This is a genomic window from Saccharopolyspora sp. ID03-671 (genome assembly GCF_045278815.1).
GTDB lineage: Bacteria > Actinomycetota > Actinomycetes > Mycobacteriales > Pseudonocardiaceae > Saccharopolyspora > Saccharopolyspora ipomoeae.
This window is the reverse complement of record NZ_CP134054.1, coordinates 1,139,995-1,253,132: the sequence shown is the minus strand read 5'-3', so window position 1 is coordinate 1,253,132 and position 113,138 is coordinate 1,139,995. Positions and strand designations below refer to the sequence as shown.

At 71.9% G+C, this 113,138-nt stretch carries 110 protein-coding genes and 1 pseudogene (2 of these 111 only partly in view); 68 read left to right on the top strand and 43 right to left on the bottom strand.

Annotated features, from left to right (window positions below):
- The 4 genes in view from REH65_RS05925 to kdgD are tightly spaced (at most 17 nt apart) and all read right to left on the bottom strand, a layout consistent with a single transcriptional unit that may run on beyond the window.
- Window positions 1–220: the beginning of an enolase C-terminal domain-like protein gene (locus tag REH65_RS05925; protein WP_406691616.1), read on the bottom strand. The gene continues 1,103 nt to the left of window position 1, outside the view; only the first 220 of its 1,323 coding nucleotides appear in the window; it begins with the start codon at window positions 218–220; its stop codon lies off the left edge, out of view.
- A gap of 17 nt (window positions 221–237) precedes the next feature.
- A complete protein-coding gene (locus REH65_RS05920) occupies window positions 238–1,119 on the bottom strand; it encodes an aldehyde dehydrogenase family protein (protein ID WP_406691615.1) in 882 nt (293 codons plus the stop codon).
- Window positions 1,020–1,820, bottom strand: coding sequence for an aldehyde dehydrogenase family protein (locus REH65_RS05915; RefSeq protein ID WP_406691614.1), 801 nt, complete (start codon window positions 1,818–1,820; stop codon window positions 1,020–1,022). The genes REH65_RS05920 and REH65_RS05915 overlap by 100 nt, the downstream gene beginning before the upstream one ends.
- Window positions 1,821–1,822: 2 nt before the next feature.
- On the bottom strand, window positions 1,823–2,743 hold the full coding sequence (gene kdgD / locus REH65_RS05910) for a 5-dehydro-4-deoxyglucarate dehydratase (protein WP_406693096.1): 921 nt from the start codon (window positions 2,741–2,743) through the stop codon (window positions 1,823–1,825).
- Window positions 2,744–2,845: 102 nt separating this feature from the next.
- Between kdgD and REH65_RS05905 the strand changes: the two genes are divergently transcribed.
- From REH65_RS05905 to REH65_RS05895, 3 genes are all read left to right on the top strand, one after another.
- Entirely contained in the window at window positions 2,846–3,715 is an 870-nt protein-coding gene (locus REH65_RS05905; RefSeq protein ID WP_281455619.1) for a LysR family transcriptional regulator, read from the top strand.
- A gap of 100 nt (window positions 3,716–3,815) precedes the next feature.
- Window positions 3,816–4,775, top strand: a complete 960-nt coding sequence (locus REH65_RS05900) for a hypothetical protein (protein ID WP_406691613.1) — start codon at window positions 3,816–3,818, stop codon at window positions 4,773–4,775.
- Between the two features lie 26 nt (window positions 4,776–4,801).
- Entirely contained in the window at window positions 4,802–5,890 is a 1,089-nt protein-coding gene (locus REH65_RS05895) for a diacylglycerol kinase (RefSeq protein ID WP_406691612.1), read from the top strand.
- On the opposite strand, the gene REH65_RS05890 is transcribed toward REH65_RS05895, so the two are convergent.
- A complete protein-coding gene (locus REH65_RS05890) occupies window positions 5,865–6,599 on the bottom strand; it encodes a glucose 1-dehydrogenase (protein WP_406691611.1) in 735 nt (244 codons plus the stop codon). The genes REH65_RS05895 and REH65_RS05890 overlap by 26 nt on opposite strands.
- A gap of 96 nt (window positions 6,600–6,695) precedes the next feature.
- Between REH65_RS05890 and lexA the strand changes: the two genes are divergently transcribed.
- Window positions 6,696–7,349 (top strand): transcriptional repressor LexA, encoded by a 654-nt coding sequence (lexA, locus tag REH65_RS05885; protein WP_281455615.1) that lies wholly within the window; start codon window positions 6,696–6,698, stop codon window positions 7,347–7,349.
- A 6-nt stretch (window positions 7,350–7,355) separates the two neighbouring features.
- On the opposite strand, the gene REH65_RS05880 is transcribed toward lexA, so the two are convergent.
- Window positions 7,356–8,264 (bottom strand): MerR family transcriptional regulator, encoded by a 909-nt coding sequence (locus tag REH65_RS05880; protein ID WP_406691610.1) that lies wholly within the window; start codon window positions 8,262–8,264, stop codon window positions 7,356–7,358.
- Between the two features lie 411 nt (window positions 8,265–8,675).
- On the opposite strand from REH65_RS05880, the gene REH65_RS05875 reads away from it, so the two are divergent.
- Window positions 8,676–8,912, top strand: a complete 237-nt coding sequence (locus REH65_RS05875; protein ID WP_406691609.1) for a hypothetical protein — start codon at window positions 8,676–8,678, stop codon at window positions 8,910–8,912.
- A complete protein-coding gene (locus REH65_RS05870; RefSeq protein WP_281455612.1) occupies window positions 8,909–9,319 on the top strand; it encodes a thioesterase, FlK family in 411 nt (136 codons plus the stop codon). The genes REH65_RS05875 and REH65_RS05870 overlap by 4 nt, the downstream gene beginning before the upstream one ends.
- A 76-nt stretch (window positions 9,320–9,395) precedes the next feature.
- On the opposite strand, the gene REH65_RS05865 is transcribed toward REH65_RS05870, so the two are convergent.
- The 7 genes from REH65_RS05865 to REH65_RS05835 all read right to left on the bottom strand — a co-directional run bounded on the left by REH65_RS05865 (window position 9,396) and on the right by REH65_RS05835 (window position 15,492).
- Window positions 9,396–10,085: an HAD family hydrolase gene (locus REH65_RS05865; protein WP_406691608.1), complete on the bottom strand. Its 690-nt coding sequence runs from the start codon at window positions 10,083–10,085 to the stop codon at window positions 9,396–9,398.
- A gap of 55 nt (window positions 10,086–10,140) precedes the next feature.
- Window positions 10,141–10,938: an ion transporter gene (locus tag REH65_RS05860; protein ID WP_406691607.1), complete on the bottom strand. Its 798-nt coding sequence runs from the start codon at window positions 10,936–10,938 to the stop codon at window positions 10,141–10,143.
- Window positions 10,939–11,044: 106 nt separating this feature from the next.
- The gene (locus REH65_RS05855; protein WP_406691606.1) at window positions 11,045–11,518 is read right to left on the bottom strand and encodes a nucleoside deaminase; all 474 of its coding nucleotides are present in this window, start codon (window positions 11,516–11,518) and stop codon (window positions 11,045–11,047) included.
- 29 nt (window positions 11,519–11,547) lie between these two features.
- Window positions 11,548–12,132: a TetR/AcrR family transcriptional regulator gene (locus REH65_RS05850; RefSeq protein ID WP_406691605.1), complete on the bottom strand. Its 585-nt coding sequence runs from the start codon at window positions 12,130–12,132 to the stop codon at window positions 11,548–11,550.
- 44 nt (window positions 12,133–12,176) lie between these two features.
- On the bottom strand, window positions 12,177–13,370 hold the full coding sequence (locus REH65_RS05845) for a cytochrome P450 (RefSeq protein WP_406691604.1): 1,194 nt from the start codon (window positions 13,368–13,370) through the stop codon (window positions 12,177–12,179).
- A gap of 72 nt (window positions 13,371–13,442) precedes the next feature.
- On the bottom strand, window positions 13,443–14,741 hold the full coding sequence (locus tag REH65_RS05840) for an MFS transporter (RefSeq protein WP_406691603.1): 1,299 nt from the start codon (window positions 14,739–14,741) through the stop codon (window positions 13,443–13,445).
- 91 nt (window positions 14,742–14,832) lie between these two features.
- Window positions 14,833–15,492, bottom strand: coding sequence for a TetR/AcrR family transcriptional regulator (locus REH65_RS05835; protein WP_406691602.1), 660 nt, complete (start codon window positions 15,490–15,492; stop codon window positions 14,833–14,835).
- Between the two features lie 62 nt (window positions 15,493–15,554).
- Between REH65_RS05835 and REH65_RS05830 the strand changes: the two genes are divergently transcribed.
- The 10 genes from REH65_RS05830 (at window position 15,555) to REH65_RS05785 (ending at window position 30,202) form a co-directional block, all read left to right on the top strand.
- Window positions 15,555–17,105 carry a class I adenylate-forming enzyme family protein gene (locus tag REH65_RS05830; protein ID WP_406691601.1) on the top strand — a complete coding sequence of 517 codons (1,551 nt, stop codon included), beginning with the start codon at window positions 15,555–15,557 and terminating at the stop codon, window positions 17,103–17,105.
- 15 nt (window positions 17,106–17,120) lie between these two features.
- Window positions 17,121–18,371, top strand: coding sequence for an alkyl sulfatase dimerization domain-containing protein (locus tag REH65_RS05825; protein WP_406691600.1), 1,251 nt, complete (start codon window positions 17,121–17,123; stop codon window positions 18,369–18,371).
- Window positions 18,368–19,540: an acyl-CoA dehydrogenase family protein gene (locus REH65_RS05820; protein ID WP_406691599.1), complete on the top strand. Its 1,173-nt coding sequence runs from the start codon at window positions 18,368–18,370 to the stop codon at window positions 19,538–19,540. The genes REH65_RS05825 and REH65_RS05820 overlap by 4 nt, the downstream gene beginning before the upstream one ends.
- A 250-nt stretch (window positions 19,541–19,790) precedes the next feature.
- A complete protein-coding gene (locus REH65_RS05815; protein WP_406691598.1) occupies window positions 19,791–20,975 on the top strand; it encodes an FAD-dependent oxidoreductase in 1,185 nt (394 codons plus the stop codon).
- Between the two features lie 88 nt (window positions 20,976–21,063).
- Window positions 21,064–22,335 (top strand): GAF domain-containing protein, encoded by a 1,272-nt coding sequence (locus tag REH65_RS05810; protein WP_406693095.1) that lies wholly within the window; start codon window positions 21,064–21,066, stop codon window positions 22,333–22,335.
- A 112-nt stretch (window positions 22,336–22,447) separates the two neighbouring features.
- On the top strand, window positions 22,448–24,253 hold the full coding sequence (locus REH65_RS05805; protein WP_406691597.1) for an NAD(P)-binding domain-containing protein: 1,806 nt from the start codon (window positions 22,448–22,450) through the stop codon (window positions 24,251–24,253).
- 134 nt (window positions 24,254–24,387) lie between these two features.
- A complete protein-coding gene (locus REH65_RS05800; protein ID WP_406693094.1) occupies window positions 24,388–27,156 on the top strand; it encodes an ATP-binding protein in 2,769 nt (922 codons plus the stop codon).
- Between the two features lie 133 nt (window positions 27,157–27,289).
- On the top strand, window positions 27,290–28,126 hold the full coding sequence (locus tag REH65_RS05795) for a p-hydroxycinnamoyl CoA hydratase/lyase (protein WP_406691596.1): 837 nt from the start codon (window positions 27,290–27,292) through the stop codon (window positions 28,124–28,126).
- Window positions 28,127–28,290: 164 nt separating this feature from the next.
- Window positions 28,291–28,695 carry a MarR family transcriptional regulator gene (locus REH65_RS05790; RefSeq protein WP_281455751.1) on the top strand — a complete coding sequence of 135 codons (405 nt, stop codon included), beginning with the start codon at window positions 28,291–28,293 and terminating at the stop codon, window positions 28,693–28,695.
- A gap of 19 nt (window positions 28,696–28,714) precedes the next feature.
- The gene (locus tag REH65_RS05785) at window positions 28,715–30,202 is read left to right on the top strand and encodes an amidase (protein ID WP_406691595.1); all 1,488 of its coding nucleotides are present in this window, start codon (window positions 28,715–28,717) and stop codon (window positions 30,200–30,202) included.
- Here REH65_RS05785 and REH65_RS05780 read toward each other — a convergent pair.
- Window positions 30,199–30,360, bottom strand: a complete 162-nt coding sequence (locus REH65_RS05780) for a hypothetical protein (RefSeq protein ID WP_406691594.1) — start codon at window positions 30,358–30,360, stop codon at window positions 30,199–30,201. The genes REH65_RS05785 and REH65_RS05780 overlap by 4 nt on opposite strands.
- Here REH65_RS05780 and REH65_RS05775 point away from each other — a divergent pair.
- A complete protein-coding gene (locus REH65_RS05775; RefSeq protein WP_406691593.1) occupies window positions 30,308–30,643 on the top strand; it encodes an enolase C-terminal domain-like protein in 336 nt (111 codons plus the stop codon). The genes REH65_RS05780 and REH65_RS05775 overlap by 53 nt on opposite strands.
- Before the next feature lie 369 nt (window positions 30,644–31,012).
- Here REH65_RS05775 and REH65_RS05770 read toward each other — a convergent pair whose 3' ends face one another.
- On the bottom strand, window positions 31,013–32,131 hold the full coding sequence (locus tag REH65_RS05770) for an NADH:flavin oxidoreductase (RefSeq protein WP_281455596.1): 1,119 nt from the start codon (window positions 32,129–32,131) through the stop codon (window positions 31,013–31,015).
- A gap of 158 nt (window positions 32,132–32,289) precedes the next feature.
- On the opposite strand from REH65_RS05770, the gene REH65_RS05765 reads away from it, so the two are divergent.
- The gene (locus tag REH65_RS05765) at window positions 32,290–32,736 is read left to right on the top strand and encodes an Rrf2 family transcriptional regulator (protein WP_406691592.1); all 447 of its coding nucleotides are present in this window, start codon (window positions 32,290–32,292) and stop codon (window positions 32,734–32,736) included.
- A 103-nt stretch (window positions 32,737–32,839) separates the two neighbouring features.
- Here REH65_RS05765 and REH65_RS05760 read toward each other — a convergent pair whose 3' ends face one another.
- Entirely contained in the window at window positions 32,840–33,433 is a 594-nt protein-coding gene (locus REH65_RS05760; protein WP_406691591.1) for a TetR/AcrR family transcriptional regulator, read from the bottom strand.
- A gap of 108 nt (window positions 33,434–33,541) precedes the next feature.
- Here REH65_RS05760 and REH65_RS05755 point away from each other — a divergent pair, with 108 nt between their 5' ends.
- Complete coding sequence (locus REH65_RS05755) at window positions 33,542–34,591, top strand: NAD(P)-dependent alcohol dehydrogenase (RefSeq protein WP_406691590.1); 1,050 nt, start codon at window positions 33,542–33,544, stop codon at window positions 34,589–34,591.
- Between the two features lie 68 nt (window positions 34,592–34,659).
- On the opposite strand, the gene REH65_RS05750 is transcribed toward REH65_RS05755, so the two are convergent.
- Together REH65_RS05750 and REH65_RS05745 are read right to left on the bottom strand one after the other, a co-directional pair.
- Window positions 34,660–36,117, bottom strand: coding sequence for a bifunctional phosphatase PAP2/diacylglycerol kinase family protein (locus REH65_RS05750; protein WP_406691589.1), 1,458 nt, complete (start codon window positions 36,115–36,117; stop codon window positions 34,660–34,662).
- Between the two features lie 17 nt (window positions 36,118–36,134).
- Entirely contained in the window at window positions 36,135–36,644 is a 510-nt protein-coding gene (locus REH65_RS05745) for a GtrA family protein (protein ID WP_406691588.1), read from the bottom strand.
- Between the two features lie 302 nt (window positions 36,645–36,946).
- On the opposite strand from REH65_RS05745, the gene REH65_RS05740 reads away from it, so the two are divergent.
- Together REH65_RS05740 and REH65_RS05735 are read left to right on the top strand one after the other, a co-directional pair.
- Window positions 36,947–37,126 carry a hypothetical protein gene (locus REH65_RS05740; RefSeq protein ID WP_406691587.1) on the top strand — a complete coding sequence of 60 codons (180 nt, stop codon included), beginning with the start codon at window positions 36,947–36,949 and terminating at the stop codon, window positions 37,124–37,126.
- 328 nt (window positions 37,127–37,454) lie between these two features.
- Window positions 37,455–38,345 (top strand): YegS/Rv2252/BmrU family lipid kinase, encoded by an 891-nt coding sequence (locus REH65_RS05735; protein ID WP_281455590.1) that lies wholly within the window; start codon window positions 37,455–37,457, stop codon window positions 38,343–38,345.
- Window position 38,346: 1 nt separating this feature from the next.
- Here the strand turns inward: REH65_RS05735 and REH65_RS05730 are convergent, their stop codons facing one another.
- On the bottom strand, window positions 38,347–39,573 hold the full coding sequence (locus REH65_RS05730; protein ID WP_406691586.1) for an acyl-CoA dehydrogenase family protein: 1,227 nt from the start codon (window positions 39,571–39,573) through the stop codon (window positions 38,347–38,349).
- A 408-nt stretch (window positions 39,574–39,981) separates the two neighbouring features.
- Between REH65_RS05730 and REH65_RS05725 the strand changes: the two genes are divergently transcribed.
- From REH65_RS05725 to pabB, 3 genes are read left to right on the top strand one after another with little or no spacing between them, the layout of a single operon-like run.
- Complete coding sequence (locus REH65_RS05725; protein ID WP_406691585.1) at window positions 39,982–41,475, top strand: serine/threonine-protein kinase; 1,494 nt, start codon at window positions 39,982–39,984, stop codon at window positions 41,473–41,475.
- A 17-nt stretch (window positions 41,476–41,492) separates the two neighbouring features.
- Window positions 41,493–42,290 (top strand): anthranilate synthase component II, encoded by a 798-nt coding sequence (locus REH65_RS05720; RefSeq protein ID WP_406691584.1) that lies wholly within the window; start codon window positions 41,493–41,495, stop codon window positions 42,288–42,290.
- Complete coding sequence (gene pabB / locus REH65_RS05715; RefSeq protein ID WP_406693093.1) at window positions 42,236–43,540, top strand: aminodeoxychorismate synthase component I; 1,305 nt, start codon at window positions 42,236–42,238, stop codon at window positions 43,538–43,540. Before REH65_RS05720 ends, pabB begins: the two co-directional genes overlap by 55 nt.
- Here the strand turns inward: pabB and REH65_RS05710 are convergent.
- Complete coding sequence (locus tag REH65_RS05710) at window positions 43,475–44,374, bottom strand: LysR family transcriptional regulator (protein ID WP_406691583.1); 900 nt, start codon at window positions 44,372–44,374, stop codon at window positions 43,475–43,477. The two genes, pabB and REH65_RS05710, sit on opposite strands and share 66 nt — an antisense overlap.
- 115 nt (window positions 44,375–44,489) lie before the next feature.
- On the opposite strand from REH65_RS05710, the gene REH65_RS05705 reads away from it, so the two are divergent.
- Window positions 44,490–45,476, top strand: a complete 987-nt coding sequence (locus tag REH65_RS05705) for a YeiH family protein (RefSeq protein WP_406691582.1) — start codon at window positions 44,490–44,492, stop codon at window positions 45,474–45,476.
- Here the strand turns inward: REH65_RS05705 and REH65_RS05700 are convergent.
- On the bottom strand, window positions 45,466–46,053 hold the full coding sequence (locus REH65_RS05700; protein ID WP_406691581.1) for a TetR/AcrR family transcriptional regulator: 588 nt from the start codon (window positions 46,051–46,053) through the stop codon (window positions 45,466–45,468). The two genes, REH65_RS05705 and REH65_RS05700, sit on opposite strands and share 11 nt — an antisense overlap.
- An 88-nt stretch (window positions 46,054–46,141) precedes the next feature.
- On the opposite strand from REH65_RS05700, the gene REH65_RS05695 reads away from it, so the two are divergent.
- The 7 genes from REH65_RS05695 (at window position 46,142) to REH65_RS05665 (ending at window position 54,102) form a co-directional block, all read left to right on the top strand.
- Window positions 46,142–46,876, top strand: a complete 735-nt coding sequence (locus REH65_RS05695) for an SDR family NAD(P)-dependent oxidoreductase (protein WP_406691579.1) — start codon at window positions 46,142–46,144, stop codon at window positions 46,874–46,876.
- 324 nt (window positions 46,877–47,200) lie between these two features.
- Window positions 47,201–48,406: an SfnB family sulfur acquisition oxidoreductase gene (locus REH65_RS05690; protein WP_406691578.1), complete on the top strand. Its 1,206-nt coding sequence runs from the start codon at window positions 47,201–47,203 to the stop codon at window positions 48,404–48,406.
- A gap of 19 nt (window positions 48,407–48,425) precedes the next feature.
- Window positions 48,426–49,022, top strand: coding sequence for a 3,4-dihydroxy-2-butanone-4-phosphate synthase (locus REH65_RS05685; RefSeq protein ID WP_406691577.1), 597 nt, complete (start codon window positions 48,426–48,428; stop codon window positions 49,020–49,022).
- A gap of 80 nt (window positions 49,023–49,102) precedes the next feature.
- Window positions 49,103–50,227 carry a dimethylsulfone monooxygenase SfnG gene (sfnG, locus tag REH65_RS05680; protein ID WP_406691576.1) on the top strand — a complete coding sequence of 375 codons (1,125 nt, stop codon included), beginning with the start codon at window positions 49,103–49,105 and terminating at the stop codon, window positions 50,225–50,227.
- Between the two features lie 29 nt (window positions 50,228–50,256).
- The gene (locus REH65_RS05675; RefSeq protein WP_406691575.1) at window positions 50,257–51,477 is read left to right on the top strand and encodes an acyl-CoA dehydrogenase family protein; all 1,221 of its coding nucleotides are present in this window, start codon (window positions 50,257–50,259) and stop codon (window positions 51,475–51,477) included.
- A gap of 303 nt (window positions 51,478–51,780) precedes the next feature.
- Window positions 51,781–52,800: an LLM class flavin-dependent oxidoreductase gene (locus REH65_RS05670; RefSeq protein WP_406691574.1), complete on the top strand. Its 1,020-nt coding sequence runs from the start codon at window positions 51,781–51,783 to the stop codon at window positions 52,798–52,800.
- 174 nt (window positions 52,801–52,974) lie between these two features.
- On the top strand, window positions 52,975–54,102 hold the full coding sequence (locus tag REH65_RS05665; protein WP_406691573.1) for an NAD/NADP octopine/nopaline dehydrogenase family protein: 1,128 nt from the start codon (window positions 52,975–52,977) through the stop codon (window positions 54,100–54,102).
- On the opposite strand, the gene REH65_RS05660 is transcribed toward REH65_RS05665, so the two are convergent.
- From REH65_RS05660 to REH65_RS05650, 3 genes are read right to left on the bottom strand one after another with little or no spacing between them, the layout of a single operon-like run.
- Complete coding sequence (locus REH65_RS05660; RefSeq protein ID WP_406691572.1) at window positions 54,032–54,877, bottom strand: SDR family NAD(P)-dependent oxidoreductase; 846 nt, start codon at window positions 54,875–54,877, stop codon at window positions 54,032–54,034. The genes REH65_RS05665 and REH65_RS05660 overlap by 71 nt on opposite strands.
- Window positions 54,874–55,779 (bottom strand): alpha/beta fold hydrolase, encoded by a 906-nt coding sequence (locus REH65_RS05655; protein WP_406691571.1) that lies wholly within the window; start codon window positions 55,777–55,779, stop codon window positions 54,874–54,876. Before REH65_RS05655 ends, REH65_RS05660 begins: the two co-directional genes overlap by 4 nt.
- Window positions 55,776–57,269, bottom strand: a complete 1,494-nt coding sequence (locus REH65_RS05650; RefSeq protein ID WP_406691570.1) for a flavin-containing monooxygenase — start codon at window positions 57,267–57,269, stop codon at window positions 55,776–55,778. Before REH65_RS05650 ends, REH65_RS05655 begins: the two co-directional genes overlap by 4 nt.
- Window positions 57,270–57,371: 102 nt before the next feature.
- Here REH65_RS05650 and REH65_RS05645 point away from each other — a divergent pair, with 102 nt between their 5' ends.
- Window positions 57,372–58,607: a PucR family transcriptional regulator gene (locus REH65_RS05645; protein ID WP_406691569.1), complete on the top strand. Its 1,236-nt coding sequence runs from the start codon at window positions 57,372–57,374 to the stop codon at window positions 58,605–58,607.
- Window positions 58,608–58,622: 15 nt separating this feature from the next.
- Here the strand turns inward: REH65_RS05645 and REH65_RS05640 are convergent, their stop codons facing one another.
- Complete coding sequence (locus REH65_RS05640; RefSeq protein WP_406691568.1) at window positions 58,623–59,711, bottom strand: glycoside hydrolase family 27 protein; 1,089 nt, start codon at window positions 59,709–59,711, stop codon at window positions 58,623–58,625.
- 256 nt (window positions 59,712–59,967) lie between these two features.
- Window positions 59,968–60,123, bottom strand: a complete 156-nt coding sequence (locus tag REH65_RS05635; protein WP_406691567.1) for a hypothetical protein — start codon at window positions 60,121–60,123, stop codon at window positions 59,968–59,970.
- Between the two features lie 144 nt (window positions 60,124–60,267).
- Here REH65_RS05635 and REH65_RS05630 point away from each other — a divergent pair, with 144 nt between their 5' ends.
- The 6 genes from REH65_RS05630 to REH65_RS05605 all read left to right on the top strand — a co-directional run bounded on the left by REH65_RS05630 (window position 60,268) and on the right by REH65_RS05605 (window position 67,244).
- Complete coding sequence (locus REH65_RS05630; RefSeq protein WP_406693092.1) at window positions 60,268–61,230, top strand: NAD-dependent epimerase/dehydratase family protein; 963 nt, start codon at window positions 60,268–60,270, stop codon at window positions 61,228–61,230.
- Between the two features lie 108 nt (window positions 61,231–61,338).
- Window positions 61,339–62,976: a carbamoyltransferase gene (locus REH65_RS05625; protein ID WP_406691566.1), complete on the top strand. Its 1,638-nt coding sequence runs from the start codon at window positions 61,339–61,341 to the stop codon at window positions 62,974–62,976.
- A complete protein-coding gene (locus REH65_RS05620; RefSeq protein ID WP_406691565.1) occupies window positions 62,973–64,517 on the top strand; it encodes an HAD-IIIA family hydrolase in 1,545 nt (514 codons plus the stop codon). Before REH65_RS05625 ends, REH65_RS05620 begins: the two co-directional genes overlap by 4 nt.
- Window positions 64,514–65,746, top strand: coding sequence for a glycosyltransferase (locus tag REH65_RS05615; protein ID WP_406691564.1), 1,233 nt, complete (start codon window positions 64,514–64,516; stop codon window positions 65,744–65,746). Before REH65_RS05620 ends, REH65_RS05615 begins: the two co-directional genes overlap by 4 nt.
- A complete protein-coding gene (locus REH65_RS05610) occupies window positions 65,743–66,318 on the top strand; it encodes an SIS domain-containing protein (protein WP_406691563.1) in 576 nt (191 codons plus the stop codon). The genes REH65_RS05615 and REH65_RS05610 overlap by 4 nt, the downstream gene beginning before the upstream one ends.
- Window positions 66,315–67,244: a glycosyltransferase family 9 protein gene (locus tag REH65_RS05605; protein WP_406691562.1), complete on the top strand. Its 930-nt coding sequence runs from the start codon at window positions 66,315–66,317 to the stop codon at window positions 67,242–67,244. The genes REH65_RS05610 and REH65_RS05605 overlap by 4 nt, the downstream gene beginning before the upstream one ends.
- A gap of 1 nt (window position 67,245) precedes the next feature.
- Here the strand turns inward: REH65_RS05605 and REH65_RS05600 are convergent, their stop codons facing one another.
- On the bottom strand, window positions 67,246–68,307 hold the full coding sequence (locus REH65_RS05600) for an NAD-dependent epimerase/dehydratase family protein (protein WP_406691561.1): 1,062 nt from the start codon (window positions 68,305–68,307) through the stop codon (window positions 67,246–67,248).
- A 105-nt stretch (window positions 68,308–68,412) separates the two neighbouring features.
- Between REH65_RS05600 and REH65_RS05595 the strand changes: the two genes are divergently transcribed.
- Together REH65_RS05595 and REH65_RS05590 are read left to right on the top strand one after the other, a co-directional pair.
- Window positions 68,413–69,549 (top strand): hypothetical protein, encoded by a 1,137-nt coding sequence (locus tag REH65_RS05595; protein ID WP_406691560.1) that lies wholly within the window; start codon window positions 68,413–68,415, stop codon window positions 69,547–69,549.
- Between the two features lie 57 nt (window positions 69,550–69,606).
- On the top strand, window positions 69,607–70,794 hold the full coding sequence (locus REH65_RS05590; protein WP_406691559.1) for a zinc-dependent alcohol dehydrogenase: 1,188 nt from the start codon (window positions 69,607–69,609) through the stop codon (window positions 70,792–70,794).
- 14 nt (window positions 70,795–70,808) lie between these two features.
- On the opposite strand, the gene REH65_RS05585 is transcribed toward REH65_RS05590, so the two are convergent.
- Window positions 70,809–72,086 (bottom strand): acetyl-CoA carboxylase biotin carboxylase subunit family protein, encoded by a 1,278-nt coding sequence (locus REH65_RS05585; RefSeq protein WP_406691558.1) that lies wholly within the window; start codon window positions 72,084–72,086, stop codon window positions 70,809–70,811.
- Window positions 72,087–72,191: 105 nt separating this feature from the next.
- Here REH65_RS05585 and REH65_RS05580 point away from each other — a divergent pair, with 105 nt between their 5' ends.
- The 3 genes from REH65_RS05580 to REH65_RS05570 all read left to right on the top strand — a co-directional run bounded on the left by REH65_RS05580 (window position 72,192) and on the right by REH65_RS05570 (window position 75,386).
- Window positions 72,192–72,581 (top strand): DUF2267 domain-containing protein, encoded by a 390-nt coding sequence (locus tag REH65_RS05580; protein ID WP_406691557.1) that lies wholly within the window; start codon window positions 72,192–72,194, stop codon window positions 72,579–72,581.
- 80 nt (window positions 72,582–72,661) lie between these two features.
- Window positions 72,662–73,528 (top strand): SDR family oxidoreductase, encoded by an 867-nt coding sequence (locus REH65_RS05575; protein WP_406691556.1) that lies wholly within the window; start codon window positions 72,662–72,664, stop codon window positions 73,526–73,528.
- A 73-nt stretch (window positions 73,529–73,601) separates the two neighbouring features.
- Entirely contained in the window at window positions 73,602–75,386 is a 1,785-nt protein-coding gene (locus REH65_RS05570) for a thiamine pyrophosphate-requiring protein (RefSeq protein ID WP_406691555.1), read from the top strand.
- On the opposite strand, the gene REH65_RS05565 is transcribed toward REH65_RS05570, so the two are convergent.
- Genes REH65_RS05565 through REH65_RS05555 form a run of 3 tightly spaced genes read right to left on the bottom strand, consistent with a single transcriptional unit; the run spans window position 75,380 to window position 76,765 of the window.
- The gene (locus tag REH65_RS05565) at window positions 75,380–76,276 is read right to left on the bottom strand and encodes a polysaccharide pyruvyl transferase family protein (RefSeq protein ID WP_406691554.1); all 897 of its coding nucleotides are present in this window, start codon (window positions 76,274–76,276) and stop codon (window positions 75,380–75,382) included. The two genes, REH65_RS05570 and REH65_RS05565, sit on opposite strands and share 7 nt — an antisense overlap.
- 49 nt (window positions 76,277–76,325) lie before the next feature.
- Entirely contained in the window at window positions 76,326–76,520 is a 195-nt protein-coding gene (locus REH65_RS05560; protein WP_406691553.1) for a hypothetical protein, read from the bottom strand.
- A 14-nt stretch (window positions 76,521–76,534) separates the two neighbouring features.
- On the bottom strand, window positions 76,535–76,765 hold the full coding sequence (locus REH65_RS05555) for a hypothetical protein (RefSeq protein WP_406691552.1): 231 nt from the start codon (window positions 76,763–76,765) through the stop codon (window positions 76,535–76,537).
- 301 nt (window positions 76,766–77,066) lie between these two features.
- Between REH65_RS05555 and REH65_RS05550 the strand changes: the two genes are divergently transcribed.
- Window positions 77,067–78,467 carry an MFS transporter gene (locus REH65_RS05550; protein WP_406691551.1) on the top strand — a complete coding sequence of 467 codons (1,401 nt, stop codon included), beginning with the start codon at window positions 77,067–77,069 and terminating at the stop codon, window positions 78,465–78,467.
- On the opposite strand, the gene REH65_RS05545 is transcribed toward REH65_RS05550, so the two are convergent.
- From REH65_RS05545 to REH65_RS05535, 3 genes are read right to left on the bottom strand one after another with little or no spacing between them, the layout of a single operon-like run.
- Window positions 78,455–79,345: a glycosyltransferase family 2 protein gene (locus tag REH65_RS05545; protein WP_406691550.1), complete on the bottom strand. Its 891-nt coding sequence runs from the start codon at window positions 79,343–79,345 to the stop codon at window positions 78,455–78,457. The genes REH65_RS05550 and REH65_RS05545 overlap by 13 nt on opposite strands.
- 2 nt (window positions 79,346–79,347) lie before the next feature.
- Complete coding sequence (locus REH65_RS05540; RefSeq protein ID WP_406691549.1) at window positions 79,348–79,764, bottom strand: GAF domain-containing protein; 417 nt, start codon at window positions 79,762–79,764, stop codon at window positions 79,348–79,350.
- A complete protein-coding gene (locus REH65_RS05535; protein ID WP_406691548.1) occupies window positions 79,761–80,618 on the bottom strand; it encodes a glycosyltransferase family 2 protein in 858 nt (285 codons plus the stop codon). The genes REH65_RS05540 and REH65_RS05535 overlap by 4 nt, the downstream gene beginning before the upstream one ends.
- A gap of 314 nt (window positions 80,619–80,932) precedes the next feature.
- Between REH65_RS05535 and REH65_RS05530 the strand changes: the two genes are divergently transcribed.
- The 6 genes from REH65_RS05530 to REH65_RS05505 are packed head-to-tail and all read left to right on the top strand — an operon-like array spanning window position 80,933 to window position 87,034.
- Window positions 80,933–81,940 carry a glycosyltransferase family 9 protein gene (locus REH65_RS05530; RefSeq protein WP_406691547.1) on the top strand — a complete coding sequence of 336 codons (1,008 nt, stop codon included), beginning with the start codon at window positions 80,933–80,935 and terminating at the stop codon, window positions 81,938–81,940.
- A complete protein-coding gene (locus REH65_RS05525) occupies window positions 81,937–82,944 on the top strand; it encodes a glycosyltransferase (protein WP_406691546.1) in 1,008 nt (335 codons plus the stop codon). The genes REH65_RS05530 and REH65_RS05525 overlap by 4 nt, the downstream gene beginning before the upstream one ends.
- A gap of 15 nt (window positions 82,945–82,959) precedes the next feature.
- Window positions 82,960–84,321 carry a PfkB family carbohydrate kinase gene (locus REH65_RS05520; protein WP_406691545.1) on the top strand — a complete coding sequence of 454 codons (1,362 nt, stop codon included), beginning with the start codon at window positions 82,960–82,962 and terminating at the stop codon, window positions 84,319–84,321.
- Window positions 84,305–84,991, top strand: a complete 687-nt coding sequence (locus tag REH65_RS05515) for an SDR family oxidoreductase (protein ID WP_406691544.1) — start codon at window positions 84,305–84,307, stop codon at window positions 84,989–84,991. Before REH65_RS05520 ends, REH65_RS05515 begins: the two co-directional genes overlap by 17 nt.
- On the top strand, window positions 84,982–85,719 hold the full coding sequence (locus REH65_RS05510; RefSeq protein ID WP_406691543.1) for a hypothetical protein: 738 nt from the start codon (window positions 84,982–84,984) through the stop codon (window positions 85,717–85,719). Before REH65_RS05515 ends, REH65_RS05510 begins: the two co-directional genes overlap by 10 nt.
- A gap of 25 nt (window positions 85,720–85,744) precedes the next feature.
- Window positions 85,745–87,034 carry a UDP-glucose dehydrogenase family protein gene (locus REH65_RS05505; RefSeq protein WP_406691541.1) on the top strand — a complete coding sequence of 430 codons (1,290 nt, stop codon included), beginning with the start codon at window positions 85,745–85,747 and terminating at the stop codon, window positions 87,032–87,034.
- 6 nt (window positions 87,035–87,040) lie between these two features.
- Here the strand turns inward: REH65_RS05505 and REH65_RS05500 are convergent, their stop codons facing one another.
- The gene (locus tag REH65_RS05500) at window positions 87,041–88,015 is read right to left on the bottom strand and encodes a TIGR03557 family F420-dependent LLM class oxidoreductase (protein WP_406691540.1); all 975 of its coding nucleotides are present in this window, start codon (window positions 88,013–88,015) and stop codon (window positions 87,041–87,043) included.
- A 151-nt stretch (window positions 88,016–88,166) separates the two neighbouring features.
- Here REH65_RS05500 and REH65_RS05495 point away from each other — a divergent pair, with 151 nt between their 5' ends.
- Complete coding sequence (locus REH65_RS05495; RefSeq protein ID WP_406691539.1) at window positions 88,167–90,188, top strand: CocE/NonD family hydrolase; 2,022 nt, start codon at window positions 88,167–88,169, stop codon at window positions 90,186–90,188.
- A gap of 49 nt (window positions 90,189–90,237) precedes the next feature.
- Here REH65_RS05495 and REH65_RS05490 read toward each other — a convergent pair whose 3' ends face one another.
- Together REH65_RS05490 and REH65_RS05485 are read right to left on the bottom strand one after the other, a co-directional pair.
- Window positions 90,238–90,429: a ubiquitin-like protein Pup gene (locus tag REH65_RS05490; protein ID WP_406691538.1), complete on the bottom strand. Its 192-nt coding sequence runs from the start codon at window positions 90,427–90,429 to the stop codon at window positions 90,238–90,240.
- A gap of 178 nt (window positions 90,430–90,607) precedes the next feature.
- Window positions 90,608–90,898: a WhiB family transcriptional regulator gene (locus REH65_RS05485; protein WP_406691537.1), complete on the bottom strand. Its 291-nt coding sequence runs from the start codon at window positions 90,896–90,898 to the stop codon at window positions 90,608–90,610.
- Between the two features lie 147 nt (window positions 90,899–91,045).
- On the opposite strand from REH65_RS05485, the gene REH65_RS05480 reads away from it, so the two are divergent.
- Window positions 91,046–91,792 (top strand): alpha/beta fold hydrolase, encoded by a 747-nt coding sequence (locus REH65_RS05480; protein WP_406691536.1) that lies wholly within the window; start codon window positions 91,046–91,048, stop codon window positions 91,790–91,792.
- Window positions 91,793–91,796: 4 nt separating this feature from the next.
- On the opposite strand, the gene REH65_RS05475 is transcribed toward REH65_RS05480, so the two are convergent.
- A complete protein-coding gene (locus REH65_RS05475; RefSeq protein WP_406691535.1) occupies window positions 91,797–92,261 on the bottom strand; it encodes an ATP-binding protein in 465 nt (154 codons plus the stop codon).
- Window positions 92,262–92,319: 58 nt separating this feature from the next.
- Window positions 92,320–92,730 carry an STAS domain-containing protein gene (locus REH65_RS05470; RefSeq protein ID WP_406691534.1) on the bottom strand — a complete coding sequence of 137 codons (411 nt, stop codon included), beginning with the start codon at window positions 92,728–92,730 and terminating at the stop codon, window positions 92,320–92,322.
- A 55-nt stretch (window positions 92,731–92,785) separates the two neighbouring features.
- Here REH65_RS05470 and REH65_RS05465 point away from each other — a divergent pair, with 55 nt between their 5' ends.
- Entirely contained in the window at window positions 92,786–94,012 is a 1,227-nt protein-coding gene (locus REH65_RS05465) for a PP2C family protein-serine/threonine phosphatase (protein ID WP_406691533.1), read from the top strand.
- Between the two features lies 1 nt (window position 94,013).
- On the opposite strand, the gene REH65_RS05460 is transcribed toward REH65_RS05465, so the two are convergent.
- The gene (locus tag REH65_RS05460; RefSeq protein WP_281455559.1) at window positions 94,014–94,211 is read right to left on the bottom strand and encodes a DUF2795 domain-containing protein; all 198 of its coding nucleotides are present in this window, start codon (window positions 94,209–94,211) and stop codon (window positions 94,014–94,016) included.
- A gap of 64 nt (window positions 94,212–94,275) precedes the next feature.
- Window positions 94,276–95,166, bottom strand: coding sequence for an alpha/beta hydrolase (locus REH65_RS05455; RefSeq protein ID WP_406691532.1), 891 nt, complete (start codon window positions 95,164–95,166; stop codon window positions 94,276–94,278).
- Window positions 95,167–95,451: 285 nt separating this feature from the next.
- Between REH65_RS05455 and REH65_RS05450 the strand changes: the two genes are divergently transcribed.
- From REH65_RS05450 to REH65_RS05410, 9 genes and pseudogenes are all read left to right on the top strand, one after another.
- Window positions 95,452–96,240, top strand: coding sequence for an ABC transporter permease (locus REH65_RS05450; RefSeq protein WP_281455558.1), 789 nt, complete (start codon window positions 95,452–95,454; stop codon window positions 96,238–96,240).
- Window positions 96,241–96,243: 3 nt separating this feature from the next.
- The gene (locus tag REH65_RS05445; protein WP_281455557.1) at window positions 96,244–97,083 is read left to right on the top strand and encodes an ABC transporter permease; all 840 of its coding nucleotides are present in this window, start codon (window positions 96,244–96,246) and stop codon (window positions 97,081–97,083) included.
- Window positions 97,080–98,402: an MCE family protein gene (locus tag REH65_RS05440; protein WP_281455556.1), complete on the top strand. Its 1,323-nt coding sequence runs from the start codon at window positions 97,080–97,082 to the stop codon at window positions 98,400–98,402. Before REH65_RS05445 ends, REH65_RS05440 begins: the two co-directional genes overlap by 4 nt.
- Window positions 98,399–99,426: pseudogene (locus REH65_RS05435) on the top strand (MCE family protein). The gene REH65_RS05440 and the pseudogene REH65_RS05435 overlap by 4 nt, the downstream one beginning before the upstream one ends.
- Window positions 99,423–100,439: an MCE family protein gene (locus REH65_RS05430; RefSeq protein ID WP_406691531.1), complete on the top strand. Its 1,017-nt coding sequence runs from the start codon at window positions 99,423–99,425 to the stop codon at window positions 100,437–100,439. The pseudogene REH65_RS05435 and the gene REH65_RS05430 overlap by 4 nt, the downstream one beginning before the upstream one ends.
- Window positions 100,436–101,620: an MCE family protein gene (locus tag REH65_RS05425; RefSeq protein WP_406691530.1), complete on the top strand. Its 1,185-nt coding sequence runs from the start codon at window positions 100,436–100,438 to the stop codon at window positions 101,618–101,620. The genes REH65_RS05430 and REH65_RS05425 overlap by 4 nt, the downstream gene beginning before the upstream one ends.
- Entirely contained in the window at window positions 101,620–102,768 is a 1,149-nt protein-coding gene (locus tag REH65_RS05420) for an MCE family protein (RefSeq protein ID WP_406691529.1), read from the top strand. The genes REH65_RS05425 and REH65_RS05420 overlap by 1 nt, the downstream gene beginning before the upstream one ends.
- The gene (locus REH65_RS05415) at window positions 102,765–103,871 is read left to right on the top strand and encodes an MCE family protein (protein WP_406691528.1); all 1,107 of its coding nucleotides are present in this window, start codon (window positions 102,765–102,767) and stop codon (window positions 103,869–103,871) included. Before REH65_RS05420 ends, REH65_RS05415 begins: the two co-directional genes overlap by 4 nt.
- A 76-nt stretch (window positions 103,872–103,947) precedes the next feature.
- The gene (locus REH65_RS05410) at window positions 103,948–105,162 is read left to right on the top strand and encodes a PucR family transcriptional regulator (protein WP_406691527.1); all 1,215 of its coding nucleotides are present in this window, start codon (window positions 103,948–103,950) and stop codon (window positions 105,160–105,162) included.
- Here REH65_RS05410 and REH65_RS05405 read toward each other — a convergent pair.
- On the bottom strand, window positions 105,147–107,366 hold the full coding sequence (locus REH65_RS05405) for a GH92 family glycosyl hydrolase (protein WP_406691526.1): 2,220 nt from the start codon (window positions 107,364–107,366) through the stop codon (window positions 105,147–105,149). The two genes, REH65_RS05410 and REH65_RS05405, sit on opposite strands and share 16 nt — an antisense overlap.
- Window positions 107,367–107,797: 431 nt before the next feature.
- On the opposite strand from REH65_RS05405, the gene REH65_RS05400 reads away from it, so the two are divergent.
- The 4 genes from REH65_RS05400 to REH65_RS05385 are packed head-to-tail and all read left to right on the top strand — an operon-like array spanning window position 107,798 to window position 111,442.
- The gene (locus tag REH65_RS05400) at window positions 107,798–110,065 is read left to right on the top strand and encodes a nitrate- and nitrite sensing domain-containing protein (protein ID WP_406691525.1); all 2,268 of its coding nucleotides are present in this window, start codon (window positions 107,798–107,800) and stop codon (window positions 110,063–110,065) included.
- A gap of 5 nt (window positions 110,066–110,070) precedes the next feature.
- Window positions 110,071–110,490 (top strand): roadblock/LC7 domain-containing protein, encoded by a 420-nt coding sequence (locus REH65_RS05395; RefSeq protein ID WP_281455547.1) that lies wholly within the window; start codon window positions 110,071–110,073, stop codon window positions 110,488–110,490.
- Window positions 110,491–110,493: 3 nt separating this feature from the next.
- Window positions 110,494–110,865, top strand: a complete 372-nt coding sequence (locus REH65_RS05390) for a DUF742 domain-containing protein (RefSeq protein WP_281455546.1) — start codon at window positions 110,494–110,496, stop codon at window positions 110,863–110,865.
- Complete coding sequence (locus REH65_RS05385) at window positions 110,849–111,442, top strand: GTP-binding protein (RefSeq protein ID WP_406691524.1); 594 nt, start codon at window positions 110,849–110,851, stop codon at window positions 111,440–111,442. The genes REH65_RS05390 and REH65_RS05385 overlap by 17 nt, the downstream gene beginning before the upstream one ends.
- On the opposite strand, the gene REH65_RS05380 is transcribed toward REH65_RS05385, so the two are convergent.
- Window positions 111,396–112,778 carry a flavin-containing monooxygenase gene (locus REH65_RS05380; RefSeq protein WP_406691523.1) on the bottom strand — a complete coding sequence of 461 codons (1,383 nt, stop codon included), beginning with the start codon at window positions 112,776–112,778 and terminating at the stop codon, window positions 111,396–111,398. The two genes, REH65_RS05385 and REH65_RS05380, sit on opposite strands and share 47 nt — an antisense overlap.
- Before the next feature lie 226 nt (window positions 112,779–113,004).
- On the opposite strand from REH65_RS05380, the gene REH65_RS05375 reads away from it, so the two are divergent.
- On the top strand, window positions 113,005–113,138 hold the 5' end (the start) of the coding sequence (locus REH65_RS05375; RefSeq protein WP_406691522.1) for a tryptophan dimethylallyltransferase family protein. The gene runs 961 nt beyond the window's last position; the window shows 134 of its 1,095 coding nt (coding positions 1–134); it begins with the start codon at window positions 113,005–113,007; the stop codon falls past the right edge of the window.

Sequence of the window (113,138 nt, the reverse complement as noted above, 5' to 3'; positions counted from 1 at the left end):
GCGCCACGGGCTGCCCGACGACCAGCTCCGCCGACTCCTCCAACGTCGCGCGGATCGGCTCGCCGCCGGGCACCTCGCCGACCCCGGTGCGCCCCTCGGAATCGGTGAGCACCAGCAGGTTCCGGGTGAAGAACGGCGCGTGCGCACCGCTGAGGTTGAGCAGCATGCTGTCGTGCCCGGCGACCGGGATGACGCGCAGCTGCGAGATCACGGGTGTCATGGTGCCTCTCCGAGTGGTCAGTGCCTGCCGGGTTCGCCGTCGACGCGCCGCAGCAACCCGGCCGGGTTGCCGTCGGCCAGCGAGTCGGGCAGCAGCGCGGCGGGAACGTCCTGGTAGGCCACCGGACGCTGGAACCGCTCGATCGCCAGCGTGCCCACCGAGGTCGTCCGCGAGTCCGAAGTGGACGGGAACGGTCCACCGTGGACCATGGCGTGCCCGACCTCGACGCCGGTCGGCCAGCCGTCGAACAGGATCCGGCCCGCCTTGAGCTCCAGCACGTCCAGCAGCTCGGCTGCCTGGGCGTGGTCGGAGTCGGCGGCGTGCACGGTGACGGTCAGCTGGCCCTCCAGCGACTCGGCGACCTCGCGGACCTGCGCGGCGTCGCGGCAGCGCACCACGACCGAGCAGGACCCGAACACCTCCTGCTGCAGCGCCTCGTCGCCCAGGAACTCCGCGGCGTCGGTGACCACCAGCGCCGGTCGTCCCGCCACCGGCAGGTCCGTCTCCGGGCCTTGGGCGAGCACCTCGACCTTCGCGTGCTCGGCCAGCCGCGTCACGCCTTCGGCGTAGGCGCGGGCGATGCCCGGGGTCAGCATGACCCCGGCCTCGCGCTTGGCGACGGCGTCGGCGGCGGTGTCGAGGAAGGAGCGCAGCTCCGGCCCGTCTACCGCGATCACCACGCCCGGGTTGGTGCAGAACTGCCCCGATCCCAGCGTCAGCGAGCCCACGAAACCGGTGGCGATCTCACCTCCGCGCTCGGCCAGCGCGCCGGGCAGCAGGAACACCGGGTTGCTGCTGCTCATCTCCGCGTACACCGGGATCGGCTGCGGCCGCGACTGCGCGGCGGCCACCAGCGCCAGGCCCCCGGCGCGCGAGCCGGTGAACCCGACCGCCTGCACGCGCGCGCGTCGGTCACCAGCCGGGTGCCCAGGTCGCGGCCGCGGCCGAACAGCAGCGAGAACGTCCCGGCGGGAAGTCCCAGGTCGGCGACCGCGTCGGCGATCGCGCGACCCACCAGCTCGGAGGTGCCGGGGTGCGCGTCGTGGCCCTTGACCACCACCGGGCACCCGGCCGCCAGCGCGGAGGCGGTGTCGCCGCCGGCCACCGAGAAGGCCAGCGGGAAGTTGCTCGCCCCGAACACCGCCACCGGCCCCAGCGGCACGTGGCGCTGCCGGATGTCGACGCGCGGGGGAGTGCGGTCCGGTAGGGCCGGGTCGATGCGCGGGATGTCGTGGTTGCCGTTGCGCAGCAACGTCGCGAACATCCGCAGCTGCCCGGTCGTGCGGCCGCGCTCACCTGTCAGGCGCGCCACCGGCAGCCCCGACTCGGCGTGCGCCCGCTCGACCAGCTCGTCGCCGACCTTCTCGATGTTGTCGGCGATGCGCTCCAGGAACGCGGCGCGCTCGACGATCGGCAGCCGCCGGTACGGGCCGAAGGCCTCGGCCGCCGCGGCGCAGGCGCGCTCGACGTGGGAGGCGTCGCCGTGGGCGAACGGCGGCTCCAGCTCGGCGCCCGTGCTCGGGTCGATCGCGCGGATCTGGTTCCCGGCACCGTGCACCGGTGTGCCCGCGATGATCATCTGTCCGGTCACTTGGGTCATGCTCACGCCTCCGGGACGCGTTCGATCAGTTCGGTCAGCAGCTTCAGCTCGGTGTCGTCGAGGTCGGTCAGCGGCGCCCGGACGGGACCCGCCGGGCGGCCGATGGCGCGCATGCCCGCCTTGACGATGCTCACCGCGTATCCGGCGCTGCGGTTGCGGATGTCGCAGTAGGGCAGGACGAACTCGTTGAGGTACCGGTACACGGTGGCCCGGTCGCGCTCGCGGACGGCGTCGTAGAAGCGCACCGCGAACTCGGGCACGAAGTTGTACATCGCCGAGGAGTAGGTCGTCACGCCCATCTCCAGGTAGGGCAGGGCGAACGTCTCGGCGGTGGGCAGGCCGCCGACGTAGGTCAGGCGGTCGCCGACGCGGGAGTAGATCCGGGTCATCTTCTCGATGTCGCCGACGCCGTCCTTGAAGCCGATGAGGTTCGGGCACTCGTCGGCCAGCCGCACGACGGTCTCGTCGGAGTAGACGGCGTTGGCGCGGCTGTAGATGATCACGCCCAGGTCGGTGGCCGCGCACACCGCGCGGACGTGCTCGATCAGGCCCTCCTGCGGCGCCTCGGTGAGGTACGGCGGGAGCAGCAGGAGCCCGTCGGCGCCGGCGCGCTCGCCCGCGCGGGCCAGCTCCACGGCCGAGGCCGTGCCGTAGCCGGCGGGGGCGATCACCGGGACGTCGGCGGGAACCTCCTGCGCGGCGGCGGCGACCACGCGCTCCACCTCGGCGGTGGTCAGCGAGAAGAACTCGCCGGTCCCGCCCGCCGCGAACAGCCCGGTCGCGCCGAAGCCCGACAGCCAGCCGATGTTGTCCCGGTAGGCGGCCTCGTCGAAGCTCAGGTCCTCGTTGAAGTGCGTCACCGGGAACGAGAGAAGCCCGCTGGCGAGCCGTTCGGCGACTTCGGCGGGCGAGAAGCGGGACATCGTTTCCTCCAGGTCCGGTGCTTGGTCGAGGCTGACGTTAGAGTCGTCCATCAATGCGCGTCCAACTCCGATTAAGCATCCACTGATACCGGGATTGCATCGATGTTCACCATCACCCAACTCGCCGGATTCGTCGCGGTAGCCGAAGAGGGCCACTTCGGCCGCGCCGCCGCCCGGCTGAACATGACCCAACCGCCGCTGAGCCGCCAGATCCAGCAGCTGGAGCGCGAACTGGCGGTCCGGCTCATCGACCGCAGCAGCCGCACCGTGCGGCTGACCCCGGCCGGGCGTTCGTTCCTGAGCGACGCCCGCCGACTGCTGCACGACGCCGAGAACGCGGCCCGCTCCGTGCGCCGGGTGACCGACGGCCGCACCGGCGTGCTGCGGCTGGGCTTCACCGCCACGTCGGCCTACGGCGTGCTCGGCGGGCTGCTCAACACCGCGCGCAGCCACCTGCCGCACGTCGAGGTGGTGCTGCACGAGCTGGTCAGCGGCGACCAGCTGGAGCGGATCTCCGCCGACGCGCTCGACGTGGGTCTGGTCCGGCCGCCGACCCCTCCCGGGCTGGAGTCCCGGCTGCTGCGCTCCGAACCGCTGGTCGCGGCCCTGCCGGTGGAGCACCCGCTGACCGAGCAGGACGAGGTCGACCTGGCGGACTTCCACGGCGCGACGGTGGTGGGGTACTCGCCGTTCGCGGCCCGCTACTTCTACGACCTGATGGTGGGCTTGTTCGGCGAGGCGGGCGTGCACCCGTCCTACGTGCAGCACGCCGACCAGGTGCACACCGTCCTCGCGCTGGTCGAGGTCGGTCTCGGCATCGCCCTGGTGCCCTCGACGGCCGCGCGGCTGCGCTTCGAGGGCGTCGCCCTGCGGCCGGTCCGCCTGCCGGTCCCGGACCCCGTCGAGCTCCACCTCGCCTGGCGCGGCAGCAACGACAACCCGGTTCTGCACACCTTCCTGGAGCTGGTCTAGACGCCGCTACGTCGCGGTGCGCAGGCCGCGTGCCGCGCTCCGACGGATGTTCGCGGGCCCGGCAGCGCGCAGCATCGTCGGTGACGAGCGGAGGTGCGCGATGACCACGACGACGCCGCGCGGGCGACGGGTGCTCCGGGCGATGGCCACCGACCTGGCGGAGGCCTACCGGAGCGGGTCGCGGGTGGAGCGCGCCTGCTACCGGGTGGCGGCGCTGCTGCTGGTCAGCGGGCTGGTCCACCTCGGAGTGCTGCTGGCGACGGGCGGGCAGTGGAGCGGGCCGCTGTCCTGGCGCAAACCGGCGACCTTCGGCCTGTCGTTCGGGCTGACGCTGGCCACGCTGACCTGGGTGCTGTCGTTCGTGCCGATGCGCGCCCGGAGCCGCTCGCGGCTGCTGGCGATCTTCGCCGCGGCGTGCGCGGTGGAGGTCGCCGGGATCACGATGCAGGCGTGGCGGCGAGTCCCGTCGCACTTCATCCCGCCCGAGACGGCCACCGCCGCCGACGTCGTCGCCGCGGCCTCGGCGGCGCTGGGAGCGGTCGCGATCGTCGGGGTGATCACCGCGGTGACGGCGACCGTGCTGCGCAGGCACGAGGACGTCCCGCCGAGCATGCGGCCGGCGCTGCGCGTCGGGTTCCTGTCGCTGATGGTCGCCCTGGCGATCGGGGTGCTGATGATGGCCCGGGGAACGGTGCTCACCCGCGTGCAGGGCGACGTGGCGCAGGCGTTCGCGTTCACCGCCGGGCTCAAGCCCGCGCACGCGGCCACGATGCACGGGGTTCTCGTGCTGCCGGCCCTGGCCTGGTTCCTGCGCTACGCCGAGCGCCCGGAACGCTTCCGCCTGACCGTCGTTCGGCTCGCCGCATCCGGGTACGGAGCCTTCGCCGCGGTCGTCGTGGTGGTGACGCTGTTCGGGCTCGACCCGGCCGGTGCCGTCCCGGCGGTGCTGGAAGGCGCCGGGGTACTGGCGCTCGTCGCGGCGGGGGTGGTGGCGGTGCGCGCGGTCGCGGCGCCCCGACCGACGTGGAACATGTTCCAAAAATGGAGCGGTCGCGGGTAGTCTCGGCGCGGACGCGAGGAGGCGCTGTGGCGATTCGGGTGGCTCACCTGGGGACCGGGAACGTGGGGCGGCTCGCCCTGGCGGGGCTGATCGAGGCGGACGAGTGCGAGCTGGTCGGCGTGTGGGTGTCGAACCCGGACAAGGTCGGGCGCGACGCCGGTGCCCTCGCCGGGCTCGACGTCGTCACCGGCGTCACCGCGACCGGTGAGCTCGACGACGTACTGGCCGCGCGCCCGGACTGCGCCGTGTACTGCGCGATGGGCGACACCCGCCCGGTGGAGGCGATCGCCGACGTCCGGCGGCTGCTGGAAGCCGGGATCGACGTCGTCGGCTCGGCCCCGGTGACCTTCCAGTACCCGTGGCAGGTGTTCCCGCCGGAGATGATCGACCCCGTGGAGCGGGCCGCCCGCGAGGGCGGAGCGAGCCTGTTCATCACCGGCGTGGACCCCGGTTTCGCCAACGACCTCATCCCGTTCGCGCTGGCGAGCACCTGCCGTCGCGTCGAACGGGTGCGCTGCCTGGAGATCGCCGACTACGCCACCTACGACGGCGCCGAGGTCATGTTCGACGTCATGGGCTTCGGCAAGCCCGGGGACGAGACGCCGATGCTCTACCGACCGGGCGTGCTCGGCATGGCGTGGGGGACGACGATCCGGCAGCTCGCGGCGGGTTTCGGCATCGAGGTCGACGAGATCACGGAGCACGTCGAGCGCGAACCCGCGCCGGAGGCGTTCGACGTCGCGGCCGGCCACATCCCCGCGGGCGGCACCGCCGCGGTCCGCTTCGAGATCACCGGCGTGGTGGACGGTGAGCCCGCGATCGTCGTCGAGCACGTGACCCGGCTGCGCGACGACCTGCGGCCGGACTGGGCGCGACCGGCCCAGCCCGGCGGTTCCTACCGGGTGGAGATCACCGGTGAGCCGTCCTACGCCGTCGACATCTGCCCGAGCAGCCGGGAGGGCGACCACAACCACGCCGCGATCGTCGCCGCCGCGGGCCGCATCGTGAACGCCATCCCGGCGGTGGTGGCCGCAGAACCCGGCATCCGCACGACCCTCGACCTGCCGCTGGGGACCGGCAGGGGTCGGTTCAGTCGTGCGGCACGTCGGCGGTGAGCCCGCCGTCGACGACGAACTCCGAGCCGGTCGCGAACGACGACTCCTCGCCGGCAAGGAACACCACGAACGTCGCGACCTCCTCCGGGTCGGCGGCGCGGCCCAGCGGGGTCTTGATCATGTCCTCGGGGATGTTCTCGGTCATCGGCGTGCGGATCAGCCCGGGGTGCAGGGAGTTCACCCGGATCTTGTGCGGTGCGAGCTCCAGCGCCGCCGACTTCGCCAGCCCCCGCACGGCCCACTTGGTGGCGACGTAGCCGTGCGCCCAAGGGCTTCCGCGCAGGCCCTCGATCGACGAGACGTTGATGATCGAGCCGCCACCCGCCGCCTTCATCGGCTCCACGGCGGCCTGCATGCCGAGGAACGTGCCGGTGAGGTTGACGTCGAGGATCTTCTGCCAGCGCGCCAGGTCGAAGTGCTCGATCGCGCTGCCGTTGACGATGCCCGCGTTGTTCACGAGGACGTTGAACAGCCCGAACTCGGCCACCGCGAGCTCGGTGGCCCGCGCCCAGTCCTCGGGCTCGGTCACGTCCAGGTGCACGTAGCGAGCGGCCTCGCCGAGCTCGTCGGCCAGCGCCTGGCCCTGCTCGTCGAGGATGTCGCCGATGACGACCCGCCCGCCCTCGGCGACGAGCGCCCGAGCGTGCGCGGCGCCCATGCCCCGAGCCCCACCGGTGATGACGGCTGCTTTGCCCTCCACGCGTCCCATGCCGGACGACGCTACCCGAGATGTAGAACATGTTTCAATCTCGAGCGCGCTGACCAGGTCGATCATGCGTCCGACGGGAGGATTAGGATGGTCCGGATGACCGCATTCGACGACCTCGACCACCTGGACGCCTCGGCCCTGCCGGAGCGGCAGCAGCGCATCCTGGCCACCATCCGGGACTGGGTGGTCGAGCACGGCTACGCGCCGAGCACCCGGCAGATCGGTGAGGCGGTCGGGTTGCGCTCCACCTCCTCGGTGTCCCGGCACCTGGCGGCCCTGGAGGACAAGGGCTTCCTGAAGCGCAGCGAAACCCTGTCCCGGCCGATCGACGTGCGACTCTTCCTGCGGGACGGGCGTTCCGGGTCCGGCGACGAGCGCAACGTGCCGGTGCCGGTCGTCGGCGACATCGCCGCCGGAACCCCCATCGCCGCCGAGGAGCACGTCGACGACGTGCTGACGCTGCCGCGCGAGCTCACCGGCCGCGGCAACGTGTTCGGGCTGCGCGTGCGCGGTGACTCGATGGTCGACGCCGCCATCTGCGACGGCGACATCGTCGTGGTGCGCCAGCAGTCCGAGGCGCACTCCGGGCAGATCGTCGCCGCGATGCTCGACGACGAGGCCACGGTCAAGGTCTTCCGCCGCCGCAACGGCCACGTCCACCTCGAACCCCGCAACCCCGACTACGAGGTCATCGACGGCGACGACGCCGTCATCCTCGGCACGGTCGTCTCCGTGCTCCGCAACGTCTGAGCGGACTCACGCGTGGGCGCGCAGCGCCGCGATGAGCCACTCGAAGTTCGGCACGTGCGGCTCGAACGCGGGCCAGCCGTTGAGCACGCCCAGCAGCTGCCAGTAGCGCTCGACGCGCCGATCGGTGAAGGTCTCGACCGTGTCGGCCAGCGCCAGCCGCTCCTCCGCGCCCAAGCCCGGGTCGACGATGCGGTCCAGGAACTCCGCGCCGCGGGCGGATTCCGGTGCGACGCCCTCGCGCAGCGCCTCGGCGCCGTGCTCCATCACCTTCTCCGGCGTGTAACCGCCCGGCTGCTCGATGCCCCGGGCCCCGGTCACCGCCATCTCGCGGCAGCGGCGCCGGAAGTCCTCGTCGGCGACGAGCTCGGCGAGCTCGACCCACGCGTCCACCTGCTCGGTGGTGGGATCGTCCGGTAGTGCCGGTGGCATCGAGCGCATGCCCTGGGCGATGTGCGCGCCCGGGGCGTCGTCGTCGATGCCCTCGAAGGTCGTGCCGACGAAGTCGTCGATGATGCGCTGGCGCTCGTCGGCCGACATCTTGGCCACCTCGTGCATGGTCCTCATCTCCTCGGTCGTGGTTCCTCGGCGAGCGATCCACCGCAGCACGGCGCGCCGGGTCTGGAGGGTGCGCAGCTCCCCGTCGAGCGCCCGCAGGTGCTCCTCGGCCACGTCCTGGACCGTGACCTGGCGCGACAGCACCTGCCGCACCGAGGCCAGGTCCAGCCCCAGTTCCCGCAGCGTGCGCACCAGGTCCAGGCGCGCGACGGCTTCGGCGTCGTAGAGCCGGTAGCCGCCGGCCGAACGCCCGCTGGGCGTCACGACCTCGCTGTCGGACCAGAAGCGGATGGTCCGCACCGCCAGTCCGGTCCGCTGCGCCAGCTCACCGATGGTGAACAGCTCGGGTTCCTCGCTCACGGGATCCACCTTCAACCTTCCACCGACTGGAGACTCAAGCCCATTTTCCACCGGAAGTTCCGAGAGCCCCATTCGTCACCCCGACGGCACCTCGGACGGGCCGCGCGCGGAGCGCTCGGCCGGGTTCCGGCACCGGTACGGGTGTTCGGTTTTCGGGGGAGCGCACGGCCGCTCGGTGATCCATGTGATGAAGTCCACAGTGGATTATCGGAACAGGTTCGTACCGTGCCGTTTTGGTTGTTCCACTTTCGGTTGATCCTTTGTGGACTCCCGCCTCACGGGGAGGTTCGACATGCCGCCCGATCGGTGAACGCGGACGATCGCGCCTCTTCAGTTTCGATCTTGATCCGGTCGATACTTCCCGACGAAGCGGACAACGGAGGAACCGCTCGAACGAATCGGAGGAATGGGATGACCGCTGTCGGACTGAATCGATACGGGCCGGCGCCGGAAGTGCGGGCCCTGAACTGTCCACTGTGCACCGACGAGGTGCGGTGGCTGGAACCCCCGCTGCAGCGCTGGTTCTGCCCCGACTGCGCCGTGTTCTGGCGCGACCCCTGCGGACCCGGGCTGCTGGAAGACCCGATCCGCACCGGCGGCGCCGTGATCACCACCGCCCCGGCGCTGCTGGGAGGGGACCGGTCGTGACCAACACCCAACCGGTCCAGGTGCACAGCTGCACGCGGACCATCACGCCCGCGCACACCGTGCCGAGCATCCTGCCCGGAACCCTGCTGGCGCGGCGCGGCGAGCCGGTGCTCGCCACCGGCACCATGATCGCGATGCTGGAGGACGCGACCTGGGAGCTGCTGGCCCCCGACGTGCCCGACGAGTTCGCGATGCTCGGCTGCGGCGGGGTGTACGAGCACACCGCGCCGACGCTGCCCGGTCAGGTGGTGCGCATCGAGGTCGAGCGAGGCCCGGCGCCCGACGTCGGCCGCCAGACCTGGACCGCCCGCGCGATCAACGTCGACACCGGCCGGCAGGCCGGGGTGCTGCACCACCAGGTGGCCACCGTCGACCGCGCTCGCTTCCACCGGAAGCTCTACCGATGAGCGCTCCGTTAGCCGAACACCTGGACGCGGCCTGCTCACCCGCGCAGACGCGAGCAGGCCGTCCAGGACGCGCGTCTCAGCCCAGCGCCGCCCGGAGCTCCTCCGGCGCGGGCAGGGCGTCGAAGACGACCTCGGCGCCGGCGGACCGCAGTTCGTCGGCGCTGTGGGAACCGGTGGCGACCGCGATCAGCCGCGCACCCGACTCGTGGGCCGCGCGCACGTCGTTGAGCGTGTCGCCGATGAGCACGATCCGCTCGGGGGAGAAGTCGATGCCGAGCTCCCGCGCCGCCCGCTCCCGGGCGACCGGCACCAGACCGCCCCGGCGCAGGTGGTCGTCGCCGAAAGCGCCGATCGCCAGGTCGAAGTGGCCGAGCAGGTCGAACGCGTCGAGCTTGATCCTCGCGACCTGCGCGGTGTTGCCGGTCAGCACGCTCTGGTGCACCGCCGGGTCGGCGTCGAACGCCGACAACGCCTCCCGCACCCCGGGCAGCACCCGGCCGCGGGCGACCAGCTCCCCGCGCACCTCGTCGAAGACCTCGGCCAGCGCCGCGGTCATCGCCGCCACCCTCTCGCGGGTCGGTTCGAGGGCGTGGGCGCGCAGCATCAGGTCGATGGTGCCGAGGTCGGTGCGCCCGTCCATCATCGCCCGCTCCCGCACGGGTTGTCCGGTGACCTGCGGGAAGATCCGCTCGTAGGCCGCGCCGCCCAACCCCACCGAATCGATCAGCGTGTGGTCGACGTCCCACAACACCAGCCGGTCGTCCACAACGCTCCTCAGGGCTGTTCCGCGGTCGGATGCGGCTCCGCCGCACGCATGAACCCTAGTCGGTCGAGGGCTTCTGCCCCGCGGTGTGCAGGCCGCGAACTTCCTCGCGCAGCTGCTGGAGCTCGGCGAGCAGGATCGCGGTCTGGTTCTCCTCGGCGCGCTCGTGCTCGCGGGCCACCTGCGACTCCATCGCCGAGACCGTCACCGCGATGAACAGGTTGAGCACCGTGAAGGTGGTGACCGCGATGTAGCCGATGAAGAAGATCCAGGCCAGCGGCTCGGCCTCCATCACCGACCGCGCCACCTCCGACCAGGCCTCCCCGGTCATGACCTGGAACAGGGTGAACAGCGAGGCGCCCAGGTCGCCGAAGTACTCCGGGGCGACGGCGCTGAACAGCTTGGTGGCGATCACCGAGCCCACGTAGAGGATCAGCGCCAGCAGCGCCGCGATCGAGGCCATGCCCGGCAGCGCGCCCAGCAGGGCTCCGACGACCCGCCGCATGCTGGGGATCGCCGAGATCAGCCGCAGCGCCCGCAGGATCCGCAGCGCCCGCAGCACCCCGAGCGAACCCGTCGTCGGCAGCAGCGCGACGCCCACGATGATCGCGTCGAAGCAGTTCCACGGGTCGCGGAAGAACCGGGGCCCGTGCGCGTAGAGGCGTGCGGCGAGCTCGACGGTGAAGATCAGCAGTGCGATCCGGTCGGCCGCGTGCAGCACCTCGCCGTAGTCCTCGACCAGCGACGGCGAGGTCTCGCAGCCCAAGGTCACCGCGTTGAGCAGGATGACCCCGATGATGAACTGCTGGAACCGCGGTGCCTCGACCAGCTCGCGCAACCGTTCGCGTGTGCTCACGTGTCGTCCCCCGACGTCGTACTCGGTGTGATCGCCGATCAACTTAACCGGCGACGTCCGGGATCCCGCGCAGGCACGACCGACTGTCGTCCACGGCACAGCGGGGTCAGGCCCGGCGGGCGTGCAGCGCGCGCACCTCCAGCGCCAGCTCCGGGTCCGGTCCGTCGACGTCGACACCCGGTGCGACCGCCTCGATCGGCAGCGACGCCACGGGCGAGGCGGGAAGCCCCAGCTCACCGGCCCACTGGCCGAGCTGCGCCGACGACGAGGCGTAGACGATGCGGCCCAGCCCCACCCAGGCGTGCGCCGCCGAGCACATCGGGCAGTGCTCGCCGGAGGTGTAGACGGTGCAGCGCGGGCGGACCCCGGCGACGACGTTGTCCGCCGCCCAGCGCGCGATCGCGAACTCGGGGTGCTGGGTGCGGTCGCCGCCCGACACGTGGTTGTGGTCCTCGAAGAGCACGTCGCCCTCGGGGGAGACGAGCACGGAACCGAACGGTTCGTCCCCGGACTCCAGCGCGCGGGCGGCGAGCCCCACGGCGCGGCGCAGGAAATCGCGGTCGGTGTCGCTGATGGTCATGCGTTCACGCTAGCGCGAGGCCCCAGCGCTCACCGGCCGCGCGCGGACGGGGGAGGCAGCACGTCCTGCGACGGGCGCAGACCGTCGATGAGCAGCGCGAGGTAGCGGCGGCGGTCCCGGCCCTCGGGGTCGTCGGGGTGGACGGTGCTCAGCACCATGAAGATGACCGCGGCCAGGTCGCGGACCTCCAGCTCCGGCCGGACCACGCCCTCGGCGATCGCGCGGTCCAGCATCCGCCGCAGCGAATTCGCGCACCGCTGCACGCTTTCCACGTCGACGACGCGGGCCTCCCGGGCCACCGCGAGCAGTCCCCGGCGCCGGGCGAGGGAGTCGACGGCCGTGCGCAGCAGGTCGGTCAGGTGGTGCCAGGCGTCGTCGGTGCGCGCGTCGGCCACCGGCTCGACCTCGGTGGTGAGCACGTGGTCGAAGGCCGCGCGCACCACCTCGTCCCGGTTGCCGAAGCGCCGGTAGAGCGTCGCGACGCTCACGGCCGCGCGGTCGGCGATCTCGTCGAGCGTGACGTCCGGCCCCGCGTCCTCGAACGCCGCCAGCGCGGCGTCGACGATCCGCTGGTGGTTGCGCGCGGCGTCCGCCCGCAATGTCCGCTCTGCCATGGCACGGGACCGTAACAGCACCGCACGGCCGCGAGCTCAGGCGCTCACCAGGTCAGCTCCAGCCGTTCCAGCCCGTAGACGGCGTTGAAGACCCGGAAGTCCGGCTGCGCGTCCGGATCCGCCAGCGCCAGTCCGGGGAAGCGGCGCAGCAGCGCCGGGAAGGCGATGCGCATCTCCATCCGCGCCAGCGGGGCGCCGAGGCAGTGGTGCACGCCGTGGCCGAACGCGAGGTGCCCGCCGACTCCCCGGGTGATGTCGAGGGTCTCCGGGTCGTCGATGAACGAGGCGTCGCGGTTGGCGGTGGGGATCGACAGCATCACCAGCTCGCCCTCCGGGATGGTGTTCCCGGCGATCTCCACCTCCTCGGTGGTCATCCGCATCGCCACCGAGTGCACGATGGACAGCCAGCGCAGCAGCTCCTCCACGGCGGGCTCGATCATCGCCGGGTCGTCGCGGACCAGGGCGAGCTGGTCCGGGTTCTGCAGCAGCGCGAGGGTTCCCAGCCCGAGCATGTTCGAGGTGGTCTCGTGCCCGGCGAGCAGCAGCAGCGAGCAGATGCCGACCAGCTCGTCGGTGGTGATGTCGGAACCGTGCTCGCGCACCAGCATCCCGAGCATGTCCTCGCCCGGGTCGGCCTGGGCGCGCTCGACGAGCCCGGCCATGTAGTCGCGGTTGGCGTGCTGGGCGGCCATCCGCTCATCCGCCGGCAGCGAGGTGTCGAGCAGGCGGGCCGAGATGCTCTGGAACTCGTCGCGATCCGAGTAGGGCACGCCCAGCAGCTCGCAGATCACCAGCGAGGGCACCGGCAGCGCGAAGTGGGACACCAGGTCGGCGGGCTTGCCCGCCCGCTCGACGTCGTCGAGGGCGGCCTCGACGATCTCCACGATCCGCGGTTCGAGCCGGCGCATCCGGCGCACGGTGAACTCCGGGGTGAGCATCCGGCGCAGCCGCGAGTGCTCCGGCGGGTCGTAACCGAGCAGGCCACCGGCCCGCAAGCGGGCGGCTTCCTCGGCGCTGAGCCGGGCTTCCAGCGGTGAGGTGGCGCGGGCCCGGGCGTTGCTGAACCGCGCCGGGTCGCCGAGCACGCGTCGCACGTCGGCGAAGCGGGTCACCAGGTACCCGGTCTGGCCGAAGGGCGAGTCGACCCGCACCACGCCGTCGCCGTCGCGCACCTCGCCGAGCTCGGCGGCGGGCCCGAACCCGTCGCGTCGCATCGGCAGCGCCAGTTCCGCCGTCATCGTCCGCCCGCCCTTCCTCGCGTTCCACGTCTAAGTGAGAGGTTACTAGCACTTAGGTGGGGCCCGCCACGCTCATCCGGTGGGAGCGCGCTCCGCGACGGTCTCGGGTGCCCGCTCCGGGTTCCTGCGGTGCAGGAACAGGATCAGGGCGAGGAAGACGACCACCGCCGCGAGCGTGACCAGCAGCCACGCCGACCAGCCCGCGGCGTCGGCCAGCCGGGGGGCCAGCAGCACCGCCGCGAGCACGACGAGCCTGCTGACCAGGTGCTGCAGGCCGAAGGCCGTGCCCTCGGCGTCGACGTGGGTCTCCTCGACGTAGGCGGCGAAGGCCGCCATCCACGGCCCGAAGATCGCACCGAGCGCGACGCCCAGGCCGATGAACACCACGACGACGGCCGGTGCGGGAGCGTCGGTGCCCAGTCCCAGCAGGGCGATGAGCGCCAGCAGCGCCGCCGCCGAGGTCGCTCCGCCGGTGAGCAGGAACGGGGTGCGCCGCTGGAGCCGGTCCGACCAGCGCGAGAGTCCCAGGCTCGCAACGAGGTTCGCGCCCCAGAAGAACATCATGATCAGCGACGCGATCCGCACCGGAACCCCGAGCGCTTCGCCGAGCAGGACCTGGCCGTAGGCGTTGAGCGTGCCCAGCAGCAGGAACAGCGCCGACATCGCCGCCACGTAGGTCCACGCCGTCGCGTTCCGCAGCGGGGAGCCGGTCCTGGTCGGCGTGATCGGCCGGACGGCCTCCTCGGACAGCCGGATCTCACGCCGCACCGGCGGGGCGAGCTCGCGCAGCGTCGCGGCGACCACGACCGCGCCGGCCAGCGAGATCCCGGCCATCAGGTAGAGCTGCGCCTGCCAGGTCCCGCCGAGCAGGTCCAGCGTCAGCGCGGTGATGGCTGCGGCGAAGAAGTTGGCGCCGACTGTGCCCCAGGAGAAGAACGCGAACGCCTGCGCCCGGCCCATCCGCGGCGCGAAATCGCGCACCAGCGGCGCACTTCCGGCTGCCGCGATGCCCTCGACGAGCGCGAGCAGGACGCGTGCGGCGGTGAACTGCGCCTCGGAGTTGGAGGTGGCCATGAACAGGCACGCCAGGCCGGACAGGAACAGGAACGGCACCATCAGCCGCACCCGGCCCAGCCGGTCCACCAGCTTGCCGCCGACGAACCCGGCCACCGCGCCGACCAGCAGCGACACCGCGGTGATCGCGCCGTAGCGGCCCAGCGGCATGCCCAGGTCGGCGAGCAGCAGGCTCAGCACCGGCGCGAGCTGCCCCTCGTAGGCGGTGAGGAACATGGCCAGGATCGCGGCGGCGAGCAAACCGCGCCGCCGCGCGCCGGTCGGATAGGTCTGCAGCTCACGACGATGTGGCAGCACGGCACCGCTCCTCACTGTTCGAGACAGCAGGTCCAGTCATGGACAAGCTGTCCAGAAACTAACCCGAGGTGCGGGTCGGCTCAAGCGGCTCTCAGGATTCGAGGTCCGGTGGCGGGCCGTCGAAGCCGAGGCCCCACCACCGGCCGTGCCGGGACAGCGAGGCCAGCATCCGCGCCGCCTCCGGCAGCGGCATCGGCGGTTCCGGGCTGGCGAAGTACCAGGCCAGCACGGCGGTCACCTCGCCGACCCAGGTGCGCGCCAGCAGGTCGATGTCCAGTCGCGGTGTCACGCCGTTGGTCTCGGCGCGGCCGGAGAACTCGGCGCGCACCGACCGGGACAGCGCCTCGGTGAGCGCGTGCAGCGCCCGGCCGTCGCCGTCGCCGCGCAGGATCAGCCGGTAGACCTCGCTGCGCTCCTCGGCGTGCTCGAACAGGGCGCGCACCGGGCGTCCGTTGAAGCCCTCCGCCGTGTCCAGCGCGGGTTGAGTGCGCTCGGCGAGCTCGCCGAGCAGGGTGCGCACGACCGCGTCGAAGAGCTCGTCCTTGTCGCTGTAGTGCGTGTAGAACGTCGCGCGCCCGACGTCGGCCCGCTCGGCGATCTCCTCGACGGTCAGCGGGGCGTAGCCGCGCTCCAGGGCGAGGTCGACGAGGGCGGTCTGCAGCGCGGTGCGGGTGCGCCGCGTCCTGCGGTCCTCGCGGCGCGGGGTGTCCCGGCGGGAGCCGCCGGTCGTGGTCGGGGCGTTGGTGGGCATGCGCTGATTCTGCCAGCGGACGCCCTGGACATTCCTGGACAGTCTGTCTATAAATGGTCATCATGTTGCGAACAAGTGGCGTGAACCTCGGTCACTACCTGACGCGCACCGCCCGGAACCGCCCGGACGTGACCGCGCTGACCTGCGCGGATCAGCGCTGGACCTACCGGGAGCTGGATGCCGAGAGCAACCGGATCGCCTCCGCGCTGCGGGCCCGCGGATGCACCGAGGGCACCCGCGTGGCGACCCTCGCGGGCAACCGGGGCGAGCTCGTCGTCGTCGAGATGGCCCTGTGCAAGGCCGGTCTCGTGCGCGTTCCGCTCTCGCCGCGGCTGTCGCCGGCCGAGATCGGCCAGGTCGTCGCCGACGCCGAGCCGCGAGCGGTGTTCGTCGACCGGGCCCACCGCGACACCCTCCGCCCGATCCTCGGCGACGACGTGCTCGTGGTGGAACTCGATGCGGGAGAAGGTCTCTCGTACTCCGAGCTGGTCGCCGAGGGCGACGAGGCGGAGATCGCCGTCGACGTCTCGCCCGACGACCCGGCCGTCCTGAACTTCACCTCCGGCTCCAGCGGCACCCTCAAGGCCGCCGTGCAGACCGTCGGCAACCGGCTGGCCTGCCTGCGCAAGCTCGCGATGCGCGGCACCGGCGAGACCGAGGTCTACCTCGCGCCCGGTCCGATCACCCACGCCAGCGGCATGGGCATCCTGTCCTGCTTCTTCCGCGGGTCGACCGTGGTCGTGCTGCCCGCCTTCGACGTCGAGGGCTACCTCGACGTGCTCGAACGCGAACGCGTCACCACCACGTTCCTGGTGCCCGCGATGCTCAACCGGGTGCTGGCCTCGCCGACGCTGGCCGAGCGCGACCTGTCGAGCCTGCGCTCGCTGACCCTCGGCGGCGCCCCGGTCAGCCCCACCCGGCTGCGCGAGGCGGTCGCGGCCTTCGGGCCCGTCGTCGCGCAGGGCTACGGGCAGGCCGAGACCACCAGCGCGATCACCCACCTCTCGGCCGAGGAGATCGCGCACGCCGTCGAGGCCGACCCCGAACTGCTGCTGTCGTGCGGACGTCCGGTCTTCGACACCGAGGTGCGCGTCGTCGACGACAACGGGAAGCCCGTGCCGCCCGGCGAGATCGGCGAGGTCGTCGCGCGCGGCCCGGACTGCGTGCGGCAGTACCACCGGGCGCCCGAGGCCAGCGCCGAGACGTTCCGCGACGGCTGGGTGCGCACCGGAGACCTCGGCCGGTTCCGCGAAGACGGCTACCTGTTCCTCGTCGACCGCAAGAAGGACATGATCGTCTCCGGCGGCTACAACGTCTACTGCACCGAGGTCGAAGCCGCCCTCTACACCCACGCCGACGTCGACGAGGCCTGCGTCTACGGCGTTCCCGACGACGAGTGGGGCGAGACGGTCAAGGCGTGCGTCGTGCGCCGCCCCGGATCCGACGTCGACGCCGACGCGCTGGTCGAGGCCTGCGCGGCCCGCATCGCCCGGCACAAGCTCCCGCGCGTCGTCGAGTTCCTCGACGCCCTGCCCCGCACCCGCACCGGCAAGGTCGACCGCCGCGCGCTGCGCGAACGCGACTGGACCGGCGTCGACCGCCGCATCGGCTGAGCCCCAGGAGACCGCATGAGCGACATCAGAACCTACGCCGACCAGGTCTGGAACGGCGAGCTCGACGACCACATCGCCGGGAGCGCTCGCGGTGAGGCCGTCGTCGACATCGCCGACGGGCTGGGCCTGCTGCCCGGCTTCGGCAACGCCATCGCCTTCCGCTCCGCCGACGAGCTGATGCTCTTCGACACCGGCAACCCGCTGTCGGCGAAGCGCACCCACGCGATCCTGCGCGAGTGGAGCGCCGACCCGCTGACGCTGGCGTTCTACTCCCACGGCCACATCGACCACGTCGGCGGGCTCGACCCGTTCGACGCCGAACCCCGTCCGCCGCAGGTCATCGCCCAGGAACGGGTCCGCGACCGGTTCGACCGCTACGCGCTGACCGCCGGCTACAACGCCCTGATCAACCGGCGCCAGTTCGGCATCGCCGACCTGCGCTGGCCGCGCAGCTACCGGCTTCCCGACGTCACCTTCCGCGACGCGCTCACCCTCACCCGCGCCGGGCTGACCTTCGAGCTGTTCCACGCCGAAGGCGAGACCGACGACGCCGCGGTCGCCTACGTCCCCGAGCACCGGCTGCTGCTGCCCGGCGACCTGTTCGTCTGGGTGAGCCCGAACTGCGGCAACCCGCAGAAGGCGCAGCGCTACCCCAGGGAGTGGGCGCAGGCGCTGCGGCGGATGGCCGGGCTCGGCGCCGAGATCATGCTGCCCTCGCACGGCGCCCCGGTCTTCGGCGCCGACCGCATCGAGCAGGCGCTGACCGAGACCGCGGAATGGCTCGAATCCCTGGTGGAGCAGACGCTCGGGATGATGAACGGCGGCCACCCGCTCGACGAGATCGTGCAGCGCGTGAGCCCGCCGCCGCACCTGGCGGACCGGGTCTACCTGCGCGCCCGCTACGACGAACCGGAGTTCGTGGTGCGCAACCTCTGGCGCCGCTACGGCGGCTGGTACGACGGCAACCCGGCTCACCTCAAACCCGCCCCCGACGCGGTGCTGGCCGCAGCCGTGGCCGAACTCGCCGGTGGCGCGCGGGTCCTCGCCGACGCCGCGCTGCGCGCCCGCGACACCGGAGACCTGCGGCTGGCCGGGCACCTGGCCGAGATGGCCACCCGGGCCGAGCCGGGAACGCCCACGCTGCACCGGGTTCGCGCCGAGATCTACCAGGCGCGGGCCGAAGCGGAGGAATCGCTGATGGCGCGCGGGATCTTCGGCGAGACCGCCCGGTCCTCCCGCGAGTTGGCAGGGGAGGAGACGGCGTGAGCTTCGAGCTCGAACCCACCCACGACCACGATCCCGAACTCGCCGGGTTGGTCGCCGAGCTGCGCGAGTACCTGCACGGCGAACTCGCCGACTACGAGCGGCGCCACGAGCTCGACCACGAGTCGAACTACGGGCGCGAGATCCTGCAGCCGGTGTGGAAACGCGCCCGGCAGCTCGGTTTCTACGGCATCCACCTGCCGCCCGAGCACGGCGGGCGCGGGCTCAGCGCCACCCGGCTCGCCGTGCTCAAGGAGGAGGTCGCCGCGTCCGGCAGGGTGCTCGGCCACAGCGTGCTCGGTGACATGGGCGGACCGCTGCGCGCCGGTGCCATCTTCGGTCACGCCACGCCGCGGCAGGTCGAGCGCTACCTGCGACCGGTCGTCGAGGGCGACCGCGCGTGCTGCTTCTCGCTGACCGAACCGGACGCGGGCTCGCACGTCCGCGCCATGCGCACCACCGCCACGCCGGACGGCGAGGGCTGGCGGATCAGCGGGCACAAGGTGTTCAGCTCCGCCGGGCCGTTCGCCGACTTCTCGGTGCTGGTGGCGCGGATGGCCGGGGCGCAGGAGAGCTACTCGGCGTTCCTGGTCGACCTCGACTCGCCCGGGTGCTCGGTGCTGCCCGGCGAGGTGCCGCTGTCCGGCCAGCACATCGAGGCGGACATCGTCCTCGACGACTGCTACGTCGGGCCGGAGCAGCTGCTCGGCGACGTGGGGGAGGGGCTGCGCATCGGACTCGGCCGGGTCACCACCAACCGGTTGCTGCACTGCCCGACGGTGCTGGGCAGCACCCGCAGGCTGATCGCGCTGACGCGGGAGCACGTCCGGGGTCGTGAGGTCGCGGGCGGGCCGATGGCCGGGTTGCAGAGCGTGCAGCACAAGCTCGCCGACATGGCCACCGCCCACTACGCGGCGCGCGCCATGACCTACGACGCGCTCGCCGACCTCGACGCAGGCGGGCGCCCGGCGACGGAGGCGTTCATGTGCAAGCTGTTCGTCGCCGAGAACGCCTTCCGCATCGCCGACGACGCGATGCAGCTCCACGGCAAGGCCGGGATGGTCCGCGGCTCGGAGGTCGAGTCGCTGTTCCGCCGACTGCGCATGTTCCGCGTCCTCACGGGTTCCTCCGAGATCCAGAAGAACGCCATCGCGAAATCCCTGCTGGGCTGACGCGCCGACCCCGAACGGTCCCCACGACGCCCCCCGCAGCGAGTTGACCCGATTTCAACGGAAGTCGGACCCCCGATTTCCACTGAAATCGGGGCGACCGCGGGAGAGCCGGGGCCGTTCGGGTCGGAATCCGGCATCGGGTGGTCGTCGGTGCGTTTCGGGCGGTCGCGGGTTTTCTAGGGAGATCGGCCGGTCCGCCGGGCTAGGGTGCCGGGAGGTCGTGGATCGGTCGAGTGTCCTGGGGGATGCTGTGGAGCACGTCGTTGTCAGCGGGGGAGGGATCGCGGGGACTGCGCTGGCGCTGGCCCTGCGCAGCGCCGGAATCGCGGTGACCGTGGTGGAATCGCGCCCGGCCGACCACGGCGAGGGCGCGGTGGTCCGGTTGAACCCGAACGGGATGGACGCGCTGCGCGCCGTGGACGCCCACCAGCCGGTGATCGCCCGCTCGTTCCCGCTGGTGCGCACCGAGCGCATCCGCCCCGACGGCACCCGCATCGGGTACTCGCTGGGCGCCGATCCGAGCTCGGAGCGCGGACTGCCGCGCGTCATGCACTGGCCGGTGCTCTCGGCGGTGCTGCGCGAGCAGGCCCTCGAACGCGGCGCCGAGTTCCGGCACGGTTCCCGCGTCGTCGACGCCGACCCGGCCGCCGCCGCGGTGACGCTGGCCGACGGCAGCCGCGTCGAGGGCGACGTCCTCGTCGGCTCGGACGGCGCGAACTCGCTGGTGCGCGGCCGGATCAACCCCGACGGGCCGGAACCGGAGCGCCTGGGCACCCGCACGATCTACGGTTACGCGGCCGAACCGGGCTGCGAACCGCCGCCCCCGGAGGTGCTGCGCTCCTACGTGGGCGCGAAGGGCTTCTTCGCCGCCACCCGCGACTCGCACTCCGGCGGCTGCTTCTGGTTCACCAGCCTGCGCTCCCCGGTCCCGCGCAGCCGCGACGCACCGCAGGACGTCGACGCGCTGCGCGCCGAGATGACCGAGCTGTTCGCCGCCGACGACACCCTCGCCGCGACCGTCGTCGGCAACTCCGAGCGCATCCTGTCCTTCGACGACCACGCCCTGCCGCACGTCCCGCGCTGGCACCGCGACCGCGCGATCATCATCGGGGACGCCCTGCACGTGGCCCCACCCGCCTCCGAGCAGGGCGCGGCGATGGCGGTCGAGGACGGGGTCCAGCTCGCCCGCTGCCTCCGCGATCACACCACCCCCGCAGCGGCCTTCGCGGCCTTCGAACACCTCCGCCGAGAACGGGTCGAAGCGGTTGTCGCGATGGGCCGAACGGGGACCAGCCGAGCCCACCACCCCCTGTCCCGCCGCCTCCGGGACCTCCGCACCAAGACCAAGCGGGCCTTCGCCTGGCAGCGCAAACCCCCGATGGGCCGGGGCTGGGCCTACGACCACCACATCGACTGGACCTCCAAGACCAGCTGAAACCAGGACGGACACCGCAGTTCTCGTCGGGTCGAAAACCGCGGTTCTCGCGGTTGGCGGGGGTTGCGGCGTGGGTCACACTTGGGTCGTGCGCGAGGAGAGCTTGGAGGCGGCGTTGCCGGTGGGGGAGGACCCCCACCGGTACGCGCGGTTGCTGGCTCGGGTTCACGACGCGGCGCTCGCCGGGGAGACCCCGCCCGCTCGCCCTCGGGCGGTGATCGGGGCTTCGTGGGGCCGGATGCGGTCGCGGGGGATCGACCCCGAGCGGGGGCGCGCGCCTCGGCAGTTGCGGGCCGACGAGCTGGCCGAGCGGCGGCGGGAGTCGCCGTTGTCCGAGGTCCTGCCGCTGCTGCGCAGCCGCCTCGGCGGGGTCGCCGAGCAGACCGCGAACATCATGGTGATCACCGACGCCGATGGGCACGTGCTGTGGCGGGACGGCAGCGCGGCGGTGCGCCGCAACGCCGACTCGCTCGGCTTCGTCGAGGGCATGAGCTGGGGCGAGGACGTCGTGGGCACCAACGCGATCGGCACCGCCCTGGTCACGGGCCTGCCGATCCAGGTGTACTCCGCCGAGCACTACGTGCGCACCCACCACGCCTGGACCTGCGCCAGCGCACCCCTGCACGACCCGCGCACCGGCCGGCTGCTCGGCGCGGTCGACCTGTCCGGTCCCGCCTCCACCGTCAGCCCCACCACCCTCGCCCTGGTGCAGACGGTCGCGCAGCTGGCCGAGGCACAGCTGCGCACCACCCACCTCACCGCGCTCGAAGGGTTGCGCGGCAGCGCCGTCCCGCTGCTGTCGCGGGTCTCCGGCCGGGCCGCGGTCACCGACCCGCACGGGTGGGTCGCCGCCTCCACCGGCCTCGGCCCGGTCGACCACGTCGCGCTGCCCGCCGGATGCGGCGCGGGACGCGCGTGGCTGCCCGCGCTCGGCGACTGCGCGGTCGAACCGGTGCCGGGCGGATGGCTGGTGCGGCTGCTCGACGACGACTCCACCGCCGCGCTCGACGAGCGCACCCGCGCACGGCTCGACCTGCGCGGTTCCCAGGCCCACGTCGAGGTCGACTCGGCCGCGGGCGGTTGGAACCACCCGCTGAGCCCCCGCCACGCGGAACTGCTGTTCCTGCTGGCCGCCCACCCCGGCGGGTGCACGGCCGCGCAGCTGGCCGCCGAGGTCTTCGGCGACGAGCGGCGCACGGTCACGGTGCGTGCCGAGATGTCACGGCTGCGCCGGACCCTCGGCGGCCTGCTCGGCAGGCGCCCGTACCGGTTCAGCGAGAACGTCGACGTCGAGGTGCTGCGGCCCGACGACCCGGCCGCGCTGCTGCCGCACTCCACCGCCCCGGCGGTGCGCGGCTGACGCTGCAACCCCCTGCAACCCGTGCGCGCCCGTCTCCGGTGTGGCTCCATGACTGGTGTCATGTGATCGCGACCACTCAAGGGCAACGACGCCCGCGCGGGAGGTAGTCGGCGTGAGCCAGACCGTCGAGCACAACGCGACCCGAGCCCGGGTCGAGCAGTGGATCACCGAGTTCTCCGAGGCCATCGCGGCCCGCGACACCGATCGCGTGGTGTCGCTGTTCGGCGAGGACTGCTACTGGCGCGACCTGATCGCGCTCACCTGGAACATCAAGACCTCCGAGGGGCGCGCGGACATCGCCGCGATGCTCTCGGCGACGCTGGAGCACGCGGCACCGACCGGGTTCACCGTCCTCGGCGAACCGACCGAGTCCGGCGGGGTCACCGAGGCCTGGTTCTCCTTCGAGACGGCCGTCGGGCGCGGCACCGGTCACCTTCGTCTCGTCAACGGCAAGGCCTGGACGTTCCTGACCACCCTCGACGAGCTCAAGGGCCACGAGGAACCCAAGAACCACCGCAGGCCCCGGGGCGCCGAGCACGGCGCGAACCCGGACCGGGTGACCTGGCGCGAGGAGCGGGAGACCGAGCTCGCCGAGCTCGGCCGCACCCGGCAGCCGGAGGTCGTCATCGTCGGCGGCGGGCAGGGCGGCATCGCGCTCGGCGCGCGGCTGCGCCAGCTCGGCGTGCCGACGATCATCGTCGAGCGCAACGAGAAGCCCGGCGACTCCTGGCGCAGGCGCTACAAGTCGCTGGCCCTGCACGACCCGGTCTGGTACGACCACCTGCCCTACATCGATTTCCCGGAGAACTGGCCGGTTTTCGCGCCGAAGGACAAGATCGGCGACTGGCTGGAGATGTACACCAAGGTCATGGAGCTCAACTACTGGGGCTCCACGACGGCGCTGAGCGCGAAGTACGACGAGGACAACGGCCAGTGGGAGCTGGTCGTGGACCGCGACGGCGAGCAGATCACCCTCCGGCCGCGCCAGCTGGTGATGGCCCTGGGCGTGTCCGGCAAGCCGAACGTGCCCGTCTTCCCCGGTCAGGACCGCTTCCGAGGCGACCAGCACCATTCCTCCGAGCACCCCGGGCCGGACGCCTACCGCGGCAAGAAGGCCGTGGTGATCGGCTCGAACAACTCCTCGCACGACATCTGCGGCGCGCTGTGGGAGGCCGGGGCCGACGTGACGATGGTGCAGCGCTCGTCGACGCACGTGGTGCGGTCGGACTCGCTGATGGAGCACAGCCTCGGCCCGCTGTACTCGGAGGAGGCGGTGGCCGCGGGCATCGACACCCGCACCGCGGACCTGACGTTCGCCTCGATCCCGTACCGGATCCTCAACGAGTTCCAGAAACCCGCCTTCGACGTGATCCGCGAGCAGGACGCCGAGTTCTACGCGCGGCTGGAGGAGGCCGGTTTCCAGCTGGACTTCGGCGACGACGACTCGGGCCTGTTCATGAAGTACCTGCGCCGCGGCTCGGGCTACTACATCGACGTGGGCGCCTGCGAGCTCATCGCCGACGGCAGCGTGAAGCTCGCCCGCGGCGACGTCGCCGAGCTCACCGAGACCGAGGTGGTGCTGACCGACGGGACCCGGCTGGAGGCCGATCTCGTCGTCTACGCCACGGGTTTCCGGTCGATGAACGGCCTGGCGGCCGACATCGTCGGTCAGGAGGTCGCCGACAAGGTCGGCAAGGTGTGGGGCCTGGGCTCGGACACCACCAAGGACCCCGGTCCGTGGGAGGGGGAGGAGCGCAACATGTGGAAGCCCACCCAGCAGCAGGCGCTGTGGTTCCACGGCGGCAACCTCCACCAGTCCCGCCACTACTCCCTCTACCTGGCCCTGCAGCTCAAGGCCCGAGCCGAGGGCATCCCCACCCCCGTCTACGGCCTCCAGGAGGTCCACCACACCTCCTGACCCACCCCCCGGCCGGGCCCACCCGGGCCCGGCCGGGCGGTGAGCGGGGTGGGGTAGGGCTAGCCCCCAATCTGGGTCGTAGTTGATCACTCAAGGGGTCTGGGGCGCCTCGCAGCGGCTAGGCTCGCGGCGTGATGACGGCGGAACCGGTGCTCTTCGGCCGCAAGACCGAGCTCGACGAGCTGCGGCGGCTGGTCGCGTCGGTGGTCGACGGCACCGGTGGTGCGCTGTGGATCGAGGGTGAGCCCGGGATCGGCAAGACCGCGCTGCTCGACCAGCTCGTCGCCGACGCGGCGGTGCAGGGCTGCGCGGTGCGCCACGCCACCGCCGACCGGCTCAGCAGGCAGTTCCCGCTGCGGTTCATGCTCGACTGCCTCGGAGTCGGGCCCAAGTCCGACGAACCGGAGCTGCGGGAGCTCCACGAGCGGATCTCCGGCGCGGACGGGACCGCCATCGGCGAGCTCGCCGACCTCGTCGCCAAGTGGTGCGCGAACGCGCCCCTGGTGCTCGTCGTCGACGACGTCCAGTGGGCCGACGACGCGAGCATGCACGTGTGGCAGCGGTTCGTCGCGCTCACCGAAGAGCTTCCGCTGCTGCTGATCTCGGCCGCCCGCCCCGCCCGCGGGCACCACGAAGTGCGCGCGCAGGTGCCCCGGATCTCCCTGCAGCCGCTGGCGGACACCGCCGTGGCCGGCCTGGCCGGGACGCTCGCCCGCGCAGCCCGGATCGGTCCCCGGTTGCGCCGGATGCTCGCCGGTGCCGCCGGAAACCCGCGCTACGCCGGCGAAATCGTCGCGGCCCTGACCCGCGAGGGTGCGATCGCCGTCGACGACGGCCGCGCCGAGCTGGCCGGCGCGGACACCGGGATGCCGCGCTCGCTGGCCGAGGCCGTCATCGGGCGGCTCGGCTTCTTCGACCACCAGACCCTCGGCCTGCTCCGGATGGCCGCGCTGCTCGGCCCCGCCTTCGCCATGAGCGAGCTGTCCACCCTCTCCGAACGGCCCGTTTCCGCCCTCGTCGGCCACGTCGAGGAGGCGATGGACTCCGGGGTGCTCGTGGAATCCGGCCTGCACCTCGCCTTCCAGCACCCCGTCGTGCGCCAGGCCCTCTACGAGACCAACCCGACCTCGCTGCGGCTGGCCCTGCACGAGCAGGCCGCGCACGTCCTGCACGGCTCCGGGGCCTCCGTGGAACGGGTCGGGGAGCAGCTGCTCGCCTCGATCGCCATCGGCGACAGCGAGATCGACGGCTGGAGCCTGGACTGGCTGGTTCAGCACGGCCACGCCCTCGCCCACCGCGCACCGGCCTGCGCGGCGGAACTGCTCGAAGCCGCGCTCGTCCCGATGCCCGCCGAGGAGGAGCGCCGCGACGTGCTGCTCGCCGCCCGAGCCCTGTCGCTGGTGCAGCTCGACCGGCCCGAGCAGGCCCACGAGCTCAGCGAACGAGCCCTGGCCGAGGTCGCCGACAGCTCCCGCGCCGCCGAGCTGACCTGGTACCTGGTGTGGTCGCTGGCCGTGCGCCGCAGAGCCGACGAGGCCGCCGCCGTCATCGCCGAAGCCGAAGCCACCACCGGGTCCGAGCTGCGCTGGCTGGCTCGGATGCGCGGCACCCTCGCCCAGGCGCAGCTGCTGTCCGGGCGCTTCGCCGACTCCGAGCGAACCGTGGACCGGGCGCTGGCCGAGGCCCGCGAGTCCGGCGACGCCCACGCGCTCGGCCTCGCCCTGCACGTCCGGGGCACGGCGCGGGCCCGCAACAGCGACCTCGCCGAAGCCCTGGTCTGCTACCAGGAAGCCGGTGCCGCGCTCGGCGATGCGCTGGAGAACGTCGACCTGCGGCTGCAGGTGCTCAGCAACCGGATGATGCTGCTGTTCGCCTTCGGCCACGCCGCCGAGGCCGAGTCCGTCCTCTACGAGATGCTGGCCATCGCCGAGACCAGCGCGACCCCGTCCCGGCTGGCCGTCGTGCGGCTGTCGGCGGGCAACCACTACTTCACCGTCGGGCGCTGGGACGACGCCGCCGCCGAGCTGCAGGCCGCGAGCGAGCTCACCGACGAGATGACCCCGCACCAGCTGCGCTGGCTGCACGGGCTGCGGGCGATGCTCGCCGGGTACCGCGGCGAGCGCGAGGTCTTCGACCAGCAGCTGGCGGTCGCGGGCGAGGCGACGCCGGATTCCCAGGAGAACTCCGGCTTCCTGATGGTGGCCGGGGTGCTGGGCGCCGAGATCGACGGCGACCTGGAGCGCGCCAAGGCCATCCTCGTCGAGGCCCTCGACGCCAGCGAGCGCTTCGGCAGCAACTACGTGTGGTTGCCGATGCTGGTCCGCTACGCGTTGCAGACCGGCGACTCCGAGACCGCCACCCGCGCCACCAACTCCTGCGGGCAGGGTGCGACCGTGGGCGCGGCCCCGAACCTGCTCGCCGCCGCGCAGCACTGCCGGGGTCTGGTCGATGGCGACCCGATCACGCTGCGCGCGGCCATCGCGCACTACGACAAGACCAAGCAGCCGCCCAAGCGCGCCCGCGCGCTGGAGGACCTGGCCGCGGTGCTGGCCGAGCGCGGCGAGATCCCGGCGGCCCGCAAGGCCTACGTGCAGGCGGCCGAGATCTTCACCCAGCTCGGCGCCCACTGGGACCTGAAGCGGGCCGCAGCCCGGATGCTGCCGTACGGCATCCGGACGCCGCGGGCGAAGCGGCTGCGCGCCACCACCGGCTGGGAGGCGCTGACCCGCACCGAGCGGCAGGTGGCGCTGCTGGTCGGCGACGGCAAGTCCAACCCGGAGATCGCCGCCGAGCTGTTCGCCTCGCGCCGCACCATCGAGGTCCACGTGTCGCACGTGCTGGCCAAGCTGGGTGTGCGGTCCCGCGTCGAGGTCGCGGTCGAGGCGACCGGTCGCCGCGCCTGAACCATCAGGGAGCACGACACCCCCGCAGTGGTCCGAGTCACAAGAACTTGCTCCGCGTGGGGAGTGGCGCTCACGATCGGTCTCGAAACAATCAGGATTCCTGATGATTGAGTTCCCGGCGGAGAGGTTCACCATGTCCACTTCCGAGAATGCCTGGGGCAACACCGTTCTCGTCGACTTCGAGGACGGGATCGCGTGGGTGACGCTCAACCGGCCCGACAAGCGCAACGCGATGAACCCGACGCTCAACGACGAGATGGTGCGCACCCTCGACGCGCTGGAGGCCGACCCGCGCTGCCGCGTGCTCGTGCTCACCGGCGCGGGCGAGGCCTGGTCGGCGGGCATGGACCTCAAGGAGTACTTCCGCGAGGTCGACCAGTCCGACGACCCGTCGGTGCAGATCCGGGTCCGCCGGGCGAGCGCGGAGTGGCAGTGGAAGCGGCTGGCCAACTGGTCCAAGCCGACCATCGCGATGGTCAACGGCTGGTGCTTCGGCGGCGCCTTCACCCCGCTCGTGGCCTGCGACCTGGCGATCACCGACGAGAACGCGCAGTTCGGGCTCTCTGAGATCAACTGGGGGATCCCGCCCGGCGGCGTGGTCACCCGCGCGCTGGCCGCGACCGTGCCGCAGCGCGACGCGCTGTACCACATCATGACCGGGGAGCTGTTCGACGGACGCCGCGCCGCCGAGATGCGGCTGGTCAACGAGGCGGTCCCGGCCGAGCGGCTGCGCGAGCGCACCCGCGAGCTCGCGGCCAAGCTCGCCGCCACCAACCCGGTCGTGCTGCGCGCGGCCAAGGTCGGCTACAAGGTCGCCCGCGACATGCCGTGGGAGCAGGCCGAGGACTACCTCTACGCCAAGTTCGAGCAGTCCCAGTTCCTCGACGACACCAACGGCCGCCAGAAGGGCATGTCCCAGTTCCTGGACGACAAGTCGTACAAGCCGGGGCTTTCCGCGTACGAGGATTGAAACCGGGGCCGTTCTGGACGGTCCGGGGAGCGGAACGGCGTCGCGGCGCCCGGTCCCGGAGCCCCGCCGAGAACCCGCGGCGGGTGCGGGTTGCCGCCGCGGGTTGGGAGGATTGCGGAAGCGTGAGCGATGATGGGGCGGTGACAGCTGATGACGCTCAGCCCATGACGCTGTACCTGGTCAAACGCCTCGAACTGGCCATCCGGGCCAAGATGGACGAAGCGTTGCGCCCGCTGGGGCTGACCACGCCGCAGTTCACCGCGCTCACCGTGCTGCGGCTGCGCGGCGGGCTGTCGTCGGCGCAGCTGGCGCGCCGCTCCTTCGTCACGCCGCAGACGATGAACGAGATGGTCCGGGCCCTGGAGCGCAACGGGCACCTCGAACGCCGCCGGGACCCGAACAACCGCCGGGTGCTGCAGATGGCCCTCACGCCCGCCGGGCGCGAGCTGCTGGAACGCTGCGACCCGTTGATCTCGGCGATCGAGGAGGAGATGCTGGGCGCGATTCCCGAGGTGCAGCACGCGCTGTTCCGGCAGAGCCTGGAGCTCGGCTGCGACGCGCTCGGCTGACGGTGGCAGAGGAGGACGGGTGGACGTCGAGGAGTACCTGCGGCACGACGGTCTGGGGCTGGCGGAGCTGGTCGCGACCGGGCAGGTGACGCCCAGCGAACTGCTGGAGACCGCCAGGACCAGGGCGAAGGCGGTCAACCCCGCGATCAACGCGATCGTCGCCTGGCTCGACGACCACGCCGACCAGCGCGTCGCCGGTGAGCTGTCCGGTCCGTTCGCCGGGGTCCCGTTCCTGCTCAAGGACCTGCACCAGGACCTCGCCGGAACCGTCAGCAACGACGGGTGCCGCGCGCTGGCCGGTCGCACGGCCCGCAAGACCGACACCGTCGTGCAGCGCTGGCTCGACGCCGGGCTCGTCATCTTCGGCAAGACCAACACGCCCGAGTTCGGTTCCAAGGGCGTCACCGAACCCGACCTGTTCGGCCCGTCCCGCAACCCGTGGGACACCCGGCGCACCCCGGGCGGCTCCTCCGGCGGCTCGGCCGCGGCCGTCGCGGCCGGGATCCTGCCGGTCGCCGCCGCCAGCGACGGCGGCGGATCGATCCGAATCCCGGCCGCCTGCAACGGGCTCGTCGGACTCAAGGCCGGGCGCGGCATGATGCCCACCGGTCCGGTGGAGACCGAGCAGTTCCTGGGCATGGCCACCAACGGCGTCATCTCCCGCACCGTGCGCGACTCCGCCGCCATGTTCGACGCCCTCGTCGGACCGGAACCGATGAGCCCCTACGTCACCGCGTCGCCGGAACGCCCGCTGCTGGAGCAGCTCGACGAGGCGCCGGGCAAGCTGCGCATCGGCTACACGACCCGCTGCGCGCTGCGCGAGCAACCGCACCCCGAGGCCGTGCGCGCGGTGGAGCGCTCGGCGGAACTGCTCACCGAGCTCGGCCACGAGGTCGAGGAGGTCGAGCCGCCGCACGACGACCGCCGGCTCGGTCGCGACTTCCTGCTGATGTGGTTCGTCCGGCAGGCCGCCGACGTCGAGCGGATCAAGCGCGAAACCGGCTGCGGCGACGACGGTTTCGAGCTCGACACGCTCGTCATGGCCGCGCTGGGCCGGGCGACCGGCGGCATCGCGCTGCACGACGCGCAGGAGCGGCGCCGCGAGCACGTCGCGGCCCTGGCCGACTTCCACGCCCGCTACGACCTGTTGCTGACCCCCACCCTGGGCGAGCCGCCGATCGAGGTCGGCTCGCTGGACACCCCGCCCGCGCTGCGGTCGGTGGTCAAGGCTCTGCTGAAGACCCGGACCACCCGCGTGCTCAAGCTGCTGGGGACGGTGGAGCAGATCGTCGACAACAGCCTGCGCTGGGTGCCCTACACCCAGCTGGCCAACCTCACCGGACGCCCGGCGATCAGCCTCCCGCTGCACCGCACCGACGCGAACCTGCCGATGGGCGTGCAGTTCGTCGGAGCACCGCGCAGCGAAGGCCTCCTGCTGCGCCTGGCCCGCCAGCTCGAGGTCGCCGCGCCGTGGACGATGCCGACCCCGCTGCTGGAAGCGGCCTAGTTCGGGGGTTCCGGGTAGCCGAGTTGGATGGAGATCGCGGTGGCCGCGGCGGCGGTGGCCCGGCCCGCTCGGTCGAGGTCGGGCAGGCGGGATGTGGGCGCCGAGATGTTGAGGGCGGCGGTGACGCGGCCCCGGAAGTCGCGGATTGGCGCCGACACGCCGGACAGGGCCGGTTCGAACTCCAAGCACCGCGCCTTCACCCCGCACAGCTGGACCAACGGCATCGGGCTGCTGGCCAACCTGCACGTCTCGGCCGGAGTCGGTGGCGGGCCGTTCTTCGAGTACCCCTACGACCCGCCGGGGTGGACGCCGGAGCGGCGCGAATTCATGCTCTCCGAACCGGTCCGGATCAACGCCGACGGTGAGATCGAGGTCCCGCAGCGCCCGGGCCTCGGCGTCGAGCTCGACGAGGACGCCGTGCGCCGCTGGCGGATCGGGTGATCCCCAACAGAGTCCAGACGACTGCGGCCTCGTGAGGCACACAGTTTTCATGAAAACTGTCCCTCTCATCAAAACCCAGATGAACGAAGTTCTCATCAAAACTGTCCCCCCGATCGGGTCCAGGGTGACGGAAGTTTTCATGAAAACTTCCGTCACCCAAGGAAGAACGGGTGGGGAAGAGACGTCAGTCGATGTTTCGTTGTTGCACTTCAGAGGACTTGGGTGGGTGGGGGTGGTGACAGTTTTCATGAAAACTGTCCGGATGGGGATGGAGCGACCTTTTCATGAAAACTGTCTCCATCGGTTGGAGGCTGGGTGGGGAGGTTTTCATGAAGACTTCCCCACCCCCCCACGACGGATGCCCCGAGGTCAGTGGAGCGTGTTCAGGGCGTCCTTGGCGAACGGGACGAGCTCGTGCTGGCGGTCGCCGAGGACCTTGTCCGACCACTCGGGGTCGGCCAGCAGCGCGCGACCGACCGCGACCAGGTCGAACTCGTCGCGCTCGAAGCGCTCCAGCAGCCGCTCGATGCTCTCCACCGAGGCGCCCTTGGTGCCCAGCGTCTCCGGCTCGAACTGGGCGTCCAGGCCGACCGAGCCGACGGTGATGACCGGCTTGCCGGTGAGCTTCTTGGTCCAGCCGGCGATGTTGAGCTCCGAACCGGACTCGGGGAACTCCGGCTCCCAGTAGCGGCGGCCGGAGGCGTGGAACGCGTCGACACCGGCGTCCGACAGCGGCGCGAGGATCTCGGCGAGCTCGTCGGGGTCGGTGGCCAGCTTGGCGTCGTAGTTGTGCGCCTTCCACTGCGAGAACCGCAGCACCACCGGGAAGTCCGGCGACACGCGCTCGCGGACCGCCTTGACGATGTCGGTGGCGAACTTGGTGCGCTCGACGTGGTTGCCGCCGTAGGCGTCGGTGCGCTTGTTGGTGCGCTCCCACAGGAACTGGTCGATGAGGTACCCGTGCGCGCCGTGCAGCTCGATGCCGTCGAAGCCGATCCGCTCGGCGGCCCAGGCGGCCTCGGCGAAGGCGTTGATCAGGTCGTCGATGTCGGACAGCGTCAGCGGCGAACCGGCTCCCGGGGTGCCGTCCATGCCGATCCCCGACGGGCCGACGACCGGCGCGTCCTTGAACGGACCCGCACCGGCCGGGCGTTGGATGCCCACGTGCCACAGCTGCGGCATGATCTTGCCGCCCGCGGCGTGCACGTCCTTGACGACGCGCGCCCACCCGGCCAGCTGCTCCTCGCCGTGGAAGCGGGGGACCCGCGAGCTCATGCCCGCCGAGGCGTGGTCGACGAAGGTGCCCTCGGTGATGATCAGGCCGGTGCCTGCGGCGGCGCGCCGGGCGTAGTAGGCGGCCACGTCCTCACCCGGGATGCCGCCCGGGGACATGGTGCGCGTCATCGGCGCCATCACGATGCGGTTGGGCAGCTCGACCGAGCCGAGCGTGAACGGGCGGGCCAGTGCCTGCGAAGCGCGACTGCTCACAGTGAAGGTCTCCTGTCCTGCTTTCCAGGCGTGACGTCCCGGAGATGAAGTGTGCAAGACAAAGGTACATATTCGATTCAGCTAACTGCAACTATGACAGTCGCTATTCTGGGTTCGTTGCTAGACTGCGGCCTGACCTGCGGACGGAGGTGGAAGACGTGCTCGACATCCGGTTCTGCCGCGCGCTTCAGGTGATGATGCGGCTGGCCATCGCGGCCGAGGAGGGCTCCGAGGTGCGCAGTTCCACCCAGTTCGCCGAGGAGCTGAGCACCAACCCGAGCCTCGTGCGCAAGCTCCTCGTCCCGCTGCACAACGCAGGACTCGTGATCTGCACGAAGGGCCGCGGCGGCGGCGCCCGGCTCGGCCGCCCCGCCGAGGAGATCACCCTCGCCGACATCTACCGCTGCGCGGTCGGCGACAAGCCCCTCTGGGCCCGCTCGCCCGACGGCGAGCACGTCTGCATGGTCGCCGCCCGCACCGGCGAGTTCTTCGCCAACCTCACCGCCGAAGCCGAACGCGCCGTCCTCGCCTCCCTGGGCGACCGCACCCTCGCCGACAGCGTCCGCGAGATCCGAGCCCTCGGCTCCGAACCCGCCCACCGCTGACCGCGGATGTCCCCGATTTCGATGGAAGTCGGGGACCTGATTTCAATGGAGATCGGGGATCCGACTTCCGTTGAAATTCGGTCACCCCGGTGGCGGCCCGGGGTCAAGGGGTGGTGTGGCGGTAGCCCTGGACCGCTACTCGGGCTGCTCGGGCTGATTTTCTGACGACCAGGGCCGGGGTGTAGCCGTGCTTGGTGAAGACCCCGTTGAGCCAGAAGGTGCCGTAGCCGTGGGCTTGGGTGAACAGCTGCTCCATGAGCTCCAGGGCGTCCGCGGGGGCGGCCACCTGCATGGTGCGGAGGAGGAGCTGATCGGTGAGGCGGCGGGTCTGGTCGTGCAGGTCCGCGTAGCGGGGGCCTTGGAGGACCTCGGCGTTGATGAGGTCCATGCCGACTCGCTGGCGGATGAGGTAGCCGGTGTAGGCGCCCGCGGCGGCCGCGAGGCCCTCGACGGGGTCGTCGTGCTCGCCGGCGGCCCGCTCGACCTCGTCGGCGAGCTGGTGGGCGACCTCGGTGGCCACGGCGGCGACCAGGCTGTCGCGGTCCGGGAAGTGCCGGTAGGGGGCGCCGGGGCTGACCTTGGCGCGGCGGGCGATCTCGGCGACGGAGAAGCCGTCGACGCCGCGCTCGGCGATCAGGTCCAGCGCGACCCGCACGAGCTCGGCGCGCAGATCACCGTGGTGGTACTTCCCGGTCATGTCCTGGATCACATCTCTCGTTCGGAATATGTAAGACCCCTCTTACGTCTCGATGTAAGAAGGCTCTTACATCGAGGGCCCGTGCACAAGCTGTTCCATGGAGGGTTCATGAGCACGATCACGAACGCTATCGCCGTTCCGTCCCCGGGGGCACCCCTGGAGCAGACGACGATCACGCGACGTGACCTGCGGCCGAACGACGTTCTGATCGACATCGCCTACGCCGGCATCTGCCACAGCGACATCCACCAGGCCCGCGAGGACTGGGGCACCGCGATCTTCCCGATGGTCCCGGGGCACGAGATCGCCGGAACCGTGGCCGCCGTCGGCTCCGAGGTGACCAAGTACCGGGTCGGCGACCGCGTCGGCGTGGGCTGCATGGTCGACTCCTGCGGCGAGTGCGAGTACTGCCGGGCCGGCACCGAGCAGTTCTGCGTCAAGGGCAACGTCCAGACCTACAACGGCGTCGGCTTCGACGGCGAGAACACCTACGGCGGCTACAGCCGGCAGGTCGTGGTCAAGGACTCGTTCGTCTGCGGCATCCCGGAGGGCATCGGCCTCGACGTCGCCGCCCCGCTGCTGTGCGCCGGCATCACCACCTACTCGCCGCTGCGCCAGTGGGGCGCGGGCCCCGGCAAGAAGGTCGCCGTCGTCGGCCTGGGCGGCCTCGGCCACATGGCCGTCAAGCTCGCCGCCGCGATGGGCGCCGAGGTGACGGTGCTGAGCCAGAGCCTGAAGAAGCAGGAGGACGGCCTCAAGCTCGGCGCGAAGGACTACTACGCGACCAGCGACGAGTCGACCTTCGAGACCCTCGCCGGCCGCTTCGACCTGATCCTCAACACCGTCTCGGCCGAGCTGCCGGTCGACTCCTACCTGGGCCTGCTGAGGGTCGGCGGCGCGATGGTCAACGTCGGTGCCCCGGGCACCCCGCTGTCCTACAGCGCCTTCTCGCTGATCGGCGGCAACAAGTCGCTGGCCGGCTCGATGATCGGCGGCATCGCCGAGACCCAGGAGATGCTGGACTTCTGCGCCGAGCACGGCATCGGCGCGGAGATCGAGACCATCTCCGCCGACCAGGTCAACGAGGCCTACGAGCGCGTCACCGGCAGCGACGTGCGCTACCGCTTCGTCATCGACACCGCCACCATCGGCGCCTGACGACGCACGGCTGGGCAGGACCCCGGGCGACGCCGAACACGGGACGCGGCGTCACCCGGGGTCTCGTGCTACTCGGGCCGGTAGACGTGCAGCGCCCCGTCCCGGGCGGCGAAGACGAAAACGCGCCCGGTGACCGAGACCTCGCCGTCGCGGGCCAGCGCCACCGGCGGTCCGAGCACCTCCACCCGCACCCGGTCGCACTCCTGCTGGACGTAGGCGCGGTTCTGGAACAGCGCCCCGGTCAGCGCTCCCGCGACGAACCGGGCGCGCGAGAACGGCAGGTCCGCGCGGATGTAGCGGAGGTCCAGCACGCCGGTGTCCAGCCTGGGCCGCCACGTCGGAGCCGGCCCCTTGGGCTGATAACCGTTGCTGCCGACGAACATCAGCCAGATCCGGTGCCGAGAACCGTTGATCCTCACCGGGATCGGCTTCGCGCTGGCCAGCACCCGCACCAGCGCGGCCGCTCCGGCCGGCCACTTGCCCCAGCGCGGCGCCCACTTCGCGCGCAGCCGCACCACGTCCGGGTAGCCGCCGAGGCTCGCGGTGTTGACGAACCACCGCCGCGGCAGGTCGTCGACCAGCACCGTTCCCAGGTCGACGTGGACCGCCGAACCTGTGCGCAGCGCGCGGAGCGAGTCGGCGACGTCGATGATCCCGAGGTCGCGGGCGAAGTGGTTCAGCGTTCCGCTCGGCACCACCAGCAGCGGCAGCCCGCGCGTGGCCGCCACGGCCGCGGCCGCCGCGACGCTGCCGTCACCTCCGGCGACGCCCAGGGCCTTGGCCCCGCCGGTGGCGTCGAGGTGCGCGTGCAGCTGCTCGGTCAGGTCCCGGCCGGGGATCGGGTGCACGAGTTCTGCGCGCGGCAGCAGCCGGGCGAGCTCGCACGAGGGATCGCGGCTCCCGGAAGCCGGGTTGACCAGCAGGACCAGGCCCTCGCCGCGCTCGATCGCGGCGGTGCGCGCGCTGGGGCGGGCGAGGCTGGGCGTGGCGGGGCGGACCGGCCACCAGCGGTGGGTGGCCACGGCGACGCCGGTGCCGATCGCGGCGCCGACGAGCACGTCGGTGGGCCAGTGCACGCCGGTGTGCACGCGCGAGTACGCCACGGCCCCGGCCAGCGGGAGCAGCGCGAGGCCCAGCCGGGGCGATTCCATCGACACGGCTGCGGTGAAGGCGGCGGCCGAGGCCGCGTGGCCGGACGGGAACGATGATGACGACGGCGGCGCGGAGAGCCGCCGGTGCTCGGGCAGCAGGTCCGCGGCCGGTCGCCTGCGCGGCAGCAGCGGTTTGCCGATCCCGTTGGTGATGGCGCTGCTGAACGCGATCGCACCGGCTCCGCGCAGCGCGGCGCGCCGGGTCCGCCCTCGCCGGGTCGCCAGCAGCGCGGCCAGACCGAGCCAGAGCTTGCTGTGGTCGGCGAGGTGGGTGAGCCGCCGCAGCGCGGGATCGGCGCTGCTGCGCGGCCAACCGGCGGTGCTCAGCACGAAGTCGTGGTCGGCGGACTTCAACCGCCGGACCGCGCCGCGCACGCCGAGCACGTCGTGCCCTAGTCGGCGCGGGCGCCGGTGTCGCGGAAGATGACCCAGCGCATCGCGCTGTACATGTAGACCGCCTCGCACATCCCCGCGATGAGCCGCGAGAGGTGGTACTGCGTGCCGAGCGCGGCCAGCCCGGAGCCGAGGCCGAGGATGAACAGCAGGTAGTTGAGCGCCACCGCCACGGCGTAGAGCCCGGCCTGCGGCCCGACGGGCGCGTGCGAGCGGAAGTTCAGCGCCCGGTTGAGCAGGAAGCTGGCGGTGAAGGCGATCAGGTAGGCGACGGTGAAGGCCACCGGCACCGGCCAGTGCAGCGCGCTGCGGAACAGGGTGAGCAGCAGCAGGTCGAGGGCGAAGGTGGAGCCGTTGATCAGCGCGAAGCCCAGGAAGCTCGGCGCGACGACGCGGGAGAGCCCGAAGGGGAGTCTGCGAGTCACCGCCTCCATGACGGTGTGGAAGCGCTGCCCGGGGGAGCGCGGGGACTGCGGTGCGATCGGCTCGGCCTCTTGCCCGGCGGTCATGGCGCAACGATGACATGTCCGGATGAACGCGACTCGGCGAGGGTGCGCCGGTTTCGCGATGGCGTGGTCCGTGGCTTCAGTGAAAAGTGAAATCAACTCGCGTTGACCGCGGTGGGCGAAGTTCTCATGAAAACCGCATCAACGGTCCACTGAGGAATGCGAATTCGATTCGATGATCGTTCTGAGTTCAACGACCCCGATGTGAAGATCGACATCGGATGGCGCATACTGTAATCGCGGCAGCGCGTGCTCTCCTGCCCGAAACCTTTCTGCCCTTTGCCTACTCGTCACTGGTGAGAACTGTGTCCAAGCACGCCCAGCCCCGCCCCGAAGCCGGCATGACCCGGATCGCCGAAGGCGGGCGCACCTGTCCGGTCCCGTCCGACATGATCGCCCTGCACGGCCCGTGGGGCACCCGCCGCGCCAAGCGCCCGATGGTCAACACCGGCGTGGTGACCGCGGACGTCGCGGTCCGCGCCTGATTGCTGGATGTCCGCGGTCCCTCTGCTTGGCGGTGCCAGTAGCGGAACCTGACCCGTCTTCTGGTCTCCGTGCGCCACTCCTGATGTATGCCAATACACGGCGTCGCGGCGTACTCGCCGGAAGGCGTGTCAGAACCCGCGGCGGTGCGGGTTGCCAGGGCGGTCCTCGCTGCTCGCGGCTTCGCCGCTTGCACATGGCCCGGTGAGGCCTTCACCCCACAGGTGCGGTTCGTGACCCGGCGGAGGTAGAAAGGACGCCATCGGTGTCCTCGAACTTCGCAGGAGGCGGACCATTCGCATCGAGCGGCCTGTCACCAAAGCGGCCCTGGTGGTCAACGTGCACTCGCGCACCGGGGGCAAGGCCTACGCCTACGCCCTGGAGCGGTTGCGCGAGCTCGGCGTCCCGCTGGGCGCCACCTACCCGCTGAACGATCCGTCGCGGCTCGTGGAGACCGTCGACTCGGCGGCCCGGAGCGGCCACGACCTCATCATCGTCGGCGGTGGCGACGGCAGCGTCAGCTCGGTGGTCGACTGCCTCGCCCACCGCGACGTGCCGCTCGGCCTCCTGCCGCTTGGCACCGCGAACGACTTCGCGCGCACCATGCACATCCCCGACGACCTCGACGGGGCCTGCCGGACGATCCTCGGCGCCCACATCGTCGACGTCGACCTGGGGCTGTGCGGGGACAACTACTACGTCAACCGCGCCTCGGTGGGCATCGGGGCGGAGGTCGCGCAGGCCATGTCGCCGCGGCTGAAGCGCTTCGTCGGTCCGCTGGCCTACCCGGTGGCCACCGCCAAGGCGTTCCTCAAGCACCGGCCGTTCGCCGCGACGCTGCGCTTCCCCGACGGTGACCACGCCGACGTCGGCTACGACCGGCTGCTGCAGATCTCGGTGGCCAACGGGCGCTACTTCGGCGGCGGGCAGGTGGCCGCCAGCGACTCGGGCATCGACGACGACGCCCTGGACATCACCGTGCTCCGGCAGGGCAACATCCGTCAGCTCGCCGGGGTCGTGCGCGGGCTCAAGACCGGCGCGCCCAACGACCAGATCGAGCAGTTCCGCACCCGGAAGGTCGAGGTCGTCACCGACGAGCCGCAGCCGATCAACATCGACGGCGAGGTCGTCTCCAGCACGCCGCAGACGTTCAGCGTCGCCCGCAACGCCCTGCACGTCGTCACGCCGAAGACCTGGACCGACGGCGAGGCGCCGGAGTAGATCAGGTGTAGGGCGACGGGGTCGGCAGGTCGCCGAGCAGCGCGTACCTGCCGACCTCGACCCGCTTGTAGGCGACCGGGTCGTGCAGGCTGTGGGTGCGCAGGTTGCGCCAGTGCAGGTCCAGGCCGACCGCGTTCGCGGTGGCGCGAGCGCCGGTGAGCTCGTAGATCCGGTTGGCGATCTCCAGCCCGACGTCGATCGTGCGCTGCTTGGCCGCCGACACGAGAACCGCTGCGCGGCCCCGCATCTCGCGCGTCACCGAGTCGCGGTCGGAGTGCAGAAGCTGCGCCAGGCTCGCCCCGGCGGTGTCGGTGAGCGTCTCCGCGGCCCACAGCTTCGACTGCAGGTCGCCGTAGCCCTCCAGGACGTAGAACTCCTCGGTGCCGGAGTTCTTGCCCTCGCCGCCGTAGGGCCAGGCGCGGGTGTGCCCGCGCGTGTAGGCGACCCCGGCGCGCAGCGCGGCCTGGGCGATGCCGAGGTAGAGGTTGGCGAAGACCAGGTGCAGCGCGGGCACGTGCAGGGTGCTGAAAGCCGAGGCCTGGAAGCGCTTGTCGACGTATCCGGCGGCGGCCGACCACGGCACCCGCACGTCGGTGATCTCCACGCTGCCGGACACGGTCAGCCGCTGCCCGAGGTTGTCCCAGTCGTCGCCGAAGGTGATCCCGTCCTGCCGGGCGGGCACGACCGTGAACACGCTCTGGCCACCGGGTTCCAGCGTGCCCTCCACGACCAGCAGGTCGGAGACCTTGGCGCCGGTGGAGAAGGACTTCTTCCCCCGGTAGAGCAGCGTTTCGCCCTCGTCGGTGACGATGAGGTCGTGGTCGCGCGGGTTGACCACTCCGCCGAAGAAGTGCGCGTGGGTCGTGTAGAGCGCGTCGACCTCGGCGATCTGCGCGGGCGTGCCGACCAGCCGCATCGCCCACGCCCACACGTAGTGGTGGCCGAGCAGCTGGCCGATCGAGCCGTCCCCGGCGGAGACCTCGCGGACCACGCGGCAGGCGGTGGTCCAGTGCTGCGCGCCGCCGCCGTGCTCGGCCGGTCCGAGCAGGGTGACCAGTCCGGATTCCTTGAGCAGGCGGACTTCCGCGGTCGGCGGTGTCCCCTCGCGGTCGCGCTGCACCGCGTCGGCGGCCAGAACTCGGGCCACCGCACGGGCTCTCGCGATCCACTCTTCGGGCGTCGACGGCTTGGGCTGATCGGCCCAGCGCGGAATCTCGTTGCTGCTCAAGGCCATCCTCTCCGAGGAGTCCAGGGGCCCGGCGTCCGACATGACCGCCGGCGACGCGAAAACGCCACGACGCCAAGCACGATAGCGTCCGCGCGGAACGCGTCCGGACGGGGTGAGTCCGGTTCGCTCCGCGGAGAACTCCGAGTCTGGTGTCTTGCCGAGTGGCACGATCACCGGCGACGGGCTTCTGGGGCCGGCGCGAGGGCGTCGCCGCCGGTGAGATCGGCAACGGCCCCGACCAGCGGTGCCGCTGCGGACCCGGCCGCGACCTGTTGCGAAAAATCGGAGGAATGAACTCCAGTAGTGATCGTTTGCGCTGGTCAGCAGGGATGCGGATGGCCAGGGGGCGAAGCCGGATCATCCGTACGGGTTAGCCTGGTCGGGGTTCGCCGAGTGGAAGGGTTCTGCGTGACGGAGGTGGGAGCGCTGCTGGCCGGCCGGTACCGGCTGGAACGGCGGCTGGGCAGCGGCGGCATGGGCGTGGTGTGGCTGGCCACCGACGAGCTGCTGCAACGCCCGGTCGCGGTCAAGCAGCTCAGCGCCGCCGAGGGCGCCGGCCCGGAGGTGGCCGAGGAGGCGCGGCAGCGCGCCATGCGCGAGGGCCGCCTCGCCGCGCGCCTGCACCACCCGAACGCCGTGGCCGTGCACGACGTCACGGAGCACGACGGCTTCCCCGTGCTGATCATGGAGTACCTGCCCTCCCGCAGCCTCTCCGAGGTGCTGGCGGAGAAGGGGCGGATGACCCCGGGCAAGGTTGCGAGCATGGGGGCGCAGGCGGCCGCAGCGCTGGAGGCCGCGCACGCCGCCGGCATCACCCACCGCGACATCAAGCCCGGCAACGTCCTGCTCGGCGACGACGGCACCGCCAAGATCACCGACTTCGGCATCTCGCACGCCGCCGACGACGTGTCGGTCACCCGCACCGGCGTCATCGCCGGAACGCCCGCCTACCTGTCGCCGGAGGTCGCGCGCGGGCAGTCGCCGACCCCCGCTTCCGACGTCTACTCGCTGGGCGCGACGCTGTACGCGGCGGTGGAGGGCGTGCCCCCGTTCGGCGAGGAGGCGACGAACTCGATCGCCCTGCTGCACGAGGTCGCCGCCGGCCGGTTCCGGCCGCCGCAGCTGGCCGGGGTGCTGGCGCCGGTGCTGAACCGGATGCTGCACGTCGATCCCGCGCAGCGGCCGACGCCCGCCCAGGCCGCCGAGGCGCTGCGGGCCGTGGGTTCCGGCGCGCCGAACCCGCTGCCGGAGCCCGAGCTCACCCAGCCGATGAGCCGGGTCGAGGACACGGCCCTGGTCGGCGCGGTCGACAACGGCACCCGGCTGGACAACGCGCCCGTGGCCCCGCCGAGGCGTTCGCGCCGCTGGATCTACCTGACCGCCGGTGCCGTCACCGCCGCGGTGCTGGTCGCGCTGGCGTTCCTGCTGCCCTCCGGTGACCAGCAGCAGCAACAGGAGCAGACGGCCTCGCCCGCCGAGCTCGAACGCGTCGTGTCCGACTACTACGCGTTGCTGCCCGAGCACCCGGCCAACGCCTGGACCCGGTTGGGAACCGGCCTGCAGGCGCAGGGACGCTCCGGCTACGAGGCCTTCTGGTCCAGCGTGTCGGAGGTCCAGGTGGTGGAGCCGCCGACGGTCACCGGCCGCAACGCCGTGCGCATCGGGATCGTGCTGGTCATGCCCGACGGCACGCGCATCACCGAGCACCACCAGCTCGGTCTGCGCGGTGCGCGGCAGCCGCTGATCGAGTCCGACTCGGTGGTCGATTCGTCGACGAGCTCGCCGCCGCCCCCGCCGCCCGCGCCGGTGGAGAAGCCGCAGCCGCCGAAGCCGGGCGAGCACAAGCCGGGCAAGGGCAACGAGCACAAGGACGAGCCGGGCAAGAAGGGCTCGGACAACTGAGCGCTGCGCGGGGAGTCGTGCGCACGTTGCTGGTCGACAACCACGACTCCTACACCTACAACCTGTTCCACCTGCTGGCCCGGGTCAACGGGTGCGAGCCGCACGTCGTCACCAACGACGCCGCCGGGGACCTGGATCTCGACGAGTACGACAACATCGTCCTCTCGCCCGGTCCCGGGAGCCCGGAGCGCGCGCGGGATTTCGGCATCTGCGCGGAACTCCTCCAGCGGGCGACCGCGCCGGTGCTGGGCGTGTGCCTGGGGCACCAGGGCCTGGCCGTCAGCGAGGGCGCGCGCGTGGTCCCCGCGCCGGCGGCGCGGCACGGGCACCTCACCCGCGTCCGGCACGACGGGGACGCGATGTTCGCCGGTATCCCGGCCGACTTCGGGGCCGTGCGCTACCACTCGCTGTGCGTCGCCGAACCGGTGCCCGAGGAGCTGCTGGTGACCGCGCGGGCCGAGGACGGCGTGGTGATGGCGTTGCGGCACCGGGACCTGCCGCGCTGGGGAGTGCAGTTCCACCCGGAGTCGGTCGAGTCCGAGCACGGCGAGCGGCTGCTGGCCAACTTCCGCGATCTGGCTCCCGGCCGAACTGCCCGGCGGGGCGTCTCCGCCCAGCGGAAGTCCGCTGCTGGGCGGACTTCCGTTGGGCGCCTTTTCGCGCCAACGTGGTGGAGCTGGAGGGAGCGGTCGACACCGAGGCCGCGTTCGCGCGGCTGTTCGCCGACTCCGAGCGCGCGTTCTGGCTGGACAGCTCCCGGGTGGAGGAGGGGTTGTCGCGGTTCTCGTTCCTGGGTGACGATTCCGGTCCGCTGAGCGAAACCCTCGTCCACCGGGTCGGTTCCGGTGAACCCGTGCTCGACCGGTTGCAGCGCGAACTGCGCGACCGGGAGATCGAGGCACCGCCGCTGCCGTTCGACTTCACCGGCGGCTACGTGGGCTACTTCGGCTACGAGCTCAAGGCCGACTGCGGCTCGCCGAACCGGCACCGATCCCCGGCCCCGGACGCGGTGTGGATCTTCGCCGACCGGTTCGTGGCGGTGGACCACCTGCGCGGGCGCACCTACCTGGTGGCGTTGAGCGAGGGGGATCGCGCGGAAGCGGTCGACTGGCTCGCCGGTACCAGCGCCGTCCTGTCGGCTCTGCTGCCCGCGGGCGAACCGGGTGACGCCGAGGGCGCGGAGATCGAGCGAGCGCTGGCCCGCGATCGCGCGGCCTACGTGCGCGAGGTGCTGACCTGCCAGGACCACCTGCTGGCGGGGGAGAGCTACGAGATCTGCCTGACCAACGCCGCCGAGCTGCCCGCCGTCGAACCCGCCTGGGAGACCTACCGGCGGTTGCGGCGCCGCAACCCCGCGCCGTACTCGGCGTTCCTGCGCGCCGACGGGGTGGAGGTGGCCTGCTCGTCGCCGGAGCGGTTCCTCAAGATCACCCCGGACCGGGTGGTGGAGGCCAAGCCGATCAAGGGCACCGCGCCGCGCGGGGAGAGCGCCGAGCACGACGCGGAGATCCGCCGCGAGCTCGCCGCCGATCCGAAGACGCGGGCCGAGAACCTGATGATCGTCGACCTGATGCGCAACGACCTCGGCCGGGTCTGCGAGGTCGGCTCGGTGCACGTGCCCGAGCTGATGGCGGTGGAGACCTACGAGACGGTGCACCAGCTGGTCTCCACCGTGCGCGGCACGCTGCGCGCCGAGCGCGACGTGATCGACTGCGTGCGCGCCTGCTTCCCCGGCGGCTCGATGACCGGGGCGCCGAAGCGGCGGACGCTGGAGCTCATCGACGAGATCGAGGACCGGGCGCGCGGCGTGTACTCCGGCGCGATCGGCTACCTGGGGTGCTCGGGCGCGGCCGATCTCAACATCGTCATCCGCACGATGGTCCTCGTCGACGGCCGCTGGCGGATCGGCGCCGGGGGCGCGATCGTGCTGGGTTCGGATCCGGAGGCCGAGTTCGACGAGATGCTGCTCAAGGCCGCCGCACCGGCACGGGCGCTGCCGTCAGTCGGGGACGCGCGTGGCGGTGGCGAGCAGCGCCGCGGCCGGGCCGGTGAGCTGCAGCCCTGAGCGCCACACGGCGTGCAGCGGTCGCCGCAGGTCCAGCTCCGCGACCGGGACCTCCACCAGCCGGTGCTCGGCGAGGTCGGTGGCCGCGGCCAGGACGCTGAGCACCGCGGGTCCGGCCCCGGCGACGACGGCGTTGCGCACGGCGGTGGTCGAGCTCAGCTCCAGCAGCGGCGCCACCGGTGTCGTGCCGACCTCGGCGAGCGCGCGGTAGAGCTTCTCGCGGGTGCCGGAGCCGTGCTCGCGCACGATCAGCGGGGTCGCGGCGAGCTCGCTGGGCGTCAGCGGCCGCCGCAGCCGCGACCAGGGGTGTCCGGGCGGGACGATGACGATCATGCGGTCGCCGGTCAGGTAGCGCACCGACACGCCGTCGGGCGGGTCGGGGGCCTCGATGAAGCCGAGATCCGCCTGCCCGTGCCGGACGGATTCGGCCACGGCGGCGGAGTTGGTGACGTCGAGTTCGAGGTGCACCTCCGGCAGCGCCTCGCGCAGCCGGCTGATCCAGCGCGGCACCAGGTACTCGGCGACGGTCATGCTCGCGGCCACCCGAAGCTTGGACTCCTGCTGAGCGCGCAGCGCCCGCACGCCGTTCATCAACCCGTCGACGTGGGCGAGGACTTCGCGGGCCCAGCCGCACACCATCTCCCCGGCCGGAGTGGTGGTGCAGCCCTGCCGGGTGCGTTGCAGCAGGTCCAGGCCGAGTTGGCGTTCGAGCCGGTTGAGCCGCTTGCTGGCCGAGGGCTGGCTGATGCGCAGCTCGGCCGCGGCGGCCCCGATGCTGCCCAGCTCGCCGACGAGCACGAGCAGGCGCAGCGATTCCGGATCGGGGGCGGTCATGCCCGAAGGATAGGTCGTGGGCCGGCTGCCAGGGCAGCGGGCATTCCGCAGGGCTATGACGACCTGCGCGGGTGACGGCTACCGGATCAGCGGCCGCTGAGCGAGGCTGATCACCGTGAAGACGCTGACCGGCACCGATTCCGCCCTGCTCCCGGGGATCGCGCTCACCGGCGCGGCCGTCGCGGTGGCCCTGGCGGTGTCGTGGCTGGTCCCGGCGTTGAGCGCGCTGACCGTCGCGGTCGTGCTGGGCGCGGTGGTCGGCAACCTCCCGCGACTGCCCGGGGGAGCGCGCTCCGGCCTGACGTGGGTGGCGCGGGTGCCGCTGCGGGCGGGCGTGGTGCTGCTGGGCCTGCAGCTGAGCATCGGCCAGCTGCTCGGCCTGGGGGCGGGCACGGTGCTGGCGGTGCTGATCACCGTGGTCGCGACCTTCGCCGGGACGCTGTGGCTGGGCAGGCTGCTGGGCGTCTCGCGAGGGCTGTCGCTGCTGGTCGCGACCGGGTTCTCGATCTGCGGGGCCTCGGCGGTGGCGGCGGTGGAGGGCGTGGTCGACCGCGAGGACGAGGACGTCGCGACCAGCGTGGCGATGGTGACGGTGTTCGGCACCGTGGCGATGGTCGCGCTGCCGATCACCTTCGCGGGCACGGGCGTCGGCGCCGATCTCGGCGGCCGGATCGCCGGGGCGGGAGTGCAGGAGGTCGCGCAGGTCGTGGCCGCCGCCTCGCCGCTGGGCGCCTCGGCGGTCGCGCTGGCGGTGGTGGTCAAGCTCAGCCGCGTGGTGCTGCTCGCGCCGCTGGTGACCGGGGTGAGCCTGCTCGGCCGGCGTCGGACGACGGGGGCGCGGCCGCCGATCATGCCGCTGTTCGTCGCCGGGTTCCTGGTGACCGTGGCGCTGCGCAGCAGCGGGGTGCTGCCGGAGTTCGTCGTCGACGCCTCGCGGCCGGTGACCACGCTGCTGCTCACGGCCGCGCTGTTCGCGCTGGGCACGGCGGTGCGGGTGGGGGCGCTGCTGCGCACGGGCCCGCGCGCGTTTGCGCTGGGGACCTGCTCGACGATCCTGGTGGTCGCGCTGGCGACCACGACGATGGGCCTGCTCAGCCGGTAGCGGGCAGCAGTGCGCGCAGGGCGCAGTCGGCCGCGGTGGCGAGCTCGTCGAGGCCCATGCCGGTGCGCCCGAGCGCGACGATGCCGAGCTGGGCGGCCAGCACGGCCCGGGCCAGTTCCTCGGCGTCCGCGTCGGCGTCCACGTCGCCTTCGCGCTGGGCGCGTTCGAGCGCCTCGGTCAGCACCCGGGTGGTCGCCTCGTAGCTGCGGCGGGCCTCGGCGGCGACGTCGGGCATGCTCACGGCCAGCTCGGCGGTGGTGTTGGCCAGCAGGCAGCCGCGCCGGGCGGCCGCCGCGTCGCAGCTCGGGCCGCGCACGAAGTCGCGGACGAAGTCCACTCCTCGTTCCGCCGAGGCCAGGCGTTCGCGGAGCATCCGGTCGTTGGCCTCGTCGTAGTCGCGCAGCACGCGCAGGAACAGGGCCCGCTTGTCGCCGAACGCGCCGTAGAGGCTGCCCTTGCCGAGCCCGCTCGCGCGCATGAGGTCGTCCAGCGACGTCGCCGCGTAGCCCTTGTCCCAGAACTCCCGGCGGACCGCCGCGACGACACCGGCTTCGTCGAACTCCCGGGGTCGTGGCACGGCACGAGAATACGGCTTCTTGACCGATCGGTCCAGAACGGGCAGAGTTGTGGACGGAATGGTCCATAACTTTGGGGAGGTGGACGGCATGGCCGTCCTGCAGGGCGAGGTCGCCGTGGTCACCGGCGGCAGCAGCGGAATCGGGCTGGCGATCGCGCGGGCGTTCCGCGACGAGGGCGCGACGGTGTTCATCACCGGACGCCGGAAGGAGGTGCTCGACGAGGCGATCGCCGAGCTGGGCGAGGAGGTGACGGCCGTGGTCTGCGACTCCTCGAAGCTCGCCGATCTCGACGCCCTCTACGAGACCGTCCGCGAGCGGGCCGGGCACGTCGACGTCGTGGTCGCCAACGCCGGCATCGGCATCGACGCGCCGTTCGGCGAGGTCACCGAGGACCAGTTCGACGCCCTGTTCGACGTCAACGTCAAGGGCACCGTCTTCACCGTCCAGAAGGCGCTGCCGCTGCTGCGGCCCGGCGCGTCGATCATCCTCACCGGATCGACCGCCGCAACGCACCCGCAGTCCGGCCTGGAGATCTACGCGGCGACCAAGGCCGCGGTGCACCACCTGGCGCGCGGCTGGGCGCACAGCTCGGGGCAGCGCGAGTTCCGGGTCAACGTGGTCTCGCCCGGCATGGTCCCCACGCCGGGCCTGCTGGAGCTCGTCGACGCCGAAACCCGGGAGCAGGCCCAGCAGGTGATCCCGCTGGGCCGCCACGGCAAGCCCGAGGAGATCGCGGCCGCCGCGGTCTTCCTCGCCTCCGACGCCGCGAGCTACGTCAACGGCTCGGTTCTCGCCGTCGACGGGGGAGTCGCGCAGGTCTGATTCGGATCGGGGCCTCCGGGGCCGGGTCGCGCGACCCGGCCCCGGAGGCCCCGTCCGTTCCGCGATGTCCGAGATGTCGTGCGTCCGCTGGTTGAGATCCTCGGTCCGGCTGTTGACACCCCGGCGGGGCACTGCTGCCATGTGGGAGTGACTTCCACGGAGCCGCTGACCAAGCGCCGCCACGTCGACCTCGTTCGCGTGGCCGCGCAGGCGTGTCGCGCTCGCTGATCGACAGCACCTCCTCTTCTTCACCTCTCGCGCCGTGGCCGCACGCGTTCCCGTGCCGCCGCGCGCCGATTCCCGCTGCCTTCGAGGAGCTTCCGGATGGCACCCACCTCCACCGCACCCGTGGCCGCCGTGCTGCGCGACGACGCCGAGGCGCTCGCCCAGGCCCGCCGGCTCGCCGAGTCCTTCGCCGTCGAGGCCGCCGAGCGCGACCGGGACCGCCGCCTGCCGCGCGCCGAGCTCGACGAGCTCTCCGCCAGCGGCCTGCTCGCGATCACCGTGCCCGCCGACCACGGCGGTGCCGACGTCGGCACCCGCACCCTGCTGGAGGTGTTCCGGCTGCTCGCGGCCGCCGACCCGAGCATCGCGCAGATCCCGCAGAACCACTTCGCCTTCGTCAACGTCCTGCGCGAGAACGGCACACCGCGGCAGCAGGAGTTCTTCTTCGCCGAACTGCTGGCGGGCAAGCGGCTCGGCAACGCCCAGTCCGAGACCGGCAGCCGCACCGTGCAGGACATCCGGACCAGGCTGAGCGCCACCGGCGAGGGCGATTTCCTCCTCACCGGCAAGAAGGGCTACTCCACCGGAGCGCTGCTCGCGCACTGGATCCCGGTGGTGGCGAAGGACAGCGCCGACCGCCTCCAGGTCGCCTACGTGCCGCGCGACGCCGACGGCGTCACCGTCATCGACGACTGGGCGGGCATGGGTCAGCGCACCACCGCCAGCGGCACCGTCGAGCTCGACCAGGTGCGGGTGCCCGCCGACCGGATCGTGCCGCACCACCTGACCTTCCAGCGCCCGCAGCTGCACGGCGCGCTGTCGCAGGCCCTGCACGCCGCGATCGACGTCGGCATCGCCGGTGGGGCGCTGGCCGAGGCCGCCGAGTTCGTCCGCACCCGCAGCCGCCCGTGGGGCGAGTCCGGTGTGGACACCGCAGCCGAGGACCCGCTGACGATCCAGCGGTTCGGCGAACTGGGCATCCGGGTGCGCGCCGCCGAAGCGCTGCTGGAGAAGGCGGGTTCGGCGATCGACGAGGCGCGGGCCGACCTGACCGACGACTCCGCCGCCGCGGCCTCGATCGCGGTGGCCGCGGCCAAGGCCTTCGCCGACGGCGCCGCCATCGAGGTGGCCGACGCGCTGTTCGAGGTCTCGGGCGCCCGCTCCAGCCTCGACTCGGCCAACCTGCACCGGCACTGGCGCAACGCGCGCACCCACACCCTGCACGACCCGGTGCGCTGGAAGATCCAGCACGTCGGTCGCTACACCCTCAACGGGACGTTCCCACCCCGGCACGGCCACATCTGATCGCGAAACGAGGACCACCATGCTGATCGAAGAGCAGGACGTGGCGCTGGCCGCCGTCGCCGCGGGCGAGACCGTCGTCGTGCACGGCGCCGGTGACGAGGGCGGGATCGTGTTCCCCGCCTCCCGCGCCGACGTCGCGGGCACCGCCTTCGCCGTCCGGCACTCGTCGGGCTTCCTGTGCGTCGCGCTGCCCGAAAGCCGCTGCGACGCACTGGGTCTCCCGCCCGTCGCCGCTCGCGCCCGGCGGGAGACCGGGACGACGGTGTGCGTCACCGTCGACGCCGCCGTCGGCGTGACCACCGGCATCTCCGCCGCAGACCGGGCGCGTGCCGCCCGCGTGCTCGCCGACCCCGGCGCGGTCGCCGCCGACCTGACCCGGCCAGGTCACCTGGTGCCGGTCGCCGTCGACCTCGACCACCCGCGGCCGAGCCTCGCCCGAGCCGCGCTGCGACTGGTCACCCGGGCCGGGCACGCACCCGCGGCGGTGTTCGCGCACCTGGTCAGCCCGGCCGACGAAACCCGCATGGCCACCGGACCGGAACTGCGCGACTTCGCCGCCGACCACGGGCTGACCGCCGTGCCCGCCGATCCGGCCGGGGTCCACCTGACCCGCTGATCTCACCACCCGCACCACGCACGTGCCGGCACGTGCGTCGGTCGACCCTGCCCGAAAACACGCGCGAGGGAGCATTTTCCATGTCCGTCAACGAACCACTCAAGTTCGCCTACTGGGTCCCCAACGTCAGCGGCGGCCTGGTCACCAGCAGCATCGAGCAGCGCACCGAGTTCAGCTACGAGTACAACAAGAAGCTCGCGGTGCTCGCCGAGAACAGCGGCTTCGAGTACGCCCTGAGCCAGGTCCGCTACGCCTCCAGCTACGGAGCCGCGCAGCAGCACGACCCGGCCGCCTTCAGCCTCGGCCTGCTCACCGCCACCGAACGGCTGAAACTCATCGTCGCCGCCCACCCCGGGTTGTGGCATCCGGCGATCCTGGCGAAGTTCGGCATCACCGCCGACATCATCTCGCAGGGCAGGTTCGCGGTGAACATCGTCAGCGGCTGGTTCAAGGACGAGTTCACCGGGCTCGGCGAACCCTGGCTGGAGCACGACGAGCGCTACCGCCGGACCGAGGAGTTCATCCGCGTACTGCGCGGGCTGTGGACCCGGCCGAACTTCGAGTTCCCCGGCGACTTCTACCGGATCCACGACTTCAGCCTCCGCCCGCAGCCCTACGACGTGCCCGGCAGACCGCACCCGGAGATCTTCCAGGGCGGCAACTCCACCGCCGCCCGCCGACTCGCCGGGCGCGTGTCGGACTGGTACTTCAGCAACGGCAAGGACTACGACGGCTTCTCCGAGCAGGTCGCCGACGTGCGGGGCTTCGCCGCCGAGAACGACCGCTCGGTGCGATTCGGGCTCAACGGCTTCGTCATCGCTCGCGACACCGAGGCCGAGGCCCGCGAGGTGCTGCGCGAGATCATCGACAAGGCCGATGTCGGTGCGGTGGAGGGGTTCCGGAGGTCCGTGCAGCAGGCCGGTAACTCCACATCGGACGGCAAGGGCATGTGGGCCGACTCCGAGTTCGCCGACCTCGTTCAGTACAACGACGGATTCCGCACCGGCCTGATCGGCACGCCCGAGCAGATCGCGCACCGCATCGTCGAGTACAAGAAGCGCGGCGCGAACCTGCTGCTGCTCGGATTCCTGCACTACCTCGAAGACGTCGAGCACTTCGGCAAGGAGGTCCTGCCGATCGTCCGCGAGCTCGAAGCAGACCTCGACCGCACCGGAGACCCCGTCGGCGTCGGCAACGCCCGCTGAGAACCGGAATCACCGAGAGAGGGAGGACCATGACCGCCATCGAAACGCGTCGCTTCACCGCGCGCCCCGACACCACCCAGGGCTGGATCGACCGCGCCCGCGACGTCGCCGGAGTGCTCGCCGAGACCGCGCTGGCCCGCGACCGCGCCAACGAGACCCCGCACGAGGAGGTCCGGCTGCTCAAGGAATCCGGCCTGGTCACCCTGCTCGGGCCCCGCGAGCACGGCGGCGCGGGCGAGAGCTGGCGGACCGCCTACCGCGTGATCCGCGAGGTCGCCAGAGGGGACGGCTCGATCGGACAGCTGCTCGGCTACCACTACCTGTGGGCCTGGGCGGCGCGGCTGGTCGCCACGCCGGAGCAGATCGCCGAGGTCGAGCAGCTCTACACCAGCAACGAGTTCTTCTTCGGCGGCGCCGTCAACCCGCGCGACGACGACCTCGTCATCACCGACGAGGGCGACACGCTGGTCTACCGCGGCCGCAAGTCGTTCTCCACCGGCAGCAAGGTCTCCGACCTGACCGTGCTGGAAGGCGTGCTGGAGGGCACCGACACGCACGTCTTCGCGATCGTGCCCTCCCGGCAGGAGGGGATCGTCTACGGCTCCGACTGGGACAACCTCGGCCAGCGGCTCACCGAGTCCGGCAGCGTGGAGATCAACGGCGTGCGCGTGCCGTGGGCCTCGGCGGCCGGCTTCGTGGACAAGGAGTTCCAGCCGCTGACCTACAACACCCTCAACGTGCCCACCATCCAGCTGGTGTTCACCAACTTCTACCTCGGGATCGCCCAGGCCGCGCTGGACGCCGGGCTGTCCTACACCTCCCAGCACACCCGGGCCTGGCCCTACGGCGGGGACAACAAGGACTCCGCGGGCGAGGAGTTCTACCTGCTGGACGGCTACGGCGACCTGCAGGCCAAGCTGTGGGCGGTCGAGGCGCTGGTGGACAAGGCGGGCGAGGAGATCTCGGCGGTCCTGCACGCCGAGCGGGAGGCGCTCACCGAGCAGCAGCGCGGTGACGTCGCCGTGCGCATCGCCGCCGCCAAGCAGCGGGTCATCGACGTCGGGTTGGAGATCGCCACCCGCGTGTTCGAGCTGACCGGCGCGCGAGCGTCGTCGAACTCGGTGGGCCTGGACATCTACTGGCGCAACCTGCGCACCCACAGCCTGCACGACCCGGTGGCCTACAAGCGGGCCGAAGTCGGCCGGTACGCGTTGCTCGGCGAGGTTCCCGAACCCACCTGGTACACGTGACCGGACCGTTGGAGCGGGTGGAGGTTCACATGAGAACCTCCACCCCTTCCACACCCCTCTTGCGCTCCTCCCGTTCGGTGGGAGCTCACCAGGGGACGGTTTTTCCTCGAATCACCCATGATCAATGTCCGTTTTGCCCGGACAGTTCTCACTAAAACTGTCCCCTGGCGACCACCCCACCTCAGGAGGCCGTCCGGGTGAGGAGGTCGCGGGAGTCGGGGTTGGGTGAGGTGTGGTGGAGCGGGGTGCGCTGAGGGAGGGGAAGCTTGTTGGGATCGGGTCGCTCGTTGAGGGGGAGGGCACGTGCCTGTTGAAGGTGGAGCGTTGCGTCATCTGGGATTCCTCACCATCGGGTTGTTCGACGAGGCCGATCCCGGGGCGGGGCACGAGAGCACGTTGCGGATCATCGAGCTGGGGGAGCGGCTCGGGTTCGACAGCGCCTGGGTGCGGCACCGGCACCTGCAGTTCGGGATCTCGTCGCCGGTGGCGCTGCTGGCCGCCGCTTCGCAGCGCACCCGGCGCATCCAGCTCGGCACCGCGGTCACACCGCTGGGCTGGGAGAACCCGCTGCGGCTGGCCGAGGACCTGGCCACCGTCGACGTGCTCTCCGGCGGCCGGCTCAACCCCGGGCTCAGCGTCGGGCCGCCCCGCGACTACGACCAGGTCAAGGGAGCGCTGTACCCGGACAGCGCCGAGCTGGAGGACTTCAGCTACCAGCGGGTCGCGCGGTTGCTCGCGCACGTGCGCGGCGAACCGGTCACCGGGTGGAGCGGGACGGAGGGCTTCGAGGAGTACTCCGACCGCGTGCAACCGCACTCACCCGGGCTCGGCTCGCGGCTCTGGTACGGCGGCGGCAGCCTCGGCTCGGCACGCTGGGCCGGTGAGCACGGAATGAACCTGCTGACCAGCAGCGTCGTCAAGGCCGAGGATTCCGAGGACTTCGCCGAGATCCAGCGCAACCTCATCCGCACCTTCCGCGCCCACCACTCCGACGGCGAGCGGGCGCGGGTGTCGCAGGGCCTGGTGGTGATCCCGACCGACTCGGCCACCCCGGCCCAGCGCGCGAAGTACGCCGACTACGTCGAGCGCCGGACCCCGCGCACCACCGCCCCGCAGGGGCCCGGCCGCCTGCTCTTCGCTCGCGATCTGCTGGGCACTTCCGAGCAGATCGCCGAACAGCTCCACGCCCACGCCGGGTTCCGCGAGATCGACGAGGTGGCCTTCGCGCTGCCCTTCACCTTCGACCACGACGACTACGTCCAGATCCTCACCGACCTCGCCACCCGGCTCGGCCCTCGCCTCGGCTGGACGCCCCGCGCCTGACCTGGGCAGGTGCGGCCCAGAGGTCGTCGAATCCGGTTCGGCCGAGGCGGCTCTGACCCGTCACGCGGGACCCCGCGCGGTGATGTGCATCGGGTCATGCGGATTTCCGGGAACTGCGCGCGCGGTGCATCCGACCACCTGGACGTGGGTTCGATCGCGAGGGGAGTTGCTGCGGTGGACGAGATCGGCGTGATCGGGGCGGGCGGTGAAGGGCTGGCCGTGGCCGCCGCCCTGTCGGAACGCGGGCATCGGGTGCGGTTGTGCACCCGAGAACCCGCGCGGGTGGGAGGAATTCGGGAATCCGGGGCGATTCGGGCGTCCGGGGAGATGTGGGGCGTCTTCCCGATCGCTCAGGTCACCTCCGACCCGGCCGAGCTCGCGGAGCGCTGCTCGGTGCTGGTCGTCGCCGCGATCACCACCGCCTACCGCGAGATCGCCGAGTCGCTGGCGCCGCACCTCGCCGAGGATCACGTGGTCGTGCTGTTCTCCGGGAAGTTGTGCGGCTCAGCGGAATTCGCCGCCGCGCTGCGCCGCCTCGGGGCTCCTCGGGTCGACGTGGTGGAGACCGACGCGCTGTTCGCCGCCCGCCCCGACGGCGACGACGGCGTGCGCGTGCTCGGCGCGAAGCGCTGGAACCTGATCTCCGGAGCCACCCCCGGTGCCGTCGACCGGCGTGCGCCGATGATCCGGGAGTGGTTCCCGCAGCTGGAGATCGCCGACAACCTCGTCCACAGAGGACTCACCGACTTCGGGGCGGTCGCGCACGCCCCGATCGCGCTGGCCAACCTCGGCACCATCGACCGGGGCGAGGAGCTGCTGTTCTACCTCGACGGCGTCTCGGACCGGACGGTCGCGCTGGTGGACCAGGTCGAGCAGGAGTTCCGCGCCGTCGCAGGGGCGTACGGCGCGCGGCTGACCCCGATGCCCGAGGTCCTCGACCGCTACTACGGCTGCACCACGACGGGCCTGCTGGAGGCCATGCGCAGCGCCGAGCCCTACCGGAGCATCCTCGCGCCGGGCTCGCTGGACCACCGCTTCCTGCACGAGGACATCGCCTCCACGCTGGTCCCGCTGGAAGCCCTGGCCGAGCGCGCGGGCGTGCCCACGCCGATGGTCGGCTCGATCATCACCGTGATGTCCACGCTCGCCGGGAAGTCCTTCCGCCGCAGCGGGAGGACCCTGCACCGGCTCGGGTGGGCGGAACTCACCGGCGAGCAGCTCCGCCGGGAGCTCACCCCTGCGAGAAGCGCCGGCGCTCGAACTTCGCCGCCAGCGCCGGGTAGAACCGCGGCAGCAGTCTGACCAGCAGGTCCACCAGCTTCGCGTCGTTGCCCACCAGCACCCGCTCCTTGCCCGCCTCGACGCCGTCGACGACGATGCGGGCGGCCTGCTGCGGCGGCATCTTCAGCAGCTTCTCGTTGTAGGTGCGCACCCGGGCCTCGTCCTCGGGCGTCACCTCGCCGCGCCGCCGCGCCTCCTCCAGCCCGGCCGAAGCGATGTTGGTGCGCACCCCGCCGGGATGCACCACCGTCACCTTCACCGGGTGCCCGGCCATGAGCATCTCGGCGCGCAGGCTCTCGGTGAACCCGCGCACCCCGAACTTGCTGGCGCAGTAGGCGGTGCTGCGCGGCTGGCCCATGATTCCGTTGAGGCTGGAGACGTTGACCAGGTGACCGTCGCCGGAGTCGATCAGGTGCGGCAGGAACGCCTTGCTGCCGTGGATCACGCCGAACAGGTTGACCCCCAGCACCTCGTCGTAGGTCTCCCAGTCGTTGTCGGCGACCGCGCCGCCCGCCGCGATGCCCGCGTTGTTGTAGACCTGGTGCACCGCGCCGAAGTGCGCCGCCACCGAGGTCGCGTAGGCCTCCACCGCCTGCCGGTCGCTCACGTCCAGGCGAGCCGAGTGGGCCTCGACGCCCAGCGCCGCCAACCGCTGAACGGTGTCGGCCAGGCCGTTCTCGTCCACGTCCGACACCGCCAGCCGGGCGCCCCGGCGGGCCAGTTCGAACGCGACCTCGCGCCCGATGCCCGAACCCGCGCCCGTGACCACGGCGACCTTGCCGCGCACCTCGCTCATCCGGCCGTCTCCTTCGCCGCAGTGCCGATGTGGTCGGTGGTCATCGCCACCAGCCGGTCGATGAGACCGGGCGCGATGTGGTGCCCCATGCCGTCGATCTCGACGTAGCGGGCACCCGGGATCGCCGCCGCCGTCGCGCGGCCGCCGCTGACGTGCACCATCCGGTCGGTGTCGCCGTGGATCACCAGCGTCGGCGCGGTGATCCGCCGCAGCTCCGCGGTGCGGTCACCGCTGGCGTGGATCGCGCCGATCTGCCGCGGACGGCCCTCCTTGGCGCGAGCGCCGCCGCCGCGCTCCCACAGCCCGGCCGCCCAGGCGCGCTCCAGGTCGTCGTCCGGCGGGAACGAGGCCGAGCCGATGTGCCGCAGCATCCACAGGTGCCGCTCCACCGACTCCTCGACGGTGTGCGTCGGGCCCTTGGCCATGCGCACCAGCGTCGACCGCGCGGGCTGCCCGATCCCGCGCGCACCCGTGGTGGAGAAGATCGAGGTCAGCGAGCCGACCCGGTCGGGGTGCCGGGCGGCGATCGTCTGCGCGATCATGCCGCCCATCGACATCCCCAGCAGCTCCACCCGCTCCAGGCCCAGGTGGTCGAGCAGGCCGACCGCGTCGGCGGCCATGTCGCCCAGGTCGTAGGAATCCGGCCTGGGCCGGGCCAGCAGCTGCCGCAACCGCCCCGGTGGGGGAGCGTCGATGCGCGACGAGCGGCCCGCGTCCCGGTTGTCCAGCCGCACCACCCGGAAACCGCGCTCGGTGAAACCGTCGACGAACCGCTGCGGCCACGAGGTGAGGTCCAACCCCAGGCCCGCGATCAGCACCAGCGGCGTGCCGTCGGCCGGGCCGTCCACGCGGTAGCAGATCCGCGGCCCGGCGGGCAGGTCGACGAAGAGGTCCTCGCTCACCGCGCCACCGCCTCGGTCTTGGCGCGGGCGAAGCGCAGCTCCGGATCGGTGACGCTGTCCGAGCGCAGCAGCTTGACGTCCGAGTGGTAGCTCAGCGACGTCAGCCACGGCATCCGATCGCCCTGCTTGGGCAGCTGGTCCACAGCGCGCTGGATGTAGCCGGCCCCGAAGTCCAGGAAGGGCCGCTTGGGCATCGCCGGGTCGCTGGGCTCGGGACGGCAGATGTCCAGCCCGTAGTGGTCCATGTGGGTCAGCAGCCGGCAGAAGTGCTCGCACAGCAGGCCGATCTTCAGCGTCCACGAGGAGTTGGTGTAGCCGATCGCGAAGGCGAAGTTCGGCACGCCGGAGAGCATCATGCCCTTGTAGGCGACGGTGTCCGGCAGGCTCACCGGCTCGCCGTCGACGGCCAGCGGGATCGCGCCGAAGGGCTGCACGTTCAGGCCCGTCGCGGTGACGATGATGTCGGCCTCGATCTCCGCGCCGGAGGTCAGCTTCACGCCCCGCTCGGTGAAGGTCTCGATCCGGTCGGTCACCACCGAGGCATCGCCCCGCCGGATCGACCGGAACAGGTCGCCGTCGGGCACCGCGCACAAGCGCTGGTCCCACGGGTCGTAGGGCGGGTTGAAGTGCGTGTCCACCGGATAGCCCTCGGGCAGCGCCTTGGCGTTGATGAAGCGGATCAGCTTGCGCGCCGCCTTCGGGAAGCGCTGGCAGAAGCTCCAGATCAACCGCTGCTGCACGATGTTCTTGCGCCGCGCGATCGCGTACCCGCGCTCCGGGCCCAACAACCGGCCCGCGATGTTGGCCACGGCGTCCTTCTTCGGCACCGGCATGATGTAGGTCGGCGTGCGCTGCAGCATCGTCACGTGCGCCGCGGTGTCGGCCATCGCGGGCACCAGCGTCACCGCCGTCGCGCCGCTGCCGATCACCAGCACCTTCTTGCCCGCGTAGTCCAGGTCCTCCGGCCAGTGCTGCGGGTGGATGATCGGACCCGTGAAGCGCTCGCGGCCCTCGAAGTGCGGCGTGTAGCCCTCGTCGTAGCGGTAGTAGCCGCCCGCGCTGAAGATCCAGTTCGCGCTGAGCCGGTGCCGCTGACCGGTCTCGGGGTTCTCGACGTCGACGACCCAGCGCGCCTGGTCCGTCGACCACTCCGCACCGACCACCTGGTGGTGGAAGCGGATGTGGGAGGTCAGGTCGTTCTCGGTGATCGTCTCGCGCAGGTAGTTCAGGATGCGCGGCGCCGAGGCGATCGACTCCTCGTCGCGCCACGGCTTGAACTCGTAGCCGAAGGTGTGCAGATCCGAGTCCGAGCGGATGCCGGGGTAGCGGAACAGGTCCCACGTGCCGCCCGAGGCGCCGCGCGCCTCCAGGATCGCGAACGTCTTCGCCGGGTGCGAGGTCTTGAGGTAGCGGCCTGCGCCGATGCCGGAGATGCCTGCTCCCACGACGAGCACGTCGAGGTGCTCGACCGGGGTGTCGGTGGTGGTCACTGCTGGTTGCTCCCCCGCGCGGACGGACTGCTGGTACTGCTGTGAGCATGCCCGCGACGGGCAGGGTTGCGCCACAGCGACGTGCACCAGGATCATGCGGTGATGGTGCACAACGCTGCGTCCGAGTGGCCGAGGTTGTCGCCGCGCGTGCGGGAGCTGTTCCGGCGGGGAGCCGAGATCGCGCTCCGCCCGCAGGCCGAGTGGATCGAGGAGCTGCACGCCGCCGCGCTGGGCGGGGCCAGGGTCCGGCTGGTCGCCGAGGATCCGGCGCTGGCCGCTGCCACCCGCCGGGCCAACCTGGCCAACTTGCTGCACTGGGCGGCCGCCAACGTCCAGGACCCCGGGCGCCGGGTGCCCGCCAACACCGGCTCCGAACTGCTCGAAGCCTCTCGCGATCTGGTGCGGCGAGGCCTGGACGAGACCGCGCTGGACGCCTACCGGACCGCGCAGAACGTCGCCTGGCGGCGCTGGATCGAGATCGTGTTCGGCCTCACCGACGACCCCGGCGAGCTGCGCGAACTCCTCGACGTGTCGGCCTTGTCCATCGCGACGTTCATCGACGACACGGTCGCCGCGGTCAGCGAGCGGATGCAGCACGAGCGCGACGAGCTCACCCGCGGCGCGCACGCCGAGCGCCGCGCCGCCGTGACGCTGCTGCTGGAGGGGGCGCCGATCGGCCGGGATCGCGCCGAGAACCGGCTCGGCTACCGGCTCTCCGGGCCGCACACCGCGGCCATCGTCTGGAGCGGCGCTGCAGGCTCCGAGCAGGTCGAAGCCGCCGCGGAGGAGGTCATGCGCGCGGCCGGGGCCGATCACCGGCTCACCGTCATCGCCAGCGCCGCCGCCACGTGGGTCTGGCTGCCCGTGGCCACCGCGCCGCCCGTCGAGGAGCTCGCCGCGCGGCTGGCGGAGCACCCCGACGTGCGGGTCGCCGTCGGCAGGCCCGGCGACGACGTGGAGGGCTTCCGCCGCAGCCACCTCGACGCCGCGACCACGCAGCGCATGGTCGCCCGCCTCACCTCGCCGCAGCAGGTCGCCCGCTACCAGGACGTGCAGCTGGTCTCGCTGCTGACCAGCGAACCGACCCAGGCCGAGGAGTTCCTCGCCGACACCCTCGGAGACCTCCGGCACGCCGACGCCGACACCCGGACGGCGGTCCTGACGTACGTCCGCGAGCTGGGCAGCACCACCCGCACGGCCGAACGCCTCTACACCCACCGCAACACCGTGGTCCGCCGCCTCGCCCGCGCAGACGAGCTCCTCCCGCGCCCCCTCGCCGAGAACGCCCTCGCGGTGGCCGCGGCCCTCGAAACCCTCCACTGGCGCGGCACGGGCTGACCGCCCGGACCCGGGTCAGCTTCTGGGGCTGATGCGGAGGAGGAACGCGCCGTGCGAGGGGACCGGTGCCGCGATCTCACCGGTGGTGGTGGTCTCGGTGCGATGCCAGAGGTCGCGGACGGTGTGGGTGGAAGCGTCGGAACCGATCCCGTCGGTGGAGGTCGTGATCATGGCGGTTCGGGGACCCCGGTTGAACAGGGCGACCGCCTTGTCGCCGTTGGCCAGGGGCTTCACCCAGACCTCCTCGTCGCCGTCGTCGCGGACCGGAGTGCCCTGCTCGCCGAGCTCGTCCTGATCGACCGCGATGACCTCGCGGTTGGTGAGGATGTCACGGATGTGGGGCGGCATGGCGCGGACGTCGTTGCCCGCGATCAGCGGTGACGCCATGATCGACCACATGCTGAAGTGGGTCACCGCCTCGGTGTCGGTGAGGCCCGCGAACTCGTCGACGTCGTGGACCCCGACCTCCAGCATGTCCGGGTCGTTCCACGCACCCGGTCCGGCGTGGTCGGCGAGCTCCCGGTTGAAGTCGATGATGTCGATGACGCCCATCGGGAAGACTTGGTGCTGCCGGTTTCCCGCACCGGTCGGATGTCGTCGGTGGTGCGCCATAGGTGTACCGATCTCCGGTGCCCACTCCCACGGCGCGCTCTCGCCCGACTCGCACACCGAGTACACGATCGGCCGCCCCGTGGCGCGCAGCGTAGCGCTCGGTGGCCGGGATGTGCCCTGGTTGTGGCAGTTGTCGTACTTGAGGGAGTCCACGCCCCACTCGGCGAAGGTCCGCGCGTCGGTCTCCTCGTGGCCGAGCGCGCCGGGGATGCTGTCCGCGCAGGTCCGCGTGCCCGCGCTGGTGTAGATGCCGAGTTCGAGGCCGCGTTCGTGCACGTAGTCGGCGATCGCCTTGATGCCGCTGGGGAAGCGCTCGTGGTGGGCCTGCAGCTCGCCCGCCGCATCGCGTTCGGGCTCGGCCCAGCAGTCGTCGATGTTGACGTAGCGGTAGCCCGCGTCGCGCATTCCCGACGAAACAAGGGAATCCGCGGTCTCCCGGGTCAACTGCTCGTTGATGTCGCATCCGAAGGTGTTCCACGAGTTCCAGCCCATCGGCGGCGTTGCGGCGAGGTCGTCCTGCGGGGCTCCGCAGGCCGCGGGCAGAACGGAAGGAATGTGGTCACGGCGGCACCGGCGGCCACCCGTGAGGCTCGGCGCAACGTCATCGGATCTCCGCTCTCCGCAGCACAGGTCACCAGACGACACGCGACTGAACAGAAATGAACAACTGTCCATTCGGGTGAAAAGTTCGGGAGAGCGGAAAAGGGCGGCCGCGGACGGTTTTCCGCGGTCGCCCTGCAGACGGCTGTCAGAACCAGTGGGCGCGTCCGCCGATGGCGTGGCCGGTGGAACCGGCGATGGCGAACACGGCCCCGAGCACCACGGCGACGATGCCGAGGACCCAGATGATCTGGACGCCGGTGAGATAGCCGACGACGAGGAGCACGATTCCCAGCGTGATCATGAGGTTCGTCCTTTCCTCCGGCGTACCGTCCTCCCCGGTTACCCGCGGGCGGCGATCTCTACTCCCCGGGGTCCGCAACGTTTGCCGACCGCGCCGGTGGGGGAAGCCTGCGGGGCGTCCGGCGAGAGCAGGGGAGGGGTCGTGGTGGCGTGGGTGTTCGACCGCGCCGTGGTGACCGGCGGTGCCGGGTTCCTCGGCGCGCCGATGTGCGCAGAGCTGCTGCGCCGCGGCACCGAGGTGCACTGCCTGGACAACTTCAGCACCAGCGCGACCGACAACGTCCGGGAGCTGCGGTCGGATCCGCGGTTCGAGCTGGTCGAGCACGACATCGCCCGCGAACCCTTCCACGCCGGGAACGTCGATCTCGTGGTGCACCTGGCTTCGCCCGCCTCGCCGGTGGACTACCTGCGGATGCCGGTCGAGACCATGCGGGCCGGCAGCCACGGCACCGCGCACGCGCTCGATCTCGCGGAGCGCGCCGGGGCGCGCTTCCTGCTGGCCTCCACCAGCGAGGTCTACGGCGATCCGCTGCAGCACCCGCAGCGCGAGGACTACTGGGGCAACGTCAACCCGGTCGGGCCGCGCGCCGTCTACGACGAGGCCAAGCGCTACGCCGAGGCGCTGACCTCCTGCTACCGCGCGCACCGGGGCGTTGACACGCGCATCGTGCGGGTGTTCAACAGCTACGGTCCGGGTATGCGCCCCACCGACGGGCGCTTGATCTCCACCTTCATCACCCAAGCGCTGGCCGGTGAACCCATGACGGTCAACGGCGATGGAGGACAGACGCGTTCACTGTGCTATGTGGACGACACCGTGCGCGGCCTGCTCGCTGCGGTCGCTGGTGAGCGAACCGAGCCGGTCAACATCGGCAGGCCCGACGAGATGACCGTGCTGGAGATCGCCGAGCTCGTGCGATCGCTGACCGGATCGTCGTCGCCGATCACCCACCTCGCCGCCGTCGCCGACGAACCGACTCGCCGCTGCCCGGACATCACCGTGGCCGCGCAGCGGCTCGGTTGGCGGCCGCAGGTCGACGTCGCGGAGGGGCTGCGCCGCACGATCGACTGGTTCGCCGCGCGTCCCGCCACCGCAGCGGTCGGCTGAGGATTTTCCTTGTGCGGCACAGCGAACTCCTCGACCCGGTGTTTACGAGCCGCTGCACGGGGTAGCGGTACGGGCAGGAAACCCCGCGCCCACGACGGGAGGACGACCGTGCGAATCCTCGGGATCAACGCCGTGTTCCACGACCCGGCTGCCGCGCTCGTGGTCGACGGCCGCACCGTGGCCGCCGCGGAGGAGGAGCGCTTCTCCCGCCGGAAGCACGGCAAGGCGCCGGTCCCGTTCGCGGCGTGGGAACAGCCCGAGCAGGCCGCGGCGTGGTGCCTGCGCCAGGGCGGGATCGAGGCGTCCGAACTGGACGTCGTCGCCTGCTCCTACGACCCGGCGCTGGTGGACGAGATGCTGGGCGGGATCGACCCGGGATGGGAGTGGCTGCGCACGGCCTTCGCCGAGCGGGCACCGCACTTCCTGGCCACCGCGCTGCCCGGGCTGGATCCCGACTCGGTGGTGTGCGTGCCGCACCACGTCGCGCACGCCGCTTCCGCGGCGCTGGCCGCGCCGTTCGACGACTGCGCGGTGCTCACCGCGGATGGCCGCGGTGAGAGCACATCGGGCCTGGCCGGGCGTTACTCCGGAGGAGGGCTGACCACGCTGGCGGAGCAGCGGCTGCCGCACTCGCTCGGTCTGATGTACGAGGAGCTGACCGAGCACCTCGGCTTCCGCCGCTCCAGCGACGAGTACAAGGTCATGGCCCTGGCCTCCTACGCCGAACCCGCTTTCCTGGCGGACTTCCGCGAGCTGATCCGCAGCACCGGCGATGGCCACTACGAGATCGACCGGATCGACTGGCGGCGCTGGGCGCCGCGCCGATCGAGCCGGGAACCGCTGGGGGACAAGCACGCTCAGCTCGCCTCGAGCGTGCAGGCCCGGCTCGAGGAAGTGCTGCTCGAACTCGCGCGGTGGCTGCACGAGCACACCGGCGAACCCCGGCTGGCGATGGCCGGCGGGGTGGCGTTGAACTGCGTGGCCAACACCCGGATCGCTCGCGAAGGCCCGTTCGACGAGGTGTGGGTGCAGCCGGCGGCGGGCGATTCCGGCACCGCGCTGGGCGCGGCCCTGGAGCTCGCGGCGCGGCACGACGAGCCGATCGCGCCGATGCCCGGCGCCGACCTGGGCCGCGGGTGGAGCGACGAGGAGATCGAGAGCGCCTTGCGCGCGGCCGACCTCCCCTACGAACGACCGGACGAGGTCGCCGAGGTCGCCGCCGAGGCGCTGGCGCGCGACGAGTCGGTGGGCTGGTTCCAAGGGCGCAGCGAGTTCGGCCCGCGCGCGTTGGGCCATCGCTCGCTGCTCGCGCATCCCGGCAACGCGGACAACGTCGAACGCCTCAACGACATCAAGGGCCGCGAGCAGTTCCGGCCGGTCGCGCCGATGGTGCCGGCCGAGCGCTCCGCCGAGCTGTTCGACCGCGGACCCGAGCGCAGTCCGCACATGCTGTTCGTGCACGACGTGCGAGCCGAGTGGCGGGACCGGATCCCGGCGGCCGTGCACGTCGACGGCACCGCCCGCCCGCAGACCGTCGACCGGGACCGCGAACCGCTGCTGGCCCGGCTGCTCGACGCTTTCGCCGCGCGCACCGGCATCCCCGCGCTGATCAACACCAGCTTCAACACCGCAGGCCGGCCGATGGTCGACAGCCCGCTCGACGCCCTGGAGTGCTTCGGGGCGTCACCGATCGACCTGCTGGTCCTCGGCCCCTTCGTGGTCCGCCGCAGGGGTGAGCGCGCATGACCGCGCAGCACGGCGACTACACCGTGGTCATCCCGACCACGGGCCGCGACAGCCTGTCCGGGACGCTGGCCGCGCTCGACACCGGGCGCGGCCCCGGCCCCCGCGAGGTCGTGCTGGTCGACGACCGGCCCGAAGTGGACGCGCCGCTGCCGCTGCCGCGCGGCGAGCTGCCGATCCGCGTGGTGCGCTCCGGCGGGCGCGGGCCCGCGGCGGCGCGCAACATCGGCTGGCGGGAAGCGCGAACCGAGTGGGTGGTGTTCCTGGACGACGACGTGGTGCCCGCGGCCGGATGGCGCGAGCAGATCGAGGGCGATCTGGCCGTGGGCCCGGACGTGGGAGCCTGCCAGGGCGACATCGTCGTCCCGCTGCCGAGCGAGCGCCGCCCCACCGACGCCGAACGCGACACCGCCGCGCTCGCCGACGCGCTGTGGATCACCGCCGACATGGCCTACCGACGCGAAGCGCTCTCCGCCTGCGGGGGTTTCGACGAGGAGTTCCGCCGCGCGTTCCGCGAGGACGCCGACCTCGCGCTGCGGGTGCGGGCCGCGGGGTGGCGGCTGGTCCACGGCGCCCGCGTGACCAGCCATCCCGCGCGCCCGGCGGTTTTCCTCGCCAGCGTCCGCGCCCAGCGCGGCAACGCCGACAACGCCATCATGCGCCGCAAGTGCGGAAAGCACTGGCGCAGGACGATCGGAGAAGGGCCCGGACGGATCCGGGGCCACCTGGCCACCACGGCGGCCGGAGGCACCGCGCTCATCGCCTGGGCGCTGGGCGCGCACCGCACCGCCGCATGGGGCGCGGCGGTCTGGCTGGGGCTGACCGCCGAGTTCACCGCGCGGCGCGTCATCCCGGGGCCTCGCACTCCCGCCGAGGTGACGCGGATGCTCGTCACCAGCGCGCTGATTCCGCCCGCCGCCTGCCTGCACCGGTTTCGCGGCGAGCTGGAAGCCCGCGCGAGCAGGCCGCGCACGCCCGCCGCGGTGCTGTTCGACCGGGACGACACGCTCATCCACGACGTGCCCTACAACGGCGATCCGGCCCGGGTTCGACCGGTCCGCGGGGCGCGGGAAGCGCTGGATCGACTGCGGGTCGCCGGCATCCCGATCGGCGTGGTGAGCAACCAGTCCGGCGTGGCGCGCGGTCTGCTGCGCGACGAGGACGTCGCCGCCGTCAACGCCGCGGTGCAGCGCCGGCTGGGACCGATCGACACCTGGCAGTGGTGCCCGCACGACGACAGCGCCGGATGCGGCTGCCGCAAACCGAGATCCGGACTGATCGAACGAGCCGCCGCTCGGTTGCGGGTGCCGCCGAAGGCCTGCGTGGTCATCGGTGACACCGGCGCCGACGTCGCGGCGGCGCACGCCGTCGGTGCCAGGGCGATCCTGGTGCCCACCGAGCGGACCAGGACCGAGGAGACGACCAGGGCGCTCGTCGAAGCCGAGGTCGCGCCGACCCTCGAGGCCGCTGTCTCCCGCGTGCTGCGGGACGGCCGGGTGCGCGCGGCGACGCGGCGCCCCGCCCGGCAGGAGGTGCCGCGATGAGGATCGAGATGGTTTCCGAGCACGCCAGCCCGCTGGCGGCCCTCGGCGGAGCCGACGCGGGAGGCCAGAACGTGCAGGTGGCGGAACTGGCGACCGGGCTGGCCCGGCGCGGGCACGACGTCGTCGTGCACACCCGCCGGGACTCGTCGGCGCAACCCGAGCGGGTGCGCACCGACGAGGGGTTCACCGTCCGGCACGTGGCGGCCGGGCCGCCCGAACCGATGCCCAAGGACGAACTGCTGCCCCACATGGACGCCTTCGCCGCGCAGCTCGCCGAGACCTGGGCGAGCGCACCACCGGACCTGGTGCACGCGCACTTCTGGATGAGCGGACTCGCCGCCCAGCGCGGCGCCGCTGGTCTGGACGTGCCGGTGCTGCAGACCTTCCACGCGCTGGGCCGGGTCAAGCGGCGCGAGCAGGGCGCCAAGGACACCAGCCCGCCGCAGCGGACCGAGCTGGAGGCCCAGGTGGCCCGCGGCGCCGACCGCGTGATCGCCACCTGCACCGACGAGGTCGGCGAGCTCGCCGAGATGGGCGTGCCCCCGGAGCGCACCGCGATCCTGCCCTGCGGCATCGACCTCGACCGGTTCTGCCCGGCCGCGCCGCGCCGGCCGAAGCGCGGGCCCGCCCGGGTTCTCAGCATCGGCCGGCTGGTCGAGCGCAAGGGCGTGGACGTGATGATCCGGGCGATGCGCGAGGTCCCCGGAGCCCGGCTGCTCATCGCGGGCGGGCCTCCTGCGGCGGAGTGGGCCGACGACCCGGAGGTCAACCGGCTGCAGGCGGTGGCCCGGCAGGCCGGTGTCGCCGACCGAACCGAGTTCCTGGGGCAGGTCCCGCACGACGACGCCCCCGATCTCCACCGGTCGGTCGACGTGGTCGCCAGCGTCCCCTGGTACGAGCCGTTCGGCACCGTTCCGCTGGAGGCGATGGCGTGCGGTGTGCCGGTCGTGGTCAGCGCGGTCGGCGGGCACCTCGACACCGTCGCGGACCGCCGGACGGGGCTGCACGTGCCACCGCACGACCCGGCGGCGACGGCTCGGGCCGTGCGGGAGCTGCTGGACCGGCCGAGCCTGCGCGCGGAACTCGGGACCGCAGGCGCGCAGCGAGTTCGGGCCCGCTACGGGTGGGACCGGCTCGTCAGCGAAGCGGAGGACATCTACCACCAGGTGCGTTCGGCGCGGTCCAGGCGGACCGCGGTGACCGCCGCGGCGGGAGGGGGAGCACCGTGATCGAACAGCACTTCCAAGACCTGGGCGCAGCCGCGTGGCAGATTAGCTCCACGGCTCCGAAGCTGCGGAGCTGGGCGGGAACGCTCGCGGACCGCCTCACGTCCGGAGCGCGCTTGCTGGCCTGCGGAAACGGTGGCAGCGCCGCGGAAGCCCAGCACCTGTCGGGCGAGCTGACCGGGCGGTTCCTGCGCGACCGGCGACCGTACTCGGCCATCGCGCTGCACGCCGACACCTCGGCGTTCACCGCGACGCTCAACGACTACGGCGAGCAGGAGGTCTTCGCCCGCGCCGTGCGCGCGCACGGACGCCCCGGCGACGTCCTGGTCGTGTTGTCGACCAGCGGACGCAGCCAGAACGTGCTCGCCGCCGCCAAGACCGCGCGGGAGCTGGGCTTGCTGACCTGGGCGTTGACCGGACCCGTTCCGAACGATCTCGCCGCGGTCTGCGACGACGCGGTGGCGGTCGAGGCTCCCGGGGTGGCCACGGTGCAGGAGATCCACCTGTCGCTGATCCACGCGCTGTGCGCCGAGTTCGACGCGCTGACCGCTGAGAAGGACTCGGAAGCCCGGTGATCGCAACGCTTCTCGTGCTGCGCGCGCTCGGGCTGGGCGATCTGCTCACCGCCGTACCGGCGCTGCGCGGTCTGCGGCGCGCCCACCCGCAGCACCAGGTGGTGCTTGCTGCACCGGAACCGCTGGGCGCGCTTCTGGACCTGCTTCCCGAGCTGGACGAGTTGCTCCCCACACCCGGGCCGGCGGAATTCCGCTGGCAGCGGGGCGAACCGGACGTCGCGGTGAACCTGCACGGCAGCGGCCCGGAATCGGTGCGCGCGGTGTGCTCGACCGGGGCCCACCGGATCCTGTCCCACCGGCACCCGGCGGCGCCGCCGGGTGCCGGTCCGGCCTGGGAGACCGAGCAGCACGAGCGGCAGCGCTGGTGCCGACTTCTGCGGCACCACGACATCGACGCCGACCCCGAGGACCTACTGCTGCCGACGCCGCCGGTGGAGGTTCCCCGCCCGGGGGCCGTGATCGTGCACCCGGGTGCCAGTCACGGCGCCCGGTTGTGGCCGGTGGAGCGCTACGCCGAAGTGGCGCGCTGGGCCGCGGAATCCGGTTTCGACGTGGTGCTCACCGGTTCCGGCGCGGAGCGAGCACGCGCCTCGCGCGTGGTCGAGCTCGCCGGTCTCGCGCCGGAGGCGGTGCTGGCCGGGCGCACCGGGTTGCGCGAGCTGGCGGCCCTGGTCGCCCACGCCCGCCTGCTGATCTGCGGCGACACCGGAATCGCCCACCTGGCCAGCGCGTTCCGCACGCCGTCGGTGGTGCTGTTCGGCCCGGTCGCTCCCCGCTACTGGGGCCCGCCGGCCGACGACCGGCACATCGCGCTCTGGCACGGACGCAGCGGCGACACCTTCGCCTCCGAACCGGATCCGGGCCTGCTGGCCCTGACCACCGGGCGGGTTCTCGACGCCGCGCGGAAAGCCTTGCGGGCAGCGTGAATCAGGGTCGCTGGCCGACGCCGGTGCGCAGCTCCTGCACCCTGCCGCCCGGGCTCGACGAGCGCAGCGGTGGGGTGTCGTCGCCGGTGGCCGAGCGCAGGCCGCGCAGGAAGCCCGCGACGGTCGAGGTGGAGTCGTGCACCGGGGTCCAGCCGAGCTCCGTGCGCGCCTTGGTGGTGTCCATGACCGGCAACCGCATGAACGTCTCGAACAATCCCGGTGACGCGGGCACCAGGTGCAGGTTCCACGCGGCCGACAGCGCGCCGCGAACCAGCCACGGCGGTACCGGGATCGGTCGGGCGTCGAGGAGCTCGGCGAGCTCCGAGGCTTCGATGACCGGGTCGGCGGCGATGTTGAACGCGCCGGTGAGATCCGAGCGCACCGCGAGCCGGTAGGCCTGCCCCACGTCGTCGCTGTGCACGGCTTGGAAGCGCAGCCCTGCGGGCAGCGGGAACGCGGGCAGCAGCTCCGGGCGGGCCAGCCGGTTGGGCAGGAACGGCCCGATGAACAGGCGTCGCTGCTCCTCGGCGGACTCGGGTTTGAAGCAGAACGCCGTGCGCATCCGGACGACCTCGATGTCGGACCGCCGCTCGAAGGAGTCCAGGTACCGCTCCAGGTAGACCTTCTCGCGGCTGTAGGCGGCGTTCGGCCAGCCGTGCGTCGGCCAGGACTCGTTGACCGGCTGACGTCCGCGCCCGGGGGAGTAGGCGGCGATCGACGAGGCGTGCACCAGCTTGCGCACCCCGGCTGCGGCTGCGGCCTCGAACACGCGGATCGAGCCGAGCACGTTGTTGCGCCAGGTCGTCACCGGGTCGTGCGTGGGCTGGAACAGCCAGGCCAGGTTGACGACGGTGTCGGTGGAGGCGAACCGGCCCACCAGGTCGTCCTGGCAGATGTCGGTGCTCGACCAGTCGACGCCGGAGCCGAGCGCGGACGGTTCCCTCCGGGACAGCGCGGTGATCTCGACGTCCGGGTCCTCGCGCAGCGCCGCCACGACGCTGGTCCCGAGGTTGCCCGTCGCACCGACGATCGCGACTCGCCGGTCGTCTCCGGACGCAGCCATGCCCCACCTCCCGTGCTTCTGCGAGATCTCCCCCCTGGGCTTCCCCGCACGCGGACGCGCAAACGCCCGGGTTTCACCGCGCCCGGAGCTGGAAAGGTCCCGGTCGTGGCCACTGGTGAGACGATTTCTGCGGAACGCAGGCAGATCGCGATCGGCATCGTCGCCGACCCCGGGGTGCCCTCCGAGCTCGCCGAACGGCTCGCGCAGGAGATGCCCGACGAGCTGCGGGCGCGGGTCGCCGAGGACGTCGACTGGAGCGTGCGGACGAGCTCGGAGGAGCTCCCGCTGAGCGACGACGGCACCATCGACATCGTCGAGAAGGCCGCGGAGAAGGGGCGCAGCGAGCACTGCGACCTGCTGATCTGCCTCACCGACCTGCCGCGGGTGGCGCCGGCGGGCGCGGTCGTCGCCGATGCCGACACCGACAGCGGGGCGGCGCTGGCCTCCGTGCCGGCGATCGGCTGGATCCGGTTGCTGCCCTACGCCCGCCGGGTCGTGGTGCACCTGGTCGGCCTGCTCGCGCGGGAGACGTTGGGGCTCAAGGGCAGTCGCGAGGACGGTTACCACGCGGGCACCTGGGGGGTGTTCGGCGTCCGCATCCGCCAGGTCCCGTCCCGGGAGAGCACCATCGACGCGAACCTGGTGCTGCCGGGCTTGCCCGGCAGGATCCGCCTGCTGTTCGGCATGGTTCGCGACAACCGGCCTTGGTGGCTGGTACCGGGGCTGTCGCGCGCGGTCGCGGCCGCTTCGGGAACGGCGGCGTTCGGCGTGTTCTTCCCCAGCATCTGGAGCCTCGCCGCCAGCCTCACGGCGACGCGCCTGACCGCGGTCAACCTCTTCGCCGTGAGCGCGATGGTCGGCTGGCTGATCGTGCACAACGGGCTGTGGGAGCGTCCCGGCGGCAACACCGACGTGCACAAGACGCGGGTGCACAACGCCGCGATGCTGCTGACGGTGATCATCGGCGTGATCTGCACGTACGCGTTGCTGCTGGCGGTGACCGCGCTGGGTTCGGCAATCGTCATCAGCCCGGAGTACCTCAGCGGGCAGCTCGCCCACCACGCCGGACCGCTGGACTACCTGGCGCTGTCCTGGCTCGCCAGTTCGATGGGCACCATCGCCGGGGCGCTGGGATCGAGCCTGGAGACCGAGTCGGCGGTGCGGCGGGCCGCCTTCAGCAAGCGCGAGCGGGAGCGCCGCGCCCGGCGCCGCCGCGAGCAGCGCGAGACGAGACAGGTTTGACCCCTCCGCTGCGGGGCAATGCCGTCGGGTGACGACGATCCGCTGAGGAGGGCACTGGTGAGGGCACTGACCTGGCACGGTCCGCGGGACGTCCGAGTGGAGGACGTGCCCGACCCGAAACTGGAATCCGGTACGGACGCGATCATCCGCGTCACGAGCAGCGGTATCTGCGGTTCCGACCTGCACCTCTACGAGGTGCTGGCGCCGTTCCTCGACACCGGTGACGTGCTCGGGCACGAGGCGATGGGCGTGGTCGAGGAGACCGGTCCGGAGGTGTCGCACGTCGCGCCCGGCGACCGCGTCGTGGTCCCGTTCAACATCTCCTGCGGACGCTGCTGGATGTGCGAGCGCGGCCTGTTCGCCCAGTGCGAGACCACGCAGGTCCGCGACCAGGGCAGCGGCGCGGCGCTGTTCGGCTACACCCGGCTCTACGGCAGCGTGCCCGGTGGGCAGGCGGAGTACCTGCGGGTGCCGCAGGCGCACTTCGGTCCGGTCAAGGTGCCCGAAGGGCCGCCGGACGAGCAGTTCGTGTACCTCTCCGACGTGCTGCCCACCGCCTGGCAGGCCGTCGAGTACGCGGACGTGCCGCGCGGTGGCAGCGTCGTGATCTTCGGGCTCGGCCCGATCGGGCAGATGGCCGCGCGCATCGCCCGGCACCGCGGCTTCCAGCCCATCGCCGTCGACATCGTGCCGGAGCGGTTGAACATGGCGCAGCGGCACGGGATCCGCACCATCGACGCGAGCGAGCACGACGACGTCGCCGACGTGGTGCGCGAGCTCACCGACGGGCGCGGCGCCGATTCGGTCATCGACGCCGTCGGCATGGAGGCGCACGGCTCGCCGGTCGCCGAGCTGGGGCAGAAGGTCGCGAGCGTGCTGCCCGAGTCGATCTCGGAGCGGCTGATGTCCACCGCGGGGGTCGACCGGCTCTCGGTCCTGTACCAGTGCATCGACTGCGTCCGCCGCGGCGGCACGATCTCGCTCAGCGGCGTGTACGGCGGCATGGCCGACCCGATGCCGATGCTCACACTCTTCGACAAGGGAGTGCGGATCGCGATGGGGCAGGCCCACGTCAAGCGCTGGATCCCCGACCTGATGCCGCTGGTCGCCGAGGAATCCGACCCGCTGGGGGTCCGCGACCTGACCACGCACCGCATGCCGCTGGCGGACGCCCCGCACGGCTACGACATCTTCCAGCGCAAGGAGGACGGCGCGATCAAGGTCCTCCTCGAACCCCACTCCTGACCGGGAACGACCCCTCAGCGCTCGTCGAGGTCGAAGGGCAGTAGTTCGACGCAGCGGTCGAACCGGGCTCGCAGCTCGGACTCGTTGTCGGCGCCGAGGTAGACGGCGAAGAGCTCGTAGCTGTAGCTGTCCTGGGCCGGGAGCTCGGACAGCTGCCTGCCCTCCTCGGCGACGACGTCGACCGTGGCGCTGGGCACCTCCTGGTGCACGCGGTCGAGGTCCTCCGCGGAGGGCGTGCTCTTGACCAGGGCGTCGCGGAACGTGCGGTGGTACCACTTGGCGGCGATGCGGTGCTCGCCCTCCCGGCGCGGCATGGTCGGTTCCTCGCCTACCGCGAGCTGAACCATGGCTTGGTGGTTCGGCATGCCGTCGACCAGCTCGAACAGCGGGGCGTGCGATTGGGACAGCCGGGGGTTGATCTCCAGGACGTTGAGCGCGTCGGTCTCGGCGTCCCAGAAGAACTCGATGTTGAACGTCGAGGAGTCCAGCCCGATGTGCTGCATCACGTCGCGGCTGATGGCCACGACCCGCTCCTGGACCTCCTCGGGGATCCGCGAGGGGTACTGGTACCGCAGGAAGCTGGACGTCTCCGGGTAGCACAGCGAGTCGATGATGCCGTGCACGTGCGCCTCACCGCCGCTGCAGTAGCCCTCAGCGGTGACCTGCTCGCCCCGCACCGCCTCCTCGGCCAGGCAGGCCATGCCCCCGGCCTCGGCCACGGCGGGCGGCAGCTCCAGCATCGACAGCAGGAAGTCGAAGGCCTCACCGGTCCGGCCCATGCCGTCGCGGATCTCGGTGGCGGCGGCGCGCAGCTGCTCCTCGTCGTCGACCTTGAACGCCAGCGTCGACGAGTAGGACTTGACCGGCTTGAGCCACATCGGGAACCGAAGCCCCGGAGGCGCTTCCGGCTGATCGAGGTCGATGATCGCGAAACCCGGGTGCGCGTCGGTGACTTCGCGCTGCACCAGCCTGCTCCAGTACTTGTGCTCGCACTTGACCACGGATTCCAGGCTCGGTCCGGGCAGCCCGTTCTGAGTCGCCAGGATCGGCACCATCGAGCTGACCGGGAAGTCCCAGTACCCGACGATCGCGTCGATCGGACCGGAGAAGTCGTCGAGCTGGTTCTGGGCGAGCTCCAGCAGCCGGTCCAACCCGGTGTCGCTGTGCATCAGCTTCTCCTTGTCCAGCAACGGGTGGAAGCGGTACGGCTCCAGGTGGGTCAGCTCGCGCATCAGCGCCAGGTTGCGCTCGTCGGGTCCGAGCAGGAACACGTTCTTCGGCCTCTCAGTCACACCACCTCGCATACCCAGATCGTCTTGGCCTAATCCGGCTGTTTTCACCCGACGGCCGGTGGAAACCCTGAGGGCGACCACGCACGACCGCGACCGGGAGGAGTCATGCGGTACGACGAGTTCATCGCGAACGTGCGCCGCCTGGGCGAGTACGAGTCGGCCGAACGCGCCGAGCAGGTGACGCGGTGCGTGCTGGGCGTGCTGGGCGCCCGCATCACCGCGGGCGAAGCCGAGGATCTCGCCGCGCAGCTGCCCGGCGACCTGGCCGGCGCGCTGCGCGCGGAGGCGCGGTCCATGCCGGACCTGTCGCCGGAGGCGTTCGCCGGTGCCGTCGCGGCCCGCTTGGACGGCGCGAGCACGGAGACGGCGCGCTGGGACGTCAGCGCCGTGCTCACCACGGTCACCGAGAGCATCGACGGCGGCGAGCTCAACCACGTGCTCAGCCAGCTGCCCAGCGGCTTCGCCACGTTCTTCGGACACCCGGAACTGGCCTGACGCACCGACGAGTGGTGTGAGGCCACCCGCCGAGTGGGTATCCGGCCTGATGACGGCGACATGTCGATGTGGAGGACGTCATGGACCAACCGCCCCGGAGCGCACCGGCGCAGCAGCAGCAACCGCCCGGCACGACCGAGCCGATGGAGCCCTGGCCGCGCGACGAGATGCGCGAGTACGCCGGAGCGGGCCACCTCGCGGGCAAGCGCGCCCTGGTGGTCGGCGGCGACTCCGGCATCGGTCGCGCGGTGAGCATCGCCTTCGCCAAGGAGGGGGCCGACGTCGCCGTCGCCTACCTGGACCCGAGCGAGGACGCCGACGCCGAGCGCACCGCCGAGCTGGTGCGCACGCAGGGCAGGCACTGCTACCTGTTCCGCGGTGACGTCGCCGACGAGCACTACTGCACCAGCCTCGTCGAGGACGCCGCCGCGCGTCTCGGCGGCCTCGACGTGCTGGTCAACCACGCCGGGACCCAGGCGCCGCAGGACGAGATCGAGGCGATCAGCACCGAGCAGTTCACCCGGACCTTCGAGGTCAACGTCCACGCGGTGTTCTGGCTGTGCAAGGCCGCGATGCGGCACCTGCCGGAAGGCGGCGCGATCATCAACACCGGGTCGGTCAACGGCCTCCGCGGCAACAAGTCGCTGATGGACTACTCCGCCAGCAAGGGAGCCGTGCACGTGCTCACCAAGTCGTTCGCGCAAGCGCTGACGGACAAGGGGATCAGGGTCAACTGCGTCGCGCCCGGGCCGGTGTGGACACCGCTGATCCCGGCGACGCTCACCGAGGACAAGGTGGAGGGGTTCGGCGAGCAGACGCCGATGCAGCGCATGGCGCACCCGGACGAGATCGCTCCGTCCTACGTGTTCTTCGCCTCCGATCGCTTGTCCAGCTACTACACCGGCGAGGTGCTGGCCCCGGTCGGTGGCGAGACGCACCCGGGCTGAGGCGGTTGAACGAGCGCCGAACCGGGTAGATCACCGGAGAACGGCACCCAACAGGATGATCGGAGTGTGCGGCATGGCCGAAACCGTGGCCGACTACCTGCTGCGACGTCTGCGCACCTGGGGAGTGGAGCACGTCTTCGCCTACCCGGGCGACGGCATCAACGGCATCCTCGCGGCGTGGGAGCGCGCCGACGACGACCCGCGCTTCATCCAGGCGCGGCACGAGGAGCTGGCCGCGTTCGAAGCCGTGGGCTACGCGAAGTTCTCCGGCGAGGTCGGCGTCTGCGCGGCCACCGGTGGTCCCGGTGCGATCCACCTCCTCAACGGGCTCTACGACGCCAAGCTCGACCACGTTCCCGTGGTGGCGATCGTCGGGCAGCAGGCCAGCACCTCGCTCGGCGGCTCCTACCAGCAGGAGGTCGACCTCTCCTCGCTGTACAAGGACGTGGCCGAGTACGTGCAGGTCGTCTCCGCACCCCAGCAGCTGCCCAACGCCCTGGACCGCGCGATGCGCACCGCGCACGCGCGGCGGACCGTCGCCGCGCTCATCATCCCGGGCGATGTGCAGGAGCAGGAGTACTCGCCGCCGACGCACGACTTCAAGATGGTGCCCTCCAGCGTGGGCATCTCCGAGGCGGTGACGATCCCGGCCGAACCCGACCTGGACCGCGCCGCCGAGGTGCTCAACTCCGGGGAACGCGTGGCGATCATGGTCGGCCAGGGCGCCCGCCGGGCCGCGCAGGAGGTCACCACCGCGGCCGACGTGCTCGGCGCCGGTGTGGCGAAGGCGTTGCTGGGCAAGGACGTCCTGCCCGACGACCTGCCGTGGGTGACCGGGGCCTCCGGGCTGCTGGGCACCAGGCCCTCGTGGGAGCTGATGCGCGACTGCGACACGTTGCTGATGATCGGCGCGAGCTTCCCCTACAGCCAGTACCTCCCGGAGTTCGAGCAGGCCCGAGCCGTCCAGATCGACATCGACCCGATGATGATCGGCATGCGCTACCCGTTCGAGGTGAACCTGCTCGGCGACGCCAAGGCCACCTTGCAGGCCCTGCTGCCGCGCCTGCGGCGCAAGACCGAGCGCGCGTGGCGGGAGAAGGTCGAGCGCGGCGTGCGCGACTGGTGGGAGCTGATGGAGCGCCGCGCCGGGGTCGAGGCCGACCCGGTCAACCCGGAACGGGTGTTCCACGAGCTGTCCCCGCAGCTGCCCGAGGACGCCATCATCACCGCCGACTCCGGTTCGGCCGCCAACTGGTACGCCCGCCACCTGCGCGTGCGCGGGGACGTACGGTGCTCGCTGTCGGGCACCCTGGCGACGATGGGGCCCGGTGTTCCGTACGCCACGGGCGCGAAGTTCGCGCACCCGGACCGTCCGGTGATCGCGCTGGTCGGGGACGGCGCCATGCAGATGAACGGCATTAACGAGCTGATCACGATCGGCCAGTGCTGGCAGGAGTGGTCGGATCCGCGCCTGGTCGTCGGGGTGCTCAACAACCGCGATCTCAACCAGGTGACCTGGGAGCTGCGGGCGATGGGCGGTGCGCCGCAGTTCACGCCCTCGCAACGGCTTCCGGACTTCGACTACGCGGGTTTCGCGCGCAGCACGGGTTTCCGCGGTATCCGGGTCGAGGACCCGAGCAACATCGCCGACGCGTGGCGGGACGCGCTGGCGAGCAGGCAGCCGTGCCTGATCGAGTTCGTGACCGACCCGTCGGTGCCGCCCATCCCGCCGCAGGCCGATTGGAGCCAGGTGGAGTCGATGGCCGCGGCGATGCTCAAGGGGGACCCGGAGGCGTGGTCGGTGGTCAAGGAAGGCGTGAAGGCCAAGGCGCAGGACTTCCTGCCCGGACGTCACTGATCCAGCGCTGCGGCGTGCAGCTCGCGCGCCAGCGCGTCCAGCAGGGCGGACCCGGTGCCCGCCGAGCCGCGGATAGCCGCGGCCCGGCGGGCACCGCCGTCCGAACGGCACCACTCCCACCAACGGTCCAGTTCCGCCTCGGAGAGGTCGTCGGGGCCGATCACGGCGGGCCAGCCCTGCGCGCGCGCTTGCGCGGTGACCTTGCCGCCGCCGGAGATCGGATCAGCGGCCAGTGCGGGCACCCCTTCGGTGAGCGCGAGCACGAGACCGTGCAGGCGGGTGGTGACCACCACGTCGGTGCGGGCGATGAGCGAGGCGAACCCCTCGGGCGTGGAGCACAGGTGCCACTCGCCGTCGGCCAGCCGGGTGTCCAGCGGGACCCGCGCGGCGTCCAGGCCGGCCAGCCAGCGGCGCACGGTCGCGTGCACGACGTCGTGGCGGGAGTGCTCGCCGTACTCGGGTTGTTCCGGGGCCAGCACCACGCCCACGACCGGCACCTGGCGGTGTTCGAAGCCCGTGGCGAGGTCCGCCGAGGCGTGCGATCCCGGGCCGTCCCGGGGCAACAACCGGTGGAAGCCCGTGGCCGCGCGGGACCTGGGATCGACGACCGAGACACCGACGGCGATCCGCGTGCACCTCGAGTAGCGGCGGTGCAGCTCCTCCAGCTGCCAACCGTGCGCGGGACCGCAGCAGAAGAGCACGTGCGTGTAGTCCGCCGGGTCCGCGTCGTCGAAGTGGGTTGCCCCGGGCGCGAATCCGGGGCTGAGGACGATGTCGTGGTCGATCCCGTCGGAGGCGAGCCGCGCGGCCACCCGCTGCAGGCTCGCGACATCGCCGGCGGTGGCTTCGCCGTGCAGGAAGCTCGCCCAGCCGGTCACCAGCACCCGCATCGGGCCCCCACCGGGAAGGCGTGGCGCCCCGTCCTGCGGGGCGCCACGATCAGCGCTTCTTCTGCGGACCGGTCTGCGGAGGGACGCGCGGGCCCGTGTCGAGCAGCGAGTTCGCCCGGCCCGAACGGCGGGGTCGCCCCTGCTCGCTCTTCGCCGAAGCCTCGTTCTTCGGCTTCGCCGGGTTGTGCTCCGCGATCCCGTCGCGCACCCGCTTGGTCAGTTGGCGGATCCGGTCACCGTTCATGGTCGTGATTCCTCTCAGCCGTTCTCGTATTGCAGGCGCTTAAGCAGCATTTCCTTGCCTTGTTCACCGGCCTTCAGGTTGTTGTCCTGAATCCGGTGCAGCCACTTGGCGAGCTCGTCATCGCCTTGCGACTCGGCATCCTTGACGTACTGGTCCAGCATCCACGCGTGGTGCAAGGACAACTGCAACACGGTGATGAGGTTGTAGTTCTTGTCCTTCACCGGGCTGTCGGGTTCGCCGGCCATGGAATCCTCCTCGTCACGGATGTTTTCCGCTCGCACCCGGAGGATTGGCAGCAGCGGAACCGGCCAAACCCGCTCGGGGCGGAATCCGCCGCGAGGGCCGCGCCGAAGGCCGGTCGCTGACCGTTCGTGGTCAGTCGTTCTGCATTCCGTGGGAATCGCGGGGAATCGCGCCGCAATTCCTGAGAGCCCGGGCACAAAACGTGTCGATCTCGGCGAATCCGGTGGCACCGTCGTGACGGTTTCCGCGCAGTTCCCCCAGGCGCGGAGATCGCCCCGTGACTCCACCCGGAAGGAATTCCGCGTGCGCTCAGCCGTGGCGCCGATGTTCCGCGCGTTCCGACATCCCAACTACCGCCGCTGGGCCGTCGCCGATTTCATCTCCGTCACCGGCGCCTGGATGCAGAACCTCGCGCTGAACTGGTTCGTGCTCGTCAAGACCGGCTCACCCGGCCTGCTCGGGCTCTCCCTGCTCTTCCAGCTGCTGCCCGGCGTGCTGCTCGGCTCGGTGGCCGGATCCGTCGCCGACAAGTGGCCGACCAAGCGCGTGCTGCTGACCACCCAGTCCCTGCACGGCCTGCTCGCGCTGGTGCTGGCCGGGTTGGCGTGGGCCGACGGGCCGCTGGCCGCCGTCTACGCGCTCGCGCTGCTCGGCGGTGTGGTGACCGTCTTCGACGGCCCCGCGCTCGGCCGGTTCGGCTCGCAGCTGGTGCCGCGCGAAGACCTGAGCAACGCCCTCGGCCTGGGCTCGATCCTGAGCTCGGGCGGACGCATCCTCGGGATGGGGCTGGCCGGGGCGATGGTGGCCGTCACCGGGGTCCCGCTGCTGTTCGCGATCAACGCGGTGAGCTTCGGCGCGGTGCTGGCGGCGATCGCCAAGGTGCGCCCGGAGGGGATGTTCCACCTGGCCAGGAGCACCGCGGAACGGACCGGGGTCAAGGCGGGCATCCGGTACGTGCTCGGTCACCGACCGCTGGTGCTGATGTTCCTGCTCGGCTTCGTGCTGTCCTGCCTCGGCCGCAACTACCAGGTCACGATGGCGGCGATGAGCAGCGGACCGCTCGCGGCCGGACCCGAGGGCTACGGCGTGCTGTCGGTGATCTTCTCCGTCGGCACGGTCCTCGGCGGGTTCGTCGCCGCCGCCTGCAAGAACCTGACGCTGCGGCTGGTGCTGTGGACCGCGCTGGGCACCAGCGTCCTGCAGTTCTTCAGCGGCGCCACACCCGCCCTGTGGAGCTTCGCGGCGCTGCTGGTGCCGATCGCCATCGGCGCGGTCGTGCTCGACACCGCGACCAGCACCCGCATCCAGCTCGACACCGACGAGGACATGCGCGGTCGGGTCCTGGCCGCCAAGGGCATCGTGACCGCCGCCTCCGGCGCCATCGGCGGCCCGCTGCTGGGCTGGCTGTCGGAGTTCGCCGGCCCCGGCCCGGCGCTGGAGATCGCCGGTGCCGTCACGGTGGTGGCCACGGCTGCGGCCTGGCTTCTGTTCGCCCGCTCACCGCAGCGCCGCGCGATGCCCGCCGAGCAGCGCTGGGCGCGGCTGGCCGGGGTGCACCCCGCACCGCCGCAGCCGGCGCACCCGCCGGTACCGGGCAAGGCCGCGGTGCGCCCGGAGCGGGGACCGCGGTGGACGCGGCCCGGGAAGCGGATCACCGGCGGACGACGTCGGGTTGCGCGGAAGCGCACGGCTCAGCCCACGTAGCGGCGCGCGGGGGAGCGGCGCTGCGGCTCCTCCAGCAGCCGCAGGCCGCGCTCGACCTCGGCGGGCACGACCCGGCGCTCCCGCAGCACCCACCGCCACCGGCGCAGCGCCTCCAGCGCCGCGGCGGCCGTGCACCGGTCCTTCGGCGCCGAAGCCAGCACCTGGGCGCTGCGGCGCAGGGCGCTGCCCGCCGGTCGTCGCAGCCACGCGGTCAGCAGCGTGTTGCGGATGCCGAGCCGCCTGCGCCGCCGCGCGTCGCGCGCCCCGGAGGGCGCGTGGTGGATCAGCACGTCCGGGTCCCAGCACAACCACCAGTCCCGGGCCGCCAGGTCCAGCGCCAGCAGCTCCTCCTCGCCGCCCAGCCACAACCGCTCGGAGAACCCGCCCGCCTCGCGGAAGGCGCTCACGCGGAACGTGGTCAGCCCGGCCATCACGCTCAGCAGCGCCGGCCCGGGGAGCCAGTGCGGTGCGGGCACCGGCGAGGTGCGCAGCTCCGGAGTGAGCGGGTCCTCGGCCAGGTGCGGTTCTACCAGGCAGCGTCCCATCACGGCACCGACGTCCGGGTGGCGGTCGAGCAGTTCGGTGGCCCGCCCCAGCGACCCCGGTTGCCAGCGGGTGTCGTCGTCGCAGAAGGTCACGTGCTGCGTGCGGACCCGCTCCACGGCGACGTTCCGAGCGCAGGCACCGAGGTTGCGGTCCTGCACCAGCAGCTCGACGTCCGGGAAGTGCCGCCGCACGGCCTCGGCCGTGCCGTCGCGGGAGGCGTTGTCGACCACGATGATCGGCGCCGCGTCGGGCAGCGCGGTCATGTGGTCGAGGGTGCGCAGTAGCTCCTCGCGGCGCTCGTGCGTGGCGATGACCACCGTGGTGCCGAACACGCTCACCACCTCGTCAGCGCGGGCAGCGATCGCCGCACCACGTCCTCGTCGTGCTCGTCGAACGCGTGCGAGCGGTGCGCGTAGAGGCTCAGCACCCCGGCCGGGAACTCCGGTTCCAACGGCACGATCAGCAAGCTGTGCACCCGGAACTCGCGTGCCCGGCGGGCGAAATCCGGCCAGTAGGTCCGGATCTGGTTGAGATCGGCGAGCACCGGCCGCTGCGACGCGGCCACCTCCACGCTCGGCCCGGTTCCGCTGCGCAGCTGCGCGATCTCCAGCGACCGGGCGCGCTCGTCGGTGTGCCCGAGCACCGCCGGTTCGGGAGCGGTCGTGCCGAGCACGGCCATGTCCGCGCGCGGGATGCGGTCCACCAGCGCGCGCAGCGCGGCGGGCCGACTCGAGATCCGGGAAGTCGTCATGCCGTCTCGGACTCCACAGCGGTCAGCTCCCGTTCGACGCGGTCGGGGAGCCGGCGCCGGCGGCGCAACGCCTCGGGCAACCGGCGCAGCGCTCCTGCCGCGGATCGCCGGGACCGGCGCAGCGCGTGCAACGTCGCGGACACCGCCGCCGACGGCGACCGGCGCATCCAGGCGATCAGCACGTTGTTGCGCAGTTCCAGGGCTTCGCGATCGGCCCGGCTCAGCCGCTCCGGGGAGGGGTGGTGGTGCGCGACGACGTCGTCGGCGTAGACGAGGTCCCAGCCCGCGGCCGCGAGATCGCAGGCGAGCAGCTTCTCCTCGGCACCGAAGAACAGCACGGGGTCGAAGCCGCCGACCTCCTCGAAGGCGCGTCGCCGCACGACGGCCGCGCACGCGGTGAACCCCAGCACCCGCGGCCCCGGCAGCTCCGGTGACCCCGGCAGCGGCGAGCGCGCCATCAGCTCGTTGACCGCGTCCGCGCGCTGCTGGGCGCCCACCAGCGTCTTCGCGGCGATCAGCCCGACGCCGGGGTGCTCGGCGAAGAGGCGTTCTGCGCGGGGCAGCGCGCCTCGCTCCCACCAAGAGTCGTCGTCGCTGAAGGCCACGTACTCCGTCCGGCAGCTCAGGACGCCGAGGTTGCGCGCCGCGGCCCCGAGGTTGTGCGGCGCGCGGATCAGCTCCACGCGCGGGTGCAGCGCGGCGATCGCCTCGGCGGTGCCGTCGGTCGAGGCGTTGTCCACGACCACGACGCGCGGGCACGGGCGCAGATCGAGCAACATCCCCACGGTGCGGAGGAGTTCGTCGCGCCGGTTGCGCGTCGCGATCACCACGTCGGTGTCGATTCGTCCGTCCATTCGGCACTCCCGGAGACGGGCAACGGGCGTCCACGTTCCTGCGGTTACCCGCATCTCGCGCGAAAAACCCCGCAGTCGCTCGCGCAGCGTGCACGAAGTGCTCCCGATCAGTGCTGAACCCTGCGCGCATTCGGGTGCGGATGTGTAGGAGAGTCGCTTCGCTGGGTAGCGATGTGGTCGGGCGTCGTGGGAGCGGCGCCGTTCCACCGAACAGCTGCACGACACGCAGGAGGCGTCGCTGTGCTCGTTCCAGGTCTGCGCGCAGCACGATCCCGCGATCCGCGGGAGGCGTGGCAGCGCGCCGGAGGTGTGCCGTGACCCGGCGGGCGCTGATCGTGCGCCAGGACAACCTCGGCGACGTGCTGCTGGCGGGGCCTGCGGTGCGAGCCGTGGCCGCGCACGCCGAATCCGTTGTCATGCTGGCCGGCCCGCGCGGCGCTGCGGCGGCCGAGCTGCTGCCCGGTGTGGACGAGGTCGTGACCCGTTGTGCGCCGTGGATCGACCCGGAACCGCCTCCGGTGACCGAGGCCTCGATGTGCGAATTCCTCGACGTGCTGCGCAAGATCGACGCGGACGAGGCGGTGGTGCTCACCTCGTTCCACCAGTCGGCGTTGCCGCTGGCGCTGCTGCTGCGGATGGCCGGGGTGGAGCGGATCGCGGCGATCAGCGAGGACTACCCGGGATCGCTGCTCGACGTCCGGCACCGGGTCGACGGCGACCCGCCCGAGCCCGAGCGCGCGCTGTCGCTGGCGCGCGCCGCCGGCTTCGCGCTGCCCGACGGCGATGACGGGAAGTTGGCCGTGCGCCGCCCGCTGCCCGACGTCAGCGATCTCGTCGGCGAACCCGGCTACGTGGTGCTGCACCCGGCCGCGTCGGTCCCCGCGCGGCAGTGGCCGATGTTCCGGAGCCGGGCGGCCGTGGTCGAACTCGCCGCCGCCGGGTGGCGCGTGGTGGTCACCGGTGCTCCGGCCGACCGGGAGCTGACGGCGCACGTGGCCGGGCACGTCGGCGCCGACCTCAGCGGGCGCACGGATCTGCCGGAGCTGGCGGCGGTCCTCGACGGCGCCGACGCCGTCGTCGTGCCCAACACCGGGCCCGCGCACCTGGCCGCCGCGGTCGGCACGCCCGTGGTGTCGTTGTTCGCTCCCGTCGTCAGCGCGGCTCGCTGGGCGCCCTACGGCGTGCGGCGCGCGGTGCTCGGCGAGCAGTTGGCCGCGTGCCGCGACACCCGCGCGCGGACCTGCCCGGTGCCCGGGCACCCGTGCCTGACGCTGGTGACGCCGGAGGAGGTCGTCGACGCGGTCCGGGAGGTGACGGCATGACGGCCTTCGCCGCGTCCGGAACTTCTGCGCCCTCCCGGGACGGTCTGCGGATCCTTGTCTGGCACCGGCACGGCTCGTGGGCGACCTCTTTCGTGCAGGGCCCGCACACCTACCTGCTGCCGGTCACCGCCGATCGCGGTCCCGACGGGAGAGGTCGCTCGCAGACGGTGCCCTGGCCGGACAACGCGGTCGAGGTCGAGCCCGGCCGGTTGCGCGACGAGGACATCGACGTCGTGGTGCTGCAACGACCCGGCGAGCTCGAACTCACGCGGTTGTGGACCGGCCGCCGACCCGGCGTCGACGTCCCGGCCGTCTACGTCGAGCACGACACGCCGCGCGGTCCCTCAGGAGCCGACCGGCACCCGGTGGCGGACCGCGAGGACATCCCGATCGCGCACGTCACGCACTTCAACCAGATGTGGTGGGACAGCGGACGCGCGCCGAACACCGTCATCGAGCACGGCATCGTCGACCCGGGCCACCGCTGGACCGGAACCGTGCCGCACGCCGCGGTCGTGGTCAACGAGCCGGTGCGGCGCAGCCACATAGCCGGGACCGACCTGCTGCCCCGGCTGAGCCGCGGTGCGCGGCTGGACGTGTTCGGCATGCAGGTCCGAGAGCTCCCGGACGCGCTCGGCTGCGACCGGATCACCCCGCACGAGGACCTGCCGCAGCCCAAGATGCACGCCGAGCTGGCCGCCCGCCGCGTCTACCTGCACCCCTACCGGTGGACCTCGCTCGGGCTGGCGCTGCTGGAGGCCATGCACCTGGGCATGCCGATCGTGGCCGTCGCGGCCACGGAGGTCGTCGAAGCCGTGCCGCCGGAGGCGGGAGTGATCTCGACCCGCGTCGACACCCTCATCGACGCGGTCACGACCTTCACCGCCGATCCCGACCGCGCTCGGGAAGCGGGCGACGCGGCCCGCCGGGCGGCGCTGCGGCGGTACTCGCTGGACAGATTCCTTGCCGACTGGACCGCGCTTCTGCGTGAAGTGCGCCGGTGACCCGAGGAGGTCGACGTGAAGCTCGTCATCCTGGGCGACGCCCTGCTGGACCTGGACCTGACCGGGAGCGCGTCCCGGCTGTGCCCCGACGCGCCGGTCCCGGTGGTCGACGTCGAGTCGCGACGCGGCAGGCCCGGCGGCGCCGCGCTGGCGGCGCTGCTCGCCGCGAGCCGAGGTGCCGAGGTGACCCTGATCAGCGGGCGCGGCACCGACCCCGCCGGCTACGAGCTCGATCGCCTGCTGCCGGCCGGAATCCGCCTGGTGGACCTGCCCTTCGCCGGAGGCACGCCCAGCAAGACGCGGGTGCGGGCCGGCGACCAGTCGGTGGTGCGGCTCGACGCCGGAGCGGGAACCGTTCCGGACGTGGCTCCGGGACCGGCGGTCGTGCGGGAGCTGCGCAGCGCCGACGCGGTGCTCGTGGCCGACTACGGCCGCGGTGCGGCGAGCAACTCCCGACTGCGCCACGAGCTGTCCCGGCTGCCGCCCGGCACACCGCTGGTCTGGGACCCGCACCCCCGCGGAGCGGTGCCCGTGGCCCGTTCGGATCTCGTGGTGCCCAACGAATCCGAGGCCGCGCGCTTCAGCGGCGTGACCGCGCAACCGGCCGGCGCGCTGGAGCTGTGGCGGGAGTGGGAGTGCGGCGCGGTCGCGGTGACAACGGGCGAGCGCGGCGCGGCGCTGGCCCCCGACGGTGAGCTGATCGCCGCCCCCGAAGTCGACACCGCGACCGACACCTGCGGTGCGGGTGACGGCTTCTCCGTGGCGGCCGCCCTCGCGCTGGCGCGCGGTGAGTCCACATCGGACGCCGTTGCCGACGCGGTGGTGTCGGCCACCCGGTTCGTCGCCGCCGGCGGAGCCGGTGCCTGGGCCGCGAGCGAACGACCCGTGTCCGAAACCGGCCTGGACGTGGTCGAACGGGTTCGGGAGCGCGGCGGCAGGCTCGTCGCGGCCGGCGGCTGCTTCGACCTGCTGCACCCCGGCCACGTCAGCCTGCTCAACCATGCCCGGCGGCTCGGCGACGCGCTCGTCGTCTGCCTCAACTCCGACGCCTCGGTGCGGAGGCTCAAGGGCCCGCCGCGCCCGCTGGTGGGGGTGGAGGACCGCAAGTGCCTGCTGGAGGCGCTCGAATCCGTCGACGCCGTCGCCGTTTTCGAGGAGACCACGCCGTGCTCCCTGCTGGCCGAGCTCCAGCCCGACGTGTGGGTCAAGGGCGGTGACTACGAACCGTCCCGGATGCCCGAGGCCGGGGTCGTCGAGCAGTGCGGGGGCGAGGTCGTCCGGGTTCCGCTCACCGGCGACTTCTCGACCACCCGGATGTTGCGCAACCTGCTGGAACTGGATGTGAATCGGGAGGAACTCCATGAACGGGCCGGGTAATGTCCTGATCACCGGAGGCGCCTCGGGCCTCGGCGCTGCGGTCGTCGAGGCGGTGATGGCGGCCGGCGGCACGCCGCTGGTGCTCGACCGCGAGGTGCCCTCGGCCCCGGTCAAGCACGCCCAGGTCGACCTGGCGAACCGGCGCGAGGCGGAGCGGGCGGTGCGCGAGATGGCCGACACCGTCGGCGGTCTCGACGGCGTGTTCACCGCCGCAGGCATCGACTCCTGCGGTTCGCTGAGCTCCGTCCCGGCCGAGGACTGGGAGCGCGTGGTGGAGGTCAACCTGCTCGGCACCGCCGCCGTCGTGCGCGCCGCGCTGCCCCACCTGGAGGAGAGCGGCGGGACCGTGGTCACCTGCTCGTCCACGCTGGGGCTCAAGGGCCTGCCGGACGCGACCGCCTACTGCGCCTCGAAGTTCGGCGTGGTCGGCTTCTCCCGCGCGCTGGCGGCCGAGCTCACCGGCCGCGTCGGGGTGACGATGCTGGTGCCCGGCGGGATGCGCACCGCGTTCTTCGACGACCGGCCGGAGCAGTACAAGCCGCCGCAGGACGCCAAGCTCAACCAGCCCGAGCACGTCGCCGAGGCCGTGCTGTTCGCGCTGCGCCAACCGGCCGGCTGCGAGGTTCGCGAACTGGTCGTCTGCCACTCCGAGGAGTCGTCATGGCCGTGAGGGAACCGCGCGCCCGCGTGCTCGGCGAGGGGCTGACCGCCGTCGCGGTCGCCACCGGGCTGGCCTGGTGCGGCGTTCGGGTGAGCTGCGCGCGCCCTGATCCCGAGGTGGTGGCGAGCGAGCCGTGGCTTCCGGAGGTGATGCGGTGCCTGCACCGCAGCGGTGACCTGAGCTTCGGTGAGCTCGCCGCTCCCGATGCCGTGCTCGTCTGCGGCGCTGAGGTGGTCACCGCCCCACCTGGTAGCGCTGTGATCAACTGCGCGCTGCCGCCCTGGGAGTCCACCCGTGCCCTCCAGGAGGCGTTGGGCAGACCGGTGGTGAGCAACCCGCAGCAGCTGCGGGAAGCAACGGCGCTGGAGGACTTCCTGGGCGCGGACTGCCAGGTCCTCGGCGCCGACGACGCCGCGACGCTGGTGCGCGCCGACGTGGTGCTGGCCCGCCTGCCCGCCTCACCGCTGCACTGCGACGTGGACAGCGCCGACCTGGTGCCGCACGCCACCGCCGGACTGCTCGCCGTGGAGCGGGAGTTCTTCGCCGAGCTCGCCGAGCTGTGCCGCGCGGTCGGGGCGGACGTGGACCGGGTGGTCGAGTGCGTCCGCGCCGACCCGCGCATCGGACCGGACCCGGACGCCGAGGCCCGTGCGACGTCGCCGCGGCGCGCGCCCACCGCGCGGCTGCGCGAGGCGCACCCGCCCCCGGTGCTCGCGGAGCTCGAAACCCTGCGCTGAGGAGCCGTTCTCGCGGGAGGACCCCATGCAACCTCGCCGGATCGCCGTGGTCGGCTGCGGCTACGTCGGCCTCACCACGGGGGCCTGCCTGACCGGGCTGGGCCACGAGGTGATCTGCTGCGACGTCGACGGCGAGAAGATCGCCAGGTTGCGGCGGGGCGAGGTCGACATCCGCGAACCCGGACTCGGCGAGCTCGTCGCGGACGGCGCGGCGACGGGCGGCCTCGGTTTCACCCAGGACATCCGGCAGGCGGTTCGTGGTGCCGAGGTCGTGTTCCTGTGCCTGCCGACGCCGAGGGGCGCCGACGGCGGTGCCGACCTCGGCGCCGTCGAGTCGGTCGCCGGCGACCTCCGCGCGCTGCTGTCGCGCGGCGCGGTGGTGGTGACCAAGTCGACGGTGCCCGTGGGCACCGCCGAGCGCCTCGGCCGGTGGCTGGGCCGCGACGACGTGGCGGTGGTCAGCAACCCGGAGTTCCTGCGCGAGGGACATGCCGTCGAGGACTTCCTCAACCCGGATCGCGTCGTCGTCGGCTCCGACGAGCGGCGCGCGGCCGAGCTCGTCGCGGGCCTGTACTCCCCGCTGGGCGCGCGCACCCTGCTCATCGACCCGGTCAGCGCGGAGCTCGTCAAGTACGCCTCCAACGGCTTCCTGGCCACCAAGCTCTCCTACGTCAACGACCTCGCCGAGCTCTGCGAGCGCACCGGTGGCGACGTCGAGGCCGTCACCGGGGGGATGAGGCGCGATCACCGCATCGCGCCGTCATTCCTGCGCGCCGGGCCCGGTTGGGGCGGCTCGTGCCTGCCGAAGGACACCGCGGCCCTGCTCCACACCGCCGACACCGCCGGTGTGGACCTGCCGCTGCTGCGCGCCGCGGTCCGCGCGAACGCCCACCACCAGGCCCGAGTGGCCGACGAGGTGGTCGAGCGCTGCGGCGGCGACGTGGCGGGCGCGCGGATCGGCCTGCTCGGCCTGACGTTCAAGGCGGGCACCGGGGACCTGCGCGACTCGCCCGCGCTCGCGGTCGCGCGGCTGCTGGCCGACCGGGGCGCGCAGCTGCGCGGTTACGACCCGGAGTGCGCGCAGCTGCCCGCAGTGGAGCAGGTGCGCTGCGTCGGTGACCCCTACCTGGCCGCCGAGGACGCGGACGCCCTGGTGCTGCTGACCGACTGGCCCGAGTTCGCGGAGCTGGACTGGGCGAAGGTGGCCGAGGTGATGCGAGCGCGGGTGCTGGTCGACGCCCGCAACCAGCTCGACCCGCGCGAACCCGCCCGCGCGGGGATCACCTGGCGAGGAACCGGGCGCACGCTGCGCTGAGGCGCGTCAGCCGGCGGCCTCGCGCAGCGCGGGCAGCAGTTTCTCCCGGGCGAAGCCGAAGAAGCCCGCCGGGTCCTCGTCCACCCCGACCTGCACCAGCGCGATGTCGGTGAAGCCGGCTTCCCAGTAGCCCGAGACGGACTCGACGATCTTGTCGACGTCCGGGCCGCAGGGAATGCCCGCGGTGACGTCCTCGACGCGCACGTGCTGGGTGGCCGCGGCGAAACCCGACGTGCCCGGCAGCTCGGCGTTGACCTTCCAGCCGCCGGCGAACCAGCGCAGCTGCGACCACGCGCGCTTGGCGGCGGCTTCGGCGGAGGGGTCCCAGCAGATCGGCTGCTGCCCGTACTTGCGCTGCTCACCGCCGGTCGCGGCATCCCAGCCCCGGCACAGCGGGGCCTCGGGCTGGACCGCGATCATCGCGTCCGACAGCGGCGCGAACTTCCGCACCGACTGCTCGCCCGACACCGCGGTGGCGATCGGCACCCGCTGGTCGGGCCGGTCCCACAACTTCGCCGAGTCCACCCGGTAGTGGTCGCCGCGGAAGTCGACGTAACCGCCGTCGAACAGCGACGAGATGATCTGCAGCGCCTCGTCGAGCATCTCGTGCCGCACGTTCACCGGCGGCCACCCCCGTCCGACGACGTGCTCGTTGAGGTTCTCCCCGGCGCCGACGCCGAGCGTGAACCGGTTGTCCGACAGCAAACCGATCGTGGCGGCCTTCTGCGCGACGACGGCGGGGTGGTACCGCATGATCGGTGCGGTCACGAAGCTCAGCAGGTCCATGCTCTCGGTCGTCTGGGTGACAGCTCCGAGCACGCTCCACGCGTAGGGGGAGTGGCCCTGCTCGTCCAGCCACGGCGAGTAGTGGTCGCTCATGACCGCGAAGTCGAAGCCCGCCCGCTCGGCGGCGGCCGCCTGCTTCACCAGCTCGCGCGGCCCCGACTGCTCCGTCATCAGCGTGTACCCGAACCGAACCATGCTGCAGTCCTCCACCCGGTCGGCAGTCCTGTTCGGCGAGTAACCGCTGCGCCGCGTGGTGAAACGTGAACCGATCGGGCATGGCCGGATCGATTGATGGGTAGGTCAGCGGGTGGCGCCTGGGACCTGCCGTGACGACAGAGGAGGACGTGTGCGTGAGGTGAGCGAGCTCCCGCTCGGGACCAAGCAGGAGGAGATCTGGGTCCCGCTGGCCGACGGAACCCGGCTGTCCGGCCGCCTCTGGCGGCCCGTGGCATCGGACACCGAGCCGGTCCCCGCGGTGCTGGAGTTCATCCCGTACCGGCAGCGCGACCTCACCGCGATCCGCGATTCGATCCACCACCCGTACCTGGCCGGGCACGGCTACGCCTGTGCGCGCGTGGACCTGCGCGGCAGCGGCGAATCCGACGGCGTGCTCACCGACGAATACCTGGAGCTCGAACTCTCCGACGCGGAGGAGGTGCTGGCCTGGCTGGCCGAGCAGCCCTGGTGCACCGGCCGCACCGGCATGATGGGCATCTCCTGGGGCGGTTTCAACGCCCTGCAGGTCGCCGCCCGCCGCCCGGAGAGCCTGGGCGCGATCGCCGCGCTGTGCTGCGCGGACGACCGCTACGCCGACGACGTGCACTACATGGGCGGCTGCCTGCTCAGCGACAACCTGTCGTGGGCGAGCACCATGTTCGCCTACAACTCCTGCCCGCCCGACCCGGCCGTGGTCGGGGACCGGTGGGAGGAGATGTGGCGCGAGCGCATGGAGGAGAGCGGCCTGTGGCTGGACACCTGGCTGCGCCACCAGCGCCGCGACGACTACTGGCGGCACGGTTCGATCTGCGAGGACTTCTCCGACGTCGGCTGCCCGGTGCTGGCGGTCAGCGGCTGGGCCGACGGTTACTCCAACGCGGTGTTCCGCCTGATGCAGAACCTCGACGTGCCGCGCCGCGGCCTGATCGGGCCGTGGTCGCACAAGTACCCGCACCTGGGCCGGCCGGGCCCGGCCATCGGATTCCTGCAGGAGCTCGTGCGCTGGTGGGACCGCTGGCTCAAGGACGTCGACAACGGCGTGATGGACGAGCCGGTGCTGTGCACCTGGATGCAGGAGAGCATGCCACCCTCCACCAGCTACGAGGATCGGCCCGGTCGATGGGTCGGCGAGCCGTCGTGGCCCTCGCCGCACGTGCACCGCACCCGATTCCCGTTGGCGCAGAACACGATCGGTCGGCCGGGGGAGGAGCGGCGGAGCCCACCGGTCACGGTGTGCTCACCGCTGTCCGTCGGGCAGTACGGCGGCAAGTGGTGCTCCTACAACGCGCCGCCGGACCTTCCCTACGACCAGCGCGAGGAGGACGGCGGTTCGCTGGTGTTCGACACCGACCCGCTGGAGGAGCGCTGCGAGATCCTCGGCGGCCCGCTGCTGGACGTCTGCGTCGAGGTCGACCGCCCGGTGGCGATGCTGGCCGCGCGGCTGTCCGACGTCGGCCCGGAGGGCCAGGCCACGCGCGTGACCTACGGGCTGCTCAACCTGACCCACCGCGACGGCCACGACGAGCCGAAGCCGCTGGAACCCGGTGTGCGCTACCAGGTTCAGCTGCGGATCAACGGTGTTGCGCAGGCCTTCCCGGCGGGCCACCGCATCCGGCTGGCGCTGTCCACTTCGTACTGGCCGCTGGCCTGGCCACCGCCGGAGCGGGTGCGGTTGACCGTCCACCCGGAGGACAGCGAACTCGAACTGCCGCTGCGCCCGCCGGAGGAGGCCGACGAGCTTCCCACGCCGCTGTTCGGCGAGCCCGAGGGCGCGCCCCCGGTTCGGGCCAAGCAGATCGCCCCCGGTGAGGAGCAGTGGCAGGTCAGCAGGGATCTCGTCGACTACCGGTCGTCGCTGGAGGTCATCAAGGACCTGGGCCGGGTGCGCTTCAGCGACATCGACCTCGACGTCGACCGGCGCGCCGTCGAGCGCTACAGCTGGGTCGGCGAGGACTTCGACTCCGCACGCGGTGAGACGGAGTGGACGCTGCGGTTCGCCCGCGGCGACTGGTCGGTGCGCACCAGCACGCGCACCGCTCTCACCTCCACACCGCACGAGTTCCGGCTGCACGCCGAGCTGGACGGCTACCTCGGGGGCGAGCGGGTGTTCTCCAAGAACTGGGACCGCCGCATCCCGCGGGATCACGTGTGACCGAAGCGGCTCGGCGCCGGCACTCCCGGCGCCGAGCCGCACGCGGTGGTCATTGACCGCTCTTCTGGACGTAGCCGCGGACGAACTCCTCGGGAGCGTCCTCCAGGACGTCGTCGATCTCGCCCAGCAGGTCGTCGGTCTCCTCGTCGAGCTGTTCGCGTCGCTCCTGCCCCGACGTCGTCGGGGCAGGAGCGGCCTCGTCGTCGTCCTTCGGCGGTGTGCGAGGTCGTTCCTGGTGCATTGTCGCCTCCACGATGGCCAGCGGTTCCTGCCGTCGCGCAATACCCCTTGCGGCGCAACGATAATCTCAGCGCCGCCGCGGGGTCGCCCCGATCAGCCGTGTGGGGAGCGAAAGGAGTCCGGGCAGGACGCTCAGCGGACGCCGGCAGCTTCCGCTCGCACCGCACATCGCGCGAGTTCTACGCCGCCGCGTTGCGGCGCCGGCCGAGCAGGGCGCGGCGTTCCTGTTCGCCGAGCCCACCCCACACGCCGTAGGGCTCGTGCGTCCTGAGCGCGTGCTCCCGGCACTGCGCGATGACCGGGCAGCGCCGGCACACGGCCTTGGCCTGCCGCTCGCGCTCGGCGCGCGGCTGCCCCCGCTCGTTGTCGGGGTGGAAGAAGCGGCTCGTCCTGAGGTCTCGGCAAGCCGCGCGCAGTTGCCACTGCCAGGATTCGCTGGTGGGCTTGGGAAGCCGTGTCGTGGCGGTCATCTGTCACCCCAATCGAGAGGTGTGTTGATCATCCGGTCGGCCGTCGGAATACCCGTGCGGGCCACCGCTCACACGTCTCCGCTCGGATCGGCCGATGATCGTTCGACCCGCACGACGCGGCGCTTCAGCCGGCCGGAGAGGATTCGCATGCAGCGCACCCGGATCGTCCTGCAACGCCCGGACCTCTCGCCCGACGGTCTGGTGGCCTGGCACGTGGGCGGATCACGCCCGCCGCTGGTGTGCGTGCACGGAGCCGGTGTCTCCAGCCGCGAACTGCTGCCCTTCGTGGCCGGGCGTTCGGGCATCCGCGAGACGTGGGCGGTGGACCTGCCGGGCTTCGGATCGAGCAGCGGGCCTCGTCGGCCGCTCGACCTCGACGGACTGGCCCAGGCCGTCGAGGCGTGGCGGGACGCGGCCGGACTGGGCGAGGTGAGCCTGCTGGGCTGCTCGTTCGGCTGTCAGGTCGCGGTCGAAGCCGCGCTGCGCGCCCCGGAGAAGGTGCGCGGTCTCGTCCTGGTCGGACCGACCACCGATCCGCGGGCTCGCAGCGCGGTGGGGCAGCTGCGGCGGTGGCTGCGCAATTCGCGACACGAACCGCGCGGTCTGGCGCCGCTGACCTTCCGCGACTACCGGGAAGCCGGGTTCCGCCGCGCGATGAGCAGTTTCGCCGAGTCGATCCGCGACCGCGTCGAGGACAAGCTGCCCGCGATCGACGTCCCGGTACTGGTGGTCAGGGGAGAGCACGACGCGCTCGTCCCGCACGGCTGGGCGCGGCGGGTGACCTCCTCGCTGCCCCGAGGCCGCCTCGTCACCTGGCCCGGCGCCGCACACATGGTGCCGTACTCGGCACCGCGCGAATTCGGCGATCTCGTCGAGGAATTCCTCACCGGCTGAACGCTCAGGCGTCCGCCGCCGCCATGTCGTCGTCGCTGTGCCGCACCGGTGCGGTCCAGCGCATCCGGACGCGGGTGCCGTGCTCGCCGGAGGTCACCACGGCCTCGTCGGCGAGCCGTTCGATCAGGGGCAGGCCGCGCTTGCGCTTCGGGTCGCTCTCGTGCGGCGGGCGCCAGCTGCCGTGGTCGGTGACGGTCACCTCGATCCCGGCGGCGCCGCGGACGACGTCCAGGTCCAGGAAGCCGTCGTCGTCGGCGTAGGCGTGTTCGACGGCGTTGGCCATCGCCTCGTACGCGGCCAGGGCCAAGGACTCGGCGATCTCGTCGCCGAGTCCTGCCGCTCGGGCCCACTCATCCACTTCGTCGCGCAGCGGCGGCAGGTTGCCGGCAGAGGCGGGCACGCCGTGACGGCGGAGCTCGTCGACGCCCCCGGAGCTCACCTCCGGCCCGCCTGGCTGAGCGGGTGCCATAGTTGCGTCCTAACAGTTCAGGCTCACTCGCAGCTCTAGGGTAGGCGCGCTCGCCCGATCACAAACTCGTCGTGCCGACGAGCGCTCCCTCCCGATCGGAGAAGACGTCCAACTCCTCGTCCAACCCCATGAGCTGGATCGGGCGCCGGGTGGCCGGGTTGTTCGCGACGACGCGGAAGAGGACGTCCGCGGCCTCGGCGTTGCGGTGCGCGCGCACGAGCACGGCCAGTCCGGCCGACGACAGGAACGTGACGGCGGTGATGTCGAGCACCAGCACGTCGGGCCGGTCGCCGACCGCTTGATCCAGGACCGTCTCCAGCTGCGGCGCGTTGACGAGCTCGACCTCGCCGGTGGCGGTGACGAAGAGCGTGCGGCCCGACCACTCGGTCACCGCGCTGAAGGGTGCTTGGTGTTCGTTGATGTCGGGATCCATGCTCTCCATGATGGTGTCGACGACCGTTCCTGGCAAAGACCGGTCCTCAGTGGCGCAGACGGGAGGCCGCGCGGACGTTATTGTGGCTGACATGCATGCTTCCGCGGAGTCTTCCGCCGAGGAGCGTTTGCGACGCATCGAACTGGTCACGGACACGTCGCTCGCCCACCTGGACGTCAACGACCTGCTGGGGGAGATCCTCGAACGGGTGCGCGAGGTCCTGGACGTGGACATGGCGACCGTCCTGCTGCTCGACCCCGACGGCGAGGAACTCATCGCCACCGCGGCGGTCGGCATCGACGACGACGTCAAGCAGGGCGTGCGCATGCCGGTCGGCCACGGCTTCGCCGGCGCGGTCCTGAGCCACCGCAAGGCCTGCGTGTTCGACCACGTGGCCGATCGGCACCTGGTCAGCCGCGCGCTGCGGGACAGGGGCATCAGATCGCTGGCGGGTGCCCCCATGGTCGCCGACGGCGAGGCGATCGGAGTGCTGTGCGTCGGCGCTTTCACCGAGCACGGGTTCACCGATGACGACGCGCAGCTGGTGCAGGTCGCCGCCGACCGGCTCGCCTCGGTCTCGCAGGTGGGCTCGTCGCGCTCCGAGCGGATCGCCGCGACCGTGCTCCAGCACAGCCTGCTGCCCGGCAGGCTGCCTCCGGTCCCCGGGGCGTCGATGGACGGCCGCTACGTCGGCGGCGCGGACCACGGGATCGGCGGCGACTGGTACGACGTGTTCCGGCTGCCGTCGGGGCGCGTCGGGATCGTGGTCGGCGACGTCGTCGGCCACGGGCTGTCGGCGGCCGTGGTCATGGGGCGGCTGCGCAGCGCGCTGCGCGCCTACGCGCTCGACGACGAGGACCCGGCCCGCGTGCTGCACAAGCTCGACCGCAAGGTGACGCACTTCGAGCCCGACGCCATGGCCACCGTCTGCTACGCCCTCTACGACCCGGAGACGGCGCGGCTGGCCTTCTCGCTCGCCGGGCACCTGACCCCGGTGCTGGGCCGTCCCGGCGAGCGCGGCGAGCTCGTGGACGCGCCCGTCGACCCGCCGGTCGGGGTGGCGGTGTCGAAGCGGCCGCGGCGCACGACCGAGATCGAGATCCCGCCGGAATCGGTGGTGTGCTTCTACACGGACGGCCTCATCGAACGCCGCCAGCAGTCGATCGACATCGGGCTGAAGAGCTTGTGCGGTGCGGTCACCTGCGCACCGGCGAGCGAGGTGTGCGCGTCGGTGATGAACCAGCTGGTGACCTCCGCGTCGTCCGGGGACGACGTCACCTTGCTGGTCCTCAGCAGAACGTCCGCCGCCGGCAGCTGACTCAGCTGCCGAACGCGACTTCGTCGCGCACCTCCTCCTGCGTCTCGTAGGTGCGGTCGGGCACGAGCCGAACCGCTCTCAGCACCTCGTTGTCGACGCCCTGCTCCTCGGCGATGTGCACGAGTTCGGCCTTGCTGACCGGGTAGTGCACCTCCTTGAGGAACGGTTGCACGCGGTCGGGGTCGGGCGGATGCGTCATCACCGCTCACCTCTTCGGCAGGTCGGGGGAGGGCCTCAGGGTGGTTTCCCCGTTCGCGGCGATCTCAATCACCGACGAGCGCGGCAACCCGGTTCGTCGCGTGCTCGGCCTCCGGCAGCGACTGCAGCACCCAGCCGTGGAACATCCCGCCGTACTCCTCGTAGTCGATGTCGGCGCCGGTCTCGCGGACCCGGTCGCGCAGCCGGCGCGAGTCGGTGAGCAGCACATCCCGGGTGCCGGTGAACACGCTGATCGGCGCCAGGCCGGACAGGTCGCCGAACAGCGGGCTCACCCGCGGATCGCGCAGGTCGAGATCCCGGGTGTAGAGGTGGGCGGCCTCGCGCAGACCGGGCGCGCTCAGGAACGGGTCGTGCGGCTCCCGCTCGGCGATCCCGGGATCGCTGGTCGTGAGGTCCAGCCAGGGCGCGAACAGCACCAGGCGGCGCGGCTGCGGCCTGCCGTGCAACTTGATCCGCTGCGCCACGAACAGGGCCAGACCGCCGCCCGCGGAATCCCCCATGAGCACCTGGTCCTGCGGCGGCAGCCCGCTGAGGACCTTCTCGTAGGTCTCCCACACCATCGCCACCGTCTCGTCGTAGGCGTACGCGGGTGCCAGCGGGTAGATCGGGACGGTCACCACCGATCCGGTCGCCTCGATCAGCCGCGCCAGGAAGCGCCAGTGGGCGTGCTCCACCTGGTGCACGTAGGCGCCGCCGTGCAGGTAGAGGATGTGCTGGGAGTTCTCCGGTTCCCGCGGGTGCAGCGTGTAGCAGCGGTGGCCGAGCACATCGGCCTCCTCGACGTCGAAGCGGCGGTAGACCCAACGCGGCACCTGCACGCTCTCCGCCTGGTGGCTCTCGGCGCTCTCCCGCAACTTCGCGGGATCGGCGAAGACCTCCTTGCGCCGCGTCAGCCAGTACTTGGCGAGGATCAGGCGCGCCTGCCAGCTCACCACGCCGCGGACCTCCGTTCCGTCGACCTCCGCTCGCGGGTACCCGCTCCGACCGGCTCGAAAACCGCCACGATCGGGTGAGTGGACGGTTCCGCTCCACTTGGGACTCTGGAATCGACTGGGGTGGAAGCACTCTCGAATCGATCGGGAATGTCCATCGCTCCTGGGGTCGGTTCGGGTTACGGGCGATGTGCATCAGGCCGGGTGAATCCTGGGGCACTGTGCCCCTGGTTGCGCGGTGTGTGGCTGATCACTCTGGATGCCCTGCCGAGATCACGGGGAGCCGCGATGGGTGTTGGGGTGGCGCGACCGGCCGGTACCGGTCCGCTCAGCGAAACCGGACGCTTGTTCCTGCACGCCGTGGACGTGGCCAGGGCGGTGTTCGCCCGGCCGTTCCAGTGGCGCGAGTTCGTCCAGCAGTCCTGGTTCGTGGCCAGCGTGACCATCGTGCCGACCGCGCTGGTGTCCATCCCGTTCGGGGCGGTGATCGCGCTCCAACTCGGGTCTCTGACCAAGCAGATCGGGGCGCAGTCGTTCACCGGGGCCTCCAGCGTGCTGGCCATCATCCAGCAGGCCAGCCCGCTGATCACCGCGCTGCTCATCGCCGGGGCGGGCGGGTCGGCGATCTGCGCCGACCTGGGCGCGCGCACCATCCGCGACGAGATCGCCGCGATGGAGACGCTGGGCGTCTCGCCGATCCACCGGCTGGTGGTTCCGCGCGTGCTCGCGGCGATGCTCATCGCCACCCTGCTCAACGGGGTGGTCAGCGTCGTCGGAGTGCTCGGCGGGTACTTCTTCAACGTCATCATGCAGGGCGGCACCCCCGGCGCCTACATGGCCAGCTTCAACGGGCTCGCCCAGCTGCCCGACCTGTGGATCGGCGAGATCAAGGCGGTGATCTTCGGCTTCATCGCCGGGGTGGTCGCCGCGCACCGCGGCCTGAACCCCGCTCCCGGGCCGAAAGGTGTGGGGGACGCGGTGAACCAGGCCGTGGTCATCTCGTTCATGCTGCTGTTCCTGGTGAACGTGGTGCTCACCGCGATCTACCTGCAGCTCGTCCCGCCGAAGGGGATGTGAGCCGTGGTCGTGGCGACCGGCCGCGTCCGGCGGCTGCTCCACCGCCCGCTGGCGGTGCTCGACACCGCCGGGGACCAGGCGCTGTTCTACCTGCGCGCGATCGCGTGGGCACCGCGCACGCTGCGCCGCTACTCCAAGGAGGTGCTGCGGCTGCTGGCCGAGGTCACCTTCGGCAGCGGTGCGCTGGCGGTGCTCGGCGGCACGATCGGGGTGATGGTGGGCATGACGCTGTTCACCGGAACCGTCGTCGGCATGCAGGGCTACACCGCGCTCAACCAGCTCGGCACCGCCAGCTTCACCGGGTTCGTCTCCGCCTACTTCAACACCCGCGAGGTCGCCCCGCTGGTCGCCGGCCTGGCGCTCTCGGCGACCGTGGGGTGCGGGTTCACCGCGCAGCTGGGCGCCATGCGCATCTCCGAGGAGATCGACGCGCTGGAGGTCATGGCGGTGCGCAGCGTGCCGTTCCTGGTCACCACCCGCGTGCTGGCGGGGATCGGCGCGGTGATCCCGCTGTACGTGATCGGGCTGATGTCGTCCTACCTGGCCTCGCGGGTGATCACCGTCTACTTCTACGGGCAGTCGGCGGGCACCTACGACCACTACTTCCACCTGTTCCTGCCACCGGAGGACGTGCTGTTCTCCTTCGGCAAGGTGCTGCTGTTCAGCCTGATGATCATCCTGGTGCACTGCTACTACGGCTTCCGGGCGGCCGGCGGCCCCGCCGGGGTCGGCAGCGCGGTGGGCCGCGCGGTGCGCACCGCGATCATCTCGCTCAACGTGCTGGACTTCTTCCTGAGCCTGGCCATCTGGGGCGCCACCACGACCGTGCGGATCGCCGGATGAGGGCGGGGGAGCGGGTCGAGACGCTGCGCCGCCGAGTGGTGGGCGCGGTGTTCCTCAGCGTGATCGCGCTGTTCCTGGCCTCCACGGTCGCGGTGTACCAGAAGGCGTTCACGCCGGTGGTGCACGTGCTGCTGCGCACCGACCGGGTCGGCAACCAGCTGCAACCGCCCTCCGACGTCAAGGTGCGCGGGCTGGTCGTCGGCGAGGTGCGGGAGGTGCGCGCCACCGCGACCGGAGCCGAGCTGGACCTGGCGCTGCACCCGGACAAGGCACCGCTCATCCCCGCCGGGGTCAGCGCCCGGCTGCTGCCCAAGACCCTGTTCGGCGAGCGCTACGTCAGCCTCGTCCCGCCACCGGGCCCCAGCCGCGAGTCGCTGCGCGACGACGACGTCATCGAGCAGGACCGCAGCCGGACCTCGATCGAGCTGGAGAAGGTGCTCAGCGACCTGATGCCGGTGCTGCAGGCCGTCCGGCCGGACAAGCTCGCCACCACCCTCAACACGGTCTCGATGGCGCTGGACGGACGCGGCGAGCAGCTCGGCGAGACGCTGGTGGCCACCAACGCCTACCTGGAGCGGTTCAACCCGGTGCTGCCGGAGCTGAAGGGGAACATCCGGGCGCTGGCCGACGTGGCACACCTCTACGCCGATGCCGCCCCGGATCTCGCGCAGGCGCTGCGCGACCTGGCCGTCAACCACCGCACCGTCGCCGACAACCGGGCGGGCCTGGACCGCCTGTACCGCACGGTCACCACCGGTTCCGCGGACCTGGACGGGTTCCTGCGCGCCAACTCCGAGAACATCATCGGGCTCAACGCGGCCAGCCGCGAGCACCTGGCGCTGCTGGCCCGCTACGCGCCCGAATACCCCTGCCTGCTCGACGATCTCGCCGACGCCGTGCCGCGCCTCGACCAGGTCGCGGGCAAGGGGACCGACACGCCCGGCGTGATCCGGCTCCGGGTGGAGATCAGCGACGACGGCGCCAAGTACCTGCCCGGCCACGACGAACCCCGCTGGCAGGACCGGCGCGGACCCCGCTGCTACGACCAGGTCCCGATGCCCGCCGACCTGCCCGGCGGCGGACCGCCGCGAGACGGCTCGACGCACCCGCCGCAGCGCGAGCAGCGCACACCACCTGCCGCGACGAGCCCGAGCTCGGCCACCGGACCCGCCGGGTCGCTCCAGCACTCCCCGGCCGAGCGGAACCTGATCGCCGCGCTGCTGTCACCGGCGACGCGGCTGCGCCCGGACGAAGTGCCGGGCTGGAGCACGCTGCTGGTCGGACCGCTGTACCGAGGAGCGGAGGTGGACGTGCGATGAGATCGATGAGGCCGTCGCTGACCAAGCTCATCGCGTTCGTCGCGGTGACGCTGCTGGCCACCGGACTGCTCGGCGTCACCATCGCGAACACGAGTGTCGGCCCCACCACCGGGTATTCGGCCCGGTTCACCGATGTCACCGGCCTCAACGAGGGCGACGACGTGCGCATCGCCGGGGTCAAGGTCGGCCAGGTCCGCTCCATCGAGATCGCCGAGCGCCGCCAGGCGCACGTGGAGTTCACGCTCTACGGCGACCGCGCCCTGCCGCGCTCGACGACCGCGTCGATCAAGTACCGCAACCTCGTCGGCCAGCGCTACCTCGCCGTCGAGAGGGGGGAGGGCACCCGCGAGATGCTCCCGGAGGGCGCCACGATCCCGATCGACCGCACCCGGCCCGCGCTGAACCTCACCGCGCTGTTCAACGGGTTCAAGCCGCTGCTGCAGGCGCTCTCGCCGGAGGACGTCAACAAGCTCTCGCACGCGATCATCCAGACGCTGCAGGGCGAAGGCGGAACCGCGCAGAGCCTGCTGGCCCACATCGGATCGCTGACGCGGACGCTGGCCTCCCGCGACCAGGTGATCGGCGAGGTCATCAGCCGGCTCAACGAGGTGCTCGGCACCGTCAATAGCCGCAACGCCGAGCTCGACGAGGTGCTGGTGCACACCCAGCAGGTCGTGTCCGGGCTGGCCGCCGACCGCGAGCAGATCGGCTCGGCTGTCGAGGGGATGGCCAGGTCAACGAGGCGACCGCCGGGCTGCTCGCCGAGGGCAGGCAGCCGCTGCGCGAGAGCATCCAGCACCTCGGCGCGCTCGCCCACCACCTCGACGGCCACCGGCCGCTGGTGGAGCGCTTCGCCGCCGGGCTGCCGGACAAGCTCAACACCATCAACCGCACCGCCAGCTACGGGTCGTGGTTCAACTACTTCCTCTGCCGCAGCTCCGGGCAGGTGCGCATCTCGAACCTCGGTGTGGCCGTGCCGCTCCCGGCCACGGCGCCGGAGCAGATGCCGGGGAGGTGCCGATGATCGGGAGGCTCAGGAGACGGGACCCGGCGGCCGCCGGGGCGGTGGGTCTGGTGCTGATCACGCTGGTCTCGCTGCTGGCGTTCCACTTCGAGGACCTGCCCGTCGTCGGCGGCACCACCTACCGCGCGCAGTTCACCGAGGCAGCCGGGCTCAAACCCGACGACGAGGTCCGCATCGCCGGGGTCAAGGCGGGCACCGTGACGTCGATGTCGTTGCGCGGCAAGCACGTCGAGGTCGCCTTCCGCGTCGACGACGCCTGGGTCGGTGACCGCACCACCGCCTCCATCGAGATCAAAACCCTGCTCGGGCAGAAGTTCCTGGCGCTGGACCCGCAGGGCGAGCGCGAACAGGACTCCGCCGCGACGATCCCGGCCGACCGCACCCGGTCGCCCTACGACGTCACCGAGGCGTTCCAGGACCTCGGCCGCACCTCCGGCGAGGTCGACACCGCCGCGCTCGCGCAGAGCTTCCGGACCATGGCCGACACGTTCCGCGGCACGCCCGCCCACGTCGGCGAGGCGCTGCGCGGGCTCTCGTCGTTCTCGCAGGTCATCTCGAAGCGCGACGAGCAGCTCAAGCAGCTGCTGAGCAACACCCGCCAGGTCAGCCGGGTGCTCGGCGACCGCGACGAGGTCTTCGCCCGGCTGCTCGCGGACGGCAACCTGCTGCTGGAGGAGATCCGGTTCCGCCGGGAGGCCATCAGCGCGCTGCTGCGCAGCACCCGGGAGCTCTCCGAGCAGCTGCGCGGGCTGGTCGCCGACAACCACGCGCAGCTGCGGCCCGCGCTGACCACGCTGGAGCGGGTCACCGCGGTCCTGCACCGCAACCAGGCCAACCTCGACCGGGGTCTGCAGAACCTCGCCCCGTTCGCCCGCTACTTCAGCAACACCGTCGCCAACGGGCGCTGGTTCGACAGCTACGTGTGCGGCCAGGTCCCGCCCGTGCTGCACGCCGGACCGGTGTCGGCCAACGAGCAGGGCTGCCACCCGCCGGTCGAGGGAGGTCCGCGATGAGCAGGCGGCTGATGGCGATCGTGATCGCGGTGGCGCTGGTGGTCACCGGCACCACCTGGTGGGCGGTGGCCAGTGCCGCGCGCACCTCGGTGACCGCGCACTTCGGAGCGACCGTCGGGCTCTTCCCGGGCTCGGACGTGCGGGTGCTGGGCATGCGGGTCGGCTCGGTGACCGAGGTCGTGCCGGAGGGCACTCGGGTGCGCGTGGAGATGCGCCTCGACGAGGGCACGCCGATCCCCGCCGACGCGAAAGCCGTTGCCGTGGCGCCGAGCCTGGTCAGCGACCGCTACGTGCAACTGGCCCCGGTCTACGAGGGCGGGCCGCAGCTGGCCGACGGCGCCGTGATCCCGCGCGAGCGCACCGCGACCCCGCTGGAGCTCGACGAGATCAACCGCAACACCGACCGCACCGTGCGGATGCTCGGCCCGGACGGGGCGAACCGGGAGGGCGCGCTGTCGGACTTCCTCGACGTGCAGGCCGCCAACCTGGACGGCCGCGGCGCCGAGCTCAACGACATGCTGCGCCGCCTCGGCGAGGCCACCACGACGCTGTCCGGGTCGAAGGAGGACATGTTCGCCACCGTCGACGACCTGCAGCTGTTCAACCGCACGCTGGCCGACAGCGACCAGGAGGTCCGCCGGTTCAACACCCAGCTCGCCGACGCCGCGTCGTTCCTGGCCGCCGAACGCGGTGAACTCGGTTCCGCGCTGCGGGAACTCGGCCCCGCGCTGGCCGACACCGCCGGTTTCATCCGCGACAACCGCGCCGTGCTCCAGTCCAACGTGGACCACCTGAGGGCGGTCACGCAGGTGCTCGTCGACCAGCGGGCGGCGCTGGAGGAGGTCACCGACCTGGCGCCGCTGGGCCTCTCCAACCTCGCCAACACCTACGACGCCTCCGCCGGGGTCACCCGCACCCGCGGCAACATCAACGAGCTCACCCACCCGCCGATCGTCCTCGTCTGCAAGCTGCTCCGGCAGTCACCACCGCAACGCCCCGTGCCACCGGTGCTCGCCGACGCCTGCGCGCGCATCGAACCGGTCGTCACCGGAGCTCTCCCGCTGCCGTCCCCGGCCGAGGCGATGACGTCCCTGCAGCGCGGGCACGCGCCCGACATCCCGCTGCCGCTCGTCGACGCCCTGCGCGACACCGGTTCCCCGCACCCGGGAGGTGGCCGCTGATGCGGATCGCGATGCTGCTGCTCAGCGCCCTGCTGGTCACCGGGTGCGGGCAGCACGGCTTCACCGGGATGTACGACGCACCGCTGCCCGGAGGCGCCGACCTCGGCGACGACCCGTACCGGGTGACCGCGCAGCTGGCCGACGTGCTGGACCTGGTGCCGCAGGCCAGCGTGAAGGTCAACGACGTCGCCGTCGGGCGGGTCTCCGCCATCCGGCTCGCCCCCGACGGCTGGACCGCCGAGGTCGACATGGAGATCAACCGCGACGTGCGGTTGCCCGCAGCCGCGCTCGCGCAGCTGCGCCAGTCCAGCCTGCTCGGCGAGAAGTACGTCCAGCTCGACGGTTCCCCCGCGCCGGGCGGTGCGCTGCTGACCGACGGCGACCGGATCCCGTTGTCGCGCACCAACCGCCACCCGCAGGTCGAAGAGGTGCTGGGCGCACTGTCGATGCTGCTCAACGGCGGCGGGATCGGGCAGCTGCAGCACATCAACCAGGAGCTCGGCGCCGCGCTGTCGGGGAACGAGGACGACATCCGGTCGCTGCACCGCAACCTGGAGGTCTTCACCCGCGAGCTCGACGGCCAGCGCGACGAGATCACCCGCGTCCTCGACGGTCTCAACCGGCTCGCCGCCTCCCTCGTCGGGCAGCAGCACGACATCGCCTTCGCGCTGGACAACCTCGGACCGGGGCTGAAGGTCATCAACGAGCAGCGCGGGCAGCTCGTCACGATGCTCCAGCAGATGGACCGACTCTCCGAGGTCGCCGTGGAGACCACGGAGCGCAGCCAGGACGACGCCGTGGCGAACCTGCGGTCGCTGAGCCCGATCCTGCAGAAGCTCGCCGAAGCGGGCGAGGACCTCCCCAGATCGCTGGAAGTCCTGGTCACCTTCCCGTTCACCGACTACACGGTCAACGCCATCAAGGGCGACTACACCAACCTGGACCTGCAGCTGGACCTCGACCTGAGCACCTTCGTGGACAACGTGCTGCAGGGACGGCCGCCGCCCACCGGCGGCGCCGGGCCCGGCGAACCACCGCTGCCGATCCCCGCCCCCGCGCCCGGACCGGCCCCCGCCCCCGGGCCGGCCCTGCCGCCGCCACCGCGACCGGGCGGACCGTTCGACGTCGTGCTCGGAGGTGGCCGGTGATCTCCCAACGGGTCAAGCTGCAGCTCGGGGCGTTCGCGCTGATCGCCCTGGTCGGCATCACCTACGTCGGCGCCACCTACGCCGGGCTGGACCGTCTTGTGTCCTCCCGCGGGTACACCGCCGTGGCGCGGTTCCGGGACTCCGGCGGCATCTTCACCAACGCCGAGGTCACCTACCGCGGACTGCCGATCGGGCGGGTCGGGCCGCTGCGGCTGACGCCCGAGGGCGTCGACGTGTCGCTGGAGATCGAGGACAGCGCGCCGGAGGTCCCGGCCGACACCGACGCCGTCGTCACCAACCGCTCGGCGGTGGGGGAGCAGTACGTCGACCTGCGTCCCCGCTCCGACGGCGGCCCGCACCTGCGGGACGGTTCGGTGATCGGCAGCGATCGCACCTCGATCCCGGTGCCGCCGGAGGAGCTGCTGGCCAACCTGGACCGCACCGTCAGCAGCATCCCGATCGGATCGCTGCAGACCGTGGTCACCGAGCTCGACCTGGCCTTCACCGGCCTCAACGGACCGCTCGGCGCCCTGCTGGACACCTCCCACGCCTACACCCGGCACGCCACCGACCACCTGCCGCAAACCCTCGACCTGATCACCAGCGGCCGGACCGTGCTGGAGACCCAGCGGGAGCAGGGCGCCGAGATCGCCTCGTTCAGCCGCGACCTGCACGCCTTCGCCGGGCAGCTGCGCGCCTCCGACGCCGACCTGCGGCGCGTCGTCGGCGCGGCACCGGATGCCGCCGAGCAGGTCAGCGGGCTGCTGCGGGACACCGGACCGCAGCTCGGCGGCCTGGTCGGCAACCTGCTGACCACCGCGAACGTCTACCGCACCCGGCTCGACGGGGTGGAGCAGCTGCTCGTCACCTACCCCAGCCTCGCGGAGGGCACCAAGACCACCGTTCCCGGCGACGGCCGAGCCCGATTCGGCCTGGTCCTGAACAACTTCGACCCGTTCGTCTGCACCCGCGGCTACGAGAGCACCCACCAGCGCGCGGGCACCGACCTCGCCGAAGTCCCGGCCAACCTCCACGCCCACTGCGCGGAACCCCCGGGCAGCCCCATCAACGTCCGAGGCGCCCAGCGCGAACACCCCCGGTGATCACCTCTCCCCAAACGGGATCAAGTGGGGCATAGTGCCAGCCGTGACTCCGTCGTGGCCCTGCCCTTCCGCTCGGGTGCGGGAGTTGATCCGGCTCGGGGCGGAGGCGGCGTTGAAGCCGCCCGCGAGGTGGGCGGACGAGCTGCACGCCGCCGTCCTCGACGCCGACCGCACCCAGGCCATCGCCGCCGACCCGGTGCTCGCCGACGAGCTGCGGCAGACCAACGTCGACAACGTCGTGCACTGGGCGGCGGCCAACGTCCAGGACCCCGGTTGCCGGGTCCCGCCCCACCTGGGCACCCAAGCCCTCGACACCGCCCGCGACCTGGTGCGCCGCGGCCTCGACGCGCACGCCCTGGACACCTACCGGGCCGGGCAGAACGTCGCCTGGCGGTTCTGGATGGAGATCTGCTTCTCGCTCACCACCGACCCCGGCGAGCTGCGCGAACTCCTCGAGATCACGGCGCTGTCGATCTCGACCTACGTCAACGACACCATCGCCGGCATCAGCGAGCGGATGCAGGAGGAGCTCGACACCCTCACCCGAGGCACCAACGCGGATCGCCGGGCCGCCGTCACCCTCATCCTCGAAGGGTCCCCGATCAGCGCGCGCCGAGCCGAGCTCAAGCTCGGCTACGGGCTGACCGGTCCGCACACCGCCGCCGTGGTCTGGAGCACCACCGGGGCGGGTCTGGAGGAGCTGGAGAGCGCCGCCGAAGAACTGGTGCGCCTCACCGGCGCCGGCCGGCGGCTGACCGTGGTGGCCACCGCGGCCACCCTGTGGATCTGGTTGCCGGTGACGACCACCGCGTGCATCGAGGAGCTGTCCGAGCGGCTGGGCTCCCGGCCGGACGTGCGCGTGTCGATCGGACGCCCCGGCCGCGGAGTGGACGGATTCCGCCGCAGCCACCTCGACGCCCTCACCGCGCAGCGGATGCTGGCCCGGCTCGGCTCCTGCAAGCAGGTCGCCCGCTACGAGGACGTCCAACTGGTCGCGCTGATGACCGCCGGCCCCGCCCAAGCCGACGAGTTCGTCGCCGAGGTGCTCGGGGAGCTCCGCGACGCCGATCCGGAGATGCGCCAGGTCGTGCGCACCTACATCCGCGAGCAGTGCAACGCCTCCCGCACCGCCGAACGCCTCTACACCCACCGCAACACCGTGCTGCGCCGCCTCGCCCGCGCCGACGACCTGCTGCCGCGCCCCCTGGCGGAGGACGTGGTCGGTGTCGGCGCCGCGCTGGAAGTGCTGCGCTGGCGCGACGCCGACACCGGTCCTCAGCTCTCGTCGTAGGACGGGGGCGCGTCCTGCGGGGCGGTGCCCCAGGTGGGGTCGGGTTCGGTGCCGAGGGTGAAGTCGAGGGTGCCGCCCGAGGCGACGAAGTCCTCGCCGACCCACGGTTTCGAGCTCTCGGCGCCGTTGACCGCGAGGCCGCGCACGAAGGGCGCGCCCGGTTCGGCCTCGGGGGCGGTGATGTCGATGACCGTGCCGTTGCCCCGGTCGATGCGGACCGAGGAGAAGATCGGGCTGGCCAGCACCAGCTCCGAGCGGCCCGGTGCCTGCGGGTACATCCCGATCGAGGCCCACACCGACCACGACGACATCTGGCCCAGGTCGTCGTTGCCGACCTCACCGTCCGGTGTGGACTTGAACAGCGACGTCAGCGCCCGCCGCACCACGTCCTGCGTCCGGTCCGGCCTGCCCGCGTAGGCGTAGGCCCACGGGGTGTTGAGCGACGGCTCGTTGCCCAGGTAGGCGTGCGGCGCGTCCGGACCCGCGTTGAGCTCGCCGAAGAACTCGTCCAGCCGGGGCACCACCTCCGCGTTCCCGCCCATCAGGTCGAACAGGCCGCGGTGGTTGAACGGCACCATCCACGTGTACTGGGCGCCGTTGCCCTCGGTGTACTCCTCGGTCTGCACCGGGTCGAACGACGTGAACGACCCGTCGGCGTTGCGCGGCTGCAGGTAGCCGTTGCCGGGGTTGAACAGGTTCTTGAAGTTCTGCGCCCTGCCCAGGAACTCGTCGCGGGTGGCGGTGTCTTCCAGCCGCCCGGCGAACTGCGAGATCGCGAAGTCGGCGCCGGCGTACTCCAGCGTCGTCGACACCGAGTCGGTGGCGCCCTCCACGCCCGGCGGGATGTGGCCCAGCGAGTCGTACTCGTCGTGACCCGGTCGCTCGTCGTCGTGGGTGGCACCCTCGCGCATCTCGCGCAGCGCGGCGGTCGTGTCGAAATCCGTTGCGCCGAAGGCATGAGCGCTGGCCACCATGATCGGCAGCGGGTCGCCGACCATGACCCCGGTCCCGCCGTTGGCGACGGTCCAGCGGTCGAAGTAACCGCCCTGCTCGGACTGGTTCACCGCCGACTGCGCGATGTCGGAGGCGATGTCCGGCGCGATCAGCGCCACCAGCGGCAGCTGCGAGCGGTAGACGTCCCACCCCGAGTAGTTCGCGTACTGCGCGTGCCCGTCGGCCGCCGTGCGCACCTGGCCGTCGAAGCCCGCGTACTGGCCGTTGACGTCGCTGAAGACGTTGGGGTGCAACAGCGAGTGGTAGAGGCCGGTGTAGAGCCGCCGCCGGTCCTCGTCGCTGCCACCGCCGACGTCGATGCGCCCCAGCATCCCGTTCCACGCGGCGCGGGTGCCGTCGCGGATCTCGTCGAAACCGCGGCCGGACTGCTCGGCCTCGGCGTTGGCGCGGGCGTTGTCGGCGCTGACGAACGAGATCCCGATCCGGCCCACCACGCTCGCCGACTCCGCCGTGTCGAACTGCACGAACGCCCGACCGCCGTCGACCTGGCGGGCGCTGAAATCGCGGTCGAAGGTCGCGTGGAAGTACACCCGGTACCTGTTGTCGGCACCGCAGAAACCGCCGCTGTCGCTGTGACCGCTGATGCTGTTGCGGCCGATCTCCAGGGATCCGGTGGCGTCGTTGAACGCCTTCGCCGCGTCCACCGACAACCCCGCCCGCTGGCCCCGCGGGTAGGTGAACCGCGCGACGCCGGAGCGCTGCGTGGCCGACAACTCGGTCCGCAGCCCGTTGTCGAAGGTGACGTCGTAGGCGCCGGGGGAGGCGGACTCGTCGTCGTGCGAGAAGGAGTAGTCGGCCACCGGGGAGTCGCCGAGGACCGGCATGAACGGGACGTTGCCGAAGTCCCCGCACCCGGCCCCGGAGAGGTGGGTGAGGCTGAAGCCGCGGATGCGGTCGTCGTCGTAGGAGTAGCCGCCGTGCTGGTAGGTCGCGGTGTCCGGGCTGAACTGCATCATCCCGAACGGCGCCACCGCGCCGGGGAAGGTGTTCCCCGCACCGCCGCCGTGGCCGAAATCGGGCCCGCCGGGCTTGGTTCCGACGAACGGGTTGACGTAGTGGGCCGGATCGTCGATCGCCGCGTCGGCCGCCGGGGCCGGCGCGAGAGCGGTCGCCGCGGCCAGAGCGGCCGCCGCGAGTCTGCTGGGAACGTTGGTGCGTCGAACGGTCTTGACGTCGTGCCGGCGTCGCAAAGGAAGACCTCCCGATTGACAACGTTGTCCAGACCAGGATGTCCTCAACGTAGCGACGAGCCGGGAACGGGGCAATATCGGGCGACGATGACAACAGGACAAGCCCGGGTGAAATCCGCACCGACTTTCGTCGGTGTTTTCCGGGGAATCGCAAGAAGAACGTAACCGAAATCGAGTACCGCCGTTCATGTCCGCTTCCGCGCCAAACCGCGTGGGAGATCAGTGATCAACGCCGAAAAGCGTGCTGGTACTGTCCCGGCCAAGCGCGGATGATCATCGGACCGGCGGTGCTGCACGCCGCTCACATTCGGTGCGGAGTTCCCGAAGTCGTGGACGCCCGGCGGAGCGCGCACTCCGCATGAATTCGCGCGAAGGCTGCCGGGGGGCCGGGGCCTGTCTCATCTGAGGACAACCGAAGGAGTGCGGTCGACGTGCGGTTAACCGGGATCAGAACGCGCGAGCCGGACAGGACGAGCCTCCGGCGCAGGATCAGGAACATTCTGATCACCATCGTCGCGCTGTTCTTCGTCGTGGTGCTCGCCGGTTTCGCACCTTCGTTCGTCGACGGGCTCATCGTCCGCTACGTCGCCGTCACCGTGCAGGACACCTCGATCCCCGCCGTCCGCACCTTCACCGCCGTGCAGGCCGAACGCCAGGTCGTGGCACGGGCTTTCGACGGCCAGGCCCGCCTCGACGTGCTGGACCAGCGCTACGCCGCCACCGACCGCGCCGTCGCCGAGCTGTCCGACCGGCTCTCCGACCTGAGCTCCAACCCGGCGGTCCCCGCCGACATGAAGGCCAAGATCGACCGGGTCGGCACGCTGCTCGACCAGCTGCCGCGCTCCCGCCCGTCGACGCCGATCGACCCGGCGCGCAAGACCGAAACCCTGCGCGACTACAACGAGGTCCTCGACGCCGGTGCCGACCTGTTCGACGGCCAGGCCCGCTCCGTCGAGGACGCCCAGGCCGGGCAGGCCGGCATCACCGCCACCGAGATCTTCCGCGCGGGCGACCAGATGGCGCAGACCACGATCCTGGGCGCCCGCGGCGTGGAATCCCGCATGACGCCGCAGGAGCAGGTCGACTTCGCCGTGCTCGTGGGCTCCTACCACGACGAGATCGCCGAGCAGGTGCCGCACGCCTCGCCGCAGGTCCAGCAGCGCTACGAGGAGCTCACCCGCTCCGGGAGCTGGCAGCAGCTGCGGGCCATCGAGCAGCAGATGATGTCCGGCGGCCAGGCGCAAGGCGTCACCACCGAGCAGTGGCACCGGGTCAGCGACCAGGTCACCGCCGAGATCACCGACCTCGCCGTCGAGCAGGCCCGCTACGGCGCCGACCTCGGCCTCACCAACGGCACCAACGCGCTGCTGCGCACCGCCCTGTTCGCCGGGCTCGTGCTGCTGGCCACCGCCGGTGCCGCGCTGCTGATGTGGTGGTTCGCCGGACGTCACCTGGTGGCCCTGGTGCCGCAGCGACTGGTCGAACTGCGCGACGCCGTCCGCAAGATCGCCGACGAGGACGTGCCGGAGCTGTTCCGCAAGGTCGAGCGCGGCGAAGAGGTCGACGTCTCCGCTCCGCTGCGCTCGCTGGACTTCGGCAAGGACGAGATCGGCGAGGTCGCCGACGCGTTCGCCGGCGCCTACCAGGTCGCGGTGCAGGAGCGCATCAAGCAGAAGCAGACCTCGGACGCGTTCACCCGCGTCGTGGTCGGCATGGCCGCGCGAGTCCAGCAGATCGTGCAGAGCGCGATGCAGATCGTCGACACCGAGGAGCGCGAGGCCGGCGAGGCCGCACCCCGCTACCGGGCGCTGCTGGTGCTCGACAGCCTCCTGCTGCGCGCCCGCCGCCTGGCCGAGAACCTGCGGCTGCTGTCGGGCAACCGGCTCGCCCGCTACCACAAGGGGCCGACGCCGATGGAGGTCATCCTCGAATCGGCGCGAGCCGAGATCGAGCACTACGGCCGCATCCACACCCGCCACCCCGGAGCCGTGGCCATCGATGGCCAGGCCGCTCCGTACCTGATCCGCGTGCTCGCCGAGCTGATGGACAACGCCGCCAACTACAGCTCGCCGCAGGGCAAGGCCCGCGTGTGGACCGAGGAGCGCAACGGCGACCTCGTCGTCGTCATCGAGGACCGCGGCCTGGGCATGCCCGGCGAGAAGCTCGGCGAGGCCAACGCGATCCTGGGCACCGACACCGATTTCGCCCTCGGCAGCGTCCAGCGGCACATGCAGCTCGGCCTGCCGGTCGTCGCCCGCATCACGCAGCAGTGGCACATCCAGGTCACGCTGACCGCAGGGGAGTCCGGCGGCATCCGCGCCGAGGTCGCCATCCCCGGCGACCTGCTGCGCGAGCCCGAGTTCGAGCGCTCCGCGCCATCGGTGAGCTCCACCAGCCGCGGCACGCTGGGCAGCGCCACCGCGCTGCTGGCCGAGCCGGTCGAGACCCGCACCCGCCCGGAACCGCCCAAGCCGCGCGCCGAACCGGCCGAGGAGGCTCCGCTGGAGACCTCCCCGGTGGGCCTGCCGGTGCGCCGCCGGGGAGCGTCCGCCGTCGGCCGCGCGCTGGACGAGGAGAAGAAGGCGCAGGCCGAAACCTCCGGCGAGGACACCGGAACGCGGCGCAGCGCGGGCGGCGGCGGAGCGATGGGCTTCGTGTCCGGACGTCAGAACCACGGGAACGACCAGGGTGAGGGGTGAACACAGTGAGCGATAGCCGGGACGACTTGAGCTGGGTGCTGACCGACTTCGCGCAGCGCGTCGTGGACGTGGACTGCGTCGTGTTGTGGTCGTCGGACGGGTTCCCCAGGGCCGCCTCCGAAGGGGTGTCCAAGGAGCAGGCCGAGGACCTCGCCGCGATGTCTGCGTCGGCCTTCAGCTCCTCGAAGCGGGTGAGCGTGATCGGTGGGGGAGGTGACCTGAGCAAGACGGTCATCGAGGGCGCGAACCGGTTCGTGATCCTCGCGCTGGCCGCCGAGCGCACCGGGATCACTGTGTGCGTCGACACCGCAGCCGATCCGCTGATCGTCAACGTCGAGCTGGACCGGCTGCTCGCCCAGGTCGGCGAGCACCTGGTCACCGAGGGACGCGGCGGAGCCGACTCGCTGACGGGGACGAGGCCGTAACCGATGGCCGAGCAGAACGTCCACGCAGAGGACCCGGGAGCGGGCGTGCGCCCGTTCGTCGTCGCCGGTGCCCCGGAGAAGGCCGACCTGGACCTGGACCTGGCGACGCAGGTGGTCGCCAGGGTCGGGGGCGACGGGCACCGCGACCTGTCGATGAGCGACAGCGCCGCGCTGGAGCTGGCGAAGAACCCGGTCGCCATCGCCGAGGTCGCAGGAAGCCTCGGAACCCCGGTGCTGACGGCACGCGCGCTCGTGGGTGCGCTGCTGCGCCGCGGGATTCTCACCCTCGACGGCGAGAGCACCCCGGAAGAAACCGTTTCCGATGCAACACTGGAATACCTACAGGGGGTTCTGGACAGTGTTAAACAGCTTTGAGCGGCCGCCGGTCAAGCTCGTCATCGCCGGCGGTTACGGGTGCGGCAAGACGACCCTGATCAAGAGCGTGGCCGACCCGGACCGCTACGTGCGGCTCACCGACGAGCCCATCACCGACGCGAGCGCCTCGGTGGACGCGCTGACCGGGGTCCCGGAGAAGACGACCACCACGGTCAGCATCGACTTCGGCCGGATCAACCTGAGCAACGGGACCCCGCTGTTCCTGTTCGGCATGCCCGGCCAGTCGCGGTTCTGGTCGGTGTGGGACGACCACACGCACGGCGCGTTCGGCGCCGTGGTCGTGGCCGACACCCGCCGGCTCGACGACTGCTTCTCCAGCCTGGACTTCTACGAGGACCGGAAGATCCCCTACGTGGTCGCGGTCAACGAGTTCGACGGCACCCAGCGCTACCGGCCCGAGGACATCGCCAACGCGCTGCAGATCGACACCGCCAAGGTCCCGGTGGTGAACTTCGACGCCCGCCGGCGCGCCGACGTCAAGGACGTCCTCGCCCGCCTGCTGGAGCACGTCATGAAGCAGATGGCTGCTCAGCAGAAGGTCGGCGCAGGTCAGTGAGCCGGTGACGGCCGGAGGCCGCCGGGACCTCCGCGCGATCGCGGCCCCGGCGGTGCTCCTGCTTGAGACCTCGCACGTAGGTGGGGACGTCCACGTTGAGGGCGTCCTCGCGGCGCTCGGTGCCGTAGCGGCCGGCGATTCGGTCCAGGTGAGCGCGGGACTCGGCGAGCATCTCCCGCTCGCCGGGCAGCGCGGCCTCGCCCGCGATGAGGTCGCCGATCCACTCCGCCTGCAGCTCGGCGAGCCTGGTCAGCGCGCCCACCGGGCGCAGGAACCCGGCGAGGTAGAGCCCCCGGTGGCCCGGCGGCACGACCCGGTGGAACAGCTCCAGCCGCCCCTCGGAGTCGAACGCGACATCGGCGGGCAGCGGCAGTGACATGTCGTAGCCGGTGCAGTAGATGACGGCGTCGACCTCCTCGACGCTGCCGTCACCGAACGTCACGCCCGTCGGCGTGAGCCGGTCGATCCCGGGCCGCACGGTGATCTCGCCGTGCGAGAGGCGGCTCAGCAGCTCGTCGGAGATGGTGATCGGGGCGTCCATCACCCGGTGATCGGGCTCCGGCAAGCCGTAGTCGGCGATGCGACCGCGGGTGAGGTGCAGCAGGACCTCGATGAGCCTGCGCTGGGCCTTGAACGGCAGGAACGACCACCAGCGGCTCGCGGCGATCTCGTCGATCGGCAGCCCCATCAGCGTTTTCGGCACCACGTGCGAGCCCCGGCGCACCGACAGCACCGTGCGCGCGGCCGCCCGGGAGAGCTCGACGGCGATGTCGCAGGCCGAGTTGCCGAACCCGACGACCGCGACCGACTTGCCCCGGAACGAATCGGGATCGGTGTACTGCGCGGAATGCAATTGCTCGCCCCGGAATTCGGCCGAACCGGTGATCTCCGGGTTCGGCATGCGCGGCACCGAGTGATAACCCGAGGCCAGCACCACCTCCCGGAAGTGCCTCGTGCGCACCGATCCTCGCGGGCCCCGACTGGTGACGAACCAGCCGCCGGCCGGGTTGGGCTCCACCCGGCGTACGTCGGTGCCGAACTCGATCCGCTCGGTCAGCCCGTGCTCGTCGGCGAATCGGCGCAGGTAGGACGCGACCTGGTCGTGGCGCGGGTAGCGCGGGAAGTCCTCGGGCACCGGGAAACCCGTGAACCCGGTGACCTTGCTGGAGGTGTTGAGGTGCAGCGAACCGTAGGCCGGGTGCGAGTCGGGGGAATCGGTCGAATCGAAGTTCCACACCCCGCCGACCGCGGAGTCCCGTTCCAAGCAGACGAAATCGATTCCGCGCCGAGTCAGCGAACGCATCGCGGCGAGTCCGGAAATACCGGAACCGATCACGCACACATCACGTTGATCCGCCTGGTGAGAAGGTTTTTCCCCGCGATCGTCCACAGTGCTCATTGGGTCCCCTCCGCGCGCAGCCTATTCCCAATTCGAGTTCTGGATGAGATCGTGTAGAAGGTCCTGAGAGGCGCCATGCCCGCGATCAAGAGTAACCGCGATGCGGAAGGTCGGGGTAGTGCCTACTTCGCGAGAGGTCTCGTCATCACCTCAACGGTGGGGAGTGTTCCCCGCTCATGACATCTCATTCACACAGTTCCTGACCAGCCAGTACCGAACCGCCGCCGAACATCTGGGGTTCTCGGCCTCCGATGTGGAGACCCTGATCACAGAACTCAGTGTGGCGTTGCGGCCGTG

What these genes read in the sequence shown, in the direction of transcription:
- REH65_RS05915 (WP_406691614.1), bottom strand. Translation starts at nt 1,820, where the DNA reads ATGACCCAAGTGACCGGACAGATGATCATCGCGGGCACACCGGTGCAC.
- kdgD (WP_406693096.1), bottom strand. Translation starts at nt 2,743, where the DNA reads ATGTCCCGCTTCTCGCCCGCCGAAGTCGCCGAACGGCTCGCCAGCGGG.
- REH65_RS05905 (WP_281455619.1), top strand. Translation starts at nt 2,846, where the DNA reads ATGTTCACCATCACCCAACTCGCCGGATTCGTCGCGGTAGCCGAAGAG.
- REH65_RS05900 (WP_406691613.1), top strand. Translation starts at nt 3,816, where the DNA reads ATGACCACGACGACGCCGCGCGGGCGACGGGTGCTCCGGGCGATGGCC.
- REH65_RS05890 (WP_406691611.1), bottom strand. Translation starts at nt 6,599, where the DNA reads ATGGGACGCGTGGAGGGCAAAGCAGCCGTCATCACCGGTGGGGCTCGG.
- lexA (WP_281455615.1), top strand. Translation starts at nt 6,696, where the DNA reads ATGACCGCATTCGACGACCTCGACCACCTGGACGCCTCGGCCCTGCCG.
- REH65_RS05875 (WP_406691609.1), top strand. Translation starts at nt 8,676, where the DNA reads ATGACCGCTGTCGGACTGAATCGATACGGGCCGGCGCCGGAAGTGCGG.
- REH65_RS05855 (WP_406691606.1), bottom strand. Translation starts at nt 11,518, where the DNA reads ATGACCATCAGCGACACCGACCGCGATTTCCTGCGCCGCGCCGTGGGG.
- REH65_RS05850 (WP_406691605.1), bottom strand. Translation starts at nt 12,132, where the DNA reads ATGGCAGAGCGGACATTGCGGGCGGACGCCGCGCGCAACCACCAGCGG.
- REH65_RS05845 (WP_406691604.1), bottom strand. Translation starts at nt 13,370, where the DNA reads ATGACGGCGGAACTGGCGCTGCCGATGCGACGCGACGGGTTCGGGCCC.
- REH65_RS05835 (WP_406691602.1), bottom strand. Translation starts at nt 15,492, where the DNA reads ATGCCCACCAACGCCCCGACCACGACCGGCGGCTCCCGCCGGGACACC.
- REH65_RS05830 (WP_406691601.1), top strand. Translation starts at nt 15,555, where the DNA reads ATGTTGCGAACAAGTGGCGTGAACCTCGGTCACTACCTGACGCGCACC.
- REH65_RS05825 (WP_406691600.1), top strand. Translation starts at nt 17,121, where the DNA reads ATGAGCGACATCAGAACCTACGCCGACCAGGTCTGGAACGGCGAGCTC.
- REH65_RS05800 (WP_406693094.1), top strand. Translation starts at nt 24,388, where the DNA reads ATGACGGCGGAACCGGTGCTCTTCGGCCGCAAGACCGAGCTCGACGAG.
- REH65_RS05795 (WP_406691596.1), top strand. Translation starts at nt 27,290, where the DNA reads ATGTCCACTTCCGAGAATGCCTGGGGCAACACCGTTCTCGTCGACTTC.
- REH65_RS05790 (WP_281455751.1), top strand. Translation starts at nt 28,291, where the DNA reads ATGACGCTGTACCTGGTCAAACGCCTCGAACTGGCCATCCGGGCCAAG.
- REH65_RS05775 (WP_406691593.1), top strand. Translation starts at nt 30,308, where the DNA reads ATGTTGAGGGCGGCGGTGACGCGGCCCCGGAAGTCGCGGATTGGCGCC.
- REH65_RS05760 (WP_406691591.1), bottom strand. Translation starts at nt 33,433, where the DNA reads ATGACCGGGAAGTACCACCACGGTGATCTGCGCGCCGAGCTCGTGCGG.
- REH65_RS05755 (WP_406691590.1), top strand. Translation starts at nt 33,542, where the DNA reads ATGAGCACGATCACGAACGCTATCGCCGTTCCGTCCCCGGGGGCACCC.
- REH65_RS05745 (WP_406691588.1), bottom strand. Translation starts at nt 36,644, where the DNA reads ATGACCGCCGGGCAAGAGGCCGAGCCGATCGCACCGCAGTCCCCGCGC.
- REH65_RS05710 (WP_406691583.1), bottom strand. Translation starts at nt 44,374, where the DNA reads ATGACCGCCCCCGATCCGGAATCGCTGCGCCTGCTCGTGCTCGTCGGC.
- REH65_RS05695 (WP_406691579.1), top strand. Translation starts at nt 46,142, where the DNA reads ATGGCCGTCCTGCAGGGCGAGGTCGCCGTGGTCACCGGCGGCAGCAGC.
- REH65_RS05690 (WP_406691578.1), top strand. Translation starts at nt 47,201, where the DNA reads ATGGCACCCACCTCCACCGCACCCGTGGCCGCCGTGCTGCGCGACGAC.
- REH65_RS05685 (WP_406691577.1), top strand. Translation starts at nt 48,426, where the DNA reads ATGCTGATCGAAGAGCAGGACGTGGCGCTGGCCGCCGTCGCCGCGGGC.
- sfnG (WP_406691576.1), top strand. Translation starts at nt 49,103, where the DNA reads ATGTCCGTCAACGAACCACTCAAGTTCGCCTACTGGGTCCCCAACGTC.
- REH65_RS05675 (WP_406691575.1), top strand. Translation starts at nt 50,257, where the DNA reads ATGACCGCCATCGAAACGCGTCGCTTCACCGCGCGCCCCGACACCACC.
- REH65_RS05660 (WP_406691572.1), bottom strand. Translation starts at nt 54,877, where the DNA reads ATGAGCGAGGTGCGCGGCAAGGTCGCCGTGGTCACGGGCGCGGGTTCG.
- REH65_RS05645 (WP_406691569.1), top strand. Translation starts at nt 57,372, where the DNA reads ATGGTGCACAACGCTGCGTCCGAGTGGCCGAGGTTGTCGCCGCGCGTG.
- REH65_RS05640 (WP_406691568.1), bottom strand. Translation starts at nt 59,711, where the DNA reads ATGGGCTGGAACTCGTGGAACACCTTCGGATGCGACATCAACGAGCAG.
- REH65_RS05635 (WP_406691567.1), bottom strand. Translation starts at nt 60,123, where the DNA reads ATGATCACGCTGGGAATCGTGCTCCTCGTCGTCGGCTATCTCACCGGC.
- REH65_RS05620 (WP_406691565.1), top strand. Translation starts at nt 62,973, where the DNA reads ATGACCGCGCAGCACGGCGACTACACCGTGGTCATCCCGACCACGGGC.
- REH65_RS05615 (WP_406691564.1), top strand. Translation starts at nt 64,514, where the DNA reads ATGAGGATCGAGATGGTTTCCGAGCACGCCAGCCCGCTGGCGGCCCTC.
- REH65_RS05600 (WP_406691561.1), bottom strand. Translation starts at nt 68,307, where the DNA reads ATGGCTGCGTCCGGAGACGACCGGCGAGTCGCGATCGTCGGTGCGACG.
- REH65_RS05580 (WP_406691557.1), top strand. Translation starts at nt 72,192, where the DNA reads ATGCGGTACGACGAGTTCATCGCGAACGTGCGCCGCCTGGGCGAGTAC.
- REH65_RS05575 (WP_406691556.1), top strand. Translation starts at nt 72,662, where the DNA reads ATGGACCAACCGCCCCGGAGCGCACCGGCGCAGCAGCAGCAACCGCCC.
- REH65_RS05570 (WP_406691555.1), top strand. Translation starts at nt 73,602, where the DNA reads ATGGCCGAAACCGTGGCCGACTACCTGCTGCGACGTCTGCGCACCTGG.
- REH65_RS05565 (WP_406691554.1), bottom strand. Translation starts at nt 76,276, where the DNA reads ATGCGGGTGCTGGTGACCGGCTGGGCGAGCTTCCTGCACGGCGAAGCC.
- REH65_RS05560 (WP_406691553.1), bottom strand. Translation starts at nt 76,520, where the DNA reads ATGAACGGTGACCGGATCCGCCAACTGACCAAGCGGGTGCGCGACGGG.
- REH65_RS05555 (WP_406691552.1), bottom strand. Translation starts at nt 76,765, where the DNA reads ATGGCCGGCGAACCCGACAGCCCGGTGAAGGACAAGAACTACAACCTC.
- REH65_RS05540 (WP_406691549.1), bottom strand. Translation starts at nt 79,764, where the DNA reads ATGACGACTTCCCGGATCTCGAGTCGGCCCGCCGCGCTGCGCGCGCTG.
- REH65_RS05535 (WP_406691548.1), bottom strand. Translation starts at nt 80,618, where the DNA reads ATGGACGGACGAATCGACACCGACGTGGTGATCGCGACGCGCAACCGG.
- REH65_RS05525 (WP_406691546.1), top strand. Translation starts at nt 81,937, where the DNA reads ATGACGGCCTTCGCCGCGTCCGGAACTTCTGCGCCCTCCCGGGACGGT.
- REH65_RS05515 (WP_406691544.1), top strand. Translation starts at nt 84,305, where the DNA reads ATGAACGGGCCGGGTAATGTCCTGATCACCGGAGGCGCCTCGGGCCTC.
- REH65_RS05510 (WP_406691543.1), top strand. Translation starts at nt 84,982, where the DNA reads ATGGCCGTGAGGGAACCGCGCGCCCGCGTGCTCGGCGAGGGGCTGACC.
- REH65_RS05505 (WP_406691541.1), top strand. Translation starts at nt 85,745, where the DNA reads ATGCAACCTCGCCGGATCGCCGTGGTCGGCTGCGGCTACGTCGGCCTC.
- REH65_RS05500 (WP_406691540.1), bottom strand. Translation starts at nt 88,015, where the DNA reads ATGGTTCGGTTCGGGTACACGCTGATGACGGAGCAGTCGGGGCCGCGC.
- REH65_RS05490 (WP_406691538.1), bottom strand. Translation starts at nt 90,429, where the DNA reads ATGCACCAGGAACGACCTCGCACACCGCCGAAGGACGACGACGAGGCC.
- REH65_RS05485 (WP_406691537.1), bottom strand. Translation starts at nt 90,898, where the DNA reads ATGACCGCCACGACACGGCTTCCCAAGCCCACCAGCGAATCCTGGCAG.
- REH65_RS05480 (WP_406691536.1), top strand. Translation starts at nt 91,046, where the DNA reads ATGCAGCGCACCCGGATCGTCCTGCAACGCCCGGACCTCTCGCCCGAC.
- REH65_RS05475 (WP_406691535.1), bottom strand. Translation starts at nt 92,261, where the DNA reads ATGGCACCCGCTCAGCCAGGCGGGCCGGAGGTGAGCTCCGGGGGCGTC.
- REH65_RS05465 (WP_406691533.1), top strand. Translation starts at nt 92,786, where the DNA reads ATGCATGCTTCCGCGGAGTCTTCCGCCGAGGAGCGTTTGCGACGCATC.
- REH65_RS05460 (WP_281455559.1), bottom strand. Translation starts at nt 94,211, where the DNA reads ATGACGCATCCGCCCGACCCCGACCGCGTGCAACCGTTCCTCAAGGAG.
- REH65_RS05450 (WP_281455558.1), top strand. Translation starts at nt 95,452, where the DNA reads ATGGGTGTTGGGGTGGCGCGACCGGCCGGTACCGGTCCGCTCAGCGAA.
- REH65_RS05440 (WP_281455556.1), top strand. Translation starts at nt 97,080, where the DNA reads ATGAGGGCGGGGGAGCGGGTCGAGACGCTGCGCCGCCGAGTGGTGGGC.
- REH65_RS05430 (WP_406691531.1), top strand. Translation starts at nt 99,423, where the DNA reads ATGATCGGGAGGCTCAGGAGACGGGACCCGGCGGCCGCCGGGGCGGTG.
- REH65_RS05425 (WP_406691530.1), top strand. Translation starts at nt 100,436, where the DNA reads ATGAGCAGGCGGCTGATGGCGATCGTGATCGCGGTGGCGCTGGTGGTC.
- REH65_RS05420 (WP_406691529.1), top strand. Translation starts at nt 101,620, where the DNA reads ATGCGGATCGCGATGCTGCTGCTCAGCGCCCTGCTGGTCACCGGGTGC.
- REH65_RS05390 (WP_281455546.1), top strand. Translation starts at nt 110,494, where the DNA reads ATGGCCGAGCAGAACGTCCACGCAGAGGACCCGGGAGCGGGCGTGCGC.